This is a genomic window from Domibacillus iocasae (assembly GCF_001750285.1).
In the GTDB taxonomy this organism is placed as follows: domain Bacteria; phylum Bacillota; class Bacilli; order Bacillales; family Domibacillaceae; genus Domibacillus; species Domibacillus iocasae.
This window is the reverse complement of record NZ_MAMP01000001.1, coordinates 1-115,343: the sequence shown is the minus strand read 5'-3', so window position 1 is coordinate 115,343 and position 115,343 is coordinate 1. Positions and strand designations below refer to the sequence as shown.

Below are 115,343 nucleotides of genomic sequence, written 5' to 3'. Positions count from 1 at the left end.
AGCCGGTAATTTTTAATTGTGAATTGGATGTAGCCCGAAATACAATTCTTTACGCAAAATATTTGGCTGAACGAGAAAAGTGAGCATTCACCCGGTACCCTTTAAGGTAAAGTGTTTTCTCCTGAACGGCAACAATTCGGGCAACAGTGAGCTCGTATCATGGATTGAAGAAAACGGCATCGAAATTTCATCTGACGAATACAGCGATTCTGCAGCTGATTCGAGCCGGCAAGGCATGGACGGAAGCCCTTGGGGTGGAAATAGGCGGATACTTTATAAAGTGGAGTGATGATTGACAGCCGGTGTTTTCAAACATGTACTAATCTACGAAACACATAGACCCATTCTTCTATTAAAACGGTATTAGATAAATTTTACTAAAAGGAAAATATTTCATAAAAATAAAAAATGAGCTGATTTTCTTCACGGGAATCAGCTCATTTTATTTGAATATTTCCTTTGTTGAAAAGGAGAAGAGCATTAAAGCGTTCGTACATTATATATAAAGGACCGCAGAAAGCAAGGAAAATAAAAAAGGTTGGAACCTGTCCAATCACGGGCAGAAAGCGGCCTAGATAACCTTGAATGACAGCTGTCAGGTAAATAAATAAAGGGATAAGACCGATCATGAACATGAGCAGCCACGTTCTCACTTTTGTTTCTTTCAGTTTTGTGCGGCAATTCGGGCATTTCATATGAAACGGGCCGGCGAAATCTTCAATATCTTCCATCGTAATCAGCTCATGACATTGAGGGCAGGGCGTAGATGTTTTCATGACAGCTCTCCTGAAATTATTTTAGATAGAATTCAATTATGACATAATATTACGTATATTACAATATAGTTACAAAAAATAGTGAATGAAATAAAAAAGCGGCGTGCCTGTTTGCGTACGCCGTTTTTGGTCTATGAGAGATTATTTTGCTTTTTTCAGCATAAGCACGTCTGCTCGTGTTTCAAGCAGTTCATCGGACAGGATGGTCACTTTAGCATCGACTTTATCCAGCTTTTGTTCCAGTTTATCCATACGGCTTGTCAGCCGCGATTCTGTTTCTGTTAGTTGTTCAGACAGCCCCGTCACTTGTTTAGACAAATCCATAATCGCCTGTAAGATTGCTTTTTGATCGACTTCGCTCACGTTATTTCCTCATTTCTGCTGAGTGTTTCACAAGGCCGGTTTCTTCATCAACCTATCCATTTTACCATGTTTCGATCTATTTTAATAGAATTGAGAAGATAGATTTTGGGACAATGATTTGAATAAACTAACCGCTGGCACCAATAAAAAGCGGAACGCCCCTGCTTGAATACTCGCTGCTCTTCAAATAGACAGACATTCTCTATAAGACTGACCTATGTCTGCAAAAATAAGGTGTTAGTTGGAAGAGCTGATTCCAGAACAAATCGGTGATCATCCCTGCAGCTAGACGAAAGGCACGAGCCTAAACAGCCACTGTTTTCTAAAGTAAGCCTCTTTGTTCAACTTATATAATTTCTTTACTTTTGTCTGTAGATCAAATCCAAATGTTAACGCGACTACTCGAAAAGAAGTGAAAGAATCAGGAAAACATTTAAGACAATCGACATAATGAAAAGCAGCTTATGCGTTTTTTTCATTATGCTGCTTAGCCACGATGATTTTTTCTCCAGCGAAACTCGCTGCCAATCCGATCAGCGGCGGGAAGAATGAGCCGGATTCTAGTGTAAAGCCACCTGCATGATTCACAGATTCGTAATTAGTATGCTTTTTCTAAAGCGAGTTTGATCCCAAAAGCGATGAGAATCGTGCCCGTTATGCCTTCCATAATTGTCTGGGGTTTTGGCTTGTTCATAAACGCGCGAATGTGATCGAGCAAATAAATATAAAATAAAAACCAGACAGCAGTCAAAAGAATGTACGTGATACCCATTGCCAAAAACGGCATAAATGTAGCAGCACCGGCATCAACGAACTGCGGCAGGAATGTTAAGAAAAAAACCGCCACTTTCGGATTAAGCAGGTTTGTTAAAAATCCCTGCTTAAAAAAAGAAGTTCCTTTTGCCGCATGAACCTCCTCAGTATCAGCCCAATGGTCTTTGTGCTTGCTGCGAAGCGCCCATAATGTTTTCACACCGAGATACATTAAATACACAGCGCCTGCATATTTGAAAATAGAAAAAACAAAAGCGGATTTTACGATAATCGCGGACAAACCAACCACTGCTGCCAATGTATGAATAAGCAGCGCGCAGCATGTCCCGATGACGGTTTTCAAACCGCCTGTCCGCCCGGATATCAGCGTATTTTTCGTAGCGATCGCCGTATCCGGACCCGGCAAAATAATCAACAATACACACATGACCAAAAATAAATAAAAGTTTTCCATTTCTTCACGTCCTTTCAAATTAATGTACCATATCATTTCAAACGTGCAAGACTCTTTTTGGGAAACTTTGTATTGTATAATGAGAAAAGAAAGCAGGTGAAGGGATGCCGACGATTCAGCACGAAATCCAGATTGACGCGCCCATCCATGTTTGTTTCGATCTAGCGCGAAACGTGGAGGCACATGTCCGATCCACCGCGCATGGTTAAGGGAAAGGAGAAAGGCTTTGATAAAAGCGATTATTTTTGACTTTGATGGGCTAATTATTGACACGGAGACGGTTTGGTATGAGGCTTATAAAGAAACGATGGGTTTTTATCAGGCTGAATTGCCGCTTGAACGGTTTGTTCACTGCATCGGAACAGATGATACGCAGCTTCATGCATTTTTCAGAGAACAGCTGGGGGAGAGCTGTAACATTGACGAAATAGAAGCCCTGGCAAAATCCTTACACAAAGGAAAGATGAAAACTCCTCAGGCACGTGAAGGGGTGAGAGAGTATTTAGAAGAAGCCAGAAAGCTGGGATATAAAATTGCCCTTGCGTCCAGTTCCACAAGGGAGTGGGTCACCCATTATTTACATGAACTTGAACTGCTGCACTATTTTGACGTGATGATCACGCAGGAGGATGTTCAGAAAGTAAAGCCGGCCCCCGACCTGTATTTAAAAGCAATCGAGGCCTTACGTATCCATTCTTCAGAAGCAGTCGCTTTCGAAGATTCCTTAAATGGATGTCAAGCAGCCGTAACGGCCGGATTAAAGTGCGTGATTGTGCCCAATCCGGTAACGGAATCTCTGCCCTTTGAAAAACATTCACTGCGCCTTGCGTCCATGGCGGAAAAAAGATTAATGGATGTTATAGAGCTGATTAAGCCATCCTAAATAACGCGTCATTACACCAGCAGCCAGGAGTCGGGAACACGTAGCCCGCACATGATAACGCTCAAGCAGCTGAAGTACGAAATCGGCCCAAAAGCAACCAATTTGCTTTTGACCCTTATGAAAAACGGTTCGCTCTTTTGTCATGAAGGGTGAACTCATTATTCGTGAATTGTGCGGGTTTCATGAAAAAAGAACGAATGTTTAAAATAATAGAAGGTGTTTAACGTCGTTCTATTCTGGTAATAGGGAATGGATGGAAAAAATAAAAAGGAGACGATACATAATGACGAAACATGTGCAAATCGGCAAAACAGATCTTCATGTAAATCCAATTGGCTTTGGAGCGAACGCGGTAGGAGGACATAATTTATATCCGAATTTAGATGAAGAAGCGGGCCGTGAAATGGTCCGGACGGCGCTTGATCACGGCGTGAATTTTCTTGATACGGCATTTATTTACGGTCCAAAGCGCTCAGAAGAATTAATTGGCGAAGTGTTGAAGGAACGCGGAAACCGTTCAGAAACGGTCATTGCAACGAAAGCGGCTCATGTTTTAACAGATGGAGGCGAGAAATTCGACAATTCACCGGCCTTTTTGAAAAACGCAGTAGATGAGGCGCTTGGCCGTCTTCAAACCGACTACATCGACTTATTTTACATTCATTTTCCGGATGAACAGACACCGAAAGATGAAGCAGTGGGCGCATTAAAAGAGCTGAAAGATGCCGGCAAAATCCGCCATATCGGCGTCTCAAACTTTTCGCTTGAGCAGCTAAAAGAAGCCAACAAGGATGGATATGTGGATGTGTTCCAGGGCGAATACAATCTGCTTGCACGTGATGCTGAAAAAGAGTTATTTCCTTATTTAGTGGAACAAAATATTTCCTTTGTCCCATATTTCCCGCTTGCATCCGGGTTGCTGACAGGCAAGTACGATAAAGATGCCACGTTTGATGACTTGCGCAACGGTTTGCCGTATTTCCAAAAAGATGTATTTGCGTCAAACTTGGAAAAAATCGATCAAATCCGTCCGATTGCAGAAGCAAAAGGAGCTGAGCTTGCACATGTGGTCCTTGCCTGGTATTTAACACGCGACGCAATCGATGTCATCATTCCGGGAGCGAAACGGTCCGATCAAGTGCTGAATAACTTGAAAACGCTCGATGTCAAGCTCTCAGAAGACGAAATCAATCAAATTGACCGGATTTTTCAGCCGTAATGATTCGTTAGGGAAAAAAGATACATTTGTTTATAAACATAAAAAAGGAGGTGTCTCAGTTTATTTTGAGACATCTCCTTTAATGTTAGCACATCAATAACCGGATAAAACTCTTTCTGCGTCAATAATAAGTTCAGTAATTGTTTCATATGGCTGATCAAGTTGAAGCAGCCGGCGAATCGTTTGGCGTGCCACCGGGGAAAGAACAAGTTCTTCTTCCCAGCTTTTTTCTTTTTTTGACGCAGGTTCAAACGTGGAATACAAGAGGAACAGCGCAAAATGGCCGAGCGCGAAAAAGTCGCTTCTGACAGACAGCTCCCGAAACAGCGGATGCTCTTTTTTTCCTTTGCGAGGGGAGGAAGGCTTGCTGCCGAGTAACCGGGCCAAGCCGAAATCAATTATATAAATGGATGTGCCGTCCCATAAAATATTCGGGATGCGCAAATCACGATGGACAATGCCTTGCTGATGGAAGTATTGAACCACATTGATGACATCAAGCAAAATCAAAAAGGTTTCTTTTTCGGTGTATACCTTGTTTTTGTTAAAAATCAACTCTTCAAAATTAGGCGCGTCGATGAAGTCCATGACAAGAAACGGAACGCCGTCTTCCTCAAAAGCAGCCACAAACTGAGGGATGGATGGGTGATTGAATTGCTGCAAAAAGCCCGCTTCCTGCAAAAAATATTGGACCTCTTCTGACTTGTGGCGTTTTCGTTTTCGCAGCTGCTTTACGACCACAATACTGCCTGTTTGAAGATCTTTCGCTTTATACGTGAGGCCGTAGCTTCCTTTGCCGATCAAGCTGTTTAGCTTAAAGCGGCCGCGGACCAGGGTATCTGGCTTCAGCGGCCGTTCAAATAGCACGGAGAAAATAGTATCCACTTTCTTTAGCTGCTGTAAGAGCTGTAAGAAGATCCGCGTTTTTTCTTGTAGTAATGATGCCCATGCTTTGATGAGTGATGGGAATGCTTTCTATACCGGTGATCACTGCTGGAATAACGGCGGCCATGAGAAGATTTTTGATTTAGTAATTGTTTAAGGATTTTCTTTAACATAAGATCCCTGCTTTCCTTTTTTTCTTTTTTACGAATCAACATGAAGATTGGTTTCATTTTTATTATCTTTACCATACTGAGGGGAATACAATCTTAGATACTTAACAATATGGATATGCTTAAATAAGTGAAAGAAAACGGGGCAGTCGTCCCGCGTTGACCCGGCGATTCAAATCGAAACGAATAAAGGCAAGACTTTCTTCAATTGTCCTGCCGATAAGGGAATCATTTGCCATTTCATTGTCCGTCGTCATTTTTCTGATCTCCTTCTAAAAAACGATTTAAAAATCCCGTATTTACAGTAAGTAATGTTTTTATAGTCCAATATTATTATAATCAGTCAGTAAATAAGCATCAATAAAATTCCAGAATAATAACTTTAAAAAAGTGCGCCAGAAAAACAAGCTCGATTGCTGGGCGATTTTGATAAAGTCCGCTATACTGGTCATACTGTAAAATGAAAGCAGGCTTTTATATAAATGCCGTCTTTTGTTTTTGGAGATAGAGAGAGGTGTATAGTTTGGATGTAAAACGCAGTACCAAGAGGACGCAAATGGCGATGCTTCTCGGGGCGCTTGGCGCGATGGGACCATTTACAATTGATATGTATTTGCCATCGTTTCCAACGATCGCTAATGACTACGGCACGACGGCATCACTTGTGCAAATCAGTTTGACCGCCTGTTTAATCGGCCTGGCACTTGGACAAATTATTATTGGTCCGATGAGCGATGTAAGGGGACGGAAAAAGCCGCTTACTTTTTTCTTGTTTGTATACTTTATCGCATCCCTTTTATGCGCCTTTGCGCCATCGATTTACTGGTTTATTGCGGCGCGTGTGCTGCAGGGGTTTTCAGCAGCCGGTGGACTTGTCATTTCCCGCGCAGTCGTCCGGGACATGTACAGCGGCCGGGAACTGACAAAGTTTTTCGCCTTGCTTATGCTCGTTAACAATTTAGGCCCGATACTCGCGCCGGTCATCGGCGGCGGTGTGCTCGCTTTTACCGACTGGTCCGGTGTGTTCCTTGTATTAAGTGCGGTAGGCATTATATTAATGCTTGTCGTGACATGGAAATTGGACGAAACGCTGCCGGTCGAAAGTCGTCAGCCGAGCAGTATTATGAATACGTTCCGCAGCTTCAGTTCACTACTGAAAAATCGTGAGTTTATGGGGTATGCGCTGGCACAGGGGATCATGGTCGGCGGCATCTTTGCTTATGTATCCGGAATTCCTTTTGTTTATCAAAATATATATGGAGTGTCGCCGCAAGTATTCAGCTTTTTATTTGGCGTGAACGGAATAGGCATTATGATCAGCACGCAAATAGTGGGCCGGTTTTCGGACAATATTCCGACGGAGCGTTTTTTGCGGATCGGCTTGTTTATGTCTGCCGCTGCCGGGACGGTCTTGCTTGCCATGATTTTGATTCACGGCCCTCTTTACTCGATTGCGATCCCGCTCTTCTTTTTCGTTTCATCCATCGGCATTATCGGAACCTCCGCATTCTCGCTCGCGATGGAAACGCAAGGGCACATTGCGGGCAGCGCCTCAGCATTGCTTGGCTTGCTTCCATTTGCGCTCGGCGCCATGACGGCGCCGCTCGTCGGCATCGCCGGAGAAAACACAGCTGTTCCAATGGGTCTGACGATCTTTGGCGCCAGCATGCTGGCAATGGTCGCGTATTTCGGGCTTGCCCGCAGTGCGAAAAGAAGCACACAACCTTAACCGGTCGTGTGCTTTTTTGTATTTTGAAGTCCCGAAAATAATTGCGCAGCTGTCCGGATTAAAAGGATAATAACGAGAGAAATCCAGCTTAAAGCGGATAGAGGGTTGGCCAAATGTTAGCCATTATTCAAAAGCGAGAATCGGAATACGCAGTCCCCTGAGAGCAAATGCAGAGGCTTTGTTAAAAGAAAATAAATCGATAAAAGAAGCAGCCCAATCAAGAGAGTCCTGCTTTTTTTGAAAAAACTACCTTTTAAATGAAGCTTCCATTCTTGTGATCACGTATCGTTAATTGATCAATATTTTACCATGAAAGGGAGTTGAACTTTATTATGGGAAATGCAGTCATTCTTCTTATTCTTGTTCTTGTTTTTGCCGTAATGGGTGCCGCATTCTGGTATTTTTTCATGAAGGTGCGCTACCGGACAGCGAAATCAAATGAAGCGCTCGTCATTACGGGGCCGAAGCTTGGGGATATTGAAAAAGAAACGAATATTTTTACGGATGATGAAGGGCGTTCGATGAAAATTATCCGCGGCGGCGGATATTGTCTCCGTATGTTCCAGACATCAACACCGGTGAATTTAACATCCTTTCAGCTGAAATTAACGACACCCCGTGTCTACACAAATGGCGGCGTACCGATCGTCGCGGATGCTGTGGCGATGGTGAAAGTAGCAGACACTCTAAAAGGGATTGCCAACTACGCCGAGCAGTTTTTGGGCAAAAAACAGGAGGAAATTGAAGTAGAAATTACAGAAGTTCTTGGAAGCAACCTGCGGGCGATTTTGTCTAAAATGACGGTGGAAGAAATTAATGGCGACCGGGAAGGTTTTAACAAGCAGGTAACCGAAATTGCTCAAAAGCAGCTTGATGAAATGGGCTTTAAAATTACGTCACTTGGGTTGACTGATTTACGCGACTCAGACGCGAAAAACGGCTATCTCGATAACCTGGGGCGCCCGCGGATTGCGGAAGTGCGCAAGCAGGCGGAAATCGCCGAAGCGGACAGCGAACGGGAAACGCGCATTCATAAAGCGAAAACAGATCAGGAAGCGCGTGAAGAAGAATACAAGCGCGAAATCGCCACCGCCGAATCGAAAAAAGCAAAGGACTTAAAAGATGCGGCGATTAAAGAAGAAACAGAACGGGCACGGGCAAAATCCGAGCAGTCCTACGAGCTTGAAAGAGCAAAGCTAGCCAAAGAAGTGAAAGAAGCGGAGCTCATTTTAATCAGCCGTGAAAAAGAAGAGCAGCTTCGGATTCAGCAGCTTGAGCGTGAACGGCTTGTGACACTCGAAGCGGAAGAAACGAAAATCAGGAAAGCAAAAGCGGACGCTGATTTCTATGAAACAACGAAAAGAGCGGAAGCTGAAGCACAAAAAGCCCAAATCGATGGCGCAGCAAAAGCGAGAATTGCTCGTGAAGCGGGTCTTGCTGAAGCGGAAGTTGTCTTGAAAAAAGGGGAAGCGGAAGCAAAAGCCCGCCAGTTGCTTGCGGAAGCGATTGAAGAGCACGGCGACACATCATCACGGAGAAAATTATCGAAATGCTGCCGCTGCTTGCAGAAAAAATCGCCCAGCCGCTGAACAACGTGGATTCCATTAAAGTGATCCAGACCGGCGGCGAATCCGGCATTCCATCGATCAGCAAAGGCGTCACTGATGGCATTCAGGACCCATTGAAAGAATTAACCGGTATTGATGTCGCGAGCCTGCTTAAAGACTTTGCATCAAAAGGAAAAAGCACGGAAGCAGCACAGGCCGAGTCGAAAGCAACGATACACGAAGATAAGGAATAACGAAAAGCCCTTTTTGAAAACAAAAAACAGCTCTCTGCCGAATAATTGGGAAGGGAACTGTTTTTAATCCTCTACATTGATACAACGCTGTAAGCCAAAATTCCTCTGGCTATCATGAATCTTTTTTGAGCTGAATGTTAAGTGTAAAATGAACTTCATCGCTGGTCAGTGCTCCCTGCATATTTTCGCCGTCCGCCAGCCCGTAATCGCTTCGCTTCACAGTGCCGCTTCCTTTAAAGCTGCTTTTCTCATGAGTATCAGAATCTTCTGCTTCGCCTTTAAATGTGGCGTAAAAAGACTCGGTCCGGGTTATGCCATGAAGGGAAAATTCCCCGATCAATTCGTATTGATGTTCCTCATGCTCCAAAATATTGTTAGCGATAAAGCGCATATCTGGAAATTTTTCGACATCAAAGAATTTTTCGCTTACTAAAAAGGCATCCCGGTTTTTGTCGCCTGTATCAATGCTTTTCAGATCAACCATGAAAGCAATGTTCGCCGCGACGAGGTTGCCGGGAACTGACTCTATAACAGCTTCATATGAATGAAAGAGGCCTTTCACTTGATCGGCATCAAATATGATGCTGCTTTGCGAATAGTCTACTGTCCATTTTATTTTATCCATTTCGGTTTCTCCCCTCGTTTTTTCTCCTTTTTATTGTTTCCCCTCATTAGAATGAACAAAACAAAAATCAGCGCTATCTTAAATGGACATACTAGTAAAAAGGGGGTGAGGAGTTGGATAAAGAAACGAATTATCAAGAACTGACGAATATACAGGACCAGCAGACCATTATACCGGAAGAATTTCCAGAAGGGGCTTACGGGGCAGCGACGGGAATAACGACACAGGTAGAAAATAAAAGCACGCCGTGGAAAGAGAATCAGCGAACAGCAAGTGCGTTTACGTATGAATTCAGGCGGCAGCACGAAAATGTGCCGAGGCAATATCCAGGCGCGCATCCTACGCACGATGAATAGATTTTCTAAGCGGGGTGGAACGGCTTGAGCCGGTATAAATAAATTTAGGGCGTTTTTGCTGCTGCTTGGGCGGAAAAAAATAGTATACCGGCCAGCGTAAGGGAAATACCGGCTTAAAAACGAAAAGACCAATCCTATAAGACAAGGTGGTCCTCTTTTTTTAGGGACGGCCTTGTTTTTTATGTATAATTGAGAATGATTCTTATTGAATGTATTTTTAATATAAGTTATCACTAATGATTAATATAAATAAAACCGACTTGACTTGTAGGAATAATAAGTCTACGATAAATGTATTATTATGGCGTTAAAAGAATTTTCCTATATTATGTGAGGTGGATCGTGTTGCAACTTCAAGTAACGAATAGTCCGTTTAATGAGGAGCAGGCAGAGCTCCTGAATCGTCTTCTGCCAACGTTAACCGAATCACAAAAAATATGGTTAGGCGGCTTTTTAGCGGCTGCACCAGCTGCTGTGGTTTCGGCTGCACCGGCACCGGCTGCAGCGGAGACAGCCAATGCAGTTATTCAAGCGCCGGCAGCTCCAGCGGTGTCGAAAGATGTGACCATTTTATACGGCTCTCAAACTGGAAACGCTCAGCGGCTTTCCCAAAAAGCCGGCAAAACGCTTGAATCAAAAGGATTTAATGTCACTGTTTCAGCAATGAGTGACTTTAAGCCGAACAATTTGAAAAAAGTGCAAAATCTGCTGATTGTGGTCAGTACGCACGGAGAAGGCGATCCGCCGGATAATGCGATTACGTTCCATGAGTTCCTTCATGGCAAGCGGGCGCCAAAATTGGATGAACTTCGTTTTTCTGTTCTTTCTCTAGGCGACAGCTCGTATGAATTTTTCTGCCAGACAGGAAAAGAATTTGACCAGCGCCTTGAAGAGCTTGGCGGCGAGCGTATAGTGCCGCGTGTTGATTGTGACCTTGATTTTGACGAACCGGCAGCGGAATGGATTAACAGTGTGGTAAATGGATTATCCGAAGCTTCATCTGCTGCGGCGGCTGCATCAACTCCGGCAGCGGCAAGTGCACCGGCGGCAGCAGAGTTCGAATACTCAAGAACAAATCCGTTTCATGCGGAAGTGCTTGAAAGCATTAATTTAAACGGGCGCGGTTCGAATAAAGAAACACGTCACCTTGAAATTTCACTTGAAGGCTCCGGCCTTGTTTATAAACCGGGCGACAGCCTTGGTATTTATCCGCAAAACGATCCGAAGCTGGTCGATGAATTGATCGCGGCACTCGGCTGGAATCCGGATGAAACGATTACGATTAACAAGCAGGGCGATATTCGTTCGCTGCGTAACGCGCTTTTATCTCATTATGAAATTACCGTGTTAACAAAACCGCTGCTCGAAAAAATCGCCCAATTAACCGGCATCGATGAGCTGCATGAGCTAATCAGCGACAGCGAAAAAGTGAAGGCGTACATTCACGGCCGCGATCTACTTGATGTTGTGCAGCAGTTTGGCCCATTTGGTGTTTCGCCGCAGGCATTCGCGGATGTACTTCGCAAAATGCCAGCGCGTCTTTACTCAATTGCAAGCAGCTTAGAAGCCAATCCGGAAGAAGTGCATATAACAATCGGTGCGGTCCGCTATAATGCAAACGGCCGTGATCGGAACGGCGTTTGCTCGATTCTTTGCGCAGAGCGCTTAGAGCCGGGTGATACATTGCCGGTTTATATTCAGCATAACGACAACTTCAAGCTGCCGGAAAATCCGGAAACACCGGTTATTATGATTGGACCAGGCACAGGTGTTGCGCCGTTCCGTTCGTTCATGCAAGAGCGTGAAGAGTCAGGTGCAGAAGGAAATGCATGGATGTTCTTCGGCGACCAGCATTTTGTCACAGACTTCCTGTACCAAACAGAGTGGCAAAAATGGCTTGAGTCAGGCGTCCTCACAAAAATGGACGTGGCATTCTCTCGCGATAAAGCTGAAAAGGTATACGTCCAGCATCGCATGCAGGAAAACAGCAAAGAATTGTTTGAATGGCTGGAGCAAGGCGCAGCGGTTTACGTATGCGGCGACGAGAAAAACATGGCACACGACGTTCACAATACATTAATTGACATTGTAGAAAAAGAAGGCAGCATGAGCCGCGAACAGGCGGAGCAATATGTAGCCGACATGCAGCAACAAAAACGCTATCAGCGTGACGTATATTAAGTTTTTGATTGAAAGGGGACCAGCACAATGAGCAAAGCGGTGAATGAACTGTTAAAAGCACCCGCCGGCGCACCAAGCGACGTAGAAGAAATTAAAGAGAGAAGCAACTACTTGCGCGGGACACTGGCGGAAGTGATGGAAGACCGGATCTCAGCAGGTATTCCAGATGATGATAACCGTCTTATGAAACACCATGGCAGCTACTTGCAGGATGACCGTGACCTGCGCACAGAGCGCCAAAAGCAAAAATTAGAGCCGGCATACCAATTTATGCTGCGTGTCCGCCTGCCGGGCGGCGTCGCAACACCGTCACAGTGGCTGATGATGGACAGTCTTGCGCATAAATATGGCAACGGCACATTAAAACTAACAACACGTGAAACGTTCCAAATTCACGGTATTTTAAAATGGAACATGAAACAAACAATTCAGGATATCCATTCGACGATGATGGATACGATTGCAGCATGTGGAGACGTAAACCGGAACGTTATGGCTACATCGAATCCATATCAGTCAGAGATTCATACAGAAGTACATGCACTGGCGCAAAAGCTAAGTGATGACCTGCTGCCGAAATCACGTGCTTATCATGAAATTTGGCTTGGAGAAGAAAAGGTAGCCGGCACGCCGGAAACGGAAGAAGTGGAACCAATGTATGGCCCGCTTTACTTGCCGCGTAAGTTTAAAATCGGGATTGCTGTACCACCGTCTAACGATATCGACGTATTCTCGCAGGATCTTGGTTTTATTGCCATCATTGAAAACAACCAGCTGGCTGGCTTTAACGTGACAATCGGCGGTGGCATGGGAATGTCACACGGTGACACGCAAACGTATCCACAGCTTGGAAAAGTGATTGGATTTGTAACACCAGATAAAGTTGTCGACCTGGCGGAAAAAGTCATTACGATTCAGCGTGATTACGGAAACCGCTCAGTTCGTAAATATGCCCGTTTTAAATACACAGTTGACCGTCTTGGTCTTGAAAATGTAAAAGCTGAACTCGAGCGCCGCCTTGGCTGGACGCTTGGAGAAGCACGCGATTTCCATTTTGACCATAACGGCGACCGTTACGGCTGGCAAAAAGGCGTCAAAGGCAAATGGCATTTCACGATGTTTGTCGAAGGCGGCCGGATTGTTGACTATCCTGAATACAAGCTCATGACCGGCATTCGTGAAATCGCGAAAGTTCATAAAGGGGATTTCCGCTTAACGGCGAATCAAAACTTGATCATTGGCAGCGTATCTGCTCAAAGCAAGAAAAAGATTGATGCCCTTATTGATCAATATGGCTTAACAGAAGGTCGCCACCACTCGGCGATCCGCCGCAGCGCGCTTGCGTGTGTAGCGTTTCCGACATGCGGTCTTGCGATGGCAGAAGCAGAACGCTACCTACCGACATTGATGGACAAAATCGATGAGATCATCGATGAAAATGGCCTTCGTAACAAAGAAATTACCATCCGGATGACCGGCTGCCCGAACGGCTGTGCACGCCACGCGTTAGGTGAAATCGGCTTTATCGGCAAAGCAGTCGGCAAATACAACATGTATCTTGGGGCTGCACACGACGGAAGCCGCTTGAGCAAGATGTACCGTGAAAACATCGGGGAAGAGGAAATTTTGAAAGAATTGCGTGTCGTATTGTCACGTTACGCAAACGAGCGGCAGGAAGGCGAACATTTCGGTGATTTCGTCATTCGTGCCGGCATCATCGAAGCGACAACAGACGGAACAAACTTCCATAATTAATGAAGATATAAAAGAGGCAGGAATCCATTCCTGTCTCTTTTTTGTTTATTCTAAAATACTGGCCTCATACATACGGATGGTAAAGCTGAAAAAAATCAGGAAGAAAGGGGAGGGAAAATTGAGATGAAAAAGGTTGTTCAGGTAAAATACGGAAATGTGACAGGAGACGGCGTGACGGATGTTGTGTATCTCACTGCCGTTCAAACGCCTGGCAGCCCTTTTTTACAGCAGATTACACTTGTTATCCAGTGCAGACGGACCTCTCAATCTTTCCGGATTCCGCTCCAGGAAAATGCTGGGTATCACCCTACCATTTTTCTTGGCGATTTCACGGGAGACCGGGTAAAGGACATTTTAATCGTCATTAATACCGGGGGAAGCGGAGGTGCGATTTATGCTTATGTCTTTTCGTTTAGGAACGGGCGTTTTAATCAAATTTTCGAGGCGAATGCATTTAATGAAAAAGGGGAATACGACGTCCGTTATCAAGACCATTACAAGGCAGAGGTCACGAGCAAGCAGCCGGATAAACGGTATATTGTTGATCTCACAACAAAAGGAAAAGACTATTTAAACGAAATTTACAACCCGGACGGCACATTGAAAAAGCCAATTCAAGGCTGGGTATCGCCTCTGTCGGGGTTATATCCGGTTGATTTTGAGCGCGATGGGGTTTATGAGCTGGTCGCTTATCAAAATATTGCCGGGCGCTATAGTGCTGACCGGCTTGGCTATATGGAAAATGTGATGAAATGGAATGGACATACATTTGAATCAGACCGCCAATATGTGTCAATTTTCGGTAAGGAACGTTAAGTGGTTGGAAAAATGAAAAGCGCACCCGAAAATAAAGCGGCAAAAACCATAGTGGTTTCTCGTTTCTACTTTATAGGGTGCGCGTTTTAAACGATTGGGAAAAATGGATTAACGGCCAAGCTCCTGCTGGGCTAAGCGGACTAACCGTTTCGTCATTTCGCCGCCGGTTGAACCGTTTGCCCGTGAATTGGTATCTGCACCGAGTGTGACGCCGAATTCGCTGGCAATTTCGTATTTAAACTGTTCCAAAGCCTGTTCTGCACCAGGCACAAGAAGCTGCTGTCGGTTGTTGGATGCCATGTTATCTCACCACCTTTTTTTTGTTTGTTCATACTATTGGTTTTAAGCTGTGTAAACATGCAGAAAAATCAGTAGCAAATGATATCGGTTTTGGAAAGATTGCACTGGATAGGACAATGAAAACGGGATGTTTTGAAGGGTTGCATTAAGGGTAAAATCCAAAAGCAGATCATTAATCAAAGGAGCGATTTTTATGCATCATGCTTACCCAAAAGTGGGCGATTCCATTCAAGCGTTTATAAATGTGTGCGGCCAGCCATCCACTGAGTCAACGAACGATATGATTTTGTTTGAAATCCCCGGTATTAACGCCAAATTAACGTGCTGGATTGACGAAGAAAAGAACGTACATAAGCTTTCAAGCTCAATGCCAATAGGCGCACAGGCAGCTGTGGAGCTGGCCAAGCGTTTTTTGCCAGCTGATGCCGTACCTGCTGAAGCCCACCTTGACACAGACTCAGCCAAGTTAAACGCAACGGTTCAAACGTATGAACTTGAACAGAACGGACAAAAAAAACAAGCGGTCATTACCGCCGATGAAACAGGCGCCTTTACCATTTCTATTTCAGACTAAACGCTTCGGGCTGCAGATGCCCGAAGCGTTTTCTTTTGTACATAAAAGAATATTCGCTATGATAAGAAAAAAGGAGACTGCGAAATGAAAACAATAGCTGATGCGGTTTAAGCGAGCTGCAGATATGCTGAAGACTTTCTTTCCATCTGAAGCGTCTTTTACTAATTCGACATTCATTGCCCGATTAAACGGACTTTTGAAGGGATTTGGTACACTTCAACATATTCATCAAGAAATAAAATTATGGAATATACCCGGATCTTCCAAGCATATACTACTTGATATGATGCAAAGATCCGTTGGTGAAACGAGAAATAACGCTGTTCGCCTGACCTCGGAAAAGGTAGAATGAACAAGACGGCTATTTTACCTCAAGGACGGGAATGGACATGGACAAATTAAAAGTACAAAAAGAATTGGGAAGTTTTGTGGGGCGTCTTCTCCGGGAGCAATTTGGAAGAGGACCGGAGACGATATTTGCGACAATATCGGGTTCTGTGGTCACTATTTATTTCACGAAATTTTTATCTCCATTAGAAAAAACACTTTTGCAAAAAGAGGAAAGTTTATATGTGCAGAAAACGAGAGATCTGCTGATGGAGACATTGATTGATGAAATAAGTGAACACATTCATCTCAGCGCAGGCATTCAAGTAAATGAATTTTATTATGATTGGAATTTAGAAAAACAATCAGGGATGTTTGTTGCGATTGGGAATGAAGCAATGGGGCGTGAGTCTTATCCAGCTCAATCTGAAGTGGAAAAAGAAGTGAAACGGCTTACCAAAGAAGCGGAAAAGCAGCCAGACGTGGTTTTTTCTTCTTTGATTAATAATCGGACGATTCTTATAATCAGGGAAGGTCTTTTAATTAACATTGAAAAAGAATTAAATCGGCTTGGCTTTCAAGAAACGTTAAAATTAGCGAAACGTAATCTAGAGCGCCGGCTTATTGAAGAGCATAAATCAGCTTTTGAAAAACAATTAAACGCCCAGCTTATCGATTTTTTCGTTGACTGGAATTTTGATCGAGATAAAAGTACAATTTTATTCATCTTAAAACCAAAAGAATAGCGGCAGCAATAAGCCAGGCACGGAACTGGATATAAGCCAAAAAGAAAAGGCGGACGGCCTTTCTTTTTGGCTTTTTTATTTTTAGTATAAAGGGGTTTTGGATATGGGAAAAAACATAATAGACGTAACGAAAAAACTTGTGGAAGCATCGGGTCATATCGCCTACTGCTTTCATGATTTGGATACATATGTTACAAACGCAGCTGCGTACATCACAGCAGGTGTAGAGAAGGGTGAGCATGTTTTGGTCGTGGAAAACAATAAAATCATACCGATGATTCATAAAAAATTGTGCCCAGTGTTAACCGATGAGCAGAGGCCATTGGTTCTTATGGAAGACAATTTTACATTTTATTTCTTGCATAAAACGTTTAATCCAGTTCGTATATATGACCACTTCGCCAAATCGACAGCGCCTTATTTAAAAGATGGAAATAACAGCGTCCGCACATGGGGGCATATAGAGTGGGCAACAGCCCAAAACGTAGAGGCAGTCGGTCAATATGAAAAAGAATTAAATCGCCAATTTCCCAATCATTCGATTACAGCCGTCTGTGCCTACGATGAGAGACAGGTAACACACAAATTAAAGTCCGTGCTGGCTGAAACACATGAATATATAATGAGCGATCATGACTGGGAGAGAAACTAATACGTGTCAGTTTTTGTTATATAAAATAAAAATTTTTCTCTAAATGTGCGGAAAACGGTGTATAGATGACAAAGGCAATCAAAAAACGGCGAATTATACGATGGCCGATGGAAGCTGGAAAAAAAAGCGGGATTTAAGGGAAAAAACTAGAGCTGACGGCCATATTTCCTGCATAACATCGCCAAAATGAAGACCGATAAAAAGAGCATTTTATCTGAGGTATACCAGGATTTAGAGACAAACGTGCGCATCCGTACATTTTCGTACCCAATTCAGAGCAGCTATTTGTTTCTTGACTTAAGGATTGATTAAAAAAACACGCACTGCCATTAAGCAGAGCGTGTTTTTTTTGATTCCATTGCCGCGCCGATCGCTTTAATGGCTTCGTATTCATCGATGCCTTTTGCTGTTAATGTCATTTCACCCTTTATGGAGCCGAGCGAAAGGACACCCATGATCGACTTTACATTGACTTTGCGATTCTGATATTCAAGATGGATATCAGATACATATTGGCTGGCCAAATGAACGAGCAGTGTGGCGTTTTCCGGCATGAAGCCGCTTATATAAACAGTTTTAACAAACATGGTCTCAAACCTTTCATTTTAAAATGACTGTATTCATTATACCCAGTCCTGTAAAAAAAAGTACTTGTTTGAACGGTTCATTATCATGATTTTTATGAGATGGTGAAGAAAGACGGTAGCCGATATCGAAAGTGGGCTAAGAATCCTATCGAACATCCACTTCCTTCAATTGACCAAGGAAAGCGTTTGGTTGATTGTACTACGGATTTCATGGGATAAAGTGAAGGCTACTATTAGTGACAAAAAATGTGATGTGATCGACCATGGTATGGAAGCAGCCCACACGATGCTTGAGCCAAACGCTGTATTAGGAGAGGGCTGCTTAATAAAAAGCAGTCTTTTTTGAAATAAAATATATTGACATTTAAAATAAAAAAATGGTATCATAATAAATTTGAATAAAATAGCATGGTATGCTATCCTTAAAAAAGAAACAATCCATGGAGGTGGATCATTTGTTTGAGATAGGTGACAAGATTGTATATCCGATGCATGGAGCAGGCGTAATCAAAGCCATTGAAGAAAAAGAGATCCAAGGGAAAACGCAGCAATACTTTATTATGGTTTTTCCAGTGAGAAAATTACAGCTGATGCTTCCGATAGCAAAAATGGATGACTCAGGGATGCGGCTCGTATTGAATATGACCGCGATTGAGAAAGTAATGGACATGTTTCGCCAGGGAGAAATCGATCGGTCATTGACGTACAAACAAAGATACAAGATCAACACCGACAAAATGAAAACAGGCAAAACACAAGATGGAGCGGAAGTCATCCGTGATTTGATGCTCGTCAAAAAAGAAAAAGCACTAAATTCCAATGAAAAAATGATGCTTCGGGAAGCGATGCAATTTCTCATCAGCGAGCTTGAACTAAGCAACAGTATGACAGAAATGCAAGCGGCTGACTTATTAAATGACCGACTCAACGTAGAAAAAGATGCTGGTTAACTATACGATGAAGAAAAAAGAAGCTGAGAAGCTTTTTTTTTATTTGAAATAAAACAGAAAAGACAAAAAGAATAAGCCGGAAATCATTTCTTCCCGAAAGAATAACCGCCAAAAGACTTAATTGAAAGAACATTGGTAGTTGCAATGGCCTATTCCAAGCCTCCATAATAAAGAAAGAGTACATCTTATAGAATGTGGAGGATCACCTATGTTTCCTTTCCTTAAAGATAAAAGCGAAAAAGGCTATAAAGCCGCTATACAATTTCCCGAAAAAACCGCCATTGCCGTTTCCGCAGATGACAGCTTAACGCCGCGCCTTTACTATATGGGCTATACGCAGGAACAGATGGACCTGCTAAAAAAAATGGCACCGGTCATGAACGAAATTTTGGATGATGTGCTTGAAAACGTGCTGGATCATTTAATAAAAAGTCCTGAAATGGCACGAATTGCACAGGATCATTCGAGTAGAGAGCGATTGAAAAAAGTGTTTGCCGATTACTTCAGCAGCCTTCTGACAGGGAAAATGGATGAATCGTTTTTACAAATGCGCAAGAGAATGGGACAGACCCACAGCCGATACTCTGTCCCGGTTACCTGGTTTGTTGCATCCTACTCTGCTTTTAATACATTGATTATTCCAAAAATTATTGAGCATTTTCAAAGCGATCCTGAACAGCTGGCAAAAGCCATTCAAGCGATTACGCATGCAATGAATTTGGACGCACAAATGGTGATTGATCAATACATGAATGTCCGGGTTCAGGAAGCGGAACAGGCAAATGAAGTGAAAAATACGCTGCAGCAGGAAATCGTCTCCGTGAGCCAGGAAGTTGCTGCATCCGTTGAGCAGACAGAAGCGGCTATTTCAGACACAAGTTCAAGAGCATCGCAAATTTTGCAGGAAACCGGTCAAACGGAAAAAAGCAGTAAAAACCTGGTCGGTTTAACGGCCCAAAATGAAGAACAAATGGAAGACATGGAAGGGCAGTTTAAACAATCGATCCAAAAAGTCAGCGCTTCTTTATCGGGAATTAGTGAATTAAAACAGACCTCAGAGGAAATTATCAGCATTACAAAAGGCATTGAAGACATCGCAGACCAGACGAATTTGCTTGCGTTGAATGCATCGATTGAAGCGGCGCGCGCCGGAGAGCACGGCAAAGGGTTCTCTGTCGTTGCCAGTGAAGTACGGAAACTTGCCGAAAATTCCAAAGTAATGAGCAACAGCATCAATACGTTAATCGGGCAAAATAATGCAAACATTGCGCAGCTTGTCGGCCAAATGGAAGAAGTAAATCAGTCGAATGAGCAGTCTCAAATGAAACTGCAGCAAGTGAAAAACGGTCTTTCTACCGTCAAAATGGAAATGGAAAACTATGTGACGATGTTCGGACGAAACAAGGAAGACCTTGATCAAATCGTTCTGTCCATTCAGGAAATCAGCCAAACAACAGAAGGGCTATCGAAATTGACAACGAATCTGCTCGAAAAAGCTGAACAAACAATGTAATTTATAAAAGAGTGTTGCAGAAGTCCATAAGCTGATTTTTGCACACTCTTTTTGTAAAGGAAGTGGTTCATTGATTAGTAGGAAAAATAAAATTATAATGTGGATAAATGTAAGTGAGGGCAGTGAGATGAAAAAACAGGCTTTGTTTTTCTTTCTTGCTTTATGCTTTGGTCTCACCGCATGCAAAGAAAATGCAGATCAACAGCTTGAAGAAGCCGAAACACAGTCGCTTCCATCTGAACAAAATGGCGTGTCGATGGAAGCGGGGCAGAAAATGTACGCGCCGGATGCAGAAAAAATGACTATTTTAATTGAAAACAAAAGTGAACAAGAAGTCGTATATGGCAAACACTTCACGATGGAAAAAAAAGTGGGCGGCGTTTGGCGAATGGTTCCGTTTAAAGATGGGGCTGCATTTGTTGAAATCGCTCTTTTTATTTCTCCAGGGGAAATGGAGACAGAAGCCATCCCGCTTTATTTGTTTCACCCGCCTTTGTCAGAAGGAACGTACCGGATTGTTAAAAAAATTGGCGGACAGTCTTTAGCGGCAGACTTCATCATTGAATAAACAAAAAGAATGGGACAAAGGAGTAAAAATGAGAACAGCTGAAAACATTGTACTGATTGGGCTGCTCGTCGCGGCGGCTCTGTTTTTTTAGTATTACTGACATTGGGATTCAAACGGGCGTTGTTTTTACAGCAGCATTTGTACTGCCATGGATCTCATTATACTGGCAGGTCCGGCTTATGAAAGCAGTAGAGAAAGGAAGATCTTAACATGACGATAAAGGATATGAAAAAGCGGACAATGCGTTTCGAATTATGAGAAACAGATAATACAATGAGCAAAAAAGGGGGACTCGCAGTGGATCATTTTTTATTCAATCAATTAGCGTTTATCCGCAGTCAGACACTAAAAGGGGTGCAGGGAATTGCCGAAGAAGCATCACTCGTCGTACCGGATCGATTCAACAACAATATAAAGTGGAACCTCGGCCACATTTATCTTATACAAGAGCGATTTGCGTTTTACTTTACTGGAGGGGAAATGATGATGCCTGTTTCGTTTCATGACTGGTTTGGCCGCGGGACAAAACCGGCGGACTGGCAGGGTGATCTGCCAAAAACAGATGAATTGCGGGCCCTTTTGGAGCAGCAGACGGAACGGATTAAACGGGAAGTCGGGCACCGTTTAGAAGAAAAAGTGATCGAGCCAATGACGACATCAACGGGTTTGACCCTTTCCACCGTTGAAGAAATGCTGACATACAGCCTGTATCATGAAGGGCTTCATACGGAAATAATCAAGTCCATTAAGCGGTTTTTATAAAGCTAAAAAGCGGGTTTCCAATGCGAAGCCTGCTTTTTTGCATCTGAAACATTCTACTAAATGGACGGAACGAAAAAAACAGCTGAAACCATAAAGAATCTCTTTCTTATTTTGGTTTTAATTCCATTATTTGTTTGATATTATTATAGCATGAATTTTTTATCGGTATGAAATTCAGCGTAATAGGGCTGATGACTTTTCACATAAAAGCAAAGGGGAAAACATGAAAAGAAAAGTGCTTTTCTTCATTCCTGTCTTCATAATGGGCGGGCTGGCGTTTGTTTTTTTCTTCCGCGGAGGGATGCTGCCGGATATGCTTGGACTTCATCTGGAGCAGCCGTTCACTGAAAAAGTAGAGGTGGAAGAGATGTACTCTCGTGCTGACCGGAACCAAAATGGTGTACCCGATCCACTTGATATTGTAAACGCCGCGCGCTTGGAAGTGGAGAGCCGGACGATGTATCGCAGTGCGTATTATGAAGGCGGGTATCCGCCGGAAGGAGAAGGCGTTTGTACAGATGTAATCTGGCGGGGAATGGCTGGAGCAGGGGTGGCGTTAAAAGAGCAGATGGATAAAGATATTTTGCAAGCTCCTTTTTTATACCCGCGGGTGGAAGACAATCGTGATCCAAACATTGACTTCAGAAGAGTGCCGAATCAGCTGGTTTTCTTCGAGCGTACAGCAGAAGCTTTGACAACGGAACTCGTTCCCGGGGATCCAGGCAATTTGGCAGAGTGGCAGCCGGGAGATGTGGTCTTTTACTTAGATGGAACCGATCATGCCGGAATTATTTCGGATAAAAGAACAAAAGACGGGACTCCCTATCTCATCCACAATACACCGCCTTTTGCATCCGAGATTAAACTTTCATCCTACAAAATGCCAATTACCGGTCATTATCGATTGAAATACGAAACAGGCGATTCATAAGGAAGGAGTATTTGTATGATTCAGCTTGCTTATTTTACCCGCAATGATTTTATCCAGTTAATGAACTGGATTCCTTCCGAGGCCTTTATGGTGCAGTGGGCCGGTACCGGATTTACATTCCCGCTGCACACTCATCAGCTGGAACAGTACATAAAAGAAGCGAACCATCCGGCGTCAGACACTTTTGTGTATAAAGCGATCCATACAGAAACCGGGCGTGTCGTCGGACATGTTTCATTAAAAGTTGATCGGCGTAATGAGTCGGCGCGGATCGGGAAAATGCTCGTTGGAGATGAATCGATGCGCGGACTGGGAATTGGTTATCATGTCATAGAAGCGGTGACGGCTCTGGCCTTTCATGCATTCAAACTGCATCGTGTCAGCCTTGGTGTATTTGACTTTAACGATGCGGCCATTGCCTGCTATGAAAAAGCGGGGTTTAAAAAAGAAGGGCTGCTCCGTGACGCTCGAAAAGCCGGGAAGGAGTATTGGAGCCTGTGGGAAATGAGTTTGCTTGAAGAAGAATGGAAAAAGCGTTCGCAATGAAACCGATCTTTCGTTAACGTACATGACGTTCAGGGTGAAAGGGTGATCAAACGAGGTGAAAGCATTACGCAAAAAACGATTCTTTATTTTTCTTCTTTTCTTTATTCTGCTCATCCCGTTTTCATATATTCAAAACAATGTATTGACTGTAACAGACATTCCAGTCGAATCACAAAACATTCCGGCGGGTTTTGACGGGTATCGGATTGTCCAGCTGTCGGATCTCCATAGCAAGTCATTTGGCGATCAACAACAGGTGCTGGCAGAAAAAGTAAAGGCGCAGCGTCCGGATGTTCTTTTTTTCACAGGAGACTTAATTGACCTTCGGCGGGGAGACGAGGAAAATGGTTATACACTGATGGAAGAAATGATGAAAATCGCCCCCGTTTATTTTGTGACAGGCAACCATGAATGGCAGGTGTTTGAAGAAAAAGAAAAACGGCTGAGGGAAATGGGGGTGAATGTGCTGCGAAATGAAAGTGTGACGCTTCAGCATGAAGGTGACACCATCAATTTGATCGGCATTGATGATCCACTCATAACTGAAACAGCAGAAGCGCTCCAGACAGCATGGAAGACGATGGAGAGTACAGAGCAATACACCATTTTGCTTTCACATCGCCCTGAATTATTTTCCCTTTATGCAGATGCCAATATGGATTTAACGTTTACCGGCCACGCACATGGGGGGCAAATCCGTATTCCATTCGTTGGCGGATTATTTGCGCCGGGACAGGGGTTTTTCCCGGACTATACAGCTGGCGCCCACACAATAGATTCCTCAACAATGATCGTCAACCGCGGCCTTGGCAACAGTATGGCGCCACAGCGCATTTTTAATCGGCCGGAAATTGTTGTCACCCAGTTAAAATCAACGCAGTAAAAAAGCGGTCTGCTTAAGAAGCAGCCGCTCTATCTTATTTATTCCGAAACGCCATGCGTCCATTCAAGATTTGGTTTGGGCTTTTTAACTGAAACATACCCGCTTCCTGTGAATAGTCAATTTTCACTTCTTCGTCGTAAAAAACCATTTTCGGTTTTTCCACTAAGATTGGCATTTCATTTGTTTCAAGCAGCACATCGTGATCAGCATCCGCCTCGTTGACATACCAAAGTGTCGGAATGCCATTGAGCACACAGCCATTTCCTTCTGTATCCCACTTTAGTTTAAGAATGCCGTTTTCACGGTTTTTTAACGCATGTATTTTTTCGGCTGCTGCCGGTGTAATGGTAATGTCCATCATGCATCCGTCCTTTTTCTTTTCAGTATAGCATACGACATGTCAGCCGTCTTTTTTGGTTATTTGATTAACGTTCACTTTTAAGGGGGAAGTGGTATAATAAGGAAAGAGGCGATGGTATTGAGGGGTGAGGGAATGGATCGAAAAGACCGGGCACTTTATGAAGAAATCAACGCGAAAGCAGCTGAAATAAGCAAAAAATGGTTTGATACACGACAAAAAATGGACGGGTCTGTTTACGCAAAAAATGTGGACTTAGCTATTGAAAAAAAGCTAAGGGAGCAGCACCTTTTTACCATCGAGACAATTGGGAGCGGATTTCTGGCTGATCAAGATCTGTTTGATCAAAATTTACATCAGTGGACGGAAATTGTGGTCAGAAGCAGGCTTGAGTGGGATACACCGATCTATGAAGTCATTGCAGCTATTAATAAAACGAGAAACCTCATATGGGAATTTATCACACAGTACAGCCTTGTTCATGAAGAAATTGATAAAAAGGATGTATTACGCTGGAGCGCTATTTATCATCCGATTTTGGATACGCTTATCAGCGAATTCTCCACACAGTATTACCGGCTGACACGCAGTCGGCTAAGAGGGCAGGAAAAGCTGATTGAGGAAATAGACTCGCCGATTATTCCTGTGTCAAAAGGCATCGCTGTACTTCCGTTAATTGGTATTATGGATGAAAGAAGGGCAGCCTCTTTGTTCGAATCCGTTCCGGTGAAATGCACGCAAAAAAAAGTAACACACCTCGTGATGGATCTTTCTGGCATGAACAACATTGACACTTTTGGAGCCAATCAGCTGTTTCAATTAACACAATCACTTCGGCTGCTTGGTGTTCAAGCGGTGCTGTCAGGCATCCGCCCGGAAATAGCTCAAACAGCGATTCATTTAGGCTTAAACTTCAGTCAAATAAAAACATTTCATGGCCTGCCCCAGGCGCTTGCGCATCTGGGATTTGGAAAATAAATGAGACAGATTATTATGGATTAAAGGTTATAAAGCCCGAATCACGTAATGATCCGGGCTTTTTGTATTCATTATTGCGTTTCTTCTTCCGTTTCAGTATCTTCTGTCTCTGTTTCTTCCATTTCAGTATCTTCTGTTTCTGTTTCTTCTATGTCTGTGCCGGTATCTGTTTCTTCTTCTTCAGCCCCACAGCCTGCTAAAACACCAAGTGCCAAAAATGCCGCTGCGCCGCCCGTGACCAACTTTTTCTTCAAAATAGAATCCATACCGAAACCCTCCTCAGAAAATGTAAGATGAAAAGCACTATTCCATTTCCCGAATATAAAACGAATAAACTGATTCCCTCTATCTTTACATATTCTTTACATTACATTAAAAATAAACAAAAAAGGGGGCGTTCCGGATGGGCATTCGGAACGCCAAACAATGCACAATGAATCGGTGGGGTAAAGCTAAAATGATAATGATTATCATTACCGGTTACAAGTATTATCTTAACCGGGATTTCCATTTTTGTCAACAACTAATTGAAAATGATTTTCAAGTAACAGCAGTCCCTCGATTTTTCAAATAATTTCATCTGTTTTTACCTGTTGAGAGAAAAAATTTAGATGGAAAAAGATTTGACTATATAAGTTGAATTAAACTTCTTGCTTTCTCCGATTCCTATCATGAAAGGATACCTTTTTAAAAAGCAGGGTAATGGGCTGCAGGCTGGCGGCTGGGCTAACAACAGGGGCGAACGCTGAACACCGCTTCGCGCTGCCCGCTACAGCCTGTCCGCTCGTCCCGCGGGAGTCTCCGCCGCCAGCCCTCCGCCCGTTGGTTTTTAGTAAATCAGCGAGTATGAATAGATACATATGACCCATTCTTTTCTCAACGGTTAAGTGTAAATTCTTTTCTCAACGGTTAAGTGTAAATTCTTTTGTTCAACTTATATAAAAAAGCAACACTGAATTTGTTAAATCGGGCAGAGCAGTTGAAAGAGGAATGACTGAATAGAAATTAACATAGATAGAGATATTAATTGAAACAAAACCCCACTTCATTCGTATAGAAGAGGAATGAATGGAGTGGGTGAACGATGAGAACGGAAATAGAAGAGCCGGCACAGCACATCTCGCCGCAAGCTGCTCGCATGTGGCGGGTGAGCCGGACGATTGGACATGGAATTACCTTGCTTGTTTTGGCCGTATTGATCGGAATGGACAGCTTTTTTAGCTGGTGGAGCTGGCTTGGCTGGGCGCTGTACGGCCTAACTGCTCTGACGGTGTTATCGGCTGTTTATTCGATTGGGATAGAACCGGCTATATTACAGCGCACGTGGCGTTACAGCGTAAGCGAAGAGTATATACAGCTGAAGCACGGAGCGCTGACACATGTTCGTGTGCTGGTCCCGATGACAAAAGTAGAATATGTGACGACCAATCAAGGACCGATTATGCGAAAGTACGGATTATTTAATATTCAAATTGGAACGATGGCTTCAACCCATAACATACCGGCGATTTCTGAAAAAGAAGCGTTTGAACTGAGAGAGCAAATTGCCAGGCTCGCGCAAGTAAAGGACGGGGAATAAGATGAAAAAGCGCCTTCACCCCGTCCGGGTTCTTTTTTCAATCATTCACCTGTTGAAAAATTTATTTTTTCCTGCCATCTTTTTATTTGTTATTCATTCGGCTTCTGAAGCGAAGTGGGTCATTTGGGGACGATATGGTTTTTTCGCTTTTATTCTCATCAGTATGATTGGAGCAGTTTTAACGTGGTGGACGTTCCGGTATGAGTTTCGAGAGCAGACGCTGCATGTGCACAATGGTATTTTTGTAAAGTCGGAACGGCACGTACCGCTTGAACGTATTCAAAATGCTCACCGGCACACATCCTTTTTTTACAAGCTGTTCCGCATGACCTCTCTATCGCTTGAAACAGGCGGCGACGAAGCATCTGTAAAGCTTGACATGATCCTGTTAAAAGAAGCAGACCGCATTGAAGGGATGCTGAAAGGAGAAATAGAACAGGATATACGAAGGATTCACTTTAAGGTGACAAACCGCGAGCTTTTCAAAGCATCATTTACTTCATTAAGTTTTTTTACGATTATTCCGATTCTCGCTTCCGTTTATTTCACAATGGATGACTTCTTTAAACTGGGTGGATTGACACGCGAAGTGGCTGATTATGTAATGGCGGCGCTTTGGCTGCTCATTCCGATTATTTTCGCTCTTTTTATATTCGGTGCAGCTGCTGGCATCATTACGACATATTTGCGTTATGGAAACTTCGGAATTATGTCGGATGATGAACGGATTTATTTGAAAAAAGGTGTATTAAATGAAACGCTTTTTACGATAACAAAAGAAAAAGTACAGGCGGTGAAATGGAAGCAATCGCTGTTAAAACAGTGGTTTGGGCTGGTTGAGGTTGAGTTGATCAGCGCCGGAAACGTAGGAGAAGAAGAGCTTGGAACAAATTCATTGTTTCCATTTTTACCGGTGAAGGAAGCAGCACGTATCGTGGAAGAACTGCTTCCAGAATACAAAATAAAAATGGAAATGGAACAGCTTCCACGCAATGCGCTCTGGATTAAGCTCATGCGGCCAAGTTATCTATGGATTATTACTACAATTATACTGCTTTGGTGGCAGCCGGTTTATTGGTACGCTTCGCCGATCCTGCTTATGCTGCTGTTGTTTGGCAGATGGCTTGAATTTAAGCGGGCGCGTTATTTGATCAATGGTTCCTTTTTGCAAATAAAATCTGGGATTTTCTCAACAGAACTGCTGGTCACAAATCGTGAGAAAATACAGGAAATCGATGTGAAAGAAGGGTTGCTGCAGCAAAAGTGGAATTTGTCGACGATCCGTATTGCCAACCGGGCAAAACCCGTCCATTATGCTGCCATGATGGATGTACCGGTTTCTGTGGCAGGCGCATTTTATGATTGGTATGCAAAGCGTGAATGAAAAATCCGCCCTGGCTCAAAAGACCGGGGCGGATTTTTTAGCGAAGAACGGCCGTTGTTAAGCCATTTTTCGCTGTCATTAAACGGGCAAGATAAGCGATCACAATGACCGCATAAATAATCAGCCATACATTGATTGTTCCGTGAATAAGTGCCATGCCGAGGAAGCCGGCTGCGAGCAAATAGTAGGTCAGCGGCAATAAAACTCGTCTGATCAGTGCACCTTCTTTGCCGACCAGTCCAACAGTCGCAGACGCCGCAACGACGTTATGGACGCAGACCATATTGCCAGCTGCACCACCGACTGCCTGAAGCGCAACCACAAAACCCGATTGCTGCACATCAAGACCAATATTACCAGCTGCTCCAAATTGGAAAAGAGAGAACATCATATTGCTGAATGTGTTGCTTCCAGCAATAAATGCGCCAAGTGCACCAACAGCCGGCGCTACAATCGGCCAAAAGTCACCGGCAACGACAGATACACTTTCTGCGAGCACAAGCGGCATATTTTGGCCGGCAAGTGCTTCCGTAGCAGCAGACACTTTGTCTGATGCTAAAGACGTATTTAAGAAAATCTTAATCATCGGTACGGCAAAAATAAGGGCCAGTCCGGCAGAAGCAGCTGTTTTAAGCGAACTTTTCCATGCGTTTGTATAAGTGGCTGGCTTCATGCGGTGCAGGAAAAATGTTAAAACCGAAACAACAATAAAAATAAAGCCTGGTAAGAAAAGTGGCGTTGAGGTGGTTGTAATCCCGGACCCAAACGTATTCTCAAACACAAGTGCAGGCGCTTTCAATAAAGAAGTAAACGGTTCGATTATACGAGAGGCAACAAGCAATCCCGCGACAAGAACATACGGGAGCCACGACATGGCCATTGAAATCGTGCGCTGTGATCCTTCTTCTTTTTCGGGTTCATGGTTGAGTGCCCCAAACCAGTCTTCTTCCCATTTGCTGCGCGGCGGAAAATCGAATAGGTCATCAGATGCCGGCATAAACAGCCCTTTTCGAGCGGCTGGAACCACAATAAGCATCGCAATCAAAGCGCCGAGTAATGACGGAAATTCCGGTCCCAGCAAAAGACCGATAAAATAATAAGGAACCGTAAATGCAATACCTGCAAACAAAGCGAATTTCCATACTTTCAGGCCTTCACGGAACGATTTATTCGGACCGAAAAAGCGTGTAAGCATAACAACAACGAATAAGGGAATGAGGACCCCAATAACAGCATGAAGAAGCGCAACGTTTGTTGTGATTTGAAGCAAATAATCAGCATAGTTCATTCCTGCTCCTTCCAGAGATGAAAGAACAAGCGGCTGATCCGTCAATCCTGTATTAACACCAATTTGAATGGGTGTTCCAACTGCACCAAATGAAACGGGTGTACTTTGAATGATCAAAGCTGCCATAACAGCGGCCATCGCCGGGAATCCTATAGCAACAAGAAGCGGTGCGGCAACAGCAGCTGGTGTCCCGTATCCAGCGGCGCCTTCAATAAATGCGCCGAACAGCCAGGCGATAATAATTGCCTGAATGCGGCGATCTGGTGAAATGCTGGTGAAACCGCGGCGAATCGTATTAATGGCACCGCTTTCTTTTACGGTATTTAAAAGCAGTACAGCACCAAATACGATAAAAATAACTTCAAGTGCTGTAATAAGTCCATTAAATGCAGCACCGGCGACAATACTGCCATCTGTTCCCCAAACGAACATAGCGATAAGCGCTGTGACAACAAGTGCAATTGGCATGGCACGCGATGCTGGCCAATTTAAAAAGACGAGAAAAATTAAAATCGTAATAATAGGCACAATGGCAATCAATGACAATGTTAATAGATTCATAGTTGTGAACGTCCCTCCCAGAGTAAGCGATTTCAAAAAAATGGGTTGGTCATCAGATGACCTGTTTTGATTATAATTTGAACCTTTTCCAAAAATCAATAAAAATTTTACATATTTATGTTTATAATAAAAGAAAGAGGTGAGCATTCGTTGAAATATAAGCAAATTAAACCAAAAAAAATATATGAAGAAGTAGCTGACACACTACTTGAATCCATTCGTTCCGGTGACTTAAAGCCGGGCGAAAAGCTTGATTCTGTACAGCGGCTTGCTGAAAGCTTTCAAGTCGGCCGTTCTGCTATTCGGGAAGCGCTCACATCACTTCGTGCAATGGGGCTCATTGAAATGCGTCAGGGAGAAGGCACATATGTGAAGTCATTTGAAGCAGCGGGCATCGCGTTTCCTCTGCAAAGTGCGCTTCTTATGAACAGCGATGATTTAAAGAGTTTAATGGAGGTACGCAAAATTCTTGAAACCGGTATTGCTGCGTCAGCCGCCGAACGGCGTACACTGGACGACTTAAACGCAATGCAGCTGGCTGTAAGGGATATGGTGAAATATTCTGCTGATCCTGAGCTCGGTGAGAAAGCGGACCTTGCCTTTCATTTGGCTATCGCGGAGGCAGCTGGAAATAGTCTTCTCTCAAGCCTTATGCACCATGTCTCGGATATGACAGCAGAGTCAATGCGTGAAACAAGGCGCCTTTGTTTGTATGAGGAAACGGCAACAGTGGATCAGCTGAATGTCCAGCATGAAGCAATTTTGCAGGCGATTGAAAGTAGAGATGCAAAACAGGCAAGAAAAGCAATGAACACACATTTAGACTATGTCGAAATCGTTCTTCGCAATTATATGGACACTCATTAACATCCATCTGAAACCAGCGGAATTTCGCTGGTTTTTTCTGTGAAAAAATTGTTTGAAAGTTTGTAAGCGTTTGTAGTATCATTAAAAATAAACAAATTGTACAGGTCATCAGATGACCTTACTTTTATGGGGTGAGCAACGTGAAGGTTACGCTTTTTATTACATGTATCGTCGATATGTTTCAAGCGGATGTGGGCAAAGCAACAGTAGAAGTGCTTGAACGGCTCGGCTGTGATATTGAATTTCCAATGGGGCAGGTGTGCTGTGGCCAGCCGGCATATAACTCAGGCTATGTAGAAGAATCAAAAGATGCGATGAAAAAAATGATTGCGACATTTGAAAACGCGGAAGTCGTTGTAACGCCATCCGGTTCATGTGCAACGATGTTCAAGGAATATCAGCACATCTTTCACGATGATCCCATTTGGCGTCCGCGTGCGGAAAAATTGGCTGCGAAAACATATGAGCTGACTGAATTTATCGTTGATGTGCTAAAAGTGGAAAATGTCGGGGCAAAGCTGAGCGGCATAGCGACGTACCATCCATCGTGCCACATGACGCGCCTTCTCGGCGTAAAAGATGCGCCGATGACATTGCTTCAAAACGTTGAGGGACTTCAGTTTGAGCCGCTGCCAAATGCTCATAATTGCTGTGGATTTGGCGGAACATTCTCAGTGAAGATGGGCAATATTTCCGAGCAGATGGTCGATGAAAAAGTCGATTCAGCAGAAAAAACGAAAGCAGATTTTTTAATTGGCGCAGATGGTGGCTGCTTAATGAATATTGGAGGCCGGATTGAACGAAGAGGAAAACCGATCCGCGTGATGCACATCGCGGAAGTGTTAAACAGCCGGTAAGGGGGAGAACAATATGGCAATGAAAATCGGTGAAGGCAAATTTAAAGATAACGTTAATAAAAACCTGGAAGATACGTTTATGCGCGGAGCAGTGGCTGGCGCGCAGGAACGGCTCCGCACGCGACGTCTTGATGCGGCAGAGGAACTCGGCAACTGGGAAGAATGGCGCTCGCACGGGGAAGAAATCCGCAAGCACGTGTTAGATAACCTCGATTATTATTTACATGAATTAACGGAAAACGTTCAAAAGCGCGGCGGGCACGTGTTTTTTGCCGAAACGGCGGACGAAGCGAATGCGTATGTGCGTGAAGTCGTAAATGCGAAAAACGGCAAAAAAGTGGTTAAAGCCAAATCCATGGTCACAGAAGAAATCGGCTTAAATCAAATTTTAGAAGATGAAGGGTGCGAAGTGATCGAAACGGATCTCGGCGAGTACATTTTACAGCTTGATGAGCATGATCCACCATCTCATATTGTCACACCGGCCCTGCATAAAAACAAGGAACAAATTCGAGATGTGTTTACGGAAAAACTGGAGTATAAGCTGACATCCAAACCGGAAGAACTGGCGCTTCACGCTCGTAAAAAGCTTCGCCAGGAATTTTTAACAGCGGACATCGGCATCACCGGCTGCAACTTTGCGATCGCGGAGTCTGGATCTGTGGGACTTGTGACAAACGAAGGAAACGCGGGTCTTGTATCAGACCTGCCGAAAACGCAAATTACGGTAATGGGCATGGAGCGGATTGTGCCGACATTTGAAGAATTCGACGTGCTTGTGAGCCTGCTGACACGCAGTGCAGTCGGGCAGAAATTAACAAGCTACATTACAGCACTTTCCGGTCCTCGCGAGGAAGGAGACGCTGACGGACCGGAAGAATTCCATCTTGTCATCGTAGATAACGGGCGTTCGAAAATCTTAGGTACGGAATTCCAGTCTGTGCTGCAATGCATTCGCTGCGCGGCGTGCATTAACGTCTGCCCGGTGTACCGCCACATCGGCGGGCATTCATACAACTCGATTTATCCAGGACCAATTGGTGCTGTTCTCACACCGCTTCTTGGCGGTTATGATGACTTCAAAGATTTGCCTTACGCCTCTACTTTATGCGCAGCTTGTACAGACGCCTGCCCGGTGAAAATTCCGCTTCATGAGCTGCTGCATAAGCACCGGCAAGTTATTGTCGAGCGGGAAGGGCGCGCGCCGATTTCAGAAAAATTGGCGATGAAAGCGTTCGGGCTTGGAGCGGCATCGAACCCAATGTATGCGGCTGGTTCCAAAATGGCCTCTGCTATGATGAAGCCGTTTACGAAAAACGACCGTATTTCAAACGGCCCGGGACCGCTGAAAGCGTGGACCGAAATCCGCGAATTCCCAGCGCCGAACAAAGAACGGTTCCGCGACTGGTTTAAAGAACATGAAAAAGGAGGCGGGAACCAATGATCCACAACCGTGATTCTTTTTTAAACAATGTAGCTGCGCAGCTTGGCCGCAGCCGCAATACAAGCGTGAAGCCGGAGCGCAACTGGCAGTTCCGCCCGCAGGATAAAACGCTGACGGATAAAACACCGGATGAACTGATGACCGTGTTTCGCGACCAGTGCCAGCTTATTCATACCGAACTTATTGAAACGAACGGCAGCAAATTGGCAGACGTACTGGAAGCGACTGTGAACTTATATGGAGGCGGACCGGTTTCAATTTGGCAGGACCCGCGTTTCATTGAATTTGGTCTCGATGGATTGATCAACGAAGCCTGGCCGGCCCGCAACATTGAAGTAAACGAATGGAATGCTGCCCGCGGGAAGAAAAATGTAGCGGAAGCGGAGCGGGCGAATGTCGGCATTACGTTCAGTGACATAACACTTGCGGAATCCGGCACAGTCGTTTTATTTTCCGGTGCAGGAAAAGGCCGTTCTATCAGTTTGCTGCCGCATAAATATATTGCGATTATCCCGAAAAGTACGATTGTGCCGCGCATGACGCAGGCAGCGCAAGAAATTTCCCGCCGCGTCCAGGCCGGGGAAACTATTCCTTCGTGCATTAATTTCATCACCGGTCCAAGCAATTCCGCCGACATCGAAATGAACCTCGTGGTTGGCGTGCATGGACCGGTGAAAGCCGCTTATATTGTAATAGAAGATATGTAAAAAAGAGAGACATCCCCTGTCTCTCTTTTCTTATGCCGTGATAGCGGCATTTCTTGGAGTGATGGCACACTTCATCAAAAAAGGCACGATACTGTGTTAGTAGGAGGGAGCAATAATATAAAAGTCGCGCCAACTTGATTTATGCTGTAATGCCATTAGTAAACGGTTCAATCATCATCGAACATGCGCCAAGTGCTGGCGCATTTTTTCCAAGGGACGAAGGGAGAAACGCGTAACATATATCGAAGCGGACATTCATAATGAATAACCTCCTGTAAAAGCCGCCGCTTGGCCAAAGCACGGGTTGAAGCGTCATTTGAATTATGCGAAAGAAAGGGCGCGTTGATTTCCGCTCGCTTGAAAAATATGCACTTGAAAACAGCCAAATTCAAAATTGTTCAGGTCGGCAGGGAAATTTAAAAACAATCTTGAATCAATATTTGCTAGGGAGCTAAAGATGAGATGCTGGCAGAGGTTGGGGCCATTCCACCGGGCGCTGGCGGGCTCCTATATACTCCTTATTTAATTGGTGAGAGGACGCCTCATCCGGATTCAGTCATCCAGGCAAGTTTCATTGGCATTGACAGTATCCATACGAGAGCCCATTTTGCGAGAGACGTCTTGGAAGGTATTACGTTCTCTTTACAGGAATCTATTGAAATGTTCCGAAATGAAGGGAAAATGGTCGATACGGTGATTTCAATCGGCTGCGGAGCGAAGAATGATGTATGGCTGCAAATGCAGGCGGATATTTTCGATGCGAAAGTTGTGAAGCTACAAAACGAACAAGGGCCGGCGATGGGCGCTGCGATGATTGCGGCGGCCGGAAGCGGAATATTTGATTCTCTCGAACAGTGCTCAAATGTATTCATTAAAGAAGGACAGACGTTTAAACCGGATTCGGAACGGGCAAAGCAATATCGATCATTGTTTTCTATTTATCAGAGAGTGTATGATCAAACAAAGGACATTAACGAACAACTGCAGTCATTTCGCTCGTAAAGGGGTTTTCTTATGATTGAGCACGTACTATTTGATGGCATTGAGGCGATTCAAGCGTCTAACGATCATCTTCAATTGCTTCTCATCCCGTCGTTCGGAAGCAATGTCATTTCATTGGTTGATTTGAAAACAGGACAGGAATTGCTCGTTAAACCGGCTTCTTTTGCGGCGTTAAAAGAGAGCCCGATTTTGCACGGCATTCCAGTGTTGTTTCCGCCGAACCGAATCGAAGGCGGAACGTTTACGTTTAACAATGTCACCCATGAATTTCCGATCAATGAAATAGGCAAACATCATATTCACGGTTTTGTGTATGATCAGCCGTGGGACGTAACAGCACAAAAAGAAGAGAATGGCCTCATCACGATTGAAACAGCGATTGGGCTTTATGAGCCGGAAATTTATAAGGATGCGTCCATTCATTTAACGTATGAACTCGATGGCGCTGTTTTACGCCAGCGAGCTATTGTGAAAAATAATGGCAGCGAGCCATTTCCTTGGGGAATCGGCTATCATACTGCTTTTCAATTTGACGAAACTGTATCTACCTTTTCTTTAACGAAAAAAAGCCAGTGGACGTTAAGTGAAGAAGCGATTCCGACGGGCGAACAAGTGCCAGGTGAGCCGCTCCGGCATAAAAATTTACAGGGCGTGCCGCTGGATGACGCATTTGCTGCTGTTGAGCAGGAAAATGAAGCGATCATACATAACAAAGAAGCGGGTCGTACGGTCACGTACCGGACTGATTCTTCGTTTAAGCATTGGGTCGTTTATAACGGAAACGGGCGTGAAGGTTTTCTTTGCCCCGAACCGTATACATGCATAACAAATGCATTTAACATGAATATTCCGCCTGATGTGACCGGATTACGCGTGTTGCAGCCGGGTGAAGAAGACATCGTAACCACCCAAATAGAGATTAAACATCCGCAGTGATTTTGCTGCGGATGTTTTGATATAATGCGGAAAAGGGTGGAAAGAAGAGGATTACATGAAAAAATCACTCATCGATATGCTTTTAAATGGAACGCCGCCGGACGATTATTTAAAGAGAGAAGCGGACGAGCTTCGCAGCAGAGAGAACGAGGCTGTTCCAGCGACCGTCCAGGCGAAAAAAGAACGGTTCACACCGGAACTCAAACTGCTTCTTGTAATGACAGGTCTGACGCTCGGCATGATGGGCATCGGATATATGCTGATTTTTTAAAGGAACTAAAAAAATGAAATGGAATGGAATTACTTTTTTATGCTGGCGACGGTGTTCATAGGCTTTCTTATTTTTGGCTTTTCAGAAAATGTAAAAGGACCGGCAATGCCGCGTATTCAAGCCGATTTTGAGCTCGATGCCTTTCAGATGGGCACACTTCTTTCATTTAATTCGCTTGCGTGTGCGTTTATCGGTATTTGTGCGCTTTTTTGTGCACTGTTCAGCTTCTTTTTGTATGTTTATTTGCACAGACAAAAGGAAGTTATATAAAAGAGTGTTTTTGCAGTAAAGGAGAGAGCGTGGATGAAAGAATCAATTGTATCTTTGACACGAAAATTGATTGAATTCCGAACGGTGGAAAAAGACCGGATTAACGCGGCCGCTGAATATTGTTCAGAATGGCTGGCAGCGAACGGTGTTCATGCGAGAGTCCTTGACAATGAAGGATTGAAAAGTGTCGTTTCTATTATCGGAAAAGAAGGACCGACGGTTATTTTAAATGGGCATTTAGATGTCGTGCCGGCCGGACCGGATCAATTTATTCCATATGTGGCGGAAGGAAAGCTTTACGGACGGGGCAGCTTTGACATGCTCGGGTCGGTAGCGGTAATGATGCATGTGATGGCTGAGCTCGTTCAAGAAGAGCTGCCGTGCAAGGTGATGCTCGCTCTTGTACCGGATGAAGAAAAAGGCGGGCAAAAAGGCACAAAGTATTTAGTAGAGCATGGGTTAATTGGTGACGTTGTTATTTGTGGCGAAACAACGAATCTGGATATTGCTGTACAAGCAAAGGGCCTATTGCAGCTGGAAATAGAAATTGAAGGGGTTTCCGCTCACGGCAGCCGGCCCTGGCTTGGCGATAATGCCATCTTAAATGCCGTTGAGACATATAAGAAGATTGAAGCACTGCCCATTTTTAATGTAAGTACGCCTTATTTTGAGCATCCGTCACTTAATCTGGCCCGGATCCAAGCCGGTCAGGCCATTAATCAAGTACCGGATCGCTGTATCATGGATCTTGACATTCGCTATTTGCCGGGGCAGAATCCGGCTGTGTTGCTCAGTGAAATAAAAGGAGTGGTAAATGGGACAATTCGGGTGCTGAGTGAAGGAGAGCCCGTGCAAACGAATCCAGATCATCCATTAATCGTCAGGCTTCAAAAAACAGCCGAGCATATACGAGGGCGAAACATCGAGCTGTTTGGCCAGCATGGAACAGCCGATACACGTTTTTATGCGGCACGCGGCATTCCGGCGGTTGAATTTGGACCATGCGGTGCCAATCATCACGGAAAGAATGAATATGTGGAAACAGAATCATTACTCACCTTTAAAGAAATATTAACAGAATACATTTGTGGGTTTTAATCCAATAAAAAACGGTCACCTTAGCAAAAGGTGACCGTTTTTTACAAAATTGGTGACAGCAGACGGGCTAGTGATTCGCCAATTCGTTTTAGAAACGTGCGATGTTCGTAACGTTCGCGGCTGACCGGAACAGATTCAGAAAAGTCATGAAGAAAATCAATTTCAATTTTTTCGACAGCAGGTGTCCGGTTATATAAAAATGTCATCAATTCATGGTTCAACCGGAAACTGCGGACATCGAAATTGGCCGTCCCGACAATAGCATGCACATTATCAATTAATAACACTTTAGCATGAATAAAAGAATCATCACGATACGAAAACACTTTTACGCCAGCGCTGAGTAAATCTTTAAAATACGAATTCGTTCCATAAAACGAAATAGCCCGGTCGCCTTTACCCGGTACAATTACACGCACATCTTTACCGCTGCGGGCTGCAACACGGATGGCAGCAAGTGCTTCATCATCTGGCACGAAATACGGAGAGGCGATCCAAATCGATTTTTCCGCTGACTGAATCATTTCCATCATGGCATCGCGTACGTCGCGTTCCTCATTATACGGTCCCCCGTAAACGGTCTGCACCATTTGATTGGCTTCATGCACCTTTGAAGGAAAATACACTTCAAATCGAAATGGCTCTTTTAATTCATCTAACAGCGATGACTTGGCACCTGTCGCATGAATCCAGTCGGTAATAAAAGCTTCTTGCAGCTGGCGGACAGCCGGCCCTTCCATCCGAATGTGAGTATCGCGCCACACTTCGAATTGAGGCGTATTGCTTCGGTATTCTTCGCCCACATTTAATCCGCCTGTAAAACCGGTGTGACCGTCGACCACAACCATTTTTCGGTGGTTTCGCAAATTGGCGGTGCGCGTCAGCCAGGGCGATACGATGGAGTCAAATGCATGCGCTTCACCCCCCGCATCTCTGAGCGGTTTTAAAAACGATTTCGGCAGACTGGACGAACCGAGTCCGTCAAACAAAAAGCGCACGTGCACATTTGCTTCTGCCCGTTCAATGAGCGCATCACGTATTTGCTTAGAAATTTCATCATCTTTGAAAATATAATATTGAATATGAATATGGTGTTCTGCGTGGCGGATCGCCTCTAAAATAGCAGGAAACGTTTCATCACCATTTGTTAAAACATCTACTTTATTGCCGGCAAGCGCTTCAAAGCCCGTCATATTCCGGATATTTTTCGCTTCGGGAAGCTGTTCCGAAATGTCCCATTCCTTTCCGAGATGCCGCATTGTTGTAATAAATTTAACTGTTTCTGAAATTACATGCTTCGGCATCAATCGTCTTCTCGGATCGCGTCCGAACACAGCGTATACAACGGCACCGGCCAGAGGGAACGCGAGAACGAGCGCACTCCAAGCCACTTTTGAATTCGTGCCCCTTGAATCAAACAGAAGCAGATTCAGCACGACAAACACCGAAATCCCACCGGCTAAATACGTAAACGCAACCGACAATTCATTCGAATAAAAACGGATCGAAAAATAAACAAGACCAACAAATGCAGCTAGGACAAATAATTGTACAATCTTTTCTCTCATGGCTGTCACATCCTTTCCCAGTGCCTGACCTCCATTGCATTAAAGCAAAACAACAGGCACTCCATCAACTTTCCACTAGTTTACCCGAAAATTTCCCTCATGTGACAGTTGAAATATAAAAAAAGGTAAGGTATAGTAAAAATATAATAAATGAATGAGTATTCATTCAAGAGGGGGACACGAACGTGGTTCAGCACATTCATAAAGCGGCCGTGATCGGATCTGGTGTTATGGGGTCTGGTATTGCAGCGCACCTGGCCAATATCGGTATTCCATCCGTTTTGCTCGATATCGTACCGGATAAAGCAGAAAATCGCAATCATCTTTCTGAAAGCGCTATCCAAAAGCTGTTTAAGCAAAAACCCGCACCGCTCGCCTCTAAACAAAATGAGGCGCTCATTACAGCAGGTAATCTTGAAGATGATTTGAACAAATTAGCGGAAGCAGACTGGATTATTGAAGTCGTAGTCGAACGGCTTGACGTGAAAAAATCGATTTTTGAGCTTGTAGATGCCCACCGGAAAAAAGGCAGCATCGTTTCATCAAACACATCCGGCATCTCAATAAACGCGATGAAAGAAGGACGGAGCGGCGACTTTAAAAAACATTTTCTCGGTACCCATTTTTTTAACCCGCCCCGTTATTTAAAACTGCTCGAAGTGATTCCGACAGACGATACAGATCCAGCTGTGACAGCATACATGAAATCGTTTGGTGAAAATCTCCTTGGCAAAGGAGTCGTACTGGCGAAAGACACACCGAATTTTATCGCCAACCGGATTGGCACATACGGTTTATTGAAAACGATGCACGTTATGAAAGAAATGGATTTGTCATTTGGCGAGGTGGATTCTATCACAGGTCCCCTGATTGGAAGACCGAAAAGCGCCACATTCCGGACGCTCGATGTGGTCGGTCTCGACACATTTATTCATGTAGCGAAAAATGTGTACGACCAGACAACGGGAGAGGAACAGGCTGTTTTTGATGTTCCGGAAGTACTTGCCCGCATGCACGAAAAAGGCTGGATCGGCGCAAAAGTAGGACAGGGATTTTTCAAAAAAGAAGGAAAAGAAATTTTAGAGTTGAACGCCGCGACGATGGAATACGTTGAACGGAAGAGAATGAAAGCGAATTCAATTGAAATGGCAAAGCAGCAAAAAGGGTCGGCCAAATGGAAAACACTCGTTTACGCAAAGGACGAAGCAGGACAATTTCTTTGGAAGATTCTTGCGCCGACACTTCTTTATTCAGCTCAGCTTACGGGCGAAATCGCTGACGACATCGTGTCGATTGACCAGGCGATGAAATGGGGATTTGGCTGGAACGACGGTCCCTTTGAAATATGGGATAAGATTGGTGTAAAAGAATCCGTTGAAAAAATGGAAGCGGAAGGGCTGGCTGTTTCAGGCTGGGTAAAGGAAATGAATGGTCCGTTTTACCAAGACGGACAGTATTATGATCCTGCTTCGAAATCCTACAAGCCGCTTGAGGAAAATGAAAAAGTCATTCATTTGCGTAAAGGAACAAAGGTGATTAAAGAAAACAGCGGTGCGCGCCTGCACGATATCGGGGACGGGGTGGCACTGCTTCAGTTTACTTCGCCAAACAACGCGATCGGCATGGATATTATTCAAATGATCAACGCCTCTATAGACGAAGTGGAGGAAAATTACAAAGCGCTCGTCATCGGCAACCAAGGGAAGAATTTCTGTGTCGGCGCGAATTTAGCGATGATTTTAATGGCGGCACAAGACGATGACATATGGGAAATTGATATGACCGTAAAGCACTTTCAGCAGGCGATGATGAAGATTAAATACAGCTCAAAGCCGGTTGTAGCCGCACCGTTTGGAATGACGCTTGGCGGCGGAACAGAAGTATGCCTGCCGGCTGCACATATTCAAGCAGCGCATGAAACGTATATGGGGCTTGTTGAAGTCGGCGTGGGTCTCATTCCTGGAGGAGGCGGCAACAAGGAGCTTTATATTCGCCATTTAAACCAAATGGCAGACGGTGTGAACTATGATCTGCAGGCAGTTGCCAATAAAGTATTCGAAACGATTGCGATGGCGAACGTTTCCGCATCCGCTGCGGAAGCGCGTGACAATCACTTTTTATATCGCTCAGATGGCATTAGCATCAATCAGGACCATCTTTTACACGACGCCAAAAAAGCCGCTCTTCATCTGGCGGATAGAGGCTATACGGCACCAGCCAGAAAAAAAATACCGGTCACTGGGGAAACCGGCTATGCGACCTTGCTCTTAGGCGCCCAGTCTATGCATGCATCCGGTTTTATTTCTGACCATGACTTGACGATTGCCAAAAAACTCGCCTGGGTTATTGCGGGCGGCAACGTACCATTTGGAACGAACGTTGATGAAGAATACTTGTTAGAGCTTGAACGGGAAGCATTTTTGCAGCTTGTCACGATGCCGGGAACACAGCAGCGCATGCAGCATATGCTCGTTAAAGGAAAACCACTTCGTAATTAAAGGGGAGAAATAAAATGAAAGAAGCGGTTATTGTTTCAGGAGCGCGGACACCGGTCGGCCGGGCAAAAAAAGGAACACTTCGTTATGCACGTCCTGACGATCTAGGTGCACTGGTCGTAAAAGAAACGCTCAAGCGGGCAGGAAATTACGGTGGGGAAATTGACGATTTGATTATTGGCTGTGCGATGCCGGAAGCGGAGCAGGGATTAAATGTAGCACGGAACATTGGCGCACTCGCCGGGCTTTCACATGATGTGCCGGCTATTACAGTCAACCGCTACTGTTCATCCGGTCTTCAGTCGATCGCGTATGCAGCAGAGCGGATCATGCTAGGCCATGCAAGCACAATTATTGCCGGCGGAACGGAATCGATGAGCTTAGTGCCAATGATGGGCCATGTCGCTCGGCCAAACGCTAAAATCGCAGAAGAAATGCCAGGCTATTACATGTCGATGGGTCATACAGCAGAAGAAGTCGCTAAAAAATATGGCATTTCCCGAGCAGATCAGGATGCTTTTGCCGTCTTGAGCCATGAAAAAGCCGCCCGCGCGATTGAGGAAGGAAAGTTTGTTGATGAAATTGTGCCGGTGGATGTCACGTTCCGTCAAGTGGGCACTGATCATAAAATACATGAAGAACATGTGACGTTTTCGATGGATGAAGGGGTTCGCCACGGAACATCAATGGGAGGACTGGCAAAGCTGCGTCCTGCATTTTCGGTTACAGGATCGGTTACGGCAGGGAACGCATCTCAAACGTCTGACGGAGCAGCAGCAGTCATGGTGATGGAGCGGGAGCAGGCAGAATCACTCGGATTAAAGCCAATCGCCAAGTTTCGCTCATTTGCGGTCGGAGGGGTTCCGCCGGAAATTATGGGTGTTGGGCCGGTCGTGGCTGTGCCAAAAGCGCTCAAGCTTGCCGGTCTTGAGTTGTCCGATATTGATTTGTTTGAGCTGAACGAAGCATTTGCTTCCCAGTCGATTCAAGTCATTCGGGAACTCGGGCTTGATGAAGATAAAGTGAATGTGAATGGCGGCGCAATTGCACTTGGTCATCCGCTCGGCTGCACCGGAACGAAGCTGACGCTCACGCTGCTGCATGAATTAAAGCGCCGTAATCAGCAATTTGGTGTTGTCACAATGTGTATCGGAGGCGGAATGGGAGCCGCCGGGATATTTGAACTGATCAATTAACGTAAATCTTCCGTTAATCGGGGCGTCATCTTCCGCTAACGGTTGGTTGAACGAATCGGGCTTTTACGGGCAGTTGGATCTCCCACCGATCCTCTTTGCCTTTCTTACAATCTTGAGGTGGGAATCTTACTGCCCGTTAATGCGGGAAAAAGGGGGAAATGATCATGGCAGCAAAAGGCGGTTCATTTTTAATAGAAGAAGTCGAAGCAAACGCAGTATTTACACCGGAAGATTTTTCAGATGAGCAAAAAATGATTGCAAAAACAACGGAAGAATACGTAATGGGCAGCGTTATGCCGGAAGTACCATACCTTGAAAAGCATGAATTTGACCGGACGGTGAAATTGCTGCAGGAAGCAGGAGAACTCGGGCTGCTTGCGGCGGATGTACCAGAAGAGTATGGCGGGCTCAACCTTGATAAAGTCAGCTCTGCGCTCATTGCGGAAAAGATGGCAGTGGCAGGTGGGTTTTCAATTTCGCATGGCGCACACGTCGGGATTGGAGCACTGCCGATAGTGTTGTTTGGCAATGAAAAGCAAAAAGAAACATACTTACCGGATCTCGCCTCCGGAACCCGTCTTGCCGCCTACGCGTTAACAGAGCCTGGTTCCGGTTCAGATGCACTCGGCGCAAAAACGACCGCACGGTTAAATGATGCAGGCACGCATTACGTGTTAAACGGTGAAAAGCAGTGGATCACTAATTCCGCTTTTGCAGACGTTTTTACCGTTTATGCAAAAATTGATGGTGAGCAGTTTTCTGCGTTTATCGTGGAAAAAGGCTATCCAGGTGTATCAACTGGTGCGGAAGAAGAGAAAATGGGGATTAAAAGCTCTTCAACCCGTACATTAATTTTGTCAGATGCAGAAGTACCGGTTGAAAACTTGCTCGGTGAAGCAGGACGGGGACACGTCATCGCCTTTAATATTTTAAATATCGGCCGCTACAAGCTGGGCGTCGGCACCGTCGGCAGTGCCAAACGGGCACTCGACATTTCGCTTAAATACGCGTCCGAGCGTAAGCAGTTTAAAACATCGATTGCCAATTTTAATTTGATCAAAGAAAAATTCGGTACGATGTCGTCTAAACTATATGCGGCGGAAAGTGCGATTTACCGGACTGTCGGCTATTTTGAAGAGCGGATGAGCGCGCTGTCTGAAGAGGAACAAAAAGATGGCAAAGCCATTGCGGAGTCCATTGCCGAGTACGCAATTGAATGCTCGCTCGGCAAGGTTTTTGGATCGGAAGTACTCGATTACATTGTCGATGAAGGCGTCCAAATTCATGGAGGCTACGGTTTCATGGAAGAGTATGAAATCGCCCGTATGTATCGGGATTCCCGGATTAACCGGATTTTCGAAGGAACAAATGAAATTAACCGGCTGCTCGTACCGGGCACATTTGTGAAAAAGGCATTTAAAGGCGAACTGCCGTTATTTGAAAAAGCAAAAGAACTGCAGGGCGAGCTCATGATGCTTATGCCGGAAGAACCCGGCGAAGAGCTGTTGGCGCAGGAAAAAATGCTCGTGAAAAATGCGAAAAAAATTGCGCTTCTTGCCGCCGGGCTTGCGGTGCAGAAATATGGAAAAGCACTGGAAGCAGAGCAGGAAGTACTTGCCAACATCGCCGATCTGGTTAACCTCGTTTATGCGATGGAATCAGCGGTGCTGCGGACAGAAAAAGCCATCGCGGTGTCCGGCGAAGAGAAGAATAAACAAAAAGTACTGTATACACAAATTTTCTGTCAGGAAGCGTTCAACGAAATCGAATTGCATGCGAAAGAAACGGTCATTGCCATTGAGTCCGGTGACAGTCTGCGCATGATGATGTCTGTGCTGCGAAAGCTCGGCCGCCATACGCCAATCAACGTTATTGCGAAAAAACGTGAAGCTGCGGATCGTCTGAATGAATCATTAAAATACGTCGTTTAACGAGCGGGCGCCCCTTTCTTGAAAGGGGCGTTTTCAGCGTGGAAAAAAATCGTATGTAAAAAAGGACTTTTTTCACTTATGTCGAAATATGATGTCATGAGGTGATAAACAATGAAATTTTACTGGTATCCGAAATGCGGGACGTGCCGTAATGCTAAAAAGTGGCTGGATGAGCATAATATATCGTACGAAGCCATTCATATTGTGGAGACGCCGCCATCAAAAGCGGAACTAAAAGAAGCATATGAAAAAAGTGGACTTCCGCTGAAAAAGTTTTTTAACACGAGCGGACAGAAATACCGTGAGCTTGGATTAAAAGATAAAGTAGCAGCAGCTTCAGATGATGAGCTGCTTGACATGCTTTCATCGGACGGCATGCTGATCAAGCGGCCGCTTGCAATTGGAGATGAAATAGTGACCGTCGGATTTAAAGAAGAAGATTATATGCAAAAGTGGCAGTGATTTTCTTGATTTCTGCTTAAAGAATCAGTAAAGTGTAAAGTGTAATTATTCCAATCTGGAGGTACATACAAATGAATTTGCCTAAAGAGCTGCGTTATTCGGAAGAACATGAATGGGTAAAACAAGAAGACGGGAAAGTGCGCATTGGTATTACAGATTTTGCCCAATCGGAACTTGGCGACATCGTATTTGTCGAGCTTCCATCTGTCGGTGACACAGTAACGGCAGACGAGCCATTCGGCAGCGTTGAGTCTGTTAAAACCGTTTCTGAATTGTATGCGCCTGTCAGTGGTACGGTTGTGGAAATTAATGAAGAATTGGATGACAGCCCTGAATTCGTCAACGAATCACCGTATGAAAAAGCATGGATGATCGTTGTGGAGCCGTCTGATGCCGCACAAATTGATGAACTCATGACAGCGGAGCAATATGAAGAAATGACAAAAGAAGATTAAAAACGGGACCGGCATTTTGCCGGTCTTTTTGCTTTTTTTGTCCAGCTCCAGACAGCGAGGCAGGCTGAATCGACCGCCTTGCGCTTTTCTTATTTGCATTTTCTTTAAAAACACGTAACATTAAAGATACAGAATGCAGACAAAGTTAGAAAGCAGGCTGATTGAAAACATTTGGCTTTCAAGGAACGGCGCCGGGCGGGAAGCGGAGTGACCTTTTGGGGTCATGCGCATTCACGCCCGGCAAGTGACGCCGAAAGCGAGCGTTTGTCAACAGCCTGGATAATAACGTGCAGCGGGGTGATTGGTGATGATGGTGGAAAAAACAATTATCGTCGAAGGGTCATCTGATCGAAAACGGGTGGCTGAAATTGTAAAAGAGCCGGTAGACATCATTTGTACAAATGGCACGATTGGGGTCTCGCGCCTTGATGAATTGGTGGATGAACTGTTTGAGCGTGATGTTTACATTTTAGTTGATGCGGATGCGTCAGGTGAAAAGCTTCGCCGCCAGTTTAAGCGTGAACTTCCTCACGCCCGTCACCTTTATATTGACCGAAGCTATAAAGAAGTTGCTTCGGCGCCACACCGTTACTTGGCTTCCATTTTAATGGGCGCCAACATCGATGTGCGCGGCGAGTTTTTGCAGAAAGAAGGGACTCAGCAGTAAATGGACACAGCAGAATCGATTCAAACGTTTATCACAAAACCGAAAGCTTCACTTTATCTCTATACACCGATGTGCGGGACATGCCAGGTGGCCGGGAGAATGCTTGATGTTGTTGAAGCAATGAATATTGATGTGCCGCTTGAACGCATCAACTTGAATTATCATGAAGATTTATCCCGTCAATTTGAAATTGAGAGTGTACCTTGTTTACTTTTATTTGAAAAAGGGAATTTAAAAAAGAAAATTTACGCTTTTCAGTCAGTTCCATATATATATGAAGAAATACGATCTCTTTCATAAACCTGTCGATTTTTGTCGGAATTTAAACTGAGGTTGTTGACACAAACGTAAAGACGGTGGTAAAATCCATTCATAATTAAAAGCGACTCTTATCAAGAGCGGCGGAGGGAATGTGCCCGATGAAGCCCGGCAACCGTCTTTTAAAAGAAAAGGTGCCAAATCACACGAAGCAATATGCTCCGGGAGATGAGAGAAAGGAAATTTGGACACAAAGCCTTTCTGTCATTATGGGCAGATGGCTTTTTTTGTGGAAAGGAAGTGATCCTGTGATTTTCATTGAACAAGCAAAAAAAATATTTCAAACGAAAAATGGCCCGGTAAAGGCTGTTGATGACATAAATCTCTCCGTTCAGGAAGGTGAAATTTTCGGCATGATCGGCTATAGCGGTGCTGGGAAAAGTACACTCATCCGTATGCTGAACGGACTTGAAACGCCAACGGAAGGATCTGTAACCGTAGCAGGACGAACAATCTCTACGATTAAAGGTTCAGAACTTCGAAAAGCGCGCCAGGAAATTGGCATGATATTCCAGCACTTTAATTTGCTTTGGTCACGCACGGTACGTGAAAATATTTCATTTCCTCTTGAGATTGCCGGCGTGGCAAAAGCAGAACGGAACAAGCGCGTTGATGAACTGATTGACCTTGTTGGTCTTAATGGGCGGGGTGATTCATATCCAGCTCAATTATCAGGCGGTCAAAAGCAGCGTGTCGGCATTGCCCGCGCGCTCGCAAACAATCCAAAAGTGCTTCTTTGTGATGAAGCGACGTCTGCACTTGACCCGCAGACGACGGATTCCATTTTGGAGCTTCTCGTTGATATCAACGAGCGGCTTGGCTTAACAATCGTATTGATTACACACGAAATGCACGTAATACGGAAAATCTGTCACCGGGTTGCGGTCATGGAGGAAGGGAAAATTGTTGAACTAGGCCCGGTTCTCGATGTATTCCGTCGTCCGGAGCAACCGATCACGAAACGATTTGTTCAGCAGGTAACCGAGCCGGAAGAATCAAAAGAAACGATTCAGCACTTGCTGGCAGAGCATCCGGACGGGAAAATTGTTAAATTGACGTTTGTCGGTGTGTCAGCCGAGCAGCCGGTTGTAACAGAATTAATCCGGTCGTTTAATGTCGGTGTGAACATTTTGCAGGGGAAAATTTCTCAAACCCAAAATGGAGCATACGGTACGTTATTCATGCAAGTAACGGGCGATTCAGTTGAAGTCGCGAAAGCCGTTGCGTTTTTAGATGCCCAGCAAGTCGATTCGGAGGTGATCACTTATGATTGAGCAGTGGTTTCCGAATGTCGATTGGGAGAAAATGTGGGAGGCAACGTATGAAACACTTTATATGACGAGCATTTCCGTTGTCATTACGTTTATTCTCGGCATGCTTCTCGGTCTTTTGTTATTTTTAACATCAAAAGGCCAGCTATGGGAAAACAAGGCAGTATACGGCGTTACAGCTGTGATTGTGAACGTCTTCCGGTCGATTCCATTTATTATTTTAATTGTTTTATTAATTCCGTTTACGAAAACAATCATGGGCACCATTATCGGTGAAAATGCCGCATTGCCTGCGCTTATTATTGGAGCGGCGCCATTTTACGCGCGGATGGTTGAAATCGCGCTCCGTGAAATTGATAAAGGCGTAATTGAAGCAGCTCGGGCAATGGGGGCTTCGACATGGACAATCATCCAAAAAGTACTGATTCCAGAGTCGCTGCCGGCGCTCGTTTCCGGCTTGACTGTGACAGCGATTGCGCTTGTTGGATACACCGCAATGGCCGGCGTAATTGGAGCGGGCGGTCTTGGAAACCTTGCCTTTTTAGACGGCTTCCAGCGCAGCCGTAATGATGTGACGATTATGGCCACTATTGTCATTTTAGTAATCGTGTTTATTATTCAGTTTATCGGGGATACGGCTGTCCGTAAGCTCGATAAACGTTAATAAAAATAATTTATTTCCAGGAGGAAAATCAGCATGAAAAAATGGCTTTTAGGCTTGTTAACGGCCGCTATTGTGCTTGTACTCGCGGCATGCGGCGGCGGGGATGAAGCGTCAGATACAGCTTCAGATTCAAATTCAGGTTCTTCAGAAGAAGACAAAACAATCGTTGTCGGCGCATCAAATACGCCGCATGCGGTAATTTTAGAAGAAGCAAAATCGCTTTTGGAAGAACAGGGCTATGATTTGCAAATCGAAACGTTCCAGGATTACGTTTTGCCGAACACAGCACTTGAAGAAGGCGATTTGGATGCAAACTACTTCCAGCACCTTCCTTACCTTGATTTACAGGAAAAAGAACAAGGCTACGATTTTGAAAGCGCCGGTGCTATCCATATTGAGCCAATGGCTGTTTATTCACAAAAATACAAAAGCCTGGATGAACTTCCAGACGGTGCAACCATCATTTTAAGCAACTCGGTTGCGGAGCATGGCCGTATTTTAATGATTTTAGAAGCGGAAGGCTTAATTACGATTAAAGATGGCATCGACAAAACACAGGCTACTCTTGAAGATATTGCTGAAAACCCAAAAAACATCAAGTTTGATTATGATTACGAGCCGGCCTTGCTTCCACAAATTTATAATAACGGTGAAGGCGATGCGGTTGTCATCAACTCAAACTACGCAATTGATGCCGGTATCAGCCCCACAGAAGATTCCATTGCGCTTGAAGGAACTGATTCACCATATGCGAACTTAATCGTTACACGTGCAGGTGAGGAAGATTCCGAAAAAATCAAGGCACTGGTTGACGTATTAAAATCAAAAGAAATTCAAGACTTTATTACATCAGAATGGAACGGGGCAGTTGTTCCTGTAACAGAGTAATAGAATGAAGTGGATGGCAGAGTGCCATTCACTTTTTCTTTTTTGTTTATTTTCGGATAATTGCGAATTCAAGAGAATAAGGTTTATATTCTTTGATACGGGTAATATATGAGAGTATACCGGAGCTCACGTCATGTGAGAGCGGGAGAGGCTGTCAGAAGGCTTTTGCATCTCCCGGCTGAAGCTTGTTATGATAGGTAGCGGAAGTTCCAGTTTCCAAAAAAAAACGAAAAGGATTGATTCCCTATTAGTAACTCACTCAATATGAAGCACACAGAAGGTATGGAAAAAGCGATGCACGCCAATTACGGTGTCGGCTATGCAGAGTACAGCCAGAAGCATGAAGTGAGAATGGAAGTTGAGCAGCAGCGCGAAGAAGACTACCAAAAGTCAATGCGCATGGTTGCTGACCTGAACCGTAATTTTACGAATCATCTTTAATATTGAATTAGAAGAAAAGCCGGCCAAAAAGCCGGTTTTTCTTCTTTTGTTTGAGAATACTGAATATAACCGATTTCCACGGTTGAATATAAATTCTATTTGTTATAAGATTGTAATGAGAATAAATTGAGAATAGACATAATCGGTCGTCTCAGCCGATGAATACGGAGGGTAAATCATGTCACAATCAACGTTAACAATTAAAGATCTTCACGTCGCGATTGACGGGAAAGAAATTTTAAAAGGGGTCAACCTTGAAATTAAAGGCGGCGAATTCCATGCGATTATGGGACCGAACGGAACGGGTAAATCCACTCTTTCCTCTGCCATTATGGGTCACCCTAAATATGAAGTTACACAAGGTACAATCACGCTTGACGGAGAAGATGTACTCGAAATGGAAGTAGACGAACGCGCGCGCGCAGGTCTGTTTCTTGCGATGCAATACCCGAGCGAAATTACAGGCGTAACAAATGCCGAGTTCCTTCGTTCCGCTGTGAATGCCCGTCGCGAAGAAGGCGATGAAATCTCATTGATGAAATTTATCCGCCAGATGGACGGCAATATGGATCTTCTTGAAATGGATCAGGATATGGCACAGCGTTATTTAAACGAAGGCTTCTCCGGCGGTGAGAAAAAACGCAATGAAATCCTTCAATTGATGACAATTGAACCGAAAATTGCGATTTTAGATGAAATTGACTCTGGTCTTGATATCGATGCATTAAAAGTTGTATCAAAAGGAATCAATAAAATGCGCGGCGAAGATTTTGGCTGCCTGATGATTACTCACTACCAACGTCTCTTGAACTACATTACGCCTGATCACGTGCATGTGATGATGCAGGGTAAAATTGTCAAATCCGGCGGTGCGGAACTAGCTGAGCGCCTTGAAGCGGAAGGCTATGACTGGATCAAGCAGGAACTTGGCATCGAAGACGAAACGGTACAGTAATCGAGGAGGAACAAACATGACGGAAACAAAATGGTCAGTTGATGAATCATTAATTCGGGATTTTTCAACTGCAAACAATGAACCTGAATGGCTGTTGAACGTTCGTCTGGATGCGTTCAAAAAAGCGGAGGATCTGCCGCTTCCAAAGCCGGATAAAACGAAAATCGATAAATGGAATTTCACTGAATTTGGAGCGCACAATGTACAAAGCGCACCGTTTAATGCACTTTCTGCACTTCCAGAAGCTGCTCAGGCGGTTATCGGCGAAGAAAACGATACACAAAATGTATACGTACAACGCAACAATACACCGTCTATTTTAAAGCTATCGGATGAACTGAAAGAAGCAGGCGTTATTTTTACAGATTTTGCGACAGCAGCAAAAGAACATAGCGACCTCTTTCAAAAATATTTTATGCAGCAAGTGGTAAAAGCAGACGAGCATAAATTAACGGCTCTTCATGCAGCCCTTGTAAACGGCGGTATTTTCTTATATGTGCCAAAAAATGTAGAAATCAAGGAGCCGGTTCAAGCCGTGTTTATCCATGATGATGCTCAGGCGGCGCTTTTCAACCACGTTATTGTAGCAGCGGAAGCGAACAGTTCTGTGACATACGTAGAAAACTACATTTCCACGGTGAAAACAGAGCAGGGTGTAGCGAACATCGTGACAGAAGTCATCGCTGGCGACAACGCTCAAATTTCTTATGGTGCGGTAGACACATTAACAGAAAATGTAACGACGTACGTAAACCGCCGCGGCATTACGGCACCAAATGCGCGTATTGAATGGTCACTTGGCATCATGAACGATGGCAATACGGTTTCAGAAAATGTCACAAACTTAATCGGTGATGGATCTTACGCCGATACAAAAATGGTTGTTGTTGGACGTGGCAAGCAGTCCATGAACTTCACGACAAAAGTTGTTCATTTCGGCAAGCATACAGAAGGCTATATTTTAAAGCACGGCGTGATGAAAGATGAAGCAAAATCAATCTTCAACGGCATCGGCAAAATCGAGCATGGCGCATCGAAGTCAAATGCCGAGCAGGAATCACGTGTGTTGATGCTTAGCGAAAAAGCGCGCGGGGATGCGAACCCGATTCTTCTTATTGACGAAGATGATGTAACGGCAGGGCACGCAGCATCTGTCGGCCGTGTTGACCCGCTTCAGCTTTATTACTTAATGAGCCGCGGCATTTCACAGCAGGAAGCAGAACGTCTTGTTATTCATGGCTTTTTAGCTCCGGTTGTGAACAAACTGCCAATCGAAAACGTGAAAAAGCAATTAACAGGTGTCATTGAAAGGAAAGTTCGCCAATGAATGCGAAAGAACTAAAAAAGTACTTTCCAATTCTTGATCAAGAAGTGAACGGTCATCCACTCGTTTATCTTGACAGTGCGGCAACATCCCAAAAACCGGTTCAAGTTATTGAAGCCTTGAATGATTATTACCGTCATTCTAATTCAAACGTGCATAGAGGCGTTCACACGCTCGGCAACCGTGCAACCGATTTATACGAAGGTGCCCGTGATAAAGTACGCAAATTTATCAACGCGGCTTCAACAAAAGAAATTATTTTTCTTCGTGGGACGACTACAGCATTAAATCTTGTTGCCCAAAGCTATGGCCGGGCGAACGTAAAAGAAAGTGATGAAATTGTTATTACGACAATGGAGCATCATTCTAATATTATTCCTTGGCAGCAGCTGGCAAAGGCGACAGGCGCCACATTAAAATACATTCCTTTACAGGAAGACGGCACAATTTCATTAGAAGATGTGCGCAATACCGTTACACCGAACACAAAAATTGTTTCTGTGATGATGGTATCGAATGTGCTTGGAACGATTAATCCCATTGAAGAGATTACAAAAATTGCGCATGAAAATGGGGCAGTGATGGTCGTGGACGGAGCCCAGGCCGCTCCGCATTTAGCGATTGATGTACAAAAGCTAAACTGCGACTTTTTCGCTTTTTCCGGGCACAAAATGTGCGGACCGACTGGAATTGGGGCATTGTACGGAAAGCAAGATCTTCTAGAAGAAATGGAGCCAGTTGAATTTGGTGGCGAAATGATTGACTTTGTTGGTTTATATGAATCGACGTGGAAAGATCTTCCGTGGAAATTTGAAGGCGGCACACCTATTATAGCCGGTGCAGTCGGTTTAGGCGCGGCGATTGATTTTCTAAGCGAAATCGGTCTTGATAATATTGAACAGCACGAACATAAGCTGGCTTCTTACGCTATGGATACCCTATCTGATATTCCAGGTATTGTTATTTTCGGGCCGCAAAGAGGAAAAGAACGGGCAAGTGTGGTAACATTCAACTTAGATGATGTTCATCCACATGACGTAGCAACTGTTCTGGATGCAGAAGGAATCGCTGTCCGTGCTGGCCACCATTGTGCACAGCCATTAATGAAATGGTGCCAGGTTTCGGCAACAGCACGCGCAAGCTTTTATTTGTATAACACGGAAGAAGATATCGACAGACTTGCGGCCAGTTTGTTAAAAACGAAGGAGTATTTCTCAGATGTCTTTTAATAATTTAGATCAGCTGTATCGTCAGGTGATTATGGATCATTATAAGAACCCGCGCAATAAAGGAGCAATTGAAGACGGCAGTGTAACCGTTGATATGAACAACCCAACGTGCGGCGACCGGATCCACTTGACGATGAAGGTAGAAGACGGGGTTGTCACGGACGCTAAATTTGATGGCGAAGGCTGCTCGATTTCTATGGCCTCCGCCTCAATGATGACACAGGCTATCAAAGGAAAAGACATTGAGCATGCGATGAAATTGTCCCATGTCTTTTCAGAAATGATGCTTGGCAATGATTATCCGGACAATTTGGATCTGGATGATATTGAAGCGCTGCAGGGTGTCGCAAAGTTCCCAGCCCGTATAAAATGTGCAACGCTGTCGTGGAAAGCGATGGAAAAAGGGCTGCAAAGCGAAAAGTAAATTAACAGGAGGAATGCAACATGGCAAAAAAAGCCCCTGAAATTGGCGATTACAAATATGGCTTCCATGACCGTGACGTATCGATTTTTCGTTCGGAACGCGGATTAACGCCTGAAATCGTAAAAGAAATTTCAAAAATGAAAGAAGAACCACAGTGGATGCTCGATTTCCGTTTGAAATCATTGGAGTATTTTTATAAAATGCCAATGCCTCAATGGGGAGGCGACATGTCGTCTCTGAACTTTGATGAGATTACGTACTACGTAAAACCATCTGAGCGTTCTGAGAAATCGTGGGATGAGGTACCGGAAGAAATCAAGCAGACGTTTGACAAGCTTGGTATTCCAGAAGCGGAGCAAAAGTATTTGGCTGGTGTATCCGCGCAGTACGAGTCTGAAGTTGTGTACCATAACATGAAATCAGACTTGGAAGATCTCGGTATCGTCTTTAAAGATACTGATTCTGCTTTAAAAGAAAATGAAGAAATTTTCCGCAAGTATTGGGCGAAAATTATTCCGCCAACAGACAATAAATTTGCCGCTTTAAACTCGGCTGTATGGTCAGGCGGCTCATTCATTTACGTTCCTCCGGGCGTAAAAGTGGATACTCCGCTGCAGGCTTACTTCCGTATTAACTCGGAAAACATGGGCCAGTTTGAGCGTACATTGATCATCGTTGATAAAGATGCAAGCGTGCATTATGTAGAAGGCTGTACAGCACCCGTTTATACAACGAACTCTCTTCACTCGGCAGTCGTTGAAATTGCGATTGAAGCAGGCGGATATTGCCGCTATACAACGATTCAAAACTGGGCGAATAACGTATTCAACCTTGTAACAAAACGTGCGGTTTGTGAAGCAAATGCAACGATGGAATGGGTCGATGGCAACATCGGTTCAAAATTAACAATGAAATATCCAGCTGTTATTTTAAAAGGCGAAGGCGCGCGCGGCATGACATTGTCAATCGCTCTTGCCGGCAAAGGACAGCATCAGGATGCCGGTGCGAAAATGATTCACCTCGCGCCAAATACGTCATCTACGATCGTATCAAAATCAATCTCAAAACAAGGCGGAAAAGTTACGTACCGCGGTATTGTCCATTTCGGACGCAACGCAGACGGCGCCCGCTCAAACATTGAGTGCGATACATTGATTATGGATAACAAATCAACATCCGATACAATCCCATACAACGAAATCTTAAACGACAACATTTCACTTGAGCACGAAGCGAAAGTGTCGAAAGTATCCGAAGAGCAATTGTTTTACTTGATGAGCCGTGGCATTTCAGAAGAAGAAGCAACTGAAATGATCGTTATGGGCTTTATCGAGCCATTTACAAAAGAATTGCCGATGGAATATGCGGTTGAAATGAACCGTCTCATTAAATTTGAGATGGAAGGCAGTATCGGTTAAGAATTATATCAAAGCCTGCAGGGACTAGCCCTGCAGGCTTTTTTACCATGAGCGGGCTATCCATCAAAACAAACATAACGGTGAGGTGTCAAAGATTCACACAGTCTAAATAAATATGCTACACTCGTATTACGAGGTGATTCGGATGATTTATACAGGTGTAACTGGGTGGGGAGACCACGATACGCTGTATACGCAGGGAGTGGCTTCCCGTGATAAATTAACGGAATATGCGGCTCATTTTCCAACTGTGGAAGTGGACTCAAGTTTTTATGCGGTACAGCCTGAGCGGAATATGCGCAAATGGACAGATGAGACGCCAGATGGATTTCGCTTTGTTGTTAAAGCGTATCAAGGGATGACGGGGCATGAACGCGGCGAGATTCCATTTGAGTCAAAAGAAGAGATGTTTCAAGCATTTAACTTGTCGCTGACCCCCATGATAGAAGCCGGAAAGCTCGCCATGGTCTTATTTCAGTTTCCGCCGTGGTTTGACTGTACACGTGAAAATGTTATATATATTCGCTACTGCAAAGAAAAAATGGGTGATGTACCGCTGGCAATCGAATTCCGCAACCAAACATGGTATAAAGCGAAATTTTTTGATAAAACGATTTCGTTTTTAGAACAGGAAAATTGGATTCACACTGTATGTGATGAACCGCAGGCGGGGGACGGATCCATTCCGATTGTTCTTCAGGCGACAAATAAGGAAAAAACATTGATCCGTTTGCACGGGCGCAACCGGGCGGGCTGGCGAAAAAATGGCCAGAAAAATTGGCGTGAAGTTCGTTACTTGTACCGATACAATGAACATGAGCTGCGTCAGTGGGTTGATTTTACAAATGAACTTCATAAGCAGTCAAAAGATGTATATATACTATTTAATAACAATTCTGGTGGCGACGCAGCAGATAATGCGAAGCAATATTTGGACTTGGCGGGCATTCACTATGACAATTTGGCTTCGCGCCAGCTTGATTTATTTTAGGAGGCTGTGTTCACGATGGAATGGATTATGCTGCTTGGCATCGGTCTTTTGGCGGCGGCAATCGGCGCACTTGTCGGCCTTGGTGGAGGTATTATTATCGTACCGGCATTGCTTTTTTTAGGCGGAACCGCACTGCTTGATCCTGTTTCTCCGCAAATCGCGGTCGGTACATCGTCGATTATTTTAATTGTGACCGGTTTGTCATCGACGCTTGCATATATGAAGCAAAAAAAGGTTGACTATAAACTAGGCCTTATTTTGTTTATCGGCAGCGCGCCCGGCAGCATTTTGGGCGCTTGGGCAAATAAAGGACTGGATATCGATCAGTTCAGCTTGTATTTTGGGTTATTTATGGTGTTTATGTCGTTTGTCTTAATGCTGAAAAATCGGGCGAAGCCGTTATTTGGATCACGTGGCATGACCCGAACGTTTACAGACAATGAAGGCATGCATACATATTCAATCGAACCGATTACGGGCACGATTGCTTCATTCATTGTCGGCTTTTTTGGGGGGCTATTCGGTATTGGCGGCGGCTCGTTGATGGTGCCAGCCATGATTATGCTGTTTGCTGTCCCGCCCCATGTCGCAGTGGCAACGTCGATGCTGCTTATTTTTTTATCAGCCTGTGTGTCAAGCGCAACGCACGTAACACTTGGAAATGTGAACTGGATTTATGCAGCTGCACTCGTGCCGGGCGCCTGGTTCGGGGCAAAGTTCGGCGCGTGGCTGAATGCACGGATCGCTTCGAAAACGGTTGTGCTGCTGCTCCGTCTCGTTTTGATTTTGGTCGGTGTCCGCTTAATATGGCAGGGCATTTATTAAAGGTGGAGTGAACATGAAAAAAACGATACATATTTATCATACAAATGATTTGCACAGCCATTTTGAAAATTGGCCGAGGATTGAACACTTTTTAAAAGAACGCCGGAGTCTCCATGAAGAAGCGGGAGAGTACTCATTTGCTTTTGACATTGGGGACCACGTGGACCGGGCCCATCCTCTTACAGAAGGAACGCTCGGCTCTTTTAATATCGAACTGCTGAACGAATCCCGCTTTGACGCAGTCGCGATCGGGAACAATGAAGGGATCACCATGCCGAAAGAAGCGCTAAACCGGCTGTATGACCATGCTTCATTCCCGGTCATTTGCGCTAATTTGTTTGAAAAAAACGGTGAAACCCGCCCTGACTGGATTGTGCCGCATGCTTTTTTTCAAGCGGGCAGCACAACGATTGCTGTCACATCTGCAACGGCTCAGTATAACGCGTTTTACGAGCTGCTGGACTGGTGTGTGACCATCCCGATAGACGAGCTGAAAAAGCAAATTTCCATGCTGAAAAAACGGGCGGACATTGTCATCGTGCTGTCACATCTCGGCATGTATGATGACGAAAAGCTTGCCGAAGAGACAGAGGCGGATGTAATCCTCGGCGGACATACCCACCATGTTTTTCATGAAGGGAAAACGGTCAATGGAACGCTGCTGGCAGCCGCTGGAAAATACGGCTACTTTGCCGGTCATGTAGAAATTGATCTCGATGCAGACAGCGGTCAAATTTTGGCGAAGCGGGCGCGTGTATTTGAAACGAACCGCTCATTGAAGCCGCCTCCTGATGAGCAGGAGCAAAAAGCGATGTTTGAGAGCCGGGGCAAAAAAGTGCTGTCAATTCCAGTCGTGCAGCTTGAAAGGGAGCTTTCAAACGACTGGTTTGAGCCGTCGCCGCTGCCTCAGATGCTGACAGAAGCGCTGACCGAATGGTGCCAGGCGGATTGTGCTTTTTTGAATGCCGGTGTTGTGCTCGGACATTTGCCGGCAGGAGAGGTGACGAAGTACGATCTTCATAAACTGCTCCCTCACCCTATTAATCCTTGCTTAATTGAATTAACCGGTGCTGAGCTTTCAGAAGTGCTGCGCCAGACATGTGACGAAAAATGGCCGCATCTCCAAATAAAAGGGCTTGGCTTTCGTGGCAGTATCATGGGACGGTTTATATATGACCGGATTGAGATGAAAGGAACGCATTTTTTGATTAACGGCCAGCCGATTAACATGAAAAAGACCTATAAACTCGCTACACTCGATATGTTCACATACGGTCATTATTTTGTGGAGCTTCACAGGGCACCTGTGAAAACATATTTTATGCCGGAGTTTTTACGGGACGTATTAGAATGGAAATTGTTGAAGTTATGATGCCCCTTCTCGCATACAATGCGGAAAGGGGGTTTTTTTATGAGGTGGCGGAGAAATTGGCATAGCAAGTCGAAGCTATCTATACGTCATCGTCTTATGATGGCTTTCCTTCTATTTATTATCGGCCTTATATTTATTTTTTGGCTAATTAACCGAAATCTTCAACCGGTTCTTTTAAATTATGCAGACGCACAGACAGAAAAAATTGCATCGATGGTGCTCCAAGAAGCAATCAGTAAAGAAATTACAGAAAATCTTGATATAAAAGATATTATGATTACAGATGAAAGAGAAGGTGGTTCAACCAACTTCAACACACAAGTGATCAATAAAGTGCTCGCTGAAGTAACTATTCTTGCGGAGGAAAATTTAGATCGAGCAGAGGCAGGGGATTTGAAAGAACTAGAAAAAATGACAGGCGTTGATATTGATGCGAAACGGACGGCGCAAGGAGATGGAATTGCTTACACGATTCCACTTGGGCAGATCACAAACAACGCGCTGCTTGGCAACATCGGACCGCGAATACCAATTCGATTTCATGCAATCGGGGACGTGACATCCAATGTGAAAACGAAAGTGGAAGCGTTCGGCATCAATTCCGCTTATGTTGAAGTGTACGTCGAACTCGAAGTCAATGTGCAAGTCATTGTGCCGTTTGCATCTGATATGAAGGTGGTCAAGCAAACCTTGCCAGTAGCGATGGGGCTTGTACATGGCAGTGTGCCAAACTATTACAATCCGGATTCCATTGGAGTGCCTGCAAAATAAAAAGTGAGTAGAAAATGTTCGTGTTTTTTTGATAAGATGGTAGCCTTAATATAGCACAATAGCAATGAAGAAAGTCCGTCATTATGCTGCTCCTTTCCGCTCTTGCTTCTGTTCTTGCTGGTGCTGTGTTTGGAGATCACTGCTCGCCGATTTCCGACACGACGATTCTTTCATCAACGGGTGCTGGCAGCAATCATATGGACCATGTCATGACTCAAATTCCATATGCGCTCATTTCTGTGATTTGTGCGACGGCAGGTTCCTTGTTCTCGGTTTCACTGACAGCACATGGGCAGGTCTGATCGTAACGATTATTCTTTTAGGTGCAGTGGCACTTTTATTAAAACGTCAAAAAACAAGCCTGTCTGGTTAAACAGACAGGCTTGTGCTGTTTTATACAGCTCTGTATATATTATTCTCAAAAAATAATAAAAAAGATATTTACGAATATTTCAAAGAAGATTATAATAAAGAGGGTCTTCAGAAATTATCTGAAAATACAAAACTTTGGCACATTCGTGCATTTTAAGGAGGTCCATATATATGGAACAAAATCGTCCACAGTGGGGATCCCGCGCTGGCTTCATTATGGCAGCAGTCGGATCAGCAGTAGGACTTGGAAACATTTGGCGTTTCCCGGCAGTTGCGTATGAAAATGGCGGGGGTGCCTTTTTCCTGCCTTACCTGTTTGCTTTATTGACAGCAGGAATCCCGCTTCTCATCATGGAATTCACGATGGGACATAAGTATCGCGGTTCAGCACCGCTGACAATGGCGCGGATGAACAAAAAAGCAGAGTGGCTTGGCTGGTGGCAGCTCGCTATTGCGTTCATTATTGCTACGTATTATGCTGTCATCGTGGCATGGGCAACATCTTATGCATTTTTCTCATTCAAGCTGACGTGGGGAGATGAGCCGCAGGACTTCTTGCTGGGAGATTACCTGCAAGTCGTTGAAGCAGGGCAATTTGGCGGTTTTGCAAATGGTGTACTTTTACCGCTTTTAGTTGTCTGGATTGTGACACTTGGCATTATGTTTTCAGGGGTTAAAAAAGGAATTGAAGCAGCAAACAAAGTGATGCTTCCTCTTCTTGTCGTTTTGTTTTTTATTGTTGTTGTACGAGCATTAACACTTCCAGGAGCTATTGAAGGTCTTGATGCTTTCTTCCAGCCGGACTGGTCAAAAATTACGGATGGTAAAGTTTGGATAGCGGCTTACGGACAAATATTCTTTAGTTTGTCTGTCGGTTTTGCCATTATGGTAACATATTCTAGTTATCTGCCGAAAAAAGCTGATATTACGAACAATGCATTTATTACCGCGTTTTCAAATTCATCATTTGAATTACTAGCCGGTTTTGGGGTTTTCGCTGCACTCGGCTTTATGGCCCAGCAGCAAGGGGTTCCTGTTAATGAGGTCGTATCAAGCGGTGTGATTCTTGCATTTGCTGTGTTCCCGCAAATTATTAATGAATTCCCGGTTGCTAATGGATTTTTCGGTTTCTTGTTTTTCATCTCGTTAACACTTGCAGGACTTACATCACTCATTTCAATTACTGAAACGTTTGTTGCAGGGCTGCAAGAAAAATTCAATATTTCCCGCACGAAGTCTGTTGCGTTTGGCGGAGGCTTATCAGCTATTCTTTCACTCGTATTTGCAACAAAAGGCGGCTTGAATTTCCTTGATGTGACAGATAATTTCATCAACCAATTTGGCATTGTATTTGCTGGGCTTGTCGAGGTTATTCTTGTCGCATGGGTGTTTAAAGAACTAGATTCATTGAAGCAGCATGCCGATTCTGTTTCTGATATTAATCTCGGCGCTTGGTGGAAAATTTGCTTGAGCGTTGTGACACCTATTGTTCTGTTCTTCATGATGTTTGACAACATCCGTCAAAACATTGCGGCACCGTATGGAGGCTATCCAGCATCATTCGTATTGACATATGGATGGCTTGTCGCTGCGCTTGCATTAATAGTCGGGGTTTTACTCATGTTCATTAAGCCGTGGAGCGGCGGCAATAAGGGGGAACTATAAATGAGCACTAGTGCTGTTGTTATGATGGTCGTTGGCGTTCTTATTATCTGGGGCGGTATGGGTGCAAGCATTGCCTTCGCCGTTAAAAAAGCAAAAGAAGCAAAGCGTGCATAAATAATGCAAGCCGGGTTTGCCAATAGGCAGCCCGGCTTTTCTTTATAAAACAGAAACTAGTCTTAAATAACCCAGAAGTAAATCATACATTTGTTCAATTTGTGGCTAAAAATATAGTATTTTTTAACTGTATTTGTAAAAATAACTATTTTTTTGTCGAATGATGCTTGAATCTTTTAAATTTTTTGATATTGTTTCTTATGGGCAAAATATAAAAAAGAAAGGAAAATTGTTTATTATGAGAACAAATTATGCTTACCCACTTTTAGCTCTTTCCCTCAGTTTTATACTAGGAGCTTGCTCAGATCAGGCGAAAGAAACACAAACAGAAGATGACCAGCCTGATAAAAATCAAGAAAGTCAAGCAACAAAACCATCTGACGCTCATTGGTCCTACAAAGAGGGAGAAACAGGTCCTGAACAATGGGGAGAACTGGATTCTTCTTACGCTGCTTGTATGAATGGGAGTGAACAATCACCGGTCAATATCGAATTTAGTCAAGTGAAAACAAGTGAAAAATCAGGAAACATTGAAATTCACTATACGCCGGCCGCTTTTTCACTCGTTAATAACGGCCATACCGTACAGGCGAACGCTGAAGGCTCAGGCAACCGTATGATCTTTGAAGGAAAAGAGTATAACCTGGCTCAATTTCATTTCCATACACCAAGCGAGCATCAATTTAATGGCCACCATTTAGATATGGAACTGCATCTTGTACACCAAGACGCAAATGGCGAGCTTGCCGTTCTTGGAGTGATGATTCAAGAAGGAAAAGAAAACGAAAACCTGGCATCTGTTTGGGATAGGTTGCCGAAGGAGGAAACAGAGAAAGAGGTTTCTGTAGAAGAATTGGACTTACAGCCGTTGCTCCCTAAAGACCAAGCCTCTTTTTACTACAATGGCTCGTTAACAACACCTCCTTGTACGGAAGAAGTAAAATGGATTGTCTTTGAACAGCCGATTGAAATGTCGAAAGAACAAATTCAAGAATTTCAGCAAATTTTCCCGGATAACCACCGTCCAGTCCAGTCTTTAAATGAACGGGAAATTATTAAGGATTAAAACATTTAATGTAATCATACAGACATTAGGCCATGAACAGGTCAGCACCACAATGATTTAAACACATAAGAAGGCGGACTTGGATGAGTATGCCATTCTAAACGAAATCGCGATACATATAAACATATAATCAAAATATTGATTATCGTTTTAAGCCGTTAGAACAAATAGAAAATAGAAGGGCCAGACTTCTTGATTAGGGAACAGCTAATAAAGATGATCAGTTAACCAAGTAACAGAATCGATACTTCCTTAGATAAGAATACAAGTGAGTTCAAGAAGAGCTGACAAATTTGGGCGGTATTAATACAGCCCTTGAAAAAGCGTCAAACCATGATTTAGTAGGTTTTGGCGCTTTTTTATTTTGCTTTGAAATACAAAAATTCATAAGAGGTTGACGCGAATAGAAAAAAGAATAAACGAATATGGTTGAGAACTGATAAAACAAGAAATACTTGTTGGGTTATATGCGGGTTTAATCCCTCGAATACCCATATTAGGTAAATGAAAAAAGAAGCAGTAAAAATGTTGGCTGATAAACATTTTTATTGCTAAATAAAATTCTATTTTTGCCGCCAAATGATAGTTATGATAAAGTAGCGGTATATCGTAAGCTGATTGGAGATGGAAAAATGAGCACGAAAGAAGAATATTTGCGTAAACCAGAATGGTTGAAAATAAAGCTTAATACAAATGAGAATTATACAGGTTTAAAGAAAATGATGCGCGAGAAACAGCTACATACAGTTTGTGAAGAAGCAAAATGCCCAAATATTCATGAATGCTGGGCAGTCCGTCGTACAGCGACGTTTATGATTCTCGGGAGCGTCTGCACGCGTGCCTGCCGTTTCTGTGCGGTAAAAACAGGACTCCCGACAGAGCTTGACCTGCAGGAGCCGGAACGCGTAGCGGATTCGGTTGTACAAATGAATTTAAAGCACGTTGTCGTCACTGCGGTCGCGCGTGACGATTTAAAAGACGGCGGTGCGTATGTATTTGCAGAAACGGTCCGGGCGATTCGCCGGAAAAATCCATTTACTTCAATCGAAGTACTTCCATCCGACATGGGCGGTATTGAAGAAAATCTGCAAATGCTGATGGATGCGAAGCCGGACATTTTAAACCATAATATTGAAACGGTCCGCAGCTTGACACCTAGAGTACGCGCGCGGGCGAAGTATGACCGTTCGCTTGAATTTTTACGCCGGGCAAAAGAAATGCAGCCGAACATCCCGACGAAATCAAGCTTAATGGTCGGTCTTGGTGAAACGAAGGAAGAAATTATTGAAGTAATGGATGATCTGCGGGCAAACAATGTTGATATTATGACGATTGGCCAATATTTACAGCCGTCAAAAAAACATTTGAAAGTGCAGAAGTATTACCATCCAAATGAGTTTGCGGAGCTTCGCGAAATTGCCATGTCGAAAGGGTTCAGCCACTGTGAAGCAGGCCCGATGGTTCGCTCTTCCTATCATGCGGATGAGCAGGTGAATGCAGCGGCCAAAGCGAAGCATGAACAAGGCGAGGCGCAGTCGGCCCAATGATTATTATTCAAAATGACTGCTACGAAATTATCGAAGAGCGGACGGAAGGCTTTAATGAAGAAGCTTTCCGCACTCGATACAGTGATATTTTGTCCAAATACGATTATATCGTCGGCGACTGGGGATACGGCCAGCTTCGATTAAAAGGTTTTTTTGATGATATGAATAAAAAATCATCGTATGACAATAAGTTTTCCACTGTACGGGACTACCTGCTTGAATACTGCAACTTTGGATGCGGCTATTTTATTTTGAAAAAGCTGCCTGTTTCCGCGGCACCAAAAAAACCGGCTGAGTAAGCCGGTTTTTTCTTTATATAGCTCCAGCAACCCGGCACCTCACGTGCTTCGCTCTCCTCTTTGAGATAGTCAGGTAACATCGAATCGCCTGCACTCGGGTCTGTACAAAGGCGTTGAGACGATCTGGAGGACTAGTCGGGTGGCTGCCAAAGGACGTGGCCGCTTTAAAGCGCGGTAGTACGAGACCGCTTTATTTAGCTATCTCAGAGCGGTCCAGTTTATGCGGCGCTGAACAGGTTGACTGCGCTTTTCTTAAATAACTTCATACAAAAATTCTTTCAATTCGACCGCTTCTTCTTCGCTCATTTTAAATGCATACTCGATATAACCGGGCTCGTCCAAGTCGTCACGGCCGATAATTGCATATGTATTGCCCTGCAGGTTGATGACGATCCGTTTTCCGTAGTAGCGGTCTGTCTGCATTAAGGCGAGATCATAACGCGCATGCTCGCCGGCAAAGCTGACAAATCGTGTCGTTGTTGTATCTTTTTCATCATAAAGAAAAAAACGTTCACTCATGTGCTGTCCTCCACTGTCCATTTTCAACCATTGTACCACATGATACAATAAGAGCGGAAAGGATGGATGGACTGTGTACTTTATTGACCGAAAAAAGATGGAAGAAACGCTCCGTTTTATGGAGCAGCAGCTTGCCCTGTTTGACTCGCAGCCTGTTTGGGGCACTGCCATTGAAAAAGCAGCGCTCGAACGGATTGCTCAAACCGTTGTGGAATCTGTGATTGATGTGGGCAATTCGATGATTGACGGCTTTATTATGCGCGATCCCGGCAGTTATGAAGACATCATTGATATTATGGACGATGAAAAAGTCATTTTGCCGGAACAGTCGGCACCATTGAAAGATGTCGTCGGCCTTCGGAAAACACTTGTCCGTGACTATGCCTCTATTTCACATGATGAACTGACGGCGGTGCTCATCGCCAATAAAAAAGAACTGGCCGATTTTCCAAATCGTGTCCGTTCATATTTAGAAAACGAACTCGGTCCCGTTTCTGCATTTTTACCGGAAAAAGGAGAATAAGTAATGACACGTTATAAAGGCTATTTAATTGATTTAGACGGCACGATGTATGCCGGCACACAAGTAATCCCGGGCGCTCCGGAATTTATTGACCGCTTAAACGCTGCGGGTATTCCTTATTTGTTTGTGACGAACAATTCGTCTCGGACTCCAGAGCAAGTGGCAGAGAAACTTGTGAAAATGGGTATCCGGACAACACCGGAAAATGTATTCACCACATCGCGTGCAACGGCTCAATTTATTCATGACGAAAAACCGGGCGCGAGCGTTTATGTGATTGGGGAAGACGGTATTTTAGAAGCGCTGGCCGAGCAGGGTCTCGAAGTCGTCACTCATGAAAACCCTGACTATGTCGTTACCGGAATCGATCGCGGCATTACATACGAAAAACTCGCCGGGGCCTGTCTCTCTGTCCGAAATGGCGCCCGCTTTATTTCCACTAACGGAGATATTGCCATCCCGACGGAACGTGGCTTTATGCCAGGCAACGGTTCGCTGACATCGGTTGTTTCTGTTTCAACGGAAACACAGCCTGTCTTTATCGGCAAGCCGGAACCGATTATTATGGAGCAGGCAATGGCTGTACTTGGCACGTCAAAAGAAGAAACCATCATGGTTGGCGATTATTATGATACGGACATCCGCGCCGGCATCGGCATCGGCATCGACACATTGCTTGTTCATACAGGTGTGACCCAGCCGGAATTTTTAAAGAGATACGAGGTTCAGCCGACTCATACACGGAAAAATTTAAACGAGTGGGAATTGTAAGAAACAGCAGCGATGCTGTTTCTTTTTTTTATGTCTAGCTCCAGGCGCCTTATGCTTTTCTTGGCTAAAAACGGGCAAAGCCGGGTATACAAAGAACATGACTATTTTTAGGGAGGGCATTATGCAAATTCCGAATCAATCAATATCCTATTGGAAAGATCACGGGGCCCCACGTTCCTTTACACCGCTGCAAACAAATTTAACGGTAGACGTTGTGGTCGTTGGCGGTGGAATCACCGGTATTTTAACGGCCTGGAAACTGTCGAAGGAAGGAAAGAAAGTCGCGCTAATTGAAGCAAGGAAATTAACCGATGGAACGACCGGGTTCACGACTGCTAAAGTAACGGCACAGCATGGACTTATTTATGATGAGCTAATTAGTACGTTTGGAGAAAAAAAAGCCCTTCTCTATTACGAAGCAACTGAGGAAGCTATTGCATTTTTGAAAAAAACTGTGAATGAGTTGAAGATTGAATGCGATTTTACACCGCAGGACGCTTATGTGTACATCACAACAAATGAAATGAGACCGATGCTGGAAAAAGAACTGGAGGCCTATGAAAAACTGGGCATTAACGGCGGCTTAGCCGGAGAAACGGCGCGGAAGAATTTACCGTTTAACGTAGAAGAAGCGCTGGTCATGCGTGATCAGGCACATTTTCATCCAGTAAAGTTTTTAGAAGCGATTGTGCAGGATATGGCGGAACGCGTTCACATTTTTGAAGATACACGGGCAGAAGCAATTGATGGAAGGGCCGTGAAAACAACAAACGGGTATAAGGTTATTGCTGATCATATTGTGGTGGCATCGCATTTTCCATTTAATGATTTTGATGGAGCCTATTTCGCTAAGCTGCATCCGGAACGGTCGTATGCAATCGGTGTAAAAAGTGAAAGTGATATTAATGAAGGCATGTATATTAGTGAAGATAAGCCATCCAGGTCCATCAGGTATGCAACAATGGAAAACGGTGAAAAGCTGCTGATTATCGGAGGGGAAAATCACCCAGCTGGACGAAGCGATCGAGAAATGATGCGCCATTACGAAGAACTGGCTGATTTTGCGGACCGCCACTTTGGAGCAAAAGAAGTGCTTTACCGGTGGTCTGCGCAGGATTTAATTACGCTTGACCGCGTTCCATACATTGGGCGGGCACATGAAAATATATATGTGGCAACCGGTTACGCAAAATGGGGCATGACTAACGGAACGGTTGCGGCGAACATAATCACGGATTTGATTATGAAAAGGGACAACCGATATGCTGAATTATACGATCCGAAGCGAATGAAAATAAAGCCGGCGGATATGAAAACATTTGTCACGGAAAATGCGAAAGTCGCCAAAGAATTAATTGGCGGGAAATTAAAAAGTACAACGATAAACATCGATGCCCTGCTTCCTGGTGAAGGCGGCGTTGTGATGGTTGATGGAAAGAAAACAGGGGCATACAAAGATGAGCAGGGCCACTGCCATCTCGTCGATACAACCTGTACACATATGGGCTGTGAAACAACGTGGAATGATGCGGAGCGGTCATGGGACTGCCCTTGTCATGGCTCAAGGTTTTCTTATGACGGGGAAGTACTGGAAGGACCGGCGATTCAGCCGCTGGAAAAACGATAAAAGAGGCAGCCTGTTGAAGGCAGCCTCTTTCTTTTATTCGGTATGAGCAGCGCGATGGGCAAGACGGCTTGCAGCCGCAGCCGCAATGGCGCCAACGATATCATCTAAAAATGTGTGCACCTGGCCGGTGGATTTATCATTTAAAAACTGAAGGATGCCGGGTTTTTGTTTATCAATGTATCCGTAGCTTGTCAGCCCAATCGTTCCGTATACGTTTATAATCGCTGTTGCAATTGTTTCATCAAGGCCATAAAGCCCTTCATCCGTCTCAATAATGGATTGAAGTGGATCGTCAAGCTGCTTTTTTTCGGCAAGCATATCAAGCTGAATACCGGTCAAGACCGCATTTTGCACTTCACGTTTACGCAGAACGGCTTCCACATGTTCCATTGCTTCTTCAAGTTTTAACTCAGGATGATATGGTTTTTGCAAATACACAACAAGTTCTGCGATATCTTCCAATTTCACGCCGCGCTCAGCGATCCAGCGGCGGGCTGTTTTTTCGGACATGCTCATGACGCGCTTTTCTTCAATAGTCATCCTTAACACACCTTTTTTTATCATTATATGTATTCCTCATGTTCTCATACCCGTTTTCATTGTGACATAATCAGGTTGGAAATGATACAATAAGACGGAATAATCTGAAATGGGGTGCGCTGCGTGAAGCCATTTGTGTATGTAACCAGAAAAGTACCAGATGACATTGTGTCAAGACTGTCTGCATCCTATCACGTTGAGACGTGGACAGAAGAAGATAAAGCGGTTCCGCGGGATATATTGCTTCAAAAAGCTGCGTCGGCTGACGCGCTGTTAACAGTTATTTCAGATGCTGTGAATGACGAATTACTTTCACATGCCAGCCAGTTAAAGGTAGTGGCGAATATGGCTGTTGGTTTTGACAATATTGACCTTGAATCCGCCAGTCGTCATGGCGTGGCAATTTGCAATACACCTGATGTACTGACCGATACAACAGCTGATTTAACATTTGCGCTCCTATTGGCCACAGCGCGCCGTATGACAGAAGCATCAGAATTTGTCAAAGAAGGAAAATGGACAAGCTGGGCACCGATGATGCTTGTGGGAACAGATGTTCATCATAAAAAAATCGGTATTGTTGGAATGGGTAAGATCGGAACCGCTGTCGCAAAACGAGCGGCCGGTTTTGATATGGAAATTCTTTATCATAACCGGAAACGTCACGAAGTCGCAGAAGAAATGCTTGGGGCTCAATACCGCAGTTTTGATGAACTTCTTCAAGAAGCGGATTTTGTCGTCTGCCTTGCCCCGTTAAATGACGGTACACGAGGCTTATTTCAGCGGGAGCATTTTCAAAAAATGAAAAAAGAAGCGATGTTTATTAACGCAAGCCGTGGGCCGATCATTAACGAGCAGGCACTGATTGACGCACTTGAAGCTGGTGACATCGCCGCTGCTGGTCTCGATGTATTTGATAAAGAGCCGATTTCCGCTGATCACCCATTTTTATCAATGAAAAATGTCGTTGCGCTCCCGCATATTGGCAGTGCATCCAAAGAAACCCGTATGGCCATGATGATGACATGCTGTGATAATATTGAAGCGGTGTTTGACGACCGCCCGCCGAAAACGCTTGTGAACAAAGATGTTTTGCAGTTTTAAAAAAGAGCTGATCCCATTTTGGGGTCAGCTCTCATGATCAAAATACTTGTTCAACTTCGACAATGCCAGGAACTTCTTCGAGCAATGCGCGCTCAATTCCTGCTTTTAGTGTAATTGTTGAACTAGGGCAGCTGCCGCACGCGCCAAGCAGGCGAAGTTTTACAATCCCGTCTTCAATATCAACGAGTTCGCAGTCGCCGCCGTCGCGAAGCAGGAATGGACGTAATTTATCAAGTACTTCTTGTACTTCACCGTACATTTCTTGTTCTTGTGTTTGCATGAATCATCGGCTCCTTTCGATTCGATACATATATTATAATGATTTTAAATTGAAAATGCAATTTCTCCTGCCGGAAAAGGAGAAATAGATATTTTTATTCTCATCATGACAATCGAAAATGAAAAGCATTTAAGTTTAAATATGAATAGACAGGCAATACAATAGTAAAAGAACGATAAAAGGAGAGGATCTTTTTGAAAGACTGGAGCATGTACATAAATGGTCAATGGGTGTCAGGAGATAAAAAAATAGAAGTCGTGAATCCGGCTACAGGCGAAACGTTCGCAACGGTTCCTAAAGGCGGAGCCTATGAAGCAAAAAAAGCTGTGGATGCAGCATATGAAGCCTTTACATCGTGGTCGAAAAAAACGGCCGGCGAGCGCTCGGAACTTTTAATGAACTGGCACCGACTGATAGATGAAAACAAAGAAGAGATCGGCCGGATTATGACGGAAGAGCAAGGCAAGCCGCTTCAAGAAGCGATTGGTGAAGTCGCTTACGCAAACAGCTTTATTTCCTGGTATGCGGAAGAAGGAAAACGCATTTACGGCGAGACCATTCCGGCATCTGATCCGAACAAGCGTTTATTTGTTTCGCGTCAGCCGGTAGGTGTTGTCGCGGCGATTACACCGTGGAATTTTCCGGCTGCGATGATTACACGCAAAGTCGGTCCGGCGCTTGCATCCGGCTGTACAGCCGTAGTGAAACCCGCTTCTTCTACACCGCTTACCGCTCTGAAGCTGGTTGAACTTGCTCATGAAGCAGGAATTCCAAAAGGTGTGCTGAACGTTGTCACGGGAGATTCAAAATCTGTTGCCGGTGCCTGGATGGAAGACAGCCGCGTTCGAAAAGTAACTTTTACAGGCTCAACAGAAATCGGGAAGGTGCTCATGAAGCAGGCGGCGGACACAATGAAAAAAGTATCGCTTGAATTGGGAGGCCATGCGCCGTTTATCGTCACAGCGAACGCTGACATTGAAAAAGCGGCCAAAGGATTAATTGGTTCAAAATTCCGCAATGCCGGCCAGACATGTGTCTGCGCGAATCGTGTGTATGTGCACGAATCGATCGAAAAAGAATTTACGGAAGCCTTTAAAGCGGAAGTGAGAAAGCTGCGTGTCGGAAATGGAATGGAAGAAGGCGTGAACATCGGTCCGCTTATTGACGCGGATGCGGTTGAAAAAGTGCAAAGCCAGCTGAAAGATGCAAAAGAAAAGGGCGCTGTTCTCGAAATGGGCGGCGAAACGGATGGGAATTTTATCACGCCTGTTGTGCTGACGAACGTAACGGATGATATGGATTGCATGGTAGACGAAACCTTTGGTCCGCTGGCGCCGATTGCCACGTACAAAACAGTGGATGAAGTGATTGAGCGGGCAAATAACACACCATTTGGCCTGGCTGCTTACGTGTACTCAGACAATATTTCAGAAGCGATCAAAATAAGCGAGGAACTTGAATACGGAATTGTGGGATTAAATGATGGGCTTCCGTCTGTTGCGCAGGCACCATTCGGCGGCTTTAAAGAAAGCGGGCTTGGCCGTGAAGGCGGTCATCACGGTATGGATGAATTTTTAGAAGTGAAATACATTTCGCTCGGATTATAAACTATTTTGAATGGTCAAATATTGTGGCGAGTCGAAATGAATTCTACTAAATAAATATACTAACCTGTTGATGGACAGAAATCTCGATAAAGGAAAGCAAACTTGCATAAATAGACAAAAAAAACCGGCTGGCGGCAGGCCGGTTTTTTATATTCACCCATTATGATATTTGTACATCCTATTTGTAATCCGAATTGATAAAGAAATATCCAAAGATATAGAGAGCATAGTTATTGTTGAAAGTGGTGTAGAAACGAACGCACCGTTTGAAAACTAAATAAAAACAAAGGGAAACCTTAACATTTTAGGGTTTCCTATATTTTAATATTGATTTCTTAATAAAAAATAAGGGAAAGCCCATTTTCAAGGACTTTCTATTCCTTTAAAGTAACTGTTTCTGTTTAGCTCACTTTTTTGCTAACCATCGCTCAACAAAAAACATTCCAATTGATACACCAAAAGCAGTAGAAAAAGCAGTCAGTACGTTTAAATTATCTTTTAGAAAATGATTAGCTGTTAAATTGCAAATAAACAAGAACAAGAAGAAAATAAAATAGTTAACTATCTTTCGTTTCATTAAAAATTTACCACCTTAGTTGTATTTTATTCTGACAATGCTCATACCTTAAACTCCCCGAATGTAAAAAAAGTTTCTATTAGGTTCATTTTAGCATTTCTTGTTCAACTCCCATGTAAGGACAAGTCTCCTTACATAATCTGTGGTGAAGTGTGCGCTGTATGAATGGCTCACGGGTGCTTTTGTTGAACAAGACGCCCACAAAAAGGACCAGAAAACGGGTTATTTTTCTTTTAATGAAATATCAACATTTTTTTACATAAGTTTGATATATTGTTTTTAAGGGGGGAATGCTGCTTGAATAAGAAATCTACTCCAAAGATAAGTATCTTATTTTTCATAATAGCTTTAATTTGGACGATTGCCGCTTATAGAAGCTATGGTGATACCTTTTTTTGGCTGTTTATTGTCGTGGCGATATTTAATATTTACGAAGGCATAAGACGTATAAAGAAACAAAGAATGAACATATAGTGTATTGTGTCTCCAATAAAAATCTATCTTTTTTTATCAGTTATAGAGGAGGCCTATTTTTTAAAGACTAAATTTTCAGTTTTAAAAAAATTCAATAGGTAGGAGATTTTGTTTTATGACGATATTGGATAGGTGGCTAGGAAAACAATTAAGTAAGCCAAGAGGAATTTTTTCTACCTTGATAGGTGCTTATATGGCAATAGGCAATCATAAAGAAAATCTAGGGACAATCAAACAGATGAACATACAAGAGAATGATTATCTTCTTGAAATTGGAATTGGAAATGGAACAATGATTAATCATATTGCAAAAAATAATAAACCGAAAAAAATATGTGGAATTGATATTTCCACCCCTATGGTAAGGGAAGCAAAAAAAATGAATCGTTCTCTTGTCCGTAATAATATCGTTGATATAAGGAAAGGAAGTGTGGGGAAAATCCCTTATCAAGACTCATCCTTTTCCAAAGTTTTTACCGTTCACACGATTTATTTTTGGCCAGATGTTCAGAAAGGAATTAACGAAATTAATAGGGTTCTCTCTCCAAATGGTACCATTTTTATTACTTTTACGCTGAGAGAACAACTGAAGAAAATGAAAAGAACCAGCGATTTTAAATCTGTTGATCCTGTTGAAATTGAGCAATTATTGGTGAATAATGGCTTTGGAGACGTCCGCATAAATTCACAAAATTCTATTTGTTATATTTCCGCTCAAAAACTGTCCGTTTAAATTAAATCTATAGTTAGTATAGGTGTTTCAATTTTACTTGTCATACTAGCACTAAGAAATTTATAACAAATTTAACATGTTGACTAAGCTTTTTACTTTTTTAATGATATTATTCAATGAGCAAGTGTTCATTTGCTATACTGTTAATCAATATTTTGGAAAACGTTAAATATCAACAGCCAGCTTTAACAGAGCCTTATTTTTAATAAGCAATATATTATAGAAGAAAAATATCATTGGGGGAGTTCTGGGGGAGCTGGGGGATTATTAAAGCACTCTATTCGTCATCAAAAAAGATAAAAAAATCACTGAAACTTGTTATTAAAGGAATCAGGGATTTTTTGAATCAACGTATCTTTTTATGGTAACGTCTTGCCAGGAATACAACCGTTTTTATCACATGAAAAGATAAAGAAGGCGGGGAATTCCCCGCCATTTCCCCGCCGTAATTTGGGCGTTTTTTTATTTGTTTTAATGAGTCGTTTTTTAGAAACCTTGATATAGAGCCTTTTTAGAGATAAGAATCAATAAGATTTCGAGTCATCCATTATGATATTTGTACATCCACAATACACCAGATTTCAAGAAGCGGGCAACGCGGCCGGTAATGGCACGGTCGGCAACAAAACCGAAGCCTTGCTTTTTGCCGAGTGAGCCGAGCACACCTTTTAGCTTCATTTCCGGCATTGTTTCTGGCAGCGGCTCGTTTTTCCAGCGTTTTTGAAGAACGTCGACGATTTGTTCTGCCTGCTCTTCCGCAAGCTGGGCACTTGGCGCGTATGGAAGGCTGGCACAGTCACCGACAACATATACATGTTCATTGCCCGGTACGTTGTGATGAGGTGTTAGAATAACCCGGTCAGAACGGTCTTTTTCCACATTCATTTCACGAACAACGAGGCTTGGCTGAATCCCTGCTGTCCATACAACCGCGTCCATCTCATACACATCTTCGTGATTATAGATCCGGTCCGGCTCAACACGTGTAATGTTGGCATCACTGACTACTTCTACTCCGTGATCGGTAAACCATTTTTCGATATATCGGCTTAAACGCTGAGGGAAGTCTTTTAAAATACGCGGTCCGCGGTCAAATAATTTAATATCAAGGTCAGGGCGGCTTTCACGAAGCTCGCTTGCCAGTTCGATACCGGAAAGACCGGCACCGATAATACCGACTTTTGAACCGGCCGCCATATTGTTGAGCTTTTCATAAGTGGCACGGGATTTTTGAATGGACTGAATGCTGTATGTATGTTCCGCCGCACCCGGAACACCATGATATTTATCTTCACAGCCGAGACCAATAACAAGATCATCATAGCTGAGTGTACCGTTTGTTTTCAAAGACACTTCTTTTTGATCCGCATTTATAGACGTGATTTCATCATAGATAATGTTTAATTTCTCATGTTCAGGAAATGATACGCGGACTTCATGATCGGAAGCGGTTCCAGCCGCCAATGCATAGTATTCTGTTTTTAAACAATGATAAGGCACCTTATCAACGAGTGTAATCGTCACGTCGTCAGGCAGATGATTCGGCAGCAATCGCAAAAGTACACGCATGTTACCATAGCCGCCTCCAAGCAAAACTAAATGTCTCATATGTATGACCCCTCTGTTTCAGATTCGTATGTATTATGTATCCGTTTATTCATATCCGAGTATAGCGAAAATGGCCATATTATACAACTCACATCAAGAAAACTTCCCGCTTTTTTCTGTGCTGGATTGGTAGTACAATAAACGGGTGAGGTGAAGAATAAAAATGAAGCCAATTATTGAATTTTGCGTCAGCAATTTAGCAAGCGGATCACAAGAAGCATTTGAAAAGCTTGAACGGGATTCTAATCTTGATGTCATTGAATACGGCTGTCTGAGCTACTGCACACGCTGTTCAGATTCTCCGTTTGCTCTTGTAAATGGAGAAGTTGTCGGCGGGACAACGCCAGATGAGCTTGTTTCTAATATATATGCATTTATTGACGAGACGTGGCTGTTTTGAACGTCTAAAAACCGGGTGTCATACGAGACACCCGGTTTTTCTTATGCTGATTCTTCCTGCGTTTTCATTTGTTCGCGCAGTTCATGCCAGCGGTCGCGGGCCATTTCGATAATTTGTTTTTCATTTGAATTGCGCTGGCGTTCAATAACTTTTGAAAAATAGGAAGCGGCTTGTTCCCTGCGATCTAATTTCCGGTTTAGCTCACCAAGCAAGTACAAGACTTTAATTTCAGACATTTTCGCCGCCACATCTTCTGTGGAGAACGCTTCCTCGTATTCACGGGCTGCAATTGATAAAAAACGTTTTTCCTCTTTTTTGCGTCCTATATCCCGGTAAATCCACGATGTACGAAGCGCAAGACCGGCAAGTGTTAAATGCTTTTCTTTTTTTAGCACTCCTGAATAAAGAGCGAGCTTGTAGCTTTTAATCGCTTTTGATGGAGACCGTTCCCCACTGAAGTCCTGTTCAACCCAATGATCAGAAACAGATGCTTTTAATACTTCGGCTGTTCCAGGAGCGAAATAAGGCGTGAAATCTTCTGTAAATGAATATCCACAGTGAAAGCACACATGAACATTATAAAAAAGCGGATTAATTTGGCCGGCTTCATAAAGCGGCTTTAAATCCGTATCCTGCCCTGCTACTTTAATAGTGCTCTTTCGGACTTTTGTCGTAGTAAAGGATTTTTGGCAATGAGGGCATTTCATTTCTTTATTGTAGAGTGGAGGGACATTCGACATTGATAAAGCCTCCTTTTCTTAATTTAAAGGTCTTTTTACTTATTTTATTATACAGGATGCAGGGGTAAAAAGGATTATTTACGAAAAAAAATTAGTGAGCGGTTCAGTTGAGGATTTTGGTTGTTACCCTTATACTAAAAGAAAATGAAAGGAGAGATTTCATTTGTCTGAACAACAAGTTGTGACCATTACGGAAGCTGCGGCTTTTCAAATAAAAGATATGATGAAACAAAACGAAGAAGAAAAGTCATTATTGCGCGTAGCTGTCCATGGTGGGGGATGCAGTGGATTGTCATATGGAATGGGCTTTACCCCGGCAGCAGAAGAGGGCGATATTGAACTGAATCAGCACGGCATTCCCATTGTCGTAGCGAAAAATGACGCGGGAATTTTAAACGGAACAATCGTTGACTACAAACAATCGCTCATGGGCGGAGGGTTTACGATTGATAATCCGAATGCCATCGCGTCTTGCGGATGCGGCTCCTCGTTCAGAACGAAAACGAACGAAGGCACACCGGAAAATTGTTAACTTTAGCCGTCGGGTAAGTTAAACGGCGGGGGCTTGCGTATTTGCAAGCGCCAGGCTTCCGCTGTGAAGCGACTATATCGAGTTATTATTTAAACGCTTCTTGACGTATTTACTGATACGTTAGGAGGCTTTTTTTGTTATGTCAGATGAACGATCGATCAAACGCAGACGCACGAAAGTAGAAAAGCGAGCGAATGATTCAACGGATATTCAATCGATGGCATTCGAACCAGCGTTCCACTACTTTATTACTTCGAAGATAGGCGAAGGAATCCAATTTCAAACTAAGGGGGTCTGATTGCCATGGCTGTGTGATACGCTATATTTCGTATTAATAGAGAGAAAGACGGAGGTACGATATGATTCCGAAGAAACGATACGAGAGTTTATACATTCGCTTAACCGCTATATTAGACAGCGGCGAGCCGATCTATTATCGCATGGATAGTGACGGTAGCATCACGGAGTTCCCAGCGGATAAATACGCCGATTCACTGTTTGTGAACCGATTCATGAAACGTGATAACTTCGATTTTATTGTGCGTGGGTATGCACTGGAAAACGGCTTGCTGCAGCAACGCGGCATGTTGAGCATGGAAACTATCGAGGAGATTATTGATCTACGCATTAAGCGCGATTATACATAAGAAAGTTTAAAAGAAGGAACAATCGATCACTACGGAAAATTTATGACAATGCAGTTCTTGCGGAAATAAAAGAAAAACGCTTCCTGCGATGGGATGGTGTCTTTTTTTATATGTATAGACGTATTTCTTCTACTTGCTCATTTAAATATTAAATAGGTGTTTATTAATTCTAATTAGGGTATTAATTGACCATTAAAGAAAAAGGAGGAATTTACTTTGGATCATGTAAAAGCAATTATTATTAAGTTTGTAATGATTACAGTTGTACTCGGTATTATACTCACTGGAATCTATGACGGAGAATTTAGTGATACACTTCTCATTAGTGCTGTTCTTACGATTGTGGCTTACGTTTTCGGCGATTTGCTTGTTTTCCGTAGAGCTGGTAATGAGGATGATCGTTATATAGATTATGCCCAGAGAAACACCATTGCGACCTTTGCTGATGCTGTGTTGGCTTTTTTCGTAATTTGGCTTATGGGAAGATCGCTGTTTATCAACGACGGAGATGCTCTGCAGGCTGCTTTAGTTTCCGCACTTTTTATTGCAGCCGGTGAATTTTTCTTCCACAGGTATCTAAATGATCATGTATTTGACGAAAAACATGCGCGTGACCATGCAAGATGACATCTGAAATAGGTGATGCTTATGGCGCGCATTATCGTAAGAGACTATATTATTAGATTTTATAGTCTAATGAACAAAATACTAAATATTAAATAATAGAGAAACAAAAAAGCCCGTCCGGTAATTATCGGCGGGCTTTTTTATATTCGTTTATTGTTCGACTTTCTTAAACTCCACTACTTCTTGGATCTCGCAGTCCAATTATTCGTAAATCAACGCGATCATATCCAGCGCTACATGTAAACTCGACAGTTATCGTTCAGTAGCTTGAATGAGCTGTCCAGTGGTTACATGTTTTATTTGTTAACCATTTTGGTGGAAAAATAAACTGAACATAAAAAAGCCACGGAGGAAAACCGCTGCCTACGTTTAAAAAAGCTGATTTATATAATATTCGTTATGTAAGTTGATCGCTCAAGCGTGTTATAGGCTTTAGGAATAAATTATAGAATATCCATAATAGTAGGAGGTATTGGCGTTGCCAGGAGCTGAAATCATGATTAGACGAATCGTTTATAGCCTTCCTGAAACAAAATACTTGAGAGTTTGGGGTCTAAGGATTCCGTGGGGAGTGAATTGGGTTGATCATAGAGTGGGAATTTATGCGGGTTTTGATTATCCGAGTGTAACGCCTGAAAATCAAGCATTAATTTACGAGTGCGCGTCTCTCGCTGGATTGGCCGCTGTGGCTCCTTTAGCTAAAGCTGTGGCAGCTTGTCAAAGTGGAGTTGAGTGTCCGGATGCTATAGCAGATGGTTTACCGGCAGCTGATTCAATACTACGGGAAACATTCTTTAAATGTATTGAGAGTTCAGGATTGCCGAATGACGTAAAAAAAAGAGTAGATATCGGTATTTATATAAGGGACGAATGAAGGAGGAGCTGATTAACATCGCTTCTTTTGTGCATAAAAGCTGTCAGTGAGAAATGAGACGGGGCTGCCATTGGCTAACCAATATATGTACCACTAGACCAACTTTACTCACTGGAGGTATTAAAACGCTGAAAAAACGCAGCAAACTAGTACGCAGAAGTGAAGAGCCGGGTGAATGAAAAAAACAGACGCAAACAGTCGTAGCCTCAACACCGGGCGAATATCTTGTAATGACCGGCATGTCCAGTTCAGACGCAGCAGCGGAAGGGGGCATGTTCAGCCGGAATCCGAAAGTGCGAAGGAGGGCCGAGGCATGAAACAACGGTGGAAAAGCTACGGACTGTGGATCGCAGTGGCCGCGCTTGTTGGTATGGTGCTGCAGGATTTTGGGGTAATGATCCCACCGGAAAGGTACGATGCTTACGTAGACATCTTGTTAACGATCGCAGTGCTGGGAGGCATCATCAACAACCCTGGCGGAAATGAACAACGTAATTAGAGGAACACTAACGACTTTGACTCGCCATACACAAATGGCCATTGAAGTCCGAATGCGATCGCGTTATACAGATGCGGTTCATCTTTCAAAACGAAAACGAACGAAGACACATCGGAAAATGGTTACCAATATGTTCTTTTAATAAAAAAACGTTCGCCAGTATCTATTTAGTACAGGCGAACGCTTTTTTATTGGTTTGTTTTCTTTTTTCGGGTAATCCATATTGAAATCAAAGGAACAACAATAAAAAAGGTGATAAAAAAAATGAAGATAAACTTTAAAAGCCAGAGATCATTGTACAAATTGATTCCCTCCAATACATCTATTTTTAATCTTAGTATAGACAAAGAAAAGAAGATCGATTCTAAAGAGCTTGATCATTTACTAAATCATTAAAAGGTTTTTATACCTATAAACATACATGTGATATTTTCCCTATTTTTTCTATTTATTAAAGTTTTTTAAATTATCTGTAAAGATTCTATTTTACAATAGAAAGTAGATTACAATAAAGGAGGTTCTTTTCGAGACGACTAAACACATTTCAGAGAGGGGTTTTTTTGTGAGGAAGATTGGACAAGTTTTATTTGCTCTTATACTCGTCATTGGCACACTGCTTCCATTTCAGACACCGGCTAGTGCCGCTTCTATAACAGTTGCAGAAGCGATTGCCAATAATACGGGCACAGCGACGGTCGAAGGATATATTGTCGGCTTTGCCTTGTCAGGAAGTAATTATACGACGGATCCTGAGCGGTATAGGAACACTAATATCGGCATCGCTGATGAAGCAGGAGAAACGGACCCGGCTAAAATCATGCCGGTACAGCTGACAACGTCTTTTCGTACGGACATTAATTTAGCGGATAACCCAGATAATCTTGGCAAAAAAGTTCAAGTGACAGGCTCTCTAGAACCTTATTTTACTGTACCGGGCTTAAAATTCCCTACGTCTGTCGTACTGCTGGATGATGAGGGCACAGAAGGAACAGAAGAACCGGTTGATCTTGTGAAAGAATCGATTTCAGCAGTCCGTCAAAAAGCGGAAGGCACTGATGTGTGGACGTCCGGCACGGTGACGGCTATTTTTGGAAACACCGTCTATATTCAGGATGAGACAGCCGGAATCGTGTTGTATGGCTCCGGAATGAATGTGGCGGTCGGTGATATCGTTGAAGCAAAAGGAAAAATAGACGATTATAATTCCCTGTTTGAAATTGCAGTTCAAGCAGATGGGGTTACAGTGACGGGCAGCGGCGATATGCCGGTGTCATCGACTATTACAGCCGCTGATTTAACAGAAGCTGCTGAAGGAACGCTCGTGAAAATAAACAATGTGACAATCGTCAGCTTTTCTGGAGGCAACTATACAGCAGCAGATGAGAACGGCAATGAATTTCAAATCAGACCGCAAGATGCGGCATTGTTAGCAGTAAATACAAACTATGATTCTATTACAGGTGTAGTAGGTTCCTACAATAACGTCTATCAATTAATTCCACGCGGTACGGAAGATATTGAAGCTGATTCATCGACTGTCCAAGCCGTGACGGCAAATCCGGCGGCGGGTGTAGTAGAAGCGGGAACAGGCGTCTCTCTTGCTTCACCGACAGAGGGTGCGGAAATTCGCTATACATTAGACGGATCGGAACCAACAAAAGAAAGTACGCTTTTTTCAGACCCGATTGTTATCGACGAAAATAAAACGATCAAAGCGAAAGCATTTAAAGATGGATTAGCGGACAGCATCGTTTCTGAATTTACGTATGTGATACAAAAAGATATCGTCCGTATTCATGACATTCAAGGAGCGGGACACACGTCTCCATATAATAATTTAATAGTCGAAAATGTGGATGGCGTTGTAACACATACTGTGGACAACAATAACTTTTACATGCAAAGCATTGAGGCAGATGACAATGAAAGCACATCGGAAGGAATTCTTGTTTATAAGCGGGCACACGGCTTGTCAAAAGGAGATCTTGTCAGTGTGAACGGTACTGTAAAAGAGTGGGTGCTCGAAGGCTATTCAGAAAAACTGCAGACAGATCTTCCAGTCACAGAAATTAATGCTTCTGTTGTGACCAAAAAAGAATCTAATCATGCGCTGCCTGAACCAATCATCTTTAATAAAGACCGAATGATGCCGACGGAAGTGATCGACAATGACCAATTTGGTACATTTGATCCAGAGCAGGACGGCATTGACTTTTTTGAAAGCGTGGAAGGCATGCTCATTCAAGTGAACAATCCGAAAATCATCGCGCCGCAAAACTACGGGGAAGTAGTGGTTGTACCGGAGAACATTAAAACGAATACAACAGCCGGCGCCCTGCGGATTACAGCAGAGGACTACAATCCGGAGCGTATTCATCTTGATTTGAATGACGAAAACTTTGTTGCGAAAACAGGTGATTCGTTTAATGGGGATGTGACCGGTGTTGTCAGCTACGGATACAGCAACTTTAAAGTGCTTGTTGATGACGTGCCGGCGCTGATTGACGGTGGATTAACCGGTGAAGAAACCACACTTGCTGCAACAGAAAACGGATTGACAATTGCGTCTTACAACCTTGAAAACTTCTCAACTGCTTCAGGTGCAGATAAAACGAACAGGTTAGCTTCGGGTATTGTGAACGGAATGCAGTCGCCGGATATTATTGGTGTCACAGAAGTGCAGGATAATGACGGGCCGGCTGATTCAGGAACGACAGATGCATCAGAAAGTGCGGCTGCGTTAATTGCTGCCATTGAGGCGCTTGGCGGACCAACGTATATATACACCGATGTTGCACCGGCAGATAAAATGGATGGGGGGCAGCCAGGTGGAAACATTCGTGTTGGTTTCCTGTATAACCCCGAACGAGTTTCACTTGCTGAAGGCCCGAAAGGAACGGCAACAGAATCGGCAGCATACGTAGATGGAAAGCTGACGTTGAACCCGGGCCGGATTGATCCGGACAACGCGGCGTTTGAAAATAGCCGTAAACCGGTTGCCGCGCAGTTTACATTTAACGGAGAAAAGATCATCGTTGTCGCCAATCATTTTAATTCTAAAGGTGGAGATGAGCCATTATTCGGAAAAAATCAGCCTCCATATTTGGGCAGTGAAGTGCAGCGGAAGCAGATTGCCGCCGTTGTGAACGGGTTCGTCCAAGAGGTGAAAATGGCTGATCCTAATGCAAACGTAGTGCTTGTTGGCGACTTTAATGATTTTGAATTTACTGAACCACTATCAATTTTAAAAGGTTCTGAAATGACAAATATGATCGAAAAAGTACCTGCAGAAGAACGTTTCACATACTCTTACCAAGGAAATGCACAAGTACTTGATCATATTTTGGTTACGAACAACATGGCGTCTTCAACAGAAGTGGATATTGTTCATACAAACTCACAATTCATGGAAGAACACGGCCGCGCAAGTGACCACGATCCGGTTGTCATTCGGACGACATTTGAAGATGACATTTTAGAAGAAGATATTATTTATGTACCGGCCTTGAAAAAGAAGCAATTCGTTGTTGCCAAACCAGGCATCCACTTGGAATTTGATAAAGGAGCCCGGTTTAGTAAAGGAATTGTTGTGAAGCATTCTGCTTCACTTCAGGGAGAAGGGCTGAAACACAATACAGTTATAATTTCCACTCCGCACAAAGGGCAGGTCATTGATCTTCGCGGAGCGGAAGTAAAAGAAGTGCGTATTGACACAAAACAGAAAGTCGAGATTATTGGCGCCGAAAATGTGAAAAAATGGACCGATTCGAAAGGAAAGAAAACGAAAAGACCTGCTGCATAATCAGCAGCAATCCATCTGGTGAGAGCCGGATGGATTTTTCACGTTCAGAAGAAAAAATACTCACGTTCAACAAGAAAGACCAGCTGCCTGTGCATGCCGGTCTTTCCATATTTATAAATTTTTCAATGCTTCACCAATAGGCATATCGCCTTCTACAATTTCAAAAATCCGGCTTTCTGTCTTTTCAGTAAGCAGGCTTTGAACGAGTACTTCGGCAACGTCAGCTCGTGATATTGATTTCGTCCGTTCTGCGACTTGTGCGGCCGCCTCAATTTTTCCAGCCGCCTTCTCATTCGTCAGCATTCCCGGCCGAACGATTGTATAGGTTAATCCGCTTTTCATTAGATGAGCATCTGCATCGTGTTTTGCTTGTAAGTAATGCTGCATAGACTCTGGACCTGCATCAGGCCGGTCTGCCCCCATCGAACTGAGCATGACAAATCGTTCAATGCCATGAGAAACGGCCAGATCAATCGCTTTAATTGCGCCGTCTCGGTCGACAGAGGTTGTTTTATCCGGCCCGGTCGCCGAACCCGAACCTGCCGCAAAGATAACAGCATTTACATCGTTCAGCGCGTAACTAAAATCTTGCTCTAAGTCTGCCAATATAGGTTTGGCTCCGAGTTTTTCCATATCCGTCATCTGATCGGTTTTGCGTACCATTGCTTTTACGTGATGCTGAATATTTTCCACGAGGCTTTGGACAACAAGGCGCCCTGTTGTGCCGGCTGCTCCGATAACAAGTACATGCATAGTTGACCACCCTTTTTTACCATTAGTTTACCCGTGGCAAAAAAATTAAAACAAGGAAGAACTATGCAGCGGCTGAATTTTTGCAGAGGGGTCAATGAATGCTTTTGCATTGTTGACAGCGGTCGGTGCTTCCCCGAATCCAGTCGCGATCAGTTTCACTTTGCCATCATACGTTGCCACATCACCCGCCGCATATACACCTTCAATGTTTGTTTCCATGCGGGAGTTAACCACAATCGAATTTTTCTCAATTTCCAGCCCCCAGTTTTTCATTGGACCGAGTGAGGAAATAAATCCGTAATTTACAATAAGATCATCAATTTCGAGTGTGTCCGTCCGATCACCTTTTACTTCTTCAAGCTGAAGATGTTGGCCATCAAATGATACAGGGACAAACGGTGTCATAACATTAACACGCGATTCATGCAAAAGTTCAACACTATGTTCATGTGCCCGGAATTTGTCGCGGCGGTGAATGATCGTCACGTCTTTTGCCGTATTTTCAAGCATCATTGCCCAGTCTACAGCTGAGTCGCCTCCGCCAAGGACAGCGACGCGGCGTCCGGCAAACGAGGACAGGTCGTTGATGAAATAGTGGACATTGGGTAAAGCGTCTGCGCCGTCAATTTCCAGGCGGCGCGGCTGAAAAGCACCATTGCCAGCTGTAATAATGACTGCTTTTGTCTCGTGCTTTCCTTTGTCCGTTTGCAGAAGAATCGTTCCATCCGGCTGTTTTTCAAGAACCTGCACAGCCTCTTCAAGGCAAAGTTCCACCGGAAATCGGTTCATTTGCTCGACGAGCCGGTCGACGAGTTCTTGGGCACGAACAGCAGGAAAAGCTGCTACATCATAAATAAATTTCTCCGGGTACAGAGCAGACAACTGACCGCCCGGCTGCGGCAGGCTTTCAATAATTTTAACGGAAGAGCCGCGCATGCCTGCATAAAAAGCGGCAAACAAGCCGGTTGGACCCGCGCCAATAATCGTAATATCTGTCACTCAAAGAGCCCTCCTTTTTTAAGCCTGTGCAAGACAGGTCATAAAGACGATGGATATGCCATCTTTTCTTTATCATTCCTTATTTTACAGAATTTTAGAAGGGAAGTCTCATTTGAAATTTCTTGTTGAAATAACTTGAAAAAAGGTCTGAAAGCGTCTATGATAAAACTAGTTGTGCACATTGTTAACATTTTGTGACAAAGTAAAGGATGTTTTTTTACAATCATACGTGAAGAGTATCACATTCTTTGCGCGAATATTTTAATAGAGGTGGATAAAGATGACAGTGAAAAAGCCGAAAATTGTAGTATTGGGCGCCGGTTATGGCGGTCTTGTTACCGTAACACGTCTTCAAAAAGCGTTATCTGTAGACGAAGCGAATATTGTGCTCGTTAACAAAAATGATTACCACTATGAAACAACTTGGCTTCATGAAGCATCGGCAGGCACTATGCACCACGATCGCGTACGCTATGATGTTGATGCGGTCATCAATCGCAGCAAAGTAGAATTTATCCGTGCAGAAGTACAGGATATTAAACCTGAAGAAAAGAAAGTTATTTTAAATACAGGCGAAGTCGATTACGATTACCTAGTTGTGGCACTTGGCGGCGAGTCTGAAACATTCGGTATCGAAGGATTGAAAGAACACGCTTTCACCATTTCGAATGTAAACACATCGCGTCAATTGCGTGACCATATTGAATTCCAATTTGCGACATATGCAAATGAAGAAGAGAAAAAAGAAGAGCGTTTAACATTTGTTGTCGGTGGCGCCGGCTTCACAGGAATCGAATTCCTTGGCGAGCTTGCGAATCGTGTTCCTGAGCTTTGCAAAGAATATGATATCGATTACTCAAAAGTGCGCATCTACTGCGTTGAGGCAGCGCCAATGGTTCTTCCTGGCTTTGATCCGGAGCTTGTGAAATACGCGGTTGCCCAGCTTGAGAAAAAAGGCGTTGAATTTAAAATTGGCACGCCAATTAAAGGCGCAACAGCAGAAGGTATCATTGTAGCAAAAGGCGAAGATGAAACAGAAGAAATTAAAGCTGGTACAGTCGTATGGGCAGCAGGTGTCCGCGGCAGCAGCATCATCGAGAAATCAGGCATTGAAAACATGCGTGCGCGCGTAAAAGTGAATCCTGATCTTCGTGCGCCAGGTCATGACGACATTTTCGTGCTTGGTGACTGCTCATTGATCATTAACGAAGAAATTAACCGGCCATACCCGCCAACTGCGCAAATTGCAATGCAGCAAGGTGAAACAGTAGCACGCAACCTTGTGAAATTAGTGAAAGGTGAAACAGAGCTTGAAACGTTCACTCCTCACCTTAAAGGAACAGTTTGCTCACTTGGTGATGACGATGCGATCGGTGTTGTATTTGATAAGAAATTAACAGGTACAAAAGCGTCATTTATGAAAAAAATGATTGATAACCGTGCGCTCTTCATGATCGGCGGCCCTTCACTTGTCTTGAAAAAAGGGAAATTCAACATCCTGTAAAAAATCAGAAGGACCTCTTTTCGAAGGGGTCCTTTTTTGATTAAAAGAAAGGAAGCTTTTTATGAAGCGGGGAAAAGTGTGGCTCGCAGCGGCTGGTGTTGTGATTGACAGCAGCGGCCGCTGGCTTGTCGTAAAAAAAGCATATGGCGGATTAAAAGGACAGTGGTCGCTGCCGGCCGGATTTGTAGATGCTGGAGAGACGGCGGACGCGGCGGCTGTTCGGGAAGTAAGGGAAGAAACCGGTATTGACGTGTCTGTATGTGGTGTTGCCGGAATACGGTCCGGTGTCATTCAAAACGATGTAAGTGACACGATGATTATTTTTCATATGACACTTACAGAGGAAAAAGAGCCGGAAGCGCTTAATAGTGAATTGCTTGATGCTCGCTGGATGTCAACTTTCGATCTGGAAAATAGTTCTGAAACATCCGTCCTTTTACGTCATATTATTCAGCTTTTTGAAACATCCGGGCTCTCTTGTACGGAAATTCCAGACCCTGGTCCACAGTTTGGCTATACATCGTATCAATTTTTCATTTGAAATTGGTTTTTTCTGATAAAATTAAGATAATTATGAAAATAGATGAAACTGGTTATACTATGACAAGAAAGTTTATTTCCTTTTAAAAAGGAAATACCTTTATAAAGCATCGGATACGAATCCCCCTCGTATCCGGTGTTTTTTTAGGCTCATAAGGTGTAGGTCACAAAGGCATTGCAGCAGGACGCTGTGTTCCAGCTTTTGAACTTTTATACGTTTTATTGTCACATTTTCGCTCATTGACCTTTTAAAGTGTGTTCAGTACACTTATAAGTATAGAATTAGGGGGAATTGCTTCATGCACATCGCAACTGTACTCGTGTCGGCGCTGCTCTTTTTCGTGCTGTTTTTCGGCATCGGATTTATATTAAACATGCTGCTGCGGATGACGTGGATTATGGCTTTTGTTTATCCACTCGTCACCATTGCTATTGTAGACGGCATTAGTTCATTTGACTATTTATTCAACGCAGGAGAATCATTTCGTATTCTCGGTGATCGAATCACAGGTTTGCAGCCAGTAGACATCACGATTCTGCTGTGCGGTTTACTAGGCGCTGTTGCAAGTGGATTCGTTATGCGCCTGCTGCGCGCAAAAGGCTATCAAATGTTTTAACAAAACGACCTGCCCAAGGTCGTTTTATTTTTTGTTTAATAATTGATCCAGTTTCTCAAGACCTTTCAGCAGATTTGGTGAAGGCCGGCAAAAATCTTTTTCCTCCATCACAAAAATGGGTGTTTCATCATAACCTGGTCTCTTTTTTACGACATCTGTATTCACTTTCTCCGTCATGACTCCAACCCACGCCAGCAAAATAATATCGGGCTGTTTTTCCAATACCATTTCCCAATCTGCTTGAACGCTTGGCTCAGGATAATCTGAAAATATATTGATTCCGCCGCATAACATGCTTATTTCAGTCAGCCAGTTTGCGCCTCCCGGAGTAAACAAGGGCTTGGGCCACCATTCCCAGTAAAGACGCGTACGGTCTGCCCATTCCCGCGACCTGTATGATTGGAGCGAGCGTATCCACCTGCTTCGGGCATCTTTTCCATCTATCCCGCATGCCCCGGCAATTTGCTCAATTGACACACCAATATCATTAAGTGAATGCGGATTGGTTACAATATGGGGAATGCCAAGCCGTTCTAGAGACTCCACATTTTTCTCCATTCCCGGTACGCTGAGTGATGCCAGCACGATGTCAGGATTAAGAGATTTCAGCTTATCCATATCAATGGATAAATCCGGTCCAAGCCGTACCCGATCTAGATTGGAAAAGTCATCTACGCCAACGATCTGGTCCTCGATGTTGAGATATTCACATACTTCCGTATTGCTTGGGCAAATTGATACAATCCTCACAACAACACTCCTGTCCATTTTCCACTATAATAACATGTGAGGTGATGAAGATGTTTACAATCAAAAAAGAACCATTCATAAAAACAAAAGCGGATGCGCTGCTCATCGGGCTGTATGACAAACCATTGAAATTTGAAGGGGTATTACAGCCGCTCGATGACGCTTTTTCAGGACAGCTGACGGAACTTGTGAAAAATGGTGATCTTTCCGCGAAGAAAGAAAACACGTCCGTTATTCCTGCACTTGGCCACATTACGGCAAAGCGGATTGTCACCGCAGGACTTGGCAAGGAAAAAGAAGCGGACTTTCATGTAATTCATAAAGCGGTTAAAAAAGCTGCTAAACAGTCAAAACAGTACGGACTGGAATCAATCGCCGTTGTACTTGATTCATTCGTAACCGAAAACATAACAGCTGTTGAAGCGGCGGAAGCCCTAACCGAAGCGTTCTTTATGGCGCGTTTTGAGTATACGGGCTACCGGACCCCGGGGAATGAGCCGGAAAAACAATTAAAAACAATTGATGTGTATACAGAAGGAGATCCGGTGGAAATAAAAGCGGCGTGTGAAGTAGGAAAAACGATGGCGGATGGAACAAATACCGCCATCCGCTTAACTGCGACGCCGCCAAATATGATGACAGCGGATGATCTTGCCCTGCATGCAAAAAAATTAGCTGATCAATATGGTTTTGAGCTTGAGGTGCTGGAACGCGCAGACATGGAGAAAATCGGCATGGGTGCTTTTTTAGCTGTAGCCCAAGGATCGGTGGAACCACCAAAAATGATTACACTCAAATACAACCCGGCAGATTCCTGGGAAAACGTGCTTACCTTCGTCGGAAAAGGCGTTACATTTGATACAGGAGGTTATTCGATTAAAACAAAAGATGGAATTGTCGGCATGAAAACCGATATGGGCGGGGCGGCGGCCGTGCTTGGTGCGATGGAAATTATCGGTGAGCTGCGTCCCGACCGTCCAGTGATGGCTGTTATTCCGGCAACCGATAATGTGATCAGCGCAAACGCATTTAAACCTGACGACGTCATTACATCATTGTCTGGCAAAACGATTGAAGTGAAAAACACCGATGCAGAAGGCAGGCTCGTTCTGGCAGATGCGATCACGTATGCGAAACAGCAGCGTGCCGGAAAAATTGTGGACGTGGCCACATTAACAGGCGGAGTCGTGATTGCCCTTGGCAAAGATAAAACAGGTGCTATCACAAATAATGAGCCGTTTTTTGAAGAGGTGCTGGAAGCCTCTCATGAAGCAGGGGAAATGATTTGGCAGCTGCCGCTTACAGAATACGATAAAAAGCGCATTCGAAACAGCGATGTGGCGGATTTAAATAATTCACCAGGGCGTGATGGACACGCCATTATGGGCGGCGGGTTTATCGGCGAATTTGCGGAAAATACGCCATGGGTCCATCTCGATATTGCCGGCAGTGCTGAATTAACACCCGGGGTTATGACACGGACACTGGCGATTTTAGCGCTGTCAGACCAATCTGAATAATTCGCCTATTTATTATTCTGAAAAAGTATATTGACAAGCGGACAGGCAATTTGCTATCTTTTAATCGATTCTTTAGTGATTTAGCAAATTAAAGTGTTGGAGGTATAAAAGATAATGAATGCAGTTATAATAGCGGTCCTGATTATGCTCGTCCTCAGCCTGCTCCGCGTCAATGTTGTTTTTTCTCTTATTACAGGAGCACTTGCTGGCGGATTGATTGGCGGGCTTGGCATGGACGGGACGATTGCCGCGTTTTCGGAAGGAGTAGGCGGCGGGGCCAATGTCGCACTCAGCTATGCGATGCTGGGTGGATTTGCAGTTGCGGTATCAAGTACGGGACTGCCGGAAGCGCTTATTAATTTTGTTTTAAAGTTTATTGGGGATAAAGAAGAAGCACGTTCGAAAAAATTGCCAAAAGCTCTTATTTTATTTGTCATTTTAATCATGGCGTGCTTTTCGCAAAATGTCGTGCCGGTTCATATTGCGTTTATTCCTCTGTTAATTCCACCGCTCTTGAAAATTATGAATGAGCTGCGGATTGACCGTCGTTTAACAGCCTCTGTTTTGACTTTCGGTCTTGTGACGCCTTATATGCTTCTGCCGGTTGGGTTTGGCCAGATTTTCCACGAAATTGTCGCGACAAATATGGCGGAAAGCGGTCTTGAAGTCGCCATCGATCAAGTTCCAAAAGCGATGGTTCTTCCTGCAGCCGGCATGGTTGTCGGTCTGTTGATCGCCGTCTTTTTCAGCTACCGGAAGCCGCGTGAATACAATGAATCTCTTTTGCCGGTGCCGGTTGAAACAGAAGCGCATCAAGTGGAATATACCTCTTTTGGTCTTATCGTAGCAGGAATTGCCATTGTTGCCGCTCTTGGCGCACAATTGGCGACGGACTCTATGGTATTTGGCGCTCTTGCGGGGATTGTAGTGTTGTATATATTCCGGGCAATCCGCTGGAATGAAGCCGATCAATTATTAACGAACGGCATGCGTATGATGGCGTTTATCGGATTTGTCATGATTGCGGCATCCGGTTTTGCAAGCGTCATGGGCGCGACAGGGGATGTAGAAACACTTGTTCAAAATTCAGCTGCCGCGATTGGCGGCAATAAAGCGCTTGGTGCACTCCTTATGCTTGTCGTTGGCTTACTTGTGACAATGGGCATCGGATCGTCATTCTCAACGGTTCCGATTATCGCCACGATCTTTGTTCCCTTGGCGCTTGAACTTGGTTTTAGCCCGCTGGCTGTGATTTCACTTGTCGGAACGGCGGGAGCGCTTGGAGATGCCGGATCGCCTGCTTCAGACAGCACGCTTGGCCCGACATCCGGCTTAAATGCGGACGGGCAGCATGATCATATTTGGGATACTGTTGTCCCGACATTTATTCATTACAACATTCCAGTCATTATTTTTGGCTGGATTGCGGCAATGATTCTATAATGAAAAAGGTGCCTCACACAAATGGGGCACTTTTTATCAAAGGGGATGACTTCATGGATTTTCAAACAAATAACACGCTCATCGCATCATTGGGTATGGAAATGGTGAAAATAGAGAAAGGAACCGTGGTGATGACGATGCCTGTTGACGAGCGGACGCGTCAGCCATTCGGTTTCTTACATGGCGGCGCATCGGTGGCGCTTGCTGAGACAGCCGCAAGCATTGGATCAGCGGTTTTGATTGACTCTGAAACTGAACTCTGTTTCGGTCTTGAGATCAACGCGAATCACTTAAAGTCCAAACGTGAAGGTATTGTCACCGCAACAGCGAGTATTGTCCATCAAGGAAAATCAACGCATGTTTGGACCGTTGAGATTAGGGATGAAGACGAAGCGCTCATTTGCCTCTCACGCTGCACGGTTGCGGTCGTAAAGAAAAAATAACGTTTGATCTTTTTAACAGGCGGGAACACTTTCCAAAAAGGAGTGATTCGATGCCCTGGAGCAAAAATGATTACCCGGATTCGATGAAAAACCTGCCGGACCATGTTAGAAACAAAGCGATTGAAATTGCCAATGCTCTGCTTGACGACGGTTATGAAGAAGGACGGTCCATTGCTATTGCGATCGACCGGGCAAGAAGTTCAGAAGGGAAAAACGATGAGGGACGCCCGCATTATGAAGTAAAGCATAAAAATGACCAGTGGGTATTGCAAAAAGAAAACGGCAAGCGCGCCATTCTATCCAAAGAAACAAAACAATCTCTTTTAAGCGAAGCAAAAGAATATGTAAAAGAGCATGAAGGCATATTAACAATTTATCAGGAAAATGGCGATAAAGATCACACCTTATATGAATAAGAAGAGGCTGTCCGTTTTGGACAGCCTCTTTTGTTACCTATTTTTATCCTTCAAATCATCCCTCACGCTTTGGTCCCACATTTTCACACCGGAATTGTACGCAGCACGGCTGATTAAATGGCCGGCAACCGGCGCGGTGATAAAAAAGAAAGCAATTCCGAGCAGCAGACGGGAACTGAACAGCCCATCTTCCACTAAGAAATAAAAAAATGTGGCCAGCAGAATACACATTACGCCAAGGGTAGCGCTCTTAGACGCCGCGTGGTTGCGTGTATAAACATCCGGCAAGCGAATAACACCAAAGGCCGCAATGACGCTTAAAAGCGCTCCTATAAGCAGCAAAGCAGCAATGAGAACCTCACTGATCGCGGTCATGTTCAATCACCTCGCCTTTCTCTAAAAACTTCGCAAATGCAATGGTTCCAATAAAAGCCAAAATACCAATCAGCAAAATAACGTCTAGATAGTTGCTCGTACCGAGAAGCATAGAAAGGACGGCTGTAATGGAAACAAGGTTGACGCCCATCGCATCAAGCGCAATGACACGGTCCGGAATGGTTGGCCCTTTCACCAGGCGGTAGATTAAGCCGATCATCGCGACAGCGAGCAACAGCAGGGAAAGTTGAAGAACTGTTTCAATCATCCGCGGCTCACCTCCATAATCGCTTTTTCAAATGAATCTTTAATGCTGTCAACCGTCTCACCCACATCCGCGATATCGATGGCATGAATGTAAAGGGTTTTGTTGTCAGCCGATACGTCCACAACAAGCGTGCCGGGTGTCAATGTAATCAAATTCGCCAGCAGTGTCACTTCCCAGTCGGATTTCAATTCAGTTTCCAAAGCAAAAATACCTGGACGGATGTTCAATTTAGGGCGAAGGACGAGTTTTATTACGTCAATATTCGCTTTAATTAGTTCTTTTAAAAACAAAAGAAACAAGTATGTGACCGCCCAGACACGGTGCAGGTAAAAATGGCTGCTAAAAAAGCGGCGCATGCTGAGCATAACGAGCAATCCAAGCAAATACCCGATAACAAATGTCTGTGCACTGAAAGACACTTGTAAAAACATCCAAAGGAACGCGAGAAAGACATTTAATAAAATTTGAAAAGCCATATTATCTACTCCTTCAATACGGCGTCAATGTAGATTTCCGGATGGATGAGTGCTTCAACAGCCTGCATCACATAAGGATAAACAGCTTCTGTTCCAACACCGTACAAAACAGAAAGAATCACAAGTGCCGCGGCTGGGATAAAAAGAGAAGCGGTCTGTTTATTTGTCTCTGGCAGCGGTACTTCAGGTTTTTTCCAAAAGACGGCCATAAACAAATTCACAACCGAATATAGCACAGCAAGACTTGATAGGAGCACAACGATAGCCCCGACGTATTCACCTGATTCAAATCCTGCCCGAACAATCAGCAGCTTGCCGGTGAATCCGGACAATGGCGGTATGCCGGCCAGTGCAAACGACGCAACAAGAAATGTCCAGCCGAGTGCCGGATAGTGGCGGATCAAGCCGCCCATCTTGTTTAAATTAGACGTACCGGCAATGTAGATCATAATACCGCCAAGCAAAAACAGGCCGGCTTTAATGATCATGTCATGAACGAGGTAAAAAATGGTGCCCGCAATTGATTCTTCGGTCATGACGGCAATGCCAAATAATAAAACGCCGACTGCGATAATAATGTTGTAAATTAAGATTTGTTTCACGTCTTTATACGCCAATGCCCCAATTGAACCCGCTACCATTGTGAGAAGGGCAAGCAATGCTAGAATGTCATGCGTAAACGGCTGATCGTGGTAAAAGAACAGCGTATACGTCCGCAAAATCGCGTAGACACCGACTTTTGTCAGCAAAGCGCCGAACAACGCAAGAATCGGAGCAGGCGGCGCGGCATATGAACCTGGCAGCCAGAAGTAAAGCGGAAAAATTCCGCCTTTTAAGCCGAAGACGATTAAAAAGAGAATTGCCAGTACCGTAATGATTGGTTCGTCATTAATTTCTGAAATGCGCGATGAAATGTGCGCCATATTCAGTGAACCGGTAACCGAATACAGATAGCCAACTGCAATAACGAAAATGGCTGATGAAATGACATTCACCAAAATGTATTTAATTGATTCCCGCAACTGAACTTTTGTGCCGCCAATCACAATTAATACGTAAGACGACATCAGCATAATCTCGAAGAATACGAACAGGTTGAAAATATCGCCTGTCGTAAACGACCCATTCACACCGACCAGCAAAAACTGAACGATTGGGTAATAGTAAAAAGCTTCCCGCCCGCTTCCGATCGATCGAAACGAGTAAAGCACGACACAAAGCGTGATAATGGAAGCCGTCAGGACAAGCAGGATGCTCAACATATCTGACACAAGCGTTATACCGAATGGAGCCGGCCAGCTGCCCATATCAACGGTTTGAATACCTTCTGACTTGACTTTTAGCATGACAGCCCATGCAGCAGCCACGGTTGCAGCTGAAGCAATCACCGAAACAATTCGCTGCGCTTTCACGCTTTTTGACAAAAACATTAATAAAACAGCCGCAAGAAGAGGGAAGAGAATCGGCAAAATTGGTAAATTAATCATCCGTTTCCATTCCTTTCAGCTGTTCCATATTGTCGGTTCCAAGCTCCTGATAGGCGCGATAGGCAATGACGAGAAACACAGCCGTCACACCGAAGCTAATAACGATCGCAGTTAAGATAAGTGCCTGCGGAATCGGATCGGTATAAGATGAAGCATGTTCACCAAGGACAGGCGCTGCCCCTGTTTTTAGTCCGCCCATTGTCAACAGCATTAAATGCGTTCCATGGCTTAGAAGACCAGTGCCGATAATAATACGAAGCAGGCTCTTTGAAAGCATTAAATAAACAGCGGCCGCAAAAAGCAGACCGGCGACAATACACATTAAAATTTCCATTATTCACTCTCTCCAATCGTTTGAATAATGGTCATGGTTACACCAATGACAACAAGGTACACACCTAAATCAAACAGCATCGCGGTGTGAAGCGATGTTTTGCCGAAAAGAGGCAATTGAAAGTAATCGTATGCATGAGTGAAAAACGGCACATTAAATATCAATGAGCCGGCTGCTGTTCCAGCTGAAAACAAAAGACCAAGGCCGATCAGCCATTTGAAGTCGACCGGGAAACCGCGCCGGACCGTTTTCATGTCAAATGCCAGGAGCAAAAGGACGATGGCGCCGGACGTAAGCAGTCCGCCGACAAAGCCGCCGCCCGGATAGTAGTGACCCGCAAAAAACAAGTGAACAGCAAAAAAGATAATCATAAAAAAAACGACTTTGGCGACCGTTTGAAAAATAACATCATTTGTTTTCATTCGTTTCGCCGCCTTTCTCTAATCGAAGCTTAATTAAACCGTAAATACCGAGTGCAGCAACAGAAAGCACCGCAATCTCAAACAATGTGTCAAAACCACGGAAATCAACGAGAATGACATTGACCATATTTTCGCCGCCCGCTTTTTCATACGTATTTTCGATATAGTATTCATTGATCGAAGCGAAAAACTTCGAGCTGTGCGCTGAAATGCCAAGCAGTGTGACAATGATACCAACTCCCGCGGCAATAATGGCATTGCCCGCCTGGAAGCGTCGTTTTTCTGCATGGCGCGACAGCTTTGGCAGATGATAAAAACAAAGCAGGAACAATGCAGTTGATACCGTTTCAATAACCAGCTGTGTTAACGCCAAATCCGGTGCCCGGAAAATGACAAAGAATAGTGATACAGTATATCCGACCGCCCCAAGCGAAATGATGGACGTTAAGCGTGACTTCGCCATTAAAATAGTCAGTGTTGCGGCAAGAAGCACAATGATTAAGCAGCCTTCATACAATCCGATCGGTGCCACTGCAGAAGCATCATAGCGAAACGCATCTTTTGCCCACATCGTAAAGCCAAGCGCTGCGATGAAAAAAGCAAAAATGTACACAAGGTAGGTGCGAATGAAGCCGGTCATATAAGCATTTGTAATCGCATTTGACCCGCGCTCAGCCGCGTAAAGCCCAGCATTATAAAACTGGTTGAGCGTAATTTTTCCAGGAAAATACTCATACACACGTACCCATTTTGGCATAAATTTGTATAAAAGAATACCAACAGCAACGACGCCGATTGTCATTAATAGCTCAGCATTAATACCGTGCCAGAAATAAATATTCACATACAGCTGTTCGCCCGGTGGAATAATGGACGGCACAATCGCCGCGGCCGCCGGCTGAATCAAGCTGTAGGACAGCAAATTTGGAAACAAGCCAAATACAACAACCAGCAATGCTAAAATAATCGGCGAAATGAGCATACCGACTGGTGCTTCGTGCGGTTTTTTCTCCAGTTTTTCCGGCTGGAATTTTCCCGTAAACACTTTGAAGACAATAATCATGCTGTAAATAAATGTGAATACGCTTCCGACCCAGGCAAGAACAGGGAAGAGAACGGCCCATGTATCGATATTAAATAAATTTAATTCCATCAGCTGCACCATGGACAAGAAGAACATTTCCTTACTTAAAAATCCATTAAATGGCGGCAGTCCCGCCATTGAAAATGCGCCGATGACCGACAGCGTAAACGTAATCGGCATGAAGCTCATTAATCCGCCAAGTTTGCGGATGTCCCGTGTGCCTGTTTCATGGTCGATAATACCGACGACCATAAATAAGCTTCCTTTAAATGTCGCATGATTAATTAAATGGAAAATGGCAGCAATCACCGCTGTGGTGAATAGGTTGTCGTCAAGCGAGTCGAAATGAAGCGACGCCGCTCCAATGCCGAGAAGGGACATAATCAACCCAAGCTGGCTCACTGTTGAAAACGCCAAGATGCCTTTTAAATCGGTCTGCTTCACTGCGTTAAAGGACGCCCATACCATTGTAAACAAGCCGACAGTCCCAACAATCCAGAACCAGTACCCGGAAAACGCGAAAATCGGGCTGAACCGGGCAACGAGGTAAATACCTGCTTTAACCATCGTAGCGGAATGTAAGTATGCGCTGACCGGTGTCGGCGCTTCCATTGCATCCGGAAGCCAAATATAAAATGGAAACTGTGCTGACTTTGTAAAGGCCCCAAGCAGAACTAGAATCATCGCCAGTAAAAAAAGGGGATGTTCATTTAATTCAGTCGCCTGAGCGGCAAGTTCTCGAATGCTGAACGTGTTACCCATAATAGATAAAACGAGAAAACCGCCAAGCATCATGAGTCCGCCAAACACAGTGATCAGCATTGACTTCAATGCTCCGTAGCGAGAACGTTCACGATCATACCAATACGCGATCAGTAGGAAAGACGAAATAGACGTAAATTCCCAGAACATGTACAGCATAATAACGTTGTCCGACAAAACTACGCCAAGCATTGAGCCCATAAACATAAGCAAGTACACGTAAAAATGGTGCAGGCTTTCTTTCGTTTTGGACAAGTAGTAGATAGAGTACAAGACAACGAGTGATCCAATCCCGGAAATGAGAAGGGCAAACAGAAGGCTGAGGCCATCCATATACACGGTAAAATTAATACCGAGTGACGGAATCCAGGATGCTGTTTGCATGACGGAGTCGTTATTCGTCGTTACAGGAAGATATTGAAGAAATGTTCCAAATAAAACGACCGGCAAGATCAGGACAAACCAGCCTGTATGTATAGACGCTGCTTTTTTTCGCAAAAAAGGAACGAATATGGCCATTATAAAAGGAGCGAGAATGGCCCAATGAAGCAAAGACAAATGAATCCCTCCTTATGTTTTCGTGCACGCTTCAAATTATAGCGTAAAAAAAATGATTGTGCATTTCATAAAATCAGACAAGCTGAAAACTCAATCATCGATAATAAATATGAAGAAACGCGGTATTTTTAAGCAAAAAAATTTAAAATTCGACAGATCAATTATGCGGATTTTCATAGAAATTGTGCGCATTTTCCAAAAAAAAGATCGTAAATCACTTGTCATAATAATCAACCTCTTGCATAATGAACAGTGACTGACTGTGACAGGAGAGAATCATGTTGATGAAAAACTCGTATTTAACCGGCTATATGCCGCTCTTAGCCATTTTGCTTTTCAGCTTATCGCTGTCCATGTATGGACAAACGTTTTTTGTCGATTTGTTGAAAAAAGCAAATTTGTATAACACAATGCTCGATATTTTTACCAAAACAGAAATTAATCTCGTCGTTATTGGCGGTTTGATGGTCATTTTTACAATGATCTTTGCAACGCTAAAGTTACTTGCAAACACGGCAAACGAATTGGCTTTGCTTTTCTTCTCAAAAGATGCGGACGGAGAATTACTGAAAAAAACCCGCTTTGGCGCGGTTATCTTTTTTCTCGGCGGACTTGTTTCATTAATCAGCTTTTCGTCAGCTGTCGGAACCGGCATTATTTTTCTCGTAACGTCTGTTGTGTATGTAGTGTACTTTGTTTATAAATTAAGCCCGCATATTACAACGCCGCAAATGATTGGCGTTATCGTCTTTGAAGCGTTATTTTGGATTTTCTTCGGATTATTGCTTGCATTAATTTTTATGAAATTATACAACGGATTAATGGCCGCTATCCCATTGTAAAAAAAACGGACTTCTTCTCAAGCGAAGTCCGTTTTTTCTTATTAAAAGAGCAAGGAAGTATATGTTTTAAATGCTGTCCGGCTCCAGGCGCCTTCCGCTTTTCTTATGAAAAAACAGCGCAGCAGCGATGTCATGTCGCGCTCATTTGGTGCAGCACGCATTCCGTTGACTTCGGTAATTTCTGTGCAATCACGTTCTTCAATCGGAAGTGCGTCTCCATTTGGCGTTTTAAGATCAGCAGGCGTCCTCATTCCGTCAAATATATTTACAATTTGTTCGTAAATATATATATTTATGACTGAATTGCAAGAAAATTTGTAAGAAGGTGACGAAATGAAACAGTTTGAACAATCAAGACTATTGAATTCATTGCCGGATCAATTTTTTGCCGCGTTGTCAAAAAAAGTAATAGAATACGCGGCGATGGGCCACGACATGATTAATCTTGGACAGGGAAATCCCGATCAGCCGACGCCGGACCATATTGTCGCATCATTAAAGGCCGCAGCGAACCGTCCCGATTTTCATAAATATCCACCGTTTCAAGGGCAGGTCTTTTTAAAAGAAGCCGCAGCAGAATTTTATAAACGGGAATACAATGTAGATTTAGATCCGCACACAGAAATTGCTGTTCTTTTTGGTGGGAAGGCGGGGCTTGTGGAATTGCCGATGTGTTTAATGAATGCGGGCGACTACATGCTTGTGCCGGATCCGGGTTATCCCGATTACTGGTCCGGGGCTGCCATGGCAGGAGCCGCTATGGATTATATGCCGCTGGTGGAAGAAAACAATTTTTTGCCTGATTATGAGGAGATTGGCGAAGAGAGGCTGGAGCGGGCAAAATTGCTTCTTTTAAACTATCCAAACAATCCAACCGGCGCCCAGGCAACGCGCTATTTTTTTGATGAAACCGTCCAGCTTGCTGAAAAGCATAACATTTGTGTTGTTCATGACTTTGCTTATGGCGGCATCGGATTTGACAGGCAAAAGCCGCCGAGCTTCTTACAGTCTAAAGGAGCCAAGGAAATTGGCGTAGAGTTGTATACGTTATCCAAAACGTATAACATGGCAGGCTGGCGTGTCGCATTTTTAGCGGGGAATAAAAGTGTTATTTCAGCTATTAATTTATTGCAGGACCACCTGTATGTCAGTTTATTCAGCGCGGTTCAACAGGCAGCGGCCACTGCGCTGACCGGTCCGCAAAATTGTGTGCGTGAACTATCTGATACATATGAGCGGCGGCGTGATGCACTCGTGAAGGCGTGTCAGGCGATCGGCTGGAATGTAAAAGCGCCGGCTGGTTCATTTTTTGCATGGCTGCCTGTCCCAAAACCATATACATCGGTTGAATTCTCGGATCTTCTTCTGGAAAAAGCCCATGTCGTAACAGCACCTGGCATTGGGTTTGGTGCGTACGGTGAAGGGTATGTCCGAGTGGGGTTGTTAACAGAAGAAAACCGCCTTGAAGAAGCGATCAAAAGAATTGGTAAGCTCGGGCTGTTTATTGACAAAAAAGCCGGCAAATGACACAATCCCGGTAAACAAGTAGGCATTTAGAATGAAGAAAAAGCAATGAGTGAAGGGATCGCAACGCATCGTATTTTTGACCAAAAAGGCGCACTTTAAAAAAAGCAGAAGCATCGCATTAGAACTTACTATCGGTTCGTGGACGGATTTACCATTTCTTGAACAAGAACAGCTAAAATACCATAAAAGCCGGGTTTTATCGATTCGGGAAACGGGAATTGAAACGGCATACGGACGAGAAGCAAACATAGAAATCGCTTATTTTGCAACGAATTTCAGTGCGGATTTGGCGGCAATTTTAGTGACGGTGTTTGGAAAGCTGCCACTTGATGGGGCCGCGACGCATTTGAAGCGAAGAAGTTTTTAGAAGCATATGAATTTTTATTTTCAGGGCATATTAAATTACTTATGTTGAAAGGAAGATAAAAAATGGCCGTTATTCAATTTCAAGAAACTGGCGAACGTATTACTGACAAGAACGCGATTGATGCATTTTTAAGCGCGCAGGAAGTGATTTACGAAAAATGGGATATTTCCAAACTCCCGGAAAACCTTCGTGAAAATTACATCTTATCGGATGAAGACAAGCGGCAAGTACTTGATACATTTGCCGAGGAAATTAAAGACATTTCAGAACGCCGCGGTTACCAGGCGCATGATGTCATTTCATTGTCCGACAGCACACCGAACCTGGATGAGCTTTTAACAAACTTCCAAAAGGTTCATATTCACACGGATGACGAAGTCCGCTTTATCGTGAGTGGACACGGTATTTTTGCGATTCAGGCGAAAGACGGCCAATTTTTCAATGTTGAATTGGAACCGGGCGACTTAATCTCTGTTCCAGTGAACACGCGCCATTACTTCACTTTGATGGAGGACCGCAAAGTGGTAGCGGTCCGTGTTTTTGTCACAAAAGAAGGCTGGTTGCCAATATACGACGAAACGAATGCTTAAATGAATTAAAAAAGAACCGGCTGCTTGGCAGCCGGTTCTTTTTTATCATTGCATAATGCGCCGCCAGATCAACTGGTGAGGTGCATATTTTTCCATATAGCGAATTCCTTCTGTTTCTGTTTCATAACGGTCCTTGCCTGTCCATACAGCTGCTGTGTATCCTTCTGTTAATCCGACAAACCATAGATCGCGAACAAAATTTGTTGTGCCGGTTTTACCGCCAATATAAGGTGCAGAAAAGTTTGCTTTTTTCCCTGTTCCGTTCTTGACAACACTTGTAAGCATTTCACGCATTTTATATGTCGTATTAGCAGACCAGACGCGAACAGCTTTGTCTTCCCAGGCGTATAACGTTTTGCCCTGAAGGTCAGTCACGCTTTTAATAGCACGAGGCTTTGTAAATGTTCCATCTACAAAAGACGTGTATGCACCGGCCATTTCAAGAGTAGTAAAGCCGTCAATGCCGCCTAATGAAGCGGCGGGAAAATAATCTTCTTCGGAAATCCGGTTAAAATCAAATTTTTCCAGGTAAGAGAATGACCGCTCAATGCCTGTCCGCATAAACAGGCGGATCGCTGCAGTATTATAGGATTTTGTAAGGGCTTCTTTGATTGTTACCATCCCGTATTCTTGTTTAGAGTAGTTTTTTGGACAGTAGGTACTGTCACAATATTTATCAGCTGAAACAAGATAATTGACTCCGGCGCCAGACGTCTCTATGAAAGGAGCATAATCAAGCAGCGGCTTAATGGTGGAACCAGGCTGACGATATCCTTGGAAAGCCCGGTTAAAATCTGTTTTTTGGAAACCTTTACCTCCGGACAAAGCCACGATATCATGCGACTGATTTCCAATAACGGCAGCGGAAGCTTGAACCGATGAACCGGCTAAAACATTATTAACGGAACCGACTGTTTTTGCCTGTATGGCCGGATCGAGCGCTGTATTAATTACAATACCTGAAGAAAGAATTTCCGCTACACGTGTATCCAGTTTCTCTTCAATGGCAGTACGCGCATCCCCTTCTGCGTTCAGAAGCTGCTGGTCAAAACCTTCTGATACAGAAATCAGTTCTTTAAATTCTGACACCACGTACGTAGAGTAATCAGGATAGCGATCAAGCCGCGGCCGGACTTTTAATGTAATCGTTTCACTCTTAAATTGTTCCGCTTCTTCCGGAGTGATAATTTCTTCCCGGGCCATTATATCAAGGAGCCGTTCCTGACGAGTTTTCGTATTTTCAAAACGATTTTCTGGATCATAAAGCGACGGGTTATTTGGAATCGCGGCGATAAATGCCATTTGTGCCTTCGATAACTGATCAACCGGCTTTTGGAAATAATATTGCGCTGCTGATTCTACACCGTATACATTATGGTTAAAGAAAATAACATTTAAATACAAGCCTAAAATTTCATCTTTTTCTAGTGTTTTTTCAATCTGGTATGAATAAAAAACTTCCGCAATCTTGCGTGCGAGCGTACGGTCCTGCGTTAAATAGATATTGCGGGCTACCTGCTGGGTAATCGTACTTGCACCCTGCTCGATTTCATCCGATTGGGCATTCACCATAAAAGCACGAATGACGGCTGCCGCATCAATGCCAGAGTGTTCATAAAAGTGCTGATCTTCCGACTGAATAAACAATTCTTTTAAAAAAGCCGGAATTTTATCGCCTTCCACCACAATCCGATTTGGCTGATGAAGCTCAACGTAGACGTTCCCATTTGTATCGGTTATCTTGCTGGCCTGGGGCAAATCTACTTCATTAATAACTATTCGTTCTTCTACGTAATCATCAAAATTTTGAACCTTTCCTGCTTCTGCATCTGCGTAATAAAACGTTAAGACAGAAAGCGGGATAAGCAAAATAATGAATACGTAACCTAAAACCGTTCTCATTCACCAACCGCCTTTTTCAAGTTTAAACGTGCATATGTACCATCATAAATGAAAAAAACTTGGAAATAAAGGGCTCTTCTTCACAAAAATGGGCTATTCGAACGAAACTTTATACATAAGTGTATATTCTTTTTTAACGGATTGAAGCGCTTCAAGGCTGCGGACAGAAAACGCATCATCCTTCGCTTTTAATCTCATTTCCAGCTTCCGGACAGCCGTAATAAGCGAAGTATTATATTCATCCGGCTCTTCTTCAAACGGGTGAACGGCTGCTTCAGGAATATTTGCCTGTTCATTAAGAGCCAGCGCTTTTCGTTCGTGGAAAAAAGGCACATCCGCTTCGTTCGGATTATGAAGGTCGCCCTGAGCGGGGTGACGCAGAACGGATGAGATTTTTACTGTATAGCCGCCGGGGCGTACACCTGTAATCGTCCCGGTATATTTACCAGATTTATAATGTGCTGTCACAAAGTCGCCAATCTTCATTTTTTTCGCCTCCTTAAGGGCTTATTGTATCAATTATCCTGTGTGAATGGAAATCTCAAAATCACGTTGTTGGAATTGTGATGTTCTCCTGCTATAATATACGGGGAACAATGAATGGAGGCATGACGTGTGTTGATGAACCTGTTAATTGGCTTCGGGAATTTTTTATATTTTCCGGAAGACAAAAGCGAATACATTCCGGCAGCCATTTCCATGGGGTTTTTTGTGCTGATGGCGATTGGCGCTTTTTTTCTCATTAAGCGCGTGTCAAAAAAAGAAGAAGAAAAAACAAGGCATTTAGAAGAACAAATCCGTAAAGCCAATAAGATTAAATCATAAATAAACGAAAGAAGACATTCCGCTGCGTGCGGGAGAGGTTCGCGAATTCCCTCTATAAAAAACTAATGATCAAAAGCTAGCGCCGCGGCGTCCTGCCGCAACGCTTTTGTGACCTGCTCAGCAGGCCTAAACCGCCAGCCGAGGGGTTTTTTCTCGTGTCTTCGCGTCCCTTTTCTTTCAAATAGGAAAGAAGGAAAATTATTATGTTAAAACATGAAAAAGCCGTTGTTGTATTTAGCGGCGGCCAGGACAGTACAACATGCTTGTTCTGGGCAAAACAGACATTTAAAGACGTCATCGCGGTGACATTTAATTACGGGCAGCGCCACAGTGCGGAAATAGAAGTGGCTAAAGAAATTGCTGCAGATTTGCAGGTGCCGCATCACGTGCTTGATATGGGGCTGTTAAATCAGCTGGCGCCCAGTGCGCTGACCCGTTCGAATATTGATATTGAAATCAAAGAAGGCGAATTGCCTTCTACGTTTGTGGAAGGACGCAATTTGCTGTTTTTGTCTTTTGCGGCAATTCTCGGCAAGCAGGCGGGGGCTCGCCATATTGTGACAGGTGTATGTGAGACGGATTTCAGCGGCTATCCGGACTGCCGGGACTCGTTTGTGAAGTCATTGAATGTCACACTCAACTTATCCATGGATCACGAATTTGTGATTCATACGCCTTTAATGTGGCTCGATAAAAAAGAAACGTGGAAGCTCGCGGATGAACTAGGCGCGTTTGATTATGTGCGCGAGCGGACATTAACGTGCTATAACGGCCTAAAAGGGTCCGGATGCGGGGAATGTCCGGCGTGTACGCTGCGTCAAAACGGATTGGATCAATATATTGAAGAAAAAGGAGGAAGTGTGCAATGATGCAGCAAATTTATCCGGCACCGGTGCACGACTTCCGGTACGAATTAAATAAAGATTTTCATTTTGCGGCCGCGCATTATGTGCCGCATGACGAAGCGGGAAACTGCCGGAAATTGCATGGCCATACGTATTTTGTCAATATTACGGTAGCTGGCGATGAATTAAACGATTCCGGCTTTCTCGTGAACTTTCAGCTTCTTAAGTCGCTTGTTCATAAGCGCTTTGACCATACAGTTTTAAATGAAGATGGCTTGTTTTCAGAAGATACATCAGAGCGGTTTCCGACTACAGAAGTAGTCGCCCGGGTGATTTGGGAAGTGGTCCAGAAAGAATTGAACCAAACTGTAAATAAGCCGAAATGCCTGCAGGTCTTTGTCCGCGAGACACCAACAAGCTATGTTGTGTTTCGTCCGAAAAAAGGAGACTTCGCATGATCCCGGTTCTTGAAATTTTTGGTCCGACTGTGCAGGGAGAAGGAGCCGTTATCGGCCGTAAAACAATGTTTGTCCGGACAGCTGGGTGCGACTATCGTTGTTCGTGGTGCGATTCCGCTTTTACGTGGGATGGCAGCGCGAAAGAGGATATCCGAAAAATGACGCCGGAGGAGATTTATAAAGAGCTGAAAGAGATCGGCGGCGATACATTTGACCATGTGACGATTTCCGGTGGCAACCCGGCTCTATTGCCGCATATCGATGGGTTGCTTCAATTGTTTAAAGAAAAAGGTATTACGTCCGCACTTGAAACACAGGGATCGAAATATCAGCCATGGTTTCACGACATCGATGAGCTGACGATTTCTCCGAAGCCGCCAAGCTCCGGGATGGATAGCGACTTTGACAAGCTTGCTCATATTTTAAATGAAGTAAAAGGGCAGTTTGTCAGTTTAAAAGTCGTCGTATTCAATGAAGAAGATTTAGCCTACGCGAAAAACGTACATCAGCGTTTTCCGGAAGTGCCATTTTATTTGCAGGTAGGCAATGACCAGCTTAATGAAACGGATGACGGCAAACTGCTTGTGCACCTCGCAAGCCGATACGAATGGCTGATCAATTTAGTCATGCCGGACCCGGAATTTAAGCGGGTGCGCGTGTTGCCGCAGCTGCATACATTTGTGTGGGGAAACAAAAAAGGAGTGTAAAAAAGCCAAGCCGGTGCCGGCTTGGCTTTTTTACTATTCAAGTGACTTTGCCGCTTTTTTCATCCGTTCCATCGTTTCAATAACTGTAGAACGAGGGCAGGCGACATTGATCCGCATAAATCCTTCTCCGCCTGGTCCATATTTGGCTCCATTTCCCAGCGCAACGCCATGATCTAAAAAAAGCGCCAGCAATTCTTTGTCTGAAAGCCCGAGTTTCCGGCAGTCTACCCACACAAGATAGCTCCCTTCCGGCTCCATAACCGTAAGAGACGGAATATGTTGATCCGCAAAGTCTTTCACAAGCTGTATATTTTCTTGTATGTAATCAAGTGCTTCATCGAGCCAAGCGTGCCCATAAAGGTAGGCGGCTTCCATGCCGGCAATGCCCATTTGATTCAGCGTGAATTGCCCTTGTCTGGCAAACACTTTTTGAAGCTTTGCCCGGACACCTTTATCAGGAATAATTAAAGAGGAAGCCTGCAAACCGGCTAAATTAAATGTTTTACTTGGTGCAATAAGCGTTATAGTAAAAGCGGCATAGCTTTCCGATAGTGAAGCAATGGAAATATGCTTATGCGGCTCACGGGTCAGGTCTGCATGGATTTCATCGGATACAAGAAATACGTTGTGCTTTTCGCAAAGATCACCTAGTGTTGTTAGTTCTTCCTTTGTCCACACACGGCCGCCTGGATTATGAGGAGAACAAAGCACGACCATTTTTGCATGCTCCGCCTTAATTTTTTCTTCGAGATCCACAAAATCCATTTCATAACGGCCGTCTTTTAACAAAAGTTCATTATGAACAAGTTTGCGCCCGTTTTTTTCGATCATGTCGAAAAACGGATTATAAACAGGGGGCTGCACGATGACGGCATCTCCAGGCTCTGTTAATGCCTCAACTGCAGCGCCGATCGACGGGACGACACCATGGTTAAAGAGCAGCCAGTCTTTTTCAATGGACCAGCTGTGCCGGTCGGACATCCAATTAATAATGGCTTCGCGTGTGGAATCCGGGACAATCGTATAACCGTACACTCCATGCGACGCTGATTGCCTAATAGCTTCGATGACCACATCCGGCGCTTTAAAATCCATGTCTGCTACCCACATGGGCAGCACATCCTCGCGGCCAAAAACTGCTTTTAACCCATCCCATTTTACCGCGTTCGTGCCGCGGCGTTCAATTACTTCATCGAATCTTGACATGACTCTCACTCTCCTTGACAATAAACATACATTAAGTTGAAAGGTGAATACAAATGAATGAAACTGCCCAATTAAATTTTGCGCTTGCGGATGTCCTGCAGGCTTTTGATCCTTACAAAGCCGGAGAAGGTTTTTACGAAACGGAAATGGCTGATGCGATTTTCGCGGTTCATCAGCAGGAAGATGCGGTGCAGCTTGCGGCTGAAATCCGGCGCATTTATGAACACTCATTTGATGAGCCGATGCCTGGCGGAAACCCAATCAAACTAGCAGAAACATTGTTGGTTATTAAAAATAACTCATCTTGTTCTTTGTGAAAAATAACAAAAATAATATGTTTTTTTAGCGCATAACACAAATGAAGGTGATTTTTGTTATAATGAACGATGTAGTTTTGACCATCTGGAGGAGGATTAAGTAATGAAGCTGAATGAAAAAGAAGTGGAAATTCTGGAAATTCTGCAAAAAGACGCGCGCTTTGAAGCGACAGACATCGCGAAAATGATTGGCCTTTCAGAAGCAGAGGTTGCGGAGACGATTCGCCGCCTGGAAGAAGAAAAGGTGATTGTGCATTATGCCACGCTCGTTGACTGGGCGAAAATGGATAATTACACAGGGGTAACAGCGATGATCGACGTGAAAGTAACACCGAAACGCGGCGTCGGCTTTGATGAAGTGGCAGAACGGATTTACCGCTTTAAAGAAGTCAGCTCCGTTTATTTAATGTCAGGTGTGTATGATTTGTCGGTGACTGTTGAAGGAAAATCGATGAATGAAATTGCCCGTTTCGTATCCGAAAAATTATCGACGCTTGATTCGGTTGTTTCAACAACGACTCATTTTCAGCTGAAAAAATATAAGCATGACGGCATGATTTATGCATCAAAGCGTGAAGACAATCGAATCGTGGTGTCTCCGTAATGAATATAACCAAAAGCTATGTAGCAAAATCAGTAGAACGAATGCGCCCATCCGGCATCCGGAAGTTTTTTGACTTGGCGGCGACAATGGAGGGCGTTGTATCTCTTGGCGTAGGGGAACCAGATTTTGTCACAACATGGTCTGTCCGGGAAGCTGCGATTAATTCGCTTGAGCGGGGTTTTACCTCTTACACAGCGAATGCCGGATTAATCGCACTGCGCACAGAAATTGCCCGCTATATGAGTGAACGATTTCACGTTGAATATGCGCCAAAAGAAGAAATTATTGTAACAGTAGGAGCAAGCCAGGCACTCGATATTGCGATGCGAGCTGTCACGGATCCCGGAGATGAAATTATTGTTGTGGAACCGTGTTTCGTTTCGTATGCACCGCTTGTAGAGCTTGCGGGGGGGCGTGCCGTGACGATTGGGACTACCGGTGAGACCGGTTTTAAATTGCAGCCTGAGCAGCTTGAAGCGGCTATTACAGCAAAAACAAAAGCAGTTCTTCTTTGCTATCCGAACAATCCGACAGGTACACAGCTTGAGCGGGAGGATCTTGAATTAATTGCTGATATTGTGAGAAAACATGATTTGCTTGTGATTGCTGATGAAATTTACGCGGAACTTGCTTATGACCAGCCGCATACATCGATTGCGGCGCTGGACGGGATGCGTGAACGGACAATTTTAATTAACGGCTTTTCCAAAGGGTTTGCAATGACTGGCTGGCGGCTCGGGTTTACATGTGCGCCAAAAGAAATTTCAAGTGCCATGCTGAAAATCCATCAGTATGCGATGATGTGTGCCTCAACACCGGCTCAATATGCGGCGATCGAAGCGCTGCAGCACGGCATGGGGGACGTGGAAAGCATGAAAAAAGATTACCGGCGGCGCCGTAATTACATGGTGCAGTCGTTTAAAGAAATTGGGCTTGACTGTCACCTGCCGGGCGGAGCTTTTTATGTTTTTCCGTCTATTCAGTCGACGGGTCTTACATCAGAACAATTTGCAGAACAGCTTTTGTTAGAAGAAAAAGTGGCTGTTGTGCCGGGGTCTGTTTTTGGAGAAGGCGGCGAAGGATATATCCGCTGTTCGTACGCGTCTTCAATGAGCCAGCTGCAAGAAGCGGTGAAAAGAATCAGCCGATTTCTTGACAAACAAAAAGGAAGAGCCATTTGAGGCTCTTCCTTTTTTAATTAGATAACACAAGTGATTGAAATAAAATGAACAAAATCGCCGCGGGTGCCGCAAATTCAACGAATGTATACCACACATTAAATAATTAAGTGCTCGGGGCAGAACCCCGCAGTACTTTCTCCTGCACGTCCATTTTTTTTATCCAAAATCCGATAAAAAGCGCAATAAAAAGCGCACCGATCCGTATCACGGTATTGCTCGTCAGAAAATTAGCAAAACCAAAACATAATTTGCCGAAAATATTAAAATTATTACTGTACTTCTTTTTAACTGAAAAACCAGTCATTAATTTCATGTCAAACAAAAGTATGATATAATATCGCGACGCATAAAACAAGAAACCAACTAAAAACTGGAGAGATTTGATGGAATCAAAATTTGAGCCGGGGCAGACTGTAACCGGTAAAATCACCGGCATTCAGCCATATGGCGCATTTGTTGCGCTTGAACATGGCCGCCAGGGACTTGTTCATATATCGGAAATTACGCATGGATTTGTCCGCGATATTCACGATTATTTGACAGTAGGCGATGAGATTACGGTGAAAGTGTTGTCCGTAAATGAAGATGAAAGCAAAATCAGCTTGTCGATTCGCGCGACAGATGAAGGCGGCCGGAACCAGCGGCGAGGTATTCAAATTGACGATGACGGAGATGGCTTTCATCCGCTTCAGGACAAGCTGCAGGAATGGATCGAGCAATCGATGAAAGAAGAACGAAAAAAAGGATGACAGAATTGCTTGCGAATGTTCCACACGCCGGCGTACAATGAAAGCGGAAGCACGAATCAATATTGAAAAAATGAGAATAAAAGAGGCGAAGGTACATGGCTGAAAACTTAAACTTATTCACATCAACCCAGAATGTCATTAAAGAAGCGCTGACAAAACTCGGTTACACGGAAGAAATGTACGAGCTATTGAAAGAGCCGCTCCGTATGATGACGGTGCGCATTCCGGTAAAAATGGATGATGGATCGGTTAAAATTTTCACCGGCTACCGGGCACAGCATAATGACGCTCCCGGCCCGACTAAAGGCGGTGTCCGCTTTCACCCAGAAGTGAATGAAGAAGAAGTGAAAGCGCTGTCGATGTGGATGACGCTAAAAGCTGGAATTGTTGATCTGCCATATGGCGGCGGAAAAGGCGGCGTTGTATGTGACCCGCGCCAGCTGTCAATGCGGGAAATTGAAAACATCAGCCGTGGATACGTCCGTGCGATCAGCCAGATTGTCGGCCCGACAAAGGATATTCCAGCCCCGGATGTTTATACAAATTCACAGATTATGGCCTGGATGATGGATGAATACAGCCGGATACGTGAATTTGATTCACCTGGATTTATCACTGGAAAGCCCATTGCACTTGGCGGGTCACATGGACGTGAAAAAGCGACTGCTCAAGGTGTGACAATTTGCATTCATGAAGCGGCTAAAAAACGTGGCATTGATATTAAAGGCGCCCGTGTCATCGTGCAGGGTTTTGGGAACGCGGGAAGCTTTTTGTCGAAATTCATGCATGATGCCGGTGCAAAAGTGGTCGGCATATCAGATGCATACGGCGGACTTTATGACCCGGACGGCCTCGATATTGACTATTTATTAGACCGGCGTGACAGTTTTGGCACGATCACGACTCTGTTTGAAAATACAATTACAAACCAGCAGCTTCTCGAAATGGATTGTGACATTTTAGTTCCGGCGGCTATTTCAAACCAAATTACAGCCGAAAATGCAGATAACATTCAAGCGTCAATCGTGGTAGAAGCAGCGAATGGGCCAACGACATTTGAAGCGACAAAAATCTTGACTGAGCGCGGCATTTTACTTGTTCCGGATGTGCTGGCAAGTTCCGGCGGCGTGACAGTATCTTATTTTGAATGGGTGCAAAATAATCAAGGCTACTATTGGACAGAAGAAGAAGTGAATAAGAAATTACACGAAAATTTAACGAAAGCATTCAATAATATTTATGAAGTCGCGCAAACACGCGGTGTCAACATGCGTCTTGCCGCCTACATGGTCGGTGTACGCCGCGCGGCAGAAGCGTCTAAATTTAGAGGGTGGGTATAAGAAAAGCATAAGGCCACCGGTCTATCGGTAACAAGCATAAGATGAGCACTGCACTGGCAGAGGCGTTTTGTGACCTATATCTGTGGTCCTCGATGGTACCTGGAGACGAACACGAACACTATGTAAGATATATACTTTCCTTAAATGAAAACCGGCTGATCAGTAGCCGGTTTTTTTGTATCAAGTTCAATCATTTGAAAAACGAACGGCTCTTTTTGCATAATAGTATGGAAAAGGAGCTGAGTCACAGTGAATGAATTTGTTTATTGGAATCCGGTGAAGTGGATTTTTGGTAAAGATACGGTTACACAGTTACGGGAAAATGTCGCTTCCTTTGGTGAAAATGTCCTTCTTGTATATGGGGGAGGCAGTATAAAGAAAAGCGGCCTTTATGATCTTGTTTTAGAAGAGCTCGCGGGCTTTAATATTACCGAGCTGGCCGGTGTCGAACCGAATCCGCGTCTTTCTACAGTGAAACGCGGCGCGGAGCTGTGCCGTGAAAATGATGTTTCATTTGTTCTGGCAGTGGGTGGCGGAAGCGTCATTGACTGCGCAAAAGCGGTGGCAGCGGCTGCAAAATTTGACGGTGATCCCTGGGATTTTATTACGAAAAAAGAAGCGGTAGAAGACGCGTTGCCGCTTGGCACCATTTTGACACATGCGGCGACCGCTTCAGAAATGAATGCGGGATCTGTTATCACAAACTGGGATAAGAACGAAAAGCTTGGCTGGGGAAGCCCCTTTGTTTATCCAAAATTCTCGATTTGTGACCCTCAATGGACCTTAACCGTACCACGTGACCAAACAACATACGGTGTAGTGGATATGATGACGCATATGCTTGAACAATATTTCCATAATGCGGAGCAGACGGATGTGCAGGATCGATTGATTGAAGGGACGCTGAAAACGCTTGTGGAAAAAGCGCCAGCACTCATGAATGATCTTCAGGATGAAAAGCTGCGTGAAACCGTTATGTTTGCCGGCACGATTGGACTGAATGGGATGCTGCAAATGGGTTACCGGGGCGACTGGGCCACTCATAATATTGAGCATGCGGTATCAGCCGTTTATGACATTCCGCATGGCGGGGGACTGGCCATCTTGTTCCCAAACTGGATGAAGCACAACCTGAATACAAAGCCGGAACGATTTAAGCAGCTCGCTGTCCGTGTGTTTGATGTGAATCCGGAAGGGAAGTCTGACAAAGAAACAGGGCTTGAGGGCATTGAAGCATTGCAAAACTTCTGGACATCAATCGAAGCGCCGGCCCGTCTGGCTGACTACAATATCGATGACAGCCGGATAGAAGAAATGGCGGACAAAACATTATTTAATGGACCATTCGGTAATTTCGCCAAGTTGGATCGTGAAGATGTGATCGCTATTTTGCGTGCGTCACTTTAACCGGGCATAATTAAGCCCGGGTTTTTTCTAGTTTTTTTCTTGCGAAACCACGTTCAGTCGTATACAGTAAAGTGGAAAAATACAGTTTAGACGGAGGTTATTGAGCATGACGCATATTAAATTTGATTATTCAAATGCGCTGCCTTTTTTCGGTGAGCATGAAATTGACTATTTACGGGATGCTGTAAAAGTGGCACATCATTCTCTACATGAGAAAACAGGCCAAGGAAATGACTACCTCGGCTGGATTGATTTGCCTGAAGATTACGATAAAGAAGAATTTGCCCGTATTCAAAAATCTGCAGAAAAAATCCGCAGCGACTCTGATGTATTAATTGTAATTGGAATCGGCGGCTCATATCTTGGTGCCCGTGCAGCAATTGATATGCTGAACCACAGCTTTTACAATGTGCTTTCGGCTGAAAAACGCAACGGCCCACAAGTATTTTTTGCCGGCAACAACATTAGCTCTACATACATGAGTGACTTGATTGAAGTGCTGGACGGAAAGAACTGGTCAATCAACGTTATTTCCAAGTCAGGTACAACGACAGAACCAGCGCTTGCATTCCGCTTGTTCCGTGATCTTCTTGAAAAGCAATATGGAAAAGAAGGAGCGAAAAGCCGTATTTATGCAACGACGGACAAAGCGCGCGGTGCTTTGAAAACAGTTGCAGATGAAGAGGGGTACGAAACGTTTGTCATTCCAGATGATGTCGGCGGCCGTTACTCTGTGCTGACAGCAGTCGGGCTTCTTCCAATTGCAGCAGCCGGCGCGGACATTGAGGCGATGATGCAAGGGGCACGTGATGCACGCAAAGCCTACAGTTCATCTGAATTGGAAGAAAACGAAGCATATCAATATGCGGCGGTCCGCAACGTCCTATACAATAAAGGGAAAACGATCGAAATGCTGATCAACTATGAGCCGGGACTTCAGTACTTTTCTGAATGGTGGAAGCAATTGTTTGGTGAAAGTGAAGGGAAGGACTTTAAAGGCATTTACCCGTCATCCGCCAACTTCTCAACGGATCTTCATTCGTTAGGCCAATACGTGCAGGAAGGACGCCGTGACTTGTTTGAAACCGTCATTCGCGTTAAAAATCCGCGCAAGTCATTAACGATTGAAAAAGCGGAAAACGATTTGGATGGATTGAATTATCTTGCTGGCGAAACAGTAGATTTTGTGAACAATAAAGCATTTGAAGGAACGCTTCTTGCCCATACTGATGGCGGCGTACCGAATTTAACAGTGTCGATTCCAGCAATGGATGCCTATACATTTGGCTATACAGCCTACTTCTTTGAAAAAGCATGTGCGATCAGCGGCTATCTTCTTGGTGTCAATCCATTTGATCAGCCAGGTGTAGAAGCATATAAAGTGAACATGTTTGCGCTTCTTGGCAAGCCAGGTTTTGAAGAAAAGAAAGCTGAACTTGAAAAACGACTTCGCGGGGAATAATCCCCCGAAGTTTTTTTGTAAATTAGCTTGCATTAAAAAGGAAAATAGGTATAATTTAATCTAGACGTTAATCAATAACAACGTAAACATTTTCAAACTGGGGGCTTAGCTCAGCTGGGAGAGCGCTTGCATGGCATGCAAGAGGTCGTCGGTTCGATCCCGATAGTCTCCATCATAATTTAAGCGTAAAAGGACTGCTCACCTGTGAGCAGTCCTTTTTTCGAAGATTGAAGAGAAGGAGCATTTAAGCACTTTCTACATCGACAAATTGTATGTGTGGAATTTCAGAAAGTGTATAATAGACTTCTGTCGTTCTTCGTTTAAAGTATACTCCAGCTGTCAGCTCCAATAAGTGTGTGTGATTTTTCTCGTCATATAGAATATGAATTCTTTTCACAGAAATGTTCTCTTGCTCGACAGCGCGTATAATGTCCTGGACATGATGGTGAGAGGCCGTACGGAGTTTTATATACAGTATTTTTTCTCGAAGGCGACTTGGACCTGCGAGTCTAAGTATAAGGGGTAAAATCTCCACCGCTAATAAGATCATAATTACACCTGCAAGAGCAGCAGCGTAAAAACCGGCACCTACGACAATCCCAATACCGGCTGCCCCCCAGATCATAGCGGCAGTTGTTAAGCCGGAAATGCTGTCGTTGGCTCTATGCAAAATAACACCCGCTCCAAGAAAACCAATCCCAGAAACGATTTGAGCAGCAAGCCTTAACGGATCCATTGTTATATTTACATTCGCATCTTTATGATAAAAGTAGACGGACTCAACTGAAACGATGGTTAACAGGCAGCTAATAATAGAAATAACAATACTGGTTTTTAATCCGACAGGCTTTCTTTTTAATTCACGTTCAAGACCAATTACAGCACCAAGACCGCCGGATAATCCTAATTTTATCAAGATAGCTGTATCCATTGTCCATTCCATCGAATAAGCACCTGCTTTCGGTTGAATCCTTTGTTCGTATTATACATGACACGAACAGGATCTAGACCGATTTCTTAAAAGTCATGTTTAAAGCAAAATATTCTTTTTGAAATGCTTGCATAATTATAAAAAAATATGATATATTACTCTTTGTCGGTTACAGATAAGCAAAGAAATTCTTTCGGGAATTTATTATGAAAATTGTTGCTAAATATATTTGTTATGTTATAATAATGATTGTCGTAAAACAGTCAGGTGGCTACAGCGAAGAGGTCACACCCGTTCCCATACCGAACACGGCAGTTAAGCTCTTCAGCGCCGATGGTAGTAGGGGGTTTCCCCCTGTGAGAGCAGGACGCCGCCTGGCGAAATACTTATATTT

Annotated in this window: 124 protein-coding genes, 1 tRNA gene, 1 rRNA gene, 5 pseudogenes and 2 riboswitches (1 of these 133 running past the window's edge); of the genes and pseudogenes, 99 read left to right on the top strand and 32 right to left on the bottom strand. The window is 44.0% G+C overall.

All coding sequences use genetic code 11. The annotated features are described in order from the left end of the window. Positions 1–83: the final stretch of a YheC/YheD family endospore coat-associated protein gene (locus BA724_RS00625; RefSeq protein WP_069936760.1), read on the top strand. The gene continues 946 nt to the left of window position 1, outside the view; the window shows 83 of its 1,029 coding nt (coding positions 947–1,029); its start codon lies beyond the left edge, outside the window; its stop codon occupies positions 81–83. Between the two features lie 20 nt (positions 84–103). Then, positions 104–289: pseudogene (locus BA724_RS18770) on the top strand (hypothetical protein); the annotation flags it as partial. A 148-nt stretch (positions 290–437) separates the two neighbouring features. Here the strand turns inward: BA724_RS18770 and BA724_RS00620 are convergent. From BA724_RS00620 to BA724_RS00610, 3 genes are all read right to left on the bottom strand, one after another. Beyond that, entirely contained in the window at positions 438–776 is a 339-nt protein-coding gene (locus BA724_RS00620) for a hypothetical protein (RefSeq protein ID WP_069936759.1), read from the bottom strand. Positions 777–917: 141 nt separating this feature from the next. Continuing rightward, positions 918–1,139: a hypothetical protein gene (locus BA724_RS00615; RefSeq protein ID WP_069936758.1), complete on the bottom strand. Its 222-nt coding sequence runs from the start codon at positions 1,137–1,139 to the stop codon at positions 918–920. Between the two features lie 598 nt (positions 1,140–1,737). Next, positions 1,738–2,367 (bottom strand): LysE family translocator, encoded by a 630-nt coding sequence (locus BA724_RS00610; RefSeq protein WP_069936900.1) that lies wholly within the window; start codon positions 2,365–2,367, stop codon positions 1,738–1,740. A gap of 229 nt (positions 2,368–2,596) precedes the next feature. On the opposite strand from BA724_RS00610, the gene BA724_RS00605 reads away from it, so the two are divergent. Together BA724_RS00605 and BA724_RS00600 are read left to right on the top strand one after the other, a co-directional pair. Continuing rightward, positions 2,597–3,250, top strand: coding sequence for an HAD family hydrolase (locus BA724_RS00605; RefSeq protein WP_211272204.1), 654 nt, complete (start codon positions 2,597–2,599; stop codon positions 3,248–3,250). Between the two features lie 283 nt (positions 3,251–3,533). Further along, positions 3,534–4,469 (top strand): aldo/keto reductase, encoded by a 936-nt coding sequence (locus tag BA724_RS00600; protein ID WP_069936756.1) that lies wholly within the window; start codon positions 3,534–3,536, stop codon positions 4,467–4,469. A gap of 93 nt (positions 4,470–4,562) precedes the next feature. Here BA724_RS00600 and BA724_RS00595 read toward each other — a convergent pair whose 3' ends face one another. Beyond that, a complete protein-coding gene (locus BA724_RS00595; RefSeq protein ID WP_069936755.1) occupies positions 4,563–5,354 on the bottom strand; it encodes a serine/threonine protein kinase in 792 nt (263 codons plus the stop codon). Between the two features lie 292 nt (positions 5,355–5,646). Beyond that, positions 5,647–5,781 (bottom strand): hypothetical protein, encoded by a 135-nt coding sequence (locus BA724_RS18955; RefSeq protein WP_281181977.1) that lies wholly within the window; start codon positions 5,779–5,781, stop codon positions 5,647–5,649. A gap of 266 nt (positions 5,782–6,047) precedes the next feature. Here BA724_RS18955 and BA724_RS00590 point away from each other — a divergent pair, with 266 nt between their 5' ends. Together BA724_RS00590 and BA724_RS00585 are read left to right on the top strand one after the other, a co-directional pair. After that, positions 6,048–7,253, top strand: a complete 1,206-nt coding sequence (locus tag BA724_RS00590; protein ID WP_083255974.1) for a Bcr/CflA family multidrug efflux MFS transporter — start codon at positions 6,048–6,050, stop codon at positions 7,251–7,253. A gap of 332 nt (positions 7,254–7,585) precedes the next feature. Next, a pseudogene (locus tag BA724_RS00585) lies at positions 7,586–9,054 on the top strand (flotillin family protein). A gap of 112 nt (positions 9,055–9,166) precedes the next feature. Here BA724_RS00585 and BA724_RS00580 read toward each other — a convergent pair. Then, positions 9,167–9,679: a YceI family protein gene (locus BA724_RS00580; protein WP_069936753.1), complete on the bottom strand. Its 513-nt coding sequence runs from the start codon at positions 9,677–9,679 to the stop codon at positions 9,167–9,169. A 113-nt stretch (positions 9,680–9,792) separates the two neighbouring features. Between BA724_RS00580 and BA724_RS00575 the strand changes: the two genes are divergently transcribed. From BA724_RS00575 to BA724_RS00560, 4 genes are all read left to right on the top strand, one after another. Continuing rightward, positions 9,793–10,035, top strand: coding sequence for a hypothetical protein (locus tag BA724_RS00575; RefSeq protein ID WP_069936752.1), 243 nt, complete (start codon positions 9,793–9,795; stop codon positions 10,033–10,035). 345 nt (positions 10,036–10,380) lie between these two features. Further along, positions 10,381–12,216 (top strand): assimilatory sulfite reductase (NADPH) flavoprotein subunit, encoded by a 1,836-nt coding sequence (locus BA724_RS00570; RefSeq protein WP_069936751.1) that lies wholly within the window; start codon positions 10,381–10,383, stop codon positions 12,214–12,216. A gap of 27 nt (positions 12,217–12,243) precedes the next feature. Further along, positions 12,244–13,971: an assimilatory sulfite reductase (NADPH) hemoprotein subunit gene (gene cysI / locus BA724_RS00565; protein ID WP_069936750.1), complete on the top strand. Its 1,728-nt coding sequence runs from the start codon at positions 12,244–12,246 to the stop codon at positions 13,969–13,971. A 123-nt stretch (positions 13,972–14,094) separates the two neighbouring features. Beyond that, positions 14,095–14,787, top strand: a complete 693-nt coding sequence (locus tag BA724_RS00560) for a hypothetical protein (RefSeq protein ID WP_069936749.1) — start codon at positions 14,095–14,097, stop codon at positions 14,785–14,787. A 108-nt stretch (positions 14,788–14,895) separates the two neighbouring features. Here BA724_RS00560 and BA724_RS00555 read toward each other — a convergent pair whose 3' ends face one another. Further along, on the bottom strand, positions 14,896–15,087 hold the full coding sequence (locus BA724_RS00555) for an alpha/beta-type small acid-soluble spore protein (RefSeq protein WP_069936748.1): 192 nt from the start codon (positions 15,085–15,087) through the stop codon (positions 14,896–14,898). Positions 15,088–15,280: 193 nt separating this feature from the next. Here BA724_RS00555 and BA724_RS00550 point away from each other — a divergent pair, with 193 nt between their 5' ends. From BA724_RS00550 to BA724_RS19160, 4 genes are all read left to right on the top strand, one after another. Continuing rightward, positions 15,281–15,661: a hypothetical protein gene (locus BA724_RS00550; RefSeq protein ID WP_069936747.1), complete on the top strand. Its 381-nt coding sequence runs from the start codon at positions 15,281–15,283 to the stop codon at positions 15,659–15,661. 389 nt (positions 15,662–16,050) lie between these two features. After that, on the top strand, positions 16,051–16,734 hold the full coding sequence (locus BA724_RS00540; RefSeq protein ID WP_069936745.1) for a Na-translocating system protein MpsC family protein: 684 nt from the start codon (positions 16,051–16,053) through the stop codon (positions 16,732–16,734). 103 nt (positions 16,735–16,837) lie between these two features. Then, the gene (locus tag BA724_RS00535) at positions 16,838–17,386 is read left to right on the top strand and encodes an MEDS domain-containing protein (protein WP_069936744.1); all 549 of its coding nucleotides are present in this window, start codon (positions 16,838–16,840) and stop codon (positions 17,384–17,386) included. A 168-nt stretch (positions 17,387–17,554) separates the two neighbouring features. Continuing rightward, positions 17,555–17,698 carry an EAL-associated domain-containing protein gene (locus BA724_RS19160; protein WP_425388965.1) on the top strand — a complete coding sequence of 48 codons (144 nt, stop codon included), beginning with the start codon at positions 17,555–17,557 and terminating at the stop codon, positions 17,696–17,698. 17 nt (positions 17,699–17,715) lie between these two features. Here the strand turns inward: BA724_RS19160 and BA724_RS00530 are convergent, their stop codons facing one another. After that, positions 17,716–17,973: an HPr family phosphocarrier protein gene (locus BA724_RS00530; protein WP_069936743.1), complete on the bottom strand. Its 258-nt coding sequence runs from the start codon at positions 17,971–17,973 to the stop codon at positions 17,716–17,718. A 190-nt stretch (positions 17,974–18,163) separates the two neighbouring features. Between BA724_RS00530 and BA724_RS18395 the strand changes: the two genes are divergently transcribed. The 8 genes from BA724_RS18395 to BA724_RS00495 all read left to right on the top strand — a co-directional run bounded on the left by BA724_RS18395 (position 18,164) and on the right by BA724_RS00495 (position 24,126). Beyond that, positions 18,164–18,319: a hypothetical protein gene (locus BA724_RS18395; protein WP_169818468.1), complete on the top strand. Its 156-nt coding sequence runs from the start codon at positions 18,164–18,166 to the stop codon at positions 18,317–18,319. Between the two features lie 94 nt (positions 18,320–18,413). Beyond that, positions 18,414–18,923: a CarD family transcriptional regulator gene (locus tag BA724_RS00525; protein ID WP_069936742.1), complete on the top strand. Its 510-nt coding sequence runs from the start codon at positions 18,414–18,416 to the stop codon at positions 18,921–18,923. Positions 18,924–19,131: 208 nt separating this feature from the next. Next, the gene (locus tag BA724_RS18950) at positions 19,132–20,436 is read left to right on the top strand and encodes a globin-coupled sensor protein (RefSeq protein ID WP_069936741.1); all 1,305 of its coding nucleotides are present in this window, start codon (positions 19,132–19,134) and stop codon (positions 20,434–20,436) included. Positions 20,437–20,563: 127 nt separating this feature from the next. Further along, positions 20,564–21,004: an immunoglobulin-like domain-containing protein gene (locus BA724_RS00515; RefSeq protein ID WP_069936740.1), complete on the top strand. Its 441-nt coding sequence runs from the start codon at positions 20,564–20,566 to the stop codon at positions 21,002–21,004. 297 nt (positions 21,005–21,301) lie between these two features. Then, entirely contained in the window at positions 21,302–21,766 is a 465-nt protein-coding gene (locus BA724_RS00510; protein WP_069936739.1) for a DinB family protein, read from the top strand. Positions 21,767–21,989: 223 nt separating this feature from the next. Continuing rightward, positions 21,990–22,697 carry a DUF1287 domain-containing protein gene (locus BA724_RS00505; protein WP_069936738.1) on the top strand — a complete coding sequence of 236 codons (708 nt, stop codon included), beginning with the start codon at positions 21,990–21,992 and terminating at the stop codon, positions 22,695–22,697. A gap of 15 nt (positions 22,698–22,712) precedes the next feature. Beyond that, entirely contained in the window at positions 22,713–23,243 is a 531-nt protein-coding gene (locus tag BA724_RS00500; protein WP_069936737.1) for a GNAT family N-acetyltransferase, read from the top strand. Between the two features lie 55 nt (positions 23,244–23,298). Next, positions 23,299–24,126, top strand: a complete 828-nt coding sequence (locus BA724_RS00495) for a metallophosphoesterase (protein ID WP_069936736.1) — start codon at positions 23,299–23,301, stop codon at positions 24,124–24,126. 34 nt (positions 24,127–24,160) lie between these two features. On the opposite strand, the gene BA724_RS00490 is transcribed toward BA724_RS00495, so the two are convergent. After that, entirely contained in the window at positions 24,161–24,484 is a 324-nt protein-coding gene (locus BA724_RS00490) for an iron-sulfur cluster biosynthesis family protein (RefSeq protein WP_069936735.1), read from the bottom strand. Positions 24,485–24,619: 135 nt separating this feature from the next. On the opposite strand from BA724_RS00490, the gene BA724_RS00485 reads away from it, so the two are divergent. Then, positions 24,620–25,462: an STAS domain-containing protein gene (locus BA724_RS00485; RefSeq protein WP_069936734.1), complete on the top strand. Its 843-nt coding sequence runs from the start codon at positions 24,620–24,622 to the stop codon at positions 25,460–25,462. A gap of 71 nt (positions 25,463–25,533) precedes the next feature. Here BA724_RS00485 and BA724_RS00480 read toward each other — a convergent pair whose 3' ends face one another. Beyond that, on the bottom strand, positions 25,534–25,728 hold the full coding sequence (locus BA724_RS00480; RefSeq protein WP_069936733.1) for a hypothetical protein: 195 nt from the start codon (positions 25,726–25,728) through the stop codon (positions 25,534–25,536). A gap of 818 nt (positions 25,729–26,546) precedes the next feature. On the opposite strand from BA724_RS00480, the gene BA724_RS00470 reads away from it, so the two are divergent. After that, positions 26,547–27,041 (top strand): PH domain-containing protein, encoded by a 495-nt coding sequence (locus BA724_RS00470; RefSeq protein WP_069936731.1) that lies wholly within the window; start codon positions 26,547–26,549, stop codon positions 27,039–27,041. Between the two features lies 1 nt (position 27,042). Continuing rightward, positions 27,043–28,425 (top strand): PH domain-containing protein, encoded by a 1,383-nt coding sequence (locus tag BA724_RS00465; RefSeq protein WP_069936730.1) that lies wholly within the window; start codon positions 27,043–27,045, stop codon positions 28,423–28,425. Between the two features lie 37 nt (positions 28,426–28,462). Here the strand turns inward: BA724_RS00465 and BA724_RS00460 are convergent, their stop codons facing one another. After that, positions 28,463–30,274, bottom strand: coding sequence for an L-lactate permease (locus BA724_RS00460; RefSeq protein WP_069936729.1), 1,812 nt, complete (start codon positions 30,272–30,274; stop codon positions 28,463–28,465). A 150-nt stretch (positions 30,275–30,424) separates the two neighbouring features. On the opposite strand from BA724_RS00460, the gene BA724_RS00455 reads away from it, so the two are divergent. The 9 genes and pseudogenes from BA724_RS00455 (at position 30,425) to BA724_RS00415 (ending at position 37,726) form a co-directional block, all read left to right on the top strand. Further along, the gene (locus BA724_RS00455; protein ID WP_069936728.1) at positions 30,425–31,141 is read left to right on the top strand and encodes a FadR/GntR family transcriptional regulator; all 717 of its coding nucleotides are present in this window, start codon (positions 30,425–30,427) and stop codon (positions 31,139–31,141) included. 140 nt (positions 31,142–31,281) lie between these two features. Next, positions 31,282–31,998, top strand: coding sequence for a (Fe-S)-binding protein (locus tag BA724_RS00450; RefSeq protein ID WP_069936727.1), 717 nt, complete (start codon positions 31,282–31,284; stop codon positions 31,996–31,998). Positions 31,999–32,011: 13 nt separating this feature from the next. Further along, positions 32,012–33,442 (top strand): LutB/LldF family L-lactate oxidation iron-sulfur protein, encoded by a 1,431-nt coding sequence (locus tag BA724_RS00445; protein WP_069936726.1) that lies wholly within the window; start codon positions 32,012–32,014, stop codon positions 33,440–33,442. Further along, a complete protein-coding gene (locus tag BA724_RS00440) occupies positions 33,439–34,149 on the top strand; it encodes a LutC/YkgG family protein (RefSeq protein WP_069936725.1) in 711 nt (236 codons plus the stop codon). Before BA724_RS00445 ends, BA724_RS00440 begins: the two co-directional genes overlap by 4 nt. A 462-nt stretch (positions 34,150–34,611) precedes the next feature. Then, complete coding sequence (locus tag BA724_RS00435) at positions 34,612–35,151, top strand: FGGY-family carbohydrate kinase (protein ID WP_069936724.1); 540 nt, start codon at positions 34,612–34,614, stop codon at positions 35,149–35,151. A 12-nt stretch (positions 35,152–35,163) separates the two neighbouring features. Next, positions 35,164–36,087, top strand: coding sequence for an aldose 1-epimerase (locus BA724_RS00430; RefSeq protein ID WP_069936723.1), 924 nt, complete (start codon positions 35,164–35,166; stop codon positions 36,085–36,087). 55 nt (positions 36,088–36,142) lie between these two features. Continuing rightward, positions 36,143–36,358, top strand: a complete 216-nt coding sequence (locus tag BA724_RS00425) for a hypothetical protein (protein ID WP_069936722.1) — start codon at positions 36,143–36,145, stop codon at positions 36,356–36,358. Positions 36,359–36,376: 18 nt separating this feature from the next. Continuing rightward, positions 36,377–36,556: pseudogene (locus tag BA724_RS00420) on the top strand (MFS transporter); the annotation flags it as partial. A gap of 105 nt (positions 36,557–36,661) precedes the next feature. Next, positions 36,662–37,726: a M20 family metallopeptidase gene (locus tag BA724_RS00415; protein ID WP_069936720.1), complete on the top strand. Its 1,065-nt coding sequence runs from the start codon at positions 36,662–36,664 to the stop codon at positions 37,724–37,726. 41 nt (positions 37,727–37,767) lie between these two features. Here the strand turns inward: BA724_RS00415 and cls are convergent, their stop codons facing one another. Then, positions 37,768–39,294: a cardiolipin synthase gene (gene cls / locus BA724_RS00410; RefSeq protein ID WP_069936719.1), complete on the bottom strand. Its 1,527-nt coding sequence runs from the start codon at positions 39,292–39,294 to the stop codon at positions 37,768–37,770. Positions 39,295–39,479: 185 nt separating this feature from the next. Here cls and BA724_RS00405 point away from each other — a divergent pair, with 185 nt between their 5' ends. From BA724_RS00405 to BA724_RS00290, 26 genes and pseudogenes are all read left to right on the top strand, one after another. Further along, entirely contained in the window at positions 39,480–41,792 is a 2,313-nt protein-coding gene (locus BA724_RS00405) for a 3-hydroxyacyl-CoA dehydrogenase/enoyl-CoA hydratase family protein (protein ID WP_069936718.1), read from the top strand. 14 nt (positions 41,793–41,806) lie between these two features. Beyond that, on the top strand, positions 41,807–42,985 hold the full coding sequence (locus BA724_RS00400; RefSeq protein WP_069936717.1) for an acetyl-CoA C-acetyltransferase: 1,179 nt from the start codon (positions 41,807–41,809) through the stop codon (positions 42,983–42,985). Positions 42,986–43,143: 158 nt separating this feature from the next. After that, a complete protein-coding gene (locus BA724_RS00395) occupies positions 43,144–44,916 on the top strand; it encodes an acyl-CoA dehydrogenase family protein (protein ID WP_069936716.1) in 1,773 nt (590 codons plus the stop codon). A gap of 111 nt (positions 44,917–45,027) precedes the next feature. Then, entirely contained in the window at positions 45,028–45,378 is a 351-nt protein-coding gene (locus tag BA724_RS00390; RefSeq protein ID WP_069936715.1) for an arsenate reductase family protein, read from the top strand. 71 nt (positions 45,379–45,449) lie between these two features. Beyond that, positions 45,450–45,833 (top strand): glycine cleavage system protein GcvH, encoded by a 384-nt coding sequence (gcvH, locus tag BA724_RS00385; RefSeq protein WP_069936714.1) that lies wholly within the window; start codon positions 45,450–45,452, stop codon positions 45,831–45,833. A gap of 304 nt (positions 45,834–46,137) precedes the next feature. Then, positions 46,138–46,500: a ribonuclease M5 gene (locus BA724_RS00380; RefSeq protein WP_069936713.1), complete on the top strand. Its 363-nt coding sequence runs from the start codon at positions 46,138–46,140 to the stop codon at positions 46,498–46,500. Further along, on the top strand, positions 46,501–46,800 hold the full coding sequence (locus BA724_RS00375; RefSeq protein ID WP_069936712.1) for a thioredoxin family protein: 300 nt from the start codon (positions 46,501–46,503) through the stop codon (positions 46,798–46,800). Positions 46,801–46,886: 86 nt separating this feature from the next. Continuing rightward, positions 46,887–46,993, top strand: a riboswitch (SAM riboswitch). Positions 46,994–47,066: 73 nt separating this feature from the next. Beyond that, positions 47,067–48,092 carry a methionine ABC transporter ATP-binding protein gene (locus BA724_RS00370; protein ID WP_069936899.1) on the top strand — a complete coding sequence of 342 codons (1,026 nt, stop codon included), beginning with the start codon at positions 47,067–47,069 and terminating at the stop codon, positions 48,090–48,092. Beyond that, on the top strand, positions 48,085–48,753 hold the full coding sequence (locus tag BA724_RS00365) for a methionine ABC transporter permease (RefSeq protein WP_069936711.1): 669 nt from the start codon (positions 48,085–48,087) through the stop codon (positions 48,751–48,753). The genes BA724_RS00370 and BA724_RS00365 overlap by 8 nt, the downstream gene beginning before the upstream one ends. Positions 48,754–48,786: 33 nt before the next feature. Beyond that, positions 48,787–49,641, top strand: a complete 855-nt coding sequence (locus tag BA724_RS00360) for a MetQ/NlpA family ABC transporter substrate-binding protein (RefSeq protein ID WP_069936710.1) — start codon at positions 48,787–48,789, stop codon at positions 49,639–49,641. A gap of 264 nt (positions 49,642–49,905) precedes the next feature. Beyond that, positions 49,906–50,082, top strand: a complete 177-nt coding sequence (locus tag BA724_RS18390; RefSeq protein WP_169818467.1) for a YuzK family famiily protein — start codon at positions 49,906–49,908, stop codon at positions 50,080–50,082. Between the two features lie 178 nt (positions 50,083–50,260). Then, positions 50,261–51,037 carry a Fe-S cluster assembly ATPase SufC gene (gene sufC, locus BA724_RS00355; protein ID WP_069936709.1) on the top strand — a complete coding sequence of 259 codons (777 nt, stop codon included), beginning with the start codon at positions 50,261–50,263 and terminating at the stop codon, positions 51,035–51,037. Positions 51,038–51,053: 16 nt separating this feature from the next. Beyond that, on the top strand, positions 51,054–52,364 hold the full coding sequence (gene sufD, locus BA724_RS00350) for a Fe-S cluster assembly protein SufD (protein WP_069936708.1): 1,311 nt from the start codon (positions 51,054–51,056) through the stop codon (positions 52,362–52,364). After that, entirely contained in the window at positions 52,361–53,590 is a 1,230-nt protein-coding gene (locus BA724_RS00345) for a cysteine desulfurase (protein ID WP_069936707.1), read from the top strand. Before sufD ends, BA724_RS00345 begins: the two co-directional genes overlap by 4 nt. After that, a complete protein-coding gene (gene sufU / locus BA724_RS00340; protein ID WP_069936706.1) occupies positions 53,580–54,014 on the top strand; it encodes a Fe-S cluster assembly sulfur transfer protein SufU in 435 nt (144 codons plus the stop codon). The genes BA724_RS00345 and sufU overlap by 11 nt, the downstream gene beginning before the upstream one ends. 20 nt (positions 54,015–54,034) lie before the next feature. Further along, positions 54,035–55,432, top strand: a complete 1,398-nt coding sequence (sufB, locus tag BA724_RS00335; protein WP_069936705.1) for a Fe-S cluster assembly protein SufB — start codon at positions 54,035–54,037, stop codon at positions 55,430–55,432. Between the two features lie 145 nt (positions 55,433–55,577). Continuing rightward, a complete protein-coding gene (locus BA724_RS00330; protein WP_069936704.1) occupies positions 55,578–56,423 on the top strand; it encodes a DUF72 domain-containing protein in 846 nt (281 codons plus the stop codon). Between the two features lie 15 nt (positions 56,424–56,438). Continuing rightward, positions 56,439–57,248: a sulfite exporter TauE/SafE family protein gene (locus BA724_RS00325; RefSeq protein ID WP_069936703.1), complete on the top strand. Its 810-nt coding sequence runs from the start codon at positions 56,439–56,441 to the stop codon at positions 57,246–57,248. A 13-nt stretch (positions 57,249–57,261) separates the two neighbouring features. Beyond that, the gene (locus tag BA724_RS00320) at positions 57,262–58,620 is read left to right on the top strand and encodes a bifunctional metallophosphatase/5'-nucleotidase (protein WP_069936702.1); all 1,359 of its coding nucleotides are present in this window, start codon (positions 57,262–57,264) and stop codon (positions 58,618–58,620) included. A gap of 39 nt (positions 58,621–58,659) precedes the next feature. Then, a complete protein-coding gene (gene yunB, locus BA724_RS00315) occupies positions 58,660–59,391 on the top strand; it encodes a sporulation protein YunB (RefSeq protein WP_069936701.1) in 732 nt (243 codons plus the stop codon). Between the two features lie 86 nt (positions 59,392–59,477). Continuing rightward, positions 59,478–59,764: pseudogene (locus BA724_RS00310) on the top strand (Na+/H+ antiporter NhaC family protein); the annotation flags it as partial. Between the two features lie 170 nt (positions 59,765–59,934). Continuing rightward, the gene (locus BA724_RS00305; RefSeq protein ID WP_069936699.1) at positions 59,935–61,428 is read left to right on the top strand and encodes a sodium-dependent transporter; all 1,494 of its coding nucleotides are present in this window, start codon (positions 59,935–59,937) and stop codon (positions 61,426–61,428) included. Then, positions 61,429–61,542 (top strand): methionine/alanine import family NSS transporter small subunit, encoded by a 114-nt coding sequence (locus BA724_RS17710; RefSeq protein WP_083255969.1) that lies wholly within the window; start codon positions 61,429–61,431, stop codon positions 61,540–61,542. 238 nt (positions 61,543–61,780) lie between these two features. Further along, positions 61,781–62,608, top strand: coding sequence for a carbonic anhydrase (locus BA724_RS00300; protein WP_083255988.1), 828 nt, complete (start codon positions 61,781–61,783; stop codon positions 62,606–62,608). Positions 62,609–63,240: 632 nt separating this feature from the next. Then, a complete protein-coding gene (lipA, locus tag BA724_RS00295; RefSeq protein WP_069936698.1) occupies positions 63,241–64,155 on the top strand; it encodes a lipoyl synthase in 915 nt (304 codons plus the stop codon). Then, positions 64,152–64,454 carry a YutD family protein gene (locus tag BA724_RS00290; RefSeq protein WP_069936697.1) on the top strand — a complete coding sequence of 101 codons (303 nt, stop codon included), beginning with the start codon at positions 64,152–64,154 and terminating at the stop codon, positions 64,452–64,454. The genes lipA and BA724_RS00290 overlap by 4 nt, the downstream gene beginning before the upstream one ends. A gap of 252 nt (positions 64,455–64,706) precedes the next feature. Here BA724_RS00290 and BA724_RS00285 read toward each other — a convergent pair whose 3' ends face one another. Next, on the bottom strand, positions 64,707–64,973 hold the full coding sequence (locus BA724_RS00285; RefSeq protein ID WP_069936696.1) for a DUF3055 domain-containing protein: 267 nt from the start codon (positions 64,971–64,973) through the stop codon (positions 64,707–64,709). 73 nt (positions 64,974–65,046) lie between these two features. On the opposite strand from BA724_RS00285, the gene BA724_RS00280 reads away from it, so the two are divergent. The 3 genes from BA724_RS00280 to BA724_RS00270 all read left to right on the top strand — a co-directional run bounded on the left by BA724_RS00280 (position 65,047) and on the right by BA724_RS00270 (position 67,894). Beyond that, on the top strand, positions 65,047–65,496 hold the full coding sequence (locus BA724_RS00280; protein WP_069936695.1) for a DUF86 domain-containing protein: 450 nt from the start codon (positions 65,047–65,049) through the stop codon (positions 65,494–65,496). A 3-nt stretch (positions 65,497–65,499) separates the two neighbouring features. After that, positions 65,500–66,267, top strand: a complete 768-nt coding sequence (locus tag BA724_RS00275; RefSeq protein ID WP_069936694.1) for a TIGR01457 family HAD-type hydrolase — start codon at positions 65,500–65,502, stop codon at positions 66,265–66,267. Between the two features lie 121 nt (positions 66,268–66,388). Then, positions 66,389–67,894, top strand: coding sequence for an FAD-dependent oxidoreductase (locus tag BA724_RS00270; RefSeq protein ID WP_069936693.1), 1,506 nt, complete (start codon positions 66,389–66,391; stop codon positions 67,892–67,894). 33 nt (positions 67,895–67,927) lie between these two features. Here the strand turns inward: BA724_RS00270 and BA724_RS00265 are convergent, their stop codons facing one another. Continuing rightward, the gene (locus BA724_RS00265) at positions 67,928–68,434 is read right to left on the bottom strand and encodes a phosphatidylglycerophosphatase A family protein (protein ID WP_069936897.1); all 507 of its coding nucleotides are present in this window, start codon (positions 68,432–68,434) and stop codon (positions 67,928–67,930) included. Positions 68,435–68,557: 123 nt separating this feature from the next. Between BA724_RS00265 and BA724_RS00260 the strand changes: the two genes are divergently transcribed. Next, the gene (locus BA724_RS00260; RefSeq protein WP_069936692.1) at positions 68,558–69,538 is read left to right on the top strand and encodes a 2-hydroxyacid dehydrogenase; all 981 of its coding nucleotides are present in this window, start codon (positions 68,558–68,560) and stop codon (positions 69,536–69,538) included. Positions 69,539–69,575: 37 nt separating this feature from the next. Here the strand turns inward: BA724_RS00260 and BA724_RS00255 are convergent, their stop codons facing one another. Next, a complete protein-coding gene (locus BA724_RS00255; protein ID WP_069936691.1) occupies positions 69,576–69,818 on the bottom strand; it encodes a NifU family protein in 243 nt (80 codons plus the stop codon). A gap of 209 nt (positions 69,819–70,027) precedes the next feature. On the opposite strand from BA724_RS00255, the gene BA724_RS00250 reads away from it, so the two are divergent. After that, entirely contained in the window at positions 70,028–71,425 is a 1,398-nt protein-coding gene (locus tag BA724_RS00250) for an NAD-dependent succinate-semialdehyde dehydrogenase (protein ID WP_069936896.1), read from the top strand. Between the two features lie 1,166 nt (positions 71,426–72,591). After that, positions 72,592–73,209, top strand: coding sequence for a class I SAM-dependent methyltransferase (locus BA724_RS00245; RefSeq protein WP_083255968.1), 618 nt, complete (start codon positions 72,592–72,594; stop codon positions 73,207–73,209). A gap of 540 nt (positions 73,210–73,749) precedes the next feature. Here the strand turns inward: BA724_RS00245 and BA724_RS00240 are convergent. Then, positions 73,750–74,817 carry an NAD(P)/FAD-dependent oxidoreductase gene (locus BA724_RS00240; protein ID WP_069936690.1) on the bottom strand — a complete coding sequence of 356 codons (1,068 nt, stop codon included), beginning with the start codon at positions 74,815–74,817 and terminating at the stop codon, positions 73,750–73,752. 163 nt (positions 74,818–74,980) lie between these two features. On the opposite strand from BA724_RS00240, the gene BA724_RS00235 reads away from it, so the two are divergent. After that, positions 74,981–75,217, top strand: coding sequence for a YuzB family protein (locus BA724_RS00235; protein WP_069936689.1), 237 nt, complete (start codon positions 74,981–74,983; stop codon positions 75,215–75,217). A 41-nt stretch (positions 75,218–75,258) separates the two neighbouring features. Here the strand turns inward: BA724_RS00235 and BA724_RS00230 are convergent, their stop codons facing one another. After that, positions 75,259–75,957, bottom strand: a complete 699-nt coding sequence (locus BA724_RS00230) for a DUF2225 domain-containing protein (protein ID WP_069936688.1) — start codon at positions 75,955–75,957, stop codon at positions 75,259–75,261. A gap of 163 nt (positions 75,958–76,120) precedes the next feature. Between BA724_RS00230 and BA724_RS00225 the strand changes: the two genes are divergently transcribed. The 7 genes from BA724_RS00225 to BA724_RS00200 all read left to right on the top strand — a co-directional run bounded on the left by BA724_RS00225 (position 76,121) and on the right by BA724_RS00200 (position 82,938). Next, positions 76,121–76,489 carry a HesB/IscA family protein gene (locus tag BA724_RS00225; RefSeq protein WP_083255967.1) on the top strand — a complete coding sequence of 123 codons (369 nt, stop codon included), beginning with the start codon at positions 76,121–76,123 and terminating at the stop codon, positions 76,487–76,489. A 139-nt stretch (positions 76,490–76,628) separates the two neighbouring features. Next, entirely contained in the window at positions 76,629–76,787 is a 159-nt protein-coding gene (locus BA724_RS18385; RefSeq protein WP_169818466.1) for a hypothetical protein, read from the top strand. Positions 76,788–76,848: 61 nt separating this feature from the next. Beyond that, the gene (locus tag BA724_RS00220; protein WP_069936687.1) at positions 76,849–77,136 is read left to right on the top strand and encodes a hypothetical protein; all 288 of its coding nucleotides are present in this window, start codon (positions 76,849–76,851) and stop codon (positions 77,134–77,136) included. Positions 77,137–77,352: 216 nt separating this feature from the next. Beyond that, positions 77,353–77,763 (top strand): YndM family protein, encoded by a 411-nt coding sequence (locus BA724_RS00215; protein ID WP_069936686.1) that lies wholly within the window; start codon positions 77,353–77,355, stop codon positions 77,761–77,763. 478 nt (positions 77,764–78,241) lie between these two features. Further along, positions 78,242–78,637: a hypothetical protein gene (locus BA724_RS00210; protein ID WP_069936685.1), complete on the top strand. Its 396-nt coding sequence runs from the start codon at positions 78,242–78,244 to the stop codon at positions 78,635–78,637. Positions 78,638–78,950: 313 nt separating this feature from the next. Then, positions 78,951–79,136, top strand: a complete 186-nt coding sequence (locus tag BA724_RS00205; protein WP_069936684.1) for a holin — start codon at positions 78,951–78,953, stop codon at positions 79,134–79,136. Between the two features lie 562 nt (positions 79,137–79,698). Beyond that, a complete protein-coding gene (locus tag BA724_RS00200; protein ID WP_069936683.1) occupies positions 79,699–82,938 on the top strand; it encodes a DUF6359 domain-containing protein in 3,240 nt (1,079 codons plus the stop codon). A gap of 111 nt (positions 82,939–83,049) precedes the next feature. On the opposite strand, the gene BA724_RS00195 is transcribed toward BA724_RS00200, so the two are convergent. Together BA724_RS00195 and BA724_RS00190 are read right to left on the bottom strand one after the other, a co-directional pair. Continuing rightward, entirely contained in the window at positions 83,050–83,691 is a 642-nt protein-coding gene (locus BA724_RS00195) for an SDR family oxidoreductase (RefSeq protein WP_069936682.1), read from the bottom strand. Between the two features lie 45 nt (positions 83,692–83,736). Then, complete coding sequence (locus BA724_RS00190; RefSeq protein WP_069936681.1) at positions 83,737–84,690, bottom strand: NAD(P)/FAD-dependent oxidoreductase; 954 nt, start codon at positions 84,688–84,690, stop codon at positions 83,737–83,739. A gap of 286 nt (positions 84,691–84,976) precedes the next feature. Here BA724_RS00190 and BA724_RS00185 point away from each other — a divergent pair, with 286 nt between their 5' ends. The 3 genes from BA724_RS00185 to BA724_RS00175 all read left to right on the top strand — a co-directional run bounded on the left by BA724_RS00185 (position 84,977) and on the right by BA724_RS00175 (position 87,351). Next, entirely contained in the window at positions 84,977–86,194 is a 1,218-nt protein-coding gene (locus tag BA724_RS00185) for an NAD(P)/FAD-dependent oxidoreductase (protein WP_069936893.1), read from the top strand. A 61-nt stretch (positions 86,195–86,255) separates the two neighbouring features. After that, entirely contained in the window at positions 86,256–86,735 is a 480-nt protein-coding gene (locus BA724_RS00180; RefSeq protein ID WP_069936680.1) for an NUDIX domain-containing protein, read from the top strand. 298 nt (positions 86,736–87,033) lie between these two features. Then, positions 87,034–87,351 carry a YuiB family protein gene (locus BA724_RS00175; protein ID WP_046178469.1) on the top strand — a complete coding sequence of 106 codons (318 nt, stop codon included), beginning with the start codon at positions 87,034–87,036 and terminating at the stop codon, positions 87,349–87,351. A 24-nt stretch (positions 87,352–87,375) separates the two neighbouring features. Here the strand turns inward: BA724_RS00175 and BA724_RS00170 are convergent, their stop codons facing one another. Next, positions 87,376–88,101, bottom strand: coding sequence for a helical backbone metal receptor (locus BA724_RS00170; RefSeq protein WP_069936679.1), 726 nt, complete (start codon positions 88,099–88,101; stop codon positions 87,376–87,378). A gap of 50 nt (positions 88,102–88,151) precedes the next feature. Here BA724_RS00170 and BA724_RS00165 point away from each other — a divergent pair, with 50 nt between their 5' ends. The 4 genes from BA724_RS00165 to BA724_RS00150 all read left to right on the top strand — a co-directional run bounded on the left by BA724_RS00165 (position 88,152) and on the right by BA724_RS00150 (position 91,923). Next, on the top strand, positions 88,152–89,621 hold the full coding sequence (locus BA724_RS00165; RefSeq protein ID WP_069936678.1) for a leucyl aminopeptidase: 1,470 nt from the start codon (positions 88,152–88,154) through the stop codon (positions 89,619–89,621). Positions 89,622–89,735: 114 nt separating this feature from the next. After that, positions 89,736–91,064: a Na+/H+ antiporter family protein gene (locus tag BA724_RS00160; protein WP_069936677.1), complete on the top strand. Its 1,329-nt coding sequence runs from the start codon at positions 89,736–89,738 to the stop codon at positions 91,062–91,064. A 53-nt stretch (positions 91,065–91,117) separates the two neighbouring features. After that, a complete protein-coding gene (locus BA724_RS00155; protein WP_069936676.1) occupies positions 91,118–91,507 on the top strand; it encodes a PaaI family thioesterase in 390 nt (129 codons plus the stop codon). 50 nt (positions 91,508–91,557) lie between these two features. Further along, the gene (locus tag BA724_RS00150; protein WP_069936675.1) at positions 91,558–91,923 is read left to right on the top strand and encodes a DUF2188 domain-containing protein; all 366 of its coding nucleotides are present in this window, start codon (positions 91,558–91,560) and stop codon (positions 91,921–91,923) included. Positions 91,924–91,956: 33 nt separating this feature from the next. Here BA724_RS00150 and mnhG read toward each other — a convergent pair whose 3' ends face one another. The 7 genes from mnhG to BA724_RS00115 are packed head-to-tail and all read right to left on the bottom strand — an operon-like array spanning position 91,957 to position 97,689. Beyond that, positions 91,957–92,298, bottom strand: coding sequence for a monovalent cation/H(+) antiporter subunit G (mnhG, locus tag BA724_RS00145; protein ID WP_069936674.1), 342 nt, complete (start codon positions 92,296–92,298; stop codon positions 91,957–91,959). Then, positions 92,282–92,566: a Na(+)/H(+) antiporter subunit F1 gene (locus BA724_RS00140; RefSeq protein ID WP_069936673.1), complete on the bottom strand. Its 285-nt coding sequence runs from the start codon at positions 92,564–92,566 to the stop codon at positions 92,282–92,284. The genes mnhG and BA724_RS00140 overlap by 17 nt, the downstream gene beginning before the upstream one ends. Beyond that, a complete protein-coding gene (locus BA724_RS00135; protein ID WP_069936672.1) occupies positions 92,563–93,042 on the bottom strand; it encodes a Na+/H+ antiporter subunit E in 480 nt (159 codons plus the stop codon). The genes BA724_RS00140 and BA724_RS00135 overlap by 4 nt, the downstream gene beginning before the upstream one ends. Before the next feature lie 5 nt (positions 93,043–93,047). After that, positions 93,048–94,529 carry a Na+/H+ antiporter subunit D gene (locus tag BA724_RS00130; RefSeq protein WP_069936671.1) on the bottom strand — a complete coding sequence of 494 codons (1,482 nt, stop codon included), beginning with the start codon at positions 94,527–94,529 and terminating at the stop codon, positions 93,048–93,050. Further along, the gene (locus tag BA724_RS00125) at positions 94,522–94,863 is read right to left on the bottom strand and encodes a Na(+)/H(+) antiporter subunit C (RefSeq protein WP_069936670.1); all 342 of its coding nucleotides are present in this window, start codon (positions 94,861–94,863) and stop codon (positions 94,522–94,524) included. The genes BA724_RS00130 and BA724_RS00125 overlap by 8 nt, the downstream gene beginning before the upstream one ends. Further along, positions 94,863–95,285 carry a Na(+)/H(+) antiporter subunit B gene (locus BA724_RS00120; protein ID WP_069936669.1) on the bottom strand — a complete coding sequence of 141 codons (423 nt, stop codon included), beginning with the start codon at positions 95,283–95,285 and terminating at the stop codon, positions 94,863–94,865. The genes BA724_RS00125 and BA724_RS00120 overlap by 1 nt, the downstream gene beginning before the upstream one ends. Then, positions 95,272–97,689 (bottom strand): Na+/H+ antiporter subunit A, encoded by a 2,418-nt coding sequence (locus BA724_RS00115; protein WP_069936668.1) that lies wholly within the window; start codon positions 97,687–97,689, stop codon positions 95,272–95,274. Before BA724_RS00115 ends, BA724_RS00120 begins: the two co-directional genes overlap by 14 nt. A gap of 278 nt (positions 97,690–97,967) precedes the next feature. Between BA724_RS00115 and BA724_RS00110 the strand changes: the two genes are divergently transcribed. Then, entirely contained in the window at positions 97,968–98,531 is a 564-nt protein-coding gene (locus tag BA724_RS00110; RefSeq protein WP_245676102.1) for a DUF5366 family protein, read from the top strand. Positions 98,532–98,572: 41 nt separating this feature from the next. Here the strand turns inward: BA724_RS00110 and BA724_RS00105 are convergent, their stop codons facing one another. After that, entirely contained in the window at positions 98,573–98,782 is a 210-nt protein-coding gene (locus BA724_RS00105) for a hypothetical protein (protein ID WP_069936667.1), read from the bottom strand. An 82-nt stretch (positions 98,783–98,864) separates the two neighbouring features. On the opposite strand from BA724_RS00105, the gene BA724_RS00100 reads away from it, so the two are divergent. The 4 genes and pseudogenes from BA724_RS00100 (at position 98,865) to BA724_RS00090 (ending at position 101,015) form a co-directional block, all read left to right on the top strand. Next, entirely contained in the window at positions 98,865–100,058 is a 1,194-nt protein-coding gene (locus BA724_RS00100; protein WP_069936666.1) for a pyridoxal phosphate-dependent aminotransferase, read from the top strand. Positions 100,059–100,107: 49 nt separating this feature from the next. Then, positions 100,108–100,425 (top strand): hypothetical protein, encoded by a 318-nt coding sequence (locus tag BA724_RS18380; RefSeq protein WP_069936665.1) that lies wholly within the window; start codon positions 100,108–100,110, stop codon positions 100,423–100,425. Beyond that, positions 100,389–100,484 (top strand): annotated as a pseudogene (mtnB, locus tag BA724_RS17705) (methylthioribulose 1-phosphate dehydratase); the annotation flags it as partial. The gene BA724_RS18380 and the pseudogene mtnB, both read left to right, overlap by 37 nt. Positions 100,485–100,487: 3 nt before the next feature. Next, positions 100,488–101,015, top strand: a complete 528-nt coding sequence (locus tag BA724_RS00090) for a 1,2-dihydroxy-3-keto-5-methylthiopentene dioxygenase (RefSeq protein ID WP_069936664.1) — start codon at positions 100,488–100,490, stop codon at positions 101,013–101,015. Positions 101,016–101,060: 45 nt separating this feature from the next. Here the strand turns inward: BA724_RS00090 and BA724_RS00085 are convergent, their stop codons facing one another. Continuing rightward, positions 101,061–102,917 (bottom strand): transglycosylase domain-containing protein, encoded by a 1,857-nt coding sequence (locus tag BA724_RS00085; protein WP_069936663.1) that lies wholly within the window; start codon positions 102,915–102,917, stop codon positions 101,061–101,063. A gap of 93 nt (positions 102,918–103,010) precedes the next feature. Next, positions 103,011–103,403 (bottom strand): kinase-associated lipoprotein KapB, encoded by a 393-nt coding sequence (kapB, locus tag BA724_RS00080; RefSeq protein ID WP_069936662.1) that lies wholly within the window; start codon positions 103,401–103,403, stop codon positions 103,011–103,013. 135 nt (positions 103,404–103,538) lie between these two features. On the opposite strand from kapB, the gene BA724_RS00075 reads away from it, so the two are divergent. The 4 genes from BA724_RS00075 (at position 103,539) to queE (ending at position 105,752) form a co-directional block, all read left to right on the top strand. Further along, positions 103,539–103,742, top strand: coding sequence for a hypothetical protein (locus tag BA724_RS00075; protein WP_069936891.1), 204 nt, complete (start codon positions 103,539–103,541; stop codon positions 103,740–103,742). A gap of 28 nt (positions 103,743–103,770) precedes the next feature. Next, positions 103,771–103,814, top strand: a riboswitch (PreQ1 riboswitch). Between the two features lie 131 nt (positions 103,815–103,945). Beyond that, a complete protein-coding gene (gene queC, locus BA724_RS00070; RefSeq protein WP_069936661.1) occupies positions 103,946–104,611 on the top strand; it encodes a 7-cyano-7-deazaguanine synthase QueC in 666 nt (221 codons plus the stop codon). Continuing rightward, positions 104,608–105,045, top strand: a complete 438-nt coding sequence (gene queD / locus BA724_RS00065) for a 6-carboxytetrahydropterin synthase QueD (RefSeq protein WP_069936660.1) — start codon at positions 104,608–104,610, stop codon at positions 105,043–105,045. The genes queC and queD overlap by 4 nt, the downstream gene beginning before the upstream one ends. Next, on the top strand, positions 105,042–105,752 hold the full coding sequence (queE, locus tag BA724_RS00060; protein WP_069936659.1) for a 7-carboxy-7-deazaguanine synthase QueE: 711 nt from the start codon (positions 105,042–105,044) through the stop codon (positions 105,750–105,752). Before queD ends, queE begins: the two co-directional genes overlap by 4 nt. Before the next feature lie 33 nt (positions 105,753–105,785). On the opposite strand, the gene BA724_RS00055 is transcribed toward queE, so the two are convergent. Then, positions 105,786–106,958, bottom strand: coding sequence for a MalY/PatB family protein (locus BA724_RS00055; RefSeq protein WP_069936658.1), 1,173 nt, complete (start codon positions 106,956–106,958; stop codon positions 105,786–105,788). Between the two features lie 53 nt (positions 106,959–107,011). Here BA724_RS00055 and BA724_RS00050 point away from each other — a divergent pair, with 53 nt between their 5' ends. From BA724_RS00050 to BA724_RS00015, 8 genes are all read left to right on the top strand, one after another. Then, complete coding sequence (locus tag BA724_RS00050) at positions 107,012–107,275, top strand: DUF1871 family protein (RefSeq protein ID WP_069936657.1); 264 nt, start codon at positions 107,012–107,014, stop codon at positions 107,273–107,275. Positions 107,276–107,378: 103 nt separating this feature from the next. Then, on the top strand, positions 107,379–107,879 hold the full coding sequence (locus BA724_RS00045) for an Lrp/AsnC family transcriptional regulator (RefSeq protein WP_069936656.1): 501 nt from the start codon (positions 107,379–107,381) through the stop codon (positions 107,877–107,879). Then, positions 107,879–109,060, top strand: a complete 1,182-nt coding sequence (locus BA724_RS00040) for an aminotransferase (RefSeq protein ID WP_069936655.1) — start codon at positions 107,879–107,881, stop codon at positions 109,058–109,060. The genes BA724_RS00045 and BA724_RS00040 overlap by 1 nt, the downstream gene beginning before the upstream one ends. 383 nt (positions 109,061–109,443) lie before the next feature. Further along, on the top strand, positions 109,444–109,809 hold the full coding sequence (gene yugI / locus BA724_RS00035) for a S1 domain-containing post-transcriptional regulator GSP13 (RefSeq protein ID WP_069936654.1): 366 nt from the start codon (positions 109,444–109,446) through the stop codon (positions 109,807–109,809). Positions 109,810–109,904: 95 nt separating this feature from the next. Next, a complete protein-coding gene (locus BA724_RS00030; RefSeq protein ID WP_069936653.1) occupies positions 109,905–111,149 on the top strand; it encodes a Glu/Leu/Phe/Val family dehydrogenase in 1,245 nt (414 codons plus the stop codon). 249 nt (positions 111,150–111,398) lie between these two features. Then, on the top strand, positions 111,399–112,556 hold the full coding sequence (locus BA724_RS00025) for an iron-containing alcohol dehydrogenase (RefSeq protein ID WP_069936652.1): 1,158 nt from the start codon (positions 111,399–111,401) through the stop codon (positions 112,554–112,556). A gap of 106 nt (positions 112,557–112,662) precedes the next feature. Beyond that, positions 112,663–114,018 (top strand): glucose-6-phosphate isomerase, encoded by a 1,356-nt coding sequence (locus BA724_RS00020; protein WP_069936651.1) that lies wholly within the window; start codon positions 112,663–112,665, stop codon positions 114,016–114,018. A 99-nt stretch (positions 114,019–114,117) separates the two neighbouring features. Continuing rightward, positions 114,118–114,190: transfer RNA gene (locus BA724_RS00015), tRNA-Ala, on the top strand. Between the two features lie 72 nt (positions 114,191–114,262). On the opposite strand, the gene BA724_RS00010 is transcribed toward BA724_RS00015, so the two are convergent. Then, the gene (locus BA724_RS00010; protein WP_245676100.1) at positions 114,263–114,961 is read right to left on the bottom strand and encodes an MgtC/SapB family protein; all 699 of its coding nucleotides are present in this window, start codon (positions 114,959–114,961) and stop codon (positions 114,263–114,265) included. Between the two features lie 251 nt (positions 114,962–115,212). On the opposite strand from BA724_RS00010, the gene rrf reads away from it, so the two are divergent. After that, positions 115,213–115,328 (top strand): 5S ribosomal RNA (gene rrf, locus BA724_RS00005). Positions 115,329–115,343: the final 15 nt, after the last annotated feature.

Bases quoted from the DNA above. Each gene is read 5' to 3' on its own strand.
- BA724_RS00620 (WP_069936759.1), bottom strand. From the start codon at position 776: ATGAAAACATCTACGCCCTGCCCTCAATGTCATGAGCTGATTACGATG.
- BA724_RS00610 (WP_069936900.1), bottom strand. From the start codon at position 2,367: ATGGAAAACTTTTATTTATTTTTGGTCATGTGTGTATTGTTGATTATT.
- BA724_RS00600 (WP_069936756.1), top strand. From the start codon at position 3,534: ATGACGAAACATGTGCAAATCGGCAAAACAGATCTTCATGTAAATCCA.
- BA724_RS18955 (WP_281181977.1), bottom strand. From the start codon at position 5,781: ATGACGACGGACAATGAAATGGCAAATGATTCCCTTATCGGCAGGACA.
- BA724_RS00580 (WP_069936753.1), bottom strand. From the start codon at position 9,679: ATGGATAAAATAAAATGGACAGTAGACTATTCGCAAAGCAGCATCATA.
- cysI (WP_069936750.1), top strand. From the start codon at position 12,244: ATGAGCAAAGCGGTGAATGAACTGTTAAAAGCACCCGCCGGCGCACCA.
- BA724_RS00560 (WP_069936749.1), top strand. From the start codon at position 14,095: ATGAAAAAGGTTGTTCAGGTAAAATACGGAAATGTGACAGGAGACGGC.
- BA724_RS00555 (WP_069936748.1), bottom strand. From the start codon at position 15,087: ATGGCATCCAACAACCGACAGCAGCTTCTTGTGCCTGGTGCAGAACAG.
- BA724_RS00550 (WP_069936747.1), top strand. From the start codon at position 15,281: ATGCATCATGCTTACCCAAAAGTGGGCGATTCCATTCAAGCGTTTATA.
- BA724_RS00540 (WP_069936745.1), top strand. From the start codon at position 16,051: ATGGACAAATTAAAAGTACAAAAAGAATTGGGAAGTTTTGTGGGGCGT.
- BA724_RS00535 (WP_069936744.1), top strand. From the start codon at position 16,838: ATGGGAAAAAACATAATAGACGTAACGAAAAAACTTGTGGAAGCATCG.
- BA724_RS00530 (WP_069936743.1), bottom strand. From the start codon at position 17,973: ATGTTTGTTAAAACTGTTTATATAAGCGGCTTCATGCCGGAAAACGCC.
- BA724_RS00525 (WP_069936742.1), top strand. From the start codon at position 18,414: ATGGAGGTGGATCATTTGTTTGAGATAGGTGACAAGATTGTATATCCG.
- BA724_RS18950 (WP_069936741.1), top strand. From the start codon at position 19,132: ATGTTTCCTTTCCTTAAAGATAAAAGCGAAAAAGGCTATAAAGCCGCT.
- BA724_RS00515 (WP_069936740.1), top strand. From the start codon at position 20,564: ATGAAAAAACAGGCTTTGTTTTTCTTTCTTGCTTTATGCTTTGGTCTC.
- BA724_RS00505 (WP_069936738.1), top strand. From the start codon at position 21,990: ATGAAAAGAAAAGTGCTTTTCTTCATTCCTGTCTTCATAATGGGCGGG.
- BA724_RS00500 (WP_069936737.1), top strand. From the start codon at position 22,713: ATGATTCAGCTTGCTTATTTTACCCGCAATGATTTTATCCAGTTAATG.
- BA724_RS00490 (WP_069936735.1), bottom strand. From the start codon at position 24,484: ATGGACATTACCATTACACCGGCAGCAGCCGAAAAAATACATGCGTTA.
- BA724_RS00485 (WP_069936734.1), top strand. From the start codon at position 24,620: ATGGATCGAAAAGACCGGGCACTTTATGAAGAAATCAACGCGAAAGCA.
- BA724_RS00480 (WP_069936733.1), bottom strand. From the start codon at position 25,728: ATGGATTCTATTTTGAAGAAAAAGTTGGTCACGGGCGGCGCAGCGGCA.
- BA724_RS00470 (WP_069936731.1), top strand. From the start codon at position 26,547: ATGAGAACGGAAATAGAAGAGCCGGCACAGCACATCTCGCCGCAAGCT.
- BA724_RS00465 (WP_069936730.1), top strand. From the start codon at position 27,043: ATGAAAAAGCGCCTTCACCCCGTCCGGGTTCTTTTTTCAATCATTCAC.
- BA724_RS00460 (WP_069936729.1), bottom strand. From the start codon at position 30,274: ATGAATCTATTAACATTGTCATTGATTGCCATTGTGCCTATTATTACG.
- BA724_RS00445 (WP_069936726.1), top strand. From the start codon at position 32,012: ATGGCAATGAAAATCGGTGAAGGCAAATTTAAAGATAACGTTAATAAA.
- BA724_RS00440 (WP_069936725.1), top strand. From the start codon at position 33,439: ATGATCCACAACCGTGATTCTTTTTTAAACAATGTAGCTGCGCAGCTT.
- BA724_RS00435 (WP_069936724.1), top strand. From the start codon at position 34,612: ATGCTGGCAGAGGTTGGGGCCATTCCACCGGGCGCTGGCGGGCTCCTA.
- BA724_RS00430 (WP_069936723.1), top strand. From the start codon at position 35,164: ATGATTGAGCACGTACTATTTGATGGCATTGAGGCGATTCAAGCGTCT.
- BA724_RS00425 (WP_069936722.1), top strand. From the start codon at position 36,143: ATGAAAAAATCACTCATCGATATGCTTTTAAATGGAACGCCGCCGGAC.
- BA724_RS00415 (WP_069936720.1), top strand. From the start codon at position 36,662: ATGAAAGAATCAATTGTATCTTTGACACGAAAATTGATTGAATTCCGA.
- cls (WP_069936719.1), bottom strand. From the start codon at position 39,294: ATGAGAGAAAAGATTGTACAATTATTTGTCCTAGCTGCATTTGTTGGT.
- BA724_RS00400 (WP_069936717.1), top strand. From the start codon at position 41,807: ATGAAAGAAGCGGTTATTGTTTCAGGAGCGCGGACACCGGTCGGCCGG.
- BA724_RS00395 (WP_069936716.1), top strand. From the start codon at position 43,144: ATGATCATGGCAGCAAAAGGCGGTTCATTTTTAATAGAAGAAGTCGAA.
- BA724_RS00390 (WP_069936715.1), top strand. From the start codon at position 45,028: ATGAAATTTTACTGGTATCCGAAATGCGGGACGTGCCGTAATGCTAAA.
- gcvH (WP_069936714.1), top strand. From the start codon at position 45,450: ATGAATTTGCCTAAAGAGCTGCGTTATTCGGAAGAACATGAATGGGTA.
- BA724_RS00375 (WP_069936712.1), top strand. From the start codon at position 46,501: ATGGACACAGCAGAATCGATTCAAACGTTTATCACAAAACCGAAAGCT.
- BA724_RS00365 (WP_069936711.1), top strand. From the start codon at position 48,085: ATGATTGAGCAGTGGTTTCCGAATGTCGATTGGGAGAAAATGTGGGAG.
- BA724_RS00360 (WP_069936710.1), top strand. From the start codon at position 48,787: ATGAAAAAATGGCTTTTAGGCTTGTTAACGGCCGCTATTGTGCTTGTA.
- BA724_RS18390 (WP_169818467.1), top strand. From the start codon at position 49,906: ATGAAGCACACAGAAGGTATGGAAAAAGCGATGCACGCCAATTACGGT.
- sufC (WP_069936709.1), top strand. From the start codon at position 50,261: ATGTCACAATCAACGTTAACAATTAAAGATCTTCACGTCGCGATTGAC.
- sufD (WP_069936708.1), top strand. From the start codon at position 51,054: ATGACGGAAACAAAATGGTCAGTTGATGAATCATTAATTCGGGATTTT.
- BA724_RS00345 (WP_069936707.1), top strand. From the start codon at position 52,361: ATGAATGCGAAAGAACTAAAAAAGTACTTTCCAATTCTTGATCAAGAA.
- sufU (WP_069936706.1), top strand. From the start codon at position 53,580: ATGTCTTTTAATAATTTAGATCAGCTGTATCGTCAGGTGATTATGGAT.
- sufB (WP_069936705.1), top strand. From the start codon at position 54,035: ATGGCAAAAAAAGCCCCTGAAATTGGCGATTACAAATATGGCTTCCAT.
- BA724_RS00330 (WP_069936704.1), top strand. From the start codon at position 55,578: ATGATTTATACAGGTGTAACTGGGTGGGGAGACCACGATACGCTGTAT.
- BA724_RS00325 (WP_069936703.1), top strand. From the start codon at position 56,439: ATGGAATGGATTATGCTGCTTGGCATCGGTCTTTTGGCGGCGGCAATC.
- BA724_RS00320 (WP_069936702.1), top strand. From the start codon at position 57,262: ATGAAAAAAACGATACATATTTATCATACAAATGATTTGCACAGCCAT.
- yunB (WP_069936701.1), top strand. From the start codon at position 58,660: ATGAGGTGGCGGAGAAATTGGCATAGCAAGTCGAAGCTATCTATACGT.
- BA724_RS00305 (WP_069936699.1), top strand. From the start codon at position 59,935: ATGGAACAAAATCGTCCACAGTGGGGATCCCGCGCTGGCTTCATTATG.
- BA724_RS17710 (WP_083255969.1), top strand. From the start codon at position 61,429: ATGAGCACTAGTGCTGTTGTTATGATGGTCGTTGGCGTTCTTATTATC.
- BA724_RS00300 (WP_083255988.1), top strand. From the start codon at position 61,781: ATGAGAACAAATTATGCTTACCCACTTTTAGCTCTTTCCCTCAGTTTT.
- lipA (WP_069936698.1), top strand. From the start codon at position 63,241: ATGAGCACGAAAGAAGAATATTTGCGTAAACCAGAATGGTTGAAAATA.
- BA724_RS00290 (WP_069936697.1), top strand. From the start codon at position 64,152: ATGATTATTATTCAAAATGACTGCTACGAAATTATCGAAGAGCGGACG.
- BA724_RS00285 (WP_069936696.1), bottom strand. From the start codon at position 64,973: ATGAGTGAACGTTTTTTTCTTTATGATGAAAAAGATACAACAACGACA.
- BA724_RS00275 (WP_069936694.1), top strand. From the start codon at position 65,500: ATGACACGTTATAAAGGCTATTTAATTGATTTAGACGGCACGATGTAT.
- BA724_RS00270 (WP_069936693.1), top strand. From the start codon at position 66,389: ATGCAAATTCCGAATCAATCAATATCCTATTGGAAAGATCACGGGGCC.
- BA724_RS00265 (WP_069936897.1), bottom strand. From the start codon at position 68,434: ATGACTATTGAAGAAAAGCGCGTCATGAGCATGTCCGAAAAAACAGCC.
- BA724_RS00255 (WP_069936691.1), bottom strand. From the start codon at position 69,818: ATGCAAACACAAGAACAAGAAATGTACGGTGAAGTACAAGAAGTACTT.
- BA724_RS00250 (WP_069936896.1), top strand. From the start codon at position 70,028: ATGTACATAAATGGTCAATGGGTGTCAGGAGATAAAAAAATAGAAGTC.
- BA724_RS00245 (WP_083255968.1), top strand. From the start codon at position 72,592: ATGACGATATTGGATAGGTGGCTAGGAAAACAATTAAGTAAGCCAAGA.
- BA724_RS00240 (WP_069936690.1), bottom strand. From the start codon at position 74,817: ATGAGACATTTAGTTTTGCTTGGAGGCGGCTATGGTAACATGCGTGTA.
- BA724_RS00235 (WP_069936689.1), top strand. From the start codon at position 74,981: ATGAAGCCAATTATTGAATTTTGCGTCAGCAATTTAGCAAGCGGATCA.
- BA724_RS00230 (WP_069936688.1), bottom strand. From the start codon at position 75,957: ATGTCGAATGTCCCTCCACTCTACAATAAAGAAATGAAATGCCCTCAT.
- BA724_RS18385 (WP_169818466.1), top strand. From the start codon at position 76,629: ATGTCAGATGAACGATCGATCAAACGCAGACGCACGAAAGTAGAAAAG.
- BA724_RS00220 (WP_069936687.1), top strand. From the start codon at position 76,849: ATGATTCCGAAGAAACGATACGAGAGTTTATACATTCGCTTAACCGCT.
- BA724_RS00205 (WP_069936684.1), top strand. From the start codon at position 78,951: ATGAAACAACGGTGGAAAAGCTACGGACTGTGGATCGCAGTGGCCGCG.
- BA724_RS00195 (WP_069936682.1), bottom strand. From the start codon at position 83,691: ATGCATGTACTTGTTATCGGAGCAGCCGGCACAACAGGGCGCCTTGTT.
- BA724_RS00180 (WP_069936680.1), top strand. From the start codon at position 86,256: ATGAAGCGGGGAAAAGTGTGGCTCGCAGCGGCTGGTGTTGTGATTGAC.
- BA724_RS00175 (WP_046178469.1), top strand. From the start codon at position 87,034: ATGCACATCGCAACTGTACTCGTGTCGGCGCTGCTCTTTTTCGTGCTG.
- BA724_RS00165 (WP_069936678.1), top strand. From the start codon at position 88,152: ATGTTTACAATCAAAAAAGAACCATTCATAAAAACAAAAGCGGATGCG.
- BA724_RS00160 (WP_069936677.1), top strand. From the start codon at position 89,736: ATGAATGCAGTTATAATAGCGGTCCTGATTATGCTCGTCCTCAGCCTG.
- BA724_RS00155 (WP_069936676.1), top strand. From the start codon at position 91,118: ATGGATTTTCAAACAAATAACACGCTCATCGCATCATTGGGTATGGAA.
- BA724_RS00150 (WP_069936675.1), top strand. From the start codon at position 91,558: ATGCCCTGGAGCAAAAATGATTACCCGGATTCGATGAAAAACCTGCCG.
- mnhG (WP_069936674.1), bottom strand. From the start codon at position 92,298: ATGACCGCGATCAGTGAGGTTCTCATTGCTGCTTTGCTGCTTATAGGA.
- BA724_RS00140 (WP_069936673.1), bottom strand. From the start codon at position 92,566: ATGATTGAAACAGTTCTTCAACTTTCCCTGCTGTTGCTCGCTGTCGCG.
- BA724_RS00135 (WP_069936672.1), bottom strand. From the start codon at position 93,042: ATGGCTTTTCAAATTTTATTAAATGTCTTTCTCGCGTTCCTTTGGATG.
- BA724_RS00130 (WP_069936671.1), bottom strand. From the start codon at position 94,529: ATGATTAATTTACCAATTTTGCCGATTCTCTTCCCTCTTCTTGCGGCT.
- BA724_RS00125 (WP_069936670.1), bottom strand. From the start codon at position 94,863: ATGGAAATTTTAATGTGTATTGTCGCCGGTCTGCTTTTTGCGGCCGCT.
- BA724_RS00120 (WP_069936669.1), bottom strand. From the start codon at position 95,285: ATGAAAACAAATGATGTTATTTTTCAAACGGTCGCCAAAGTCGTTTTT.
- BA724_RS00110 (WP_245676102.1), top strand. From the start codon at position 97,968: ATGTTGATGAAAAACTCGTATTTAACCGGCTATATGCCGCTCTTAGCC.
- BA724_RS00105 (WP_069936667.1), bottom strand. From the start codon at position 98,782: ATGAGGACGCCTGCTGATCTTAAAACGCCAAATGGAGACGCACTTCCG.
- BA724_RS00100 (WP_069936666.1), top strand. From the start codon at position 98,865: ATGAAACAGTTTGAACAATCAAGACTATTGAATTCATTGCCGGATCAA.
- BA724_RS00090 (WP_069936664.1), top strand. From the start codon at position 100,488: ATGGCCGTTATTCAATTTCAAGAAACTGGCGAACGTATTACTGACAAG.
- BA724_RS00085 (WP_069936663.1), bottom strand. From the start codon at position 102,917: ATGAGAACGGTTTTAGGTTACGTATTCATTATTTTGCTTATCCCGCTT.
- kapB (WP_069936662.1), bottom strand. From the start codon at position 103,403: ATGAAGATTGGCGACTTTGTGACAGCACATTATAAATCTGGTAAATAT.
- BA724_RS00075 (WP_069936891.1), top strand. From the start codon at position 103,539: ATGAACCTGTTAATTGGCTTCGGGAATTTTTTATATTTTCCGGAAGAC.
- queC (WP_069936661.1), top strand. From the start codon at position 103,946: ATGTTAAAACATGAAAAAGCCGTTGTTGTATTTAGCGGCGGCCAGGAC.
- queD (WP_069936660.1), top strand. From the start codon at position 104,608: ATGATGCAGCAAATTTATCCGGCACCGGTGCACGACTTCCGGTACGAA.
- queE (WP_069936659.1), top strand. From the start codon at position 105,042: ATGATCCCGGTTCTTGAAATTTTTGGTCCGACTGTGCAGGGAGAAGGA.
- BA724_RS00055 (WP_069936658.1), bottom strand. From the start codon at position 106,958: ATGTCAAGATTCGATGAAGTAATTGAACGCCGCGGCACGAACGCGGTA.
- BA724_RS00050 (WP_069936657.1), top strand. From the start codon at position 107,012: ATGAATGAAACTGCCCAATTAAATTTTGCGCTTGCGGATGTCCTGCAG.
- BA724_RS00045 (WP_069936656.1), top strand. From the start codon at position 107,379: ATGAAGCTGAATGAAAAAGAAGTGGAAATTCTGGAAATTCTGCAAAAA.
- BA724_RS00040 (WP_069936655.1), top strand. From the start codon at position 107,879: ATGAATATAACCAAAAGCTATGTAGCAAAATCAGTAGAACGAATGCGC.
- yugI (WP_069936654.1), top strand. From the start codon at position 109,444: ATGGAATCAAAATTTGAGCCGGGGCAGACTGTAACCGGTAAAATCACC.
- BA724_RS00030 (WP_069936653.1), top strand. From the start codon at position 109,905: ATGGCTGAAAACTTAAACTTATTCACATCAACCCAGAATGTCATTAAA.
- BA724_RS00020 (WP_069936651.1), top strand. From the start codon at position 112,663: ATGACGCATATTAAATTTGATTATTCAAATGCGCTGCCTTTTTTCGGT.
- BA724_RS00010 (WP_245676100.1), bottom strand. From the start codon at position 114,961: ATGGAATGGACAATGGATACAGCTATCTTGATAAAATTAGGATTATCC.